The organism is Streptomyces antarcticus (assembly GCF_026627255.1).
In the GTDB taxonomy this organism is placed as follows: Bacteria; Actinomycetota; Actinomycetes; order Streptomycetales; family Streptomycetaceae; genus Streptomyces; species Streptomyces antarcticus.
The window spans coordinates 56310-170308 of sequence record NZ_JAPNLM010000017.1 but is presented as its reverse complement, the minus strand read 5'-3'; the positions used below and the strand labels follow the sequence as shown (position 1 = coordinate 170308).

The following is a 113999-nucleotide window of genomic DNA, read 5'->3' as shown; positions in this document are numbered from 1 at the left end:
TGACCAGCGGGAATTCGGCGAGCGCCGTGGTGTCGAACAGTCCGGTGGTGTACAGCAGCTGGACGCCGAGCGCATCCGAGACGGCCCGCTGGAGCTCCAGCAGGTACGTGGCGTTCGCGCGCCCGATCGGGTTGTCGAGGAACAGGGTGCCCGCGTGGCGGTGCTTGTCCCGGCCGCGGTCGTTGCTGCGCAGCGCGGCCATGGTGCAGTACAGCGCGATGGCCGCGGTCAGCAGCTGGCCGCCGGAGAAGACGTCGCCCATCTGGCCGACCGGCACCCGCTCGGCGCGCAGCACCGCGTCCGGCTTGAGGATCTCGACGGAGATCCCCTTGGGCTCCAGCGCCGCCTGTACGCCCCGCAGCAGCAGCGACATGCCGTCGCGACGGCCCTCGCCGAAGGATGCGGTGCTGTTCTTCCTCACGGCCGCGCGGGTGGCCTCGTCGATGACCTCGCCGAGTCGTTCGCTGAGGGTGGCCTGGTCTGGCTCCTCGAAGCGGATGCGCAGGAACTCCTGGCCCGACCACTCCCCCAGGCCCTCGGGGAGCTGGGAGAGCCGCTGGGCGGAGCGGAGGGTGGCCAGGGCCGATTCGACCAGGCCGCGCAGCCGGTCGACGATGCTGTCCCGGTTGCGCTCCAGCTGGGCGAGCTCGTCGGTGAGCACGCGCAGCCGGGGCGCGAAGGCCGTGGCCCAGGCCGCCGCATGCTCGGGCAGGGCGGAGGCGGGCAGTTCGCGGATCTGCTGGCGCGCGGGGGTGCGTACCTGCTCGTAGCGGGTGGCGTTGGCGTGGCGGACGAGGATGTCGCTCGCCTCCCGTACGGCGGACTCGGCGGCCGAGAGGTCGGCCGCGCATCCGCGCAGCGAACGGCGGGCCTCCGTCGCCGACTGGCGGGCCTCCTCCAGGGTGCCGCGGTGGGGTACGGGCTCTTGGTCGTCGTCCGGGTGGGTGTGGTCGCGCAGGAGGTCCCGCAGCAGGGCCGCGGTCTCCTCGAAGCCCCCGGCACCGTCCTCGGCGGTGCGGTGGGAGCGCAGCAGGTCGGCGTGGGCGGAGCGGGCGCCCTCCACGGCGGCGGTGTGGGCGGCGAGCTGGGCGGTGGCCGTGCGCAGCAGGGCCTGCGCCTGCTCGACGTCCGAGGGGATCAGTTCCTCGGCCAGTTCCGTGTGGGCCTCGCCCTCGGCGGGGGCGTGCCGCTCGGCCTCGCCGCGCAGCCGGCCGAGCTGCTCACTCGCGGCGGACGCGCGGGTCTCCAGCATCTGTACGAGGGATTCGGCGCGCGCGGCGGCGGCCTGTCGGGAGGGGCCGTCGGCGCCGTCGGTTCCTTCGAGGAGCTGGGCGGCGCGGGTGCGGACCTTGTTGGTGAGCCGGTCGAGTTCGGCGAGGGCGGCGCTCTCGTCGCTCTCGGCGCGGGCCTGCTCGGCGCGCAGGTCGGCGCCGACGCCGACCTTCTCGTAGAGCTGGGAGGCGGCCCGGTAGGCCTCGCGGAGGTCGGGCAGGGGCGCCTTGGGCGTGCCGTCGTCCTGCGGGAGGGGGTCGGGGGCGCCGGCGATCTCGGCCCGTTCGGCCCGTAGCGCGCGGGCGGTGCGGCGGGCGTCGTCGGCGGCGCGCTGGGTGGCTCGGCGGTCCTCGTCGGCGGCGCGGGCGCGGTCGAGGCAGGCTTCGGCGCGCGCCTCGGACTCGGCTGCCTCGTCGGCGAGTTCGCGGACCCTGGCCTGCCAGCCGGCCCGCTCGCGCAGCCGGTAGGCGAGGCCGGCCAGGGCGTCGGCGACGCGGCGGGCGCGCTGGGCGGCGTCCTGGCGCTCGTCCCGTACGCGGGTGGCGTCGGCGGCGGCCTCGTCGGCCTCGGCGCGTACGGTACGGGCCTCCGCCAGCTCGGCGTCGGTCTCCTCGGCGAACGCCCGGGCGGCCTCGGCCTGCCGGGCGAGTTCGGCGAGGCGCCCGGGCGGGCAGCCGGTGCGCCAGGAGTTCAGGCGGGCGGCGAGCTCGCGGTCCCCGGAGAGGCGGGCGGCGAGGTCGCGGATCTCGGTGTCGCGGGCGGTGGCGCGGGTGCGCAGCGCCTGGCGCTCCTCGTCGGCGGCGTGTTCGTCGTGCATGGCCGGATTCGGCGGTACGAGGAAGACGGCCGTGTCGGAGTCGCCGGCCGGGGGCACTGGGGCCAGCAGGGCGGCGGCCGTGCCGACGGCGACGGCGGAGCGGGGCAGCAGGGCCGCCTGGGAGAGGACCTCGCGGGCGCGGCTGTGCGTGTCGGGGTCGGTGATGACGACGCCGTCGACGAGCTCGGGGCGGGCGGCGAGGACGGCGGCGTGGTCGACGGGGTCGACGGACTGGGCGAGGTAGCGCCAGCCGGGGAGGGCGGGGATGCCGTGTTCGCCGAGGTGTTCGACGGTGGCGAGGACGTCGGGGCCGGGCGGCAGCAGCCCGCCGTCGCCGAGGGCGCCGAGGATGCGGGAGTCGTCGGCGGCGGCCGTGCGCAGGTCGAACAGCTGGCGTTCGGCGGAGGCGACAGCGCCGGTCAGCAGTTCGCGCAGGTCGTCGGCGTTGCGGTCGAGGTCCTCGGCGGTGAGGCCGGCCTCGGCGTTGGCCGCTGCCGTACGGGAAGCGGCCGCGGCTGCGGCGGTGCCCGCCGGGCCACGGTGGTCCGTACCGGGTGCGGCGGTGCCGCGCTGCCCGGGGGCGGCGGACGGGCCGGCGTCGGCCCCGGCGCGCGGGCCGGGCACCGCGGTGCCGGCGGCGGCGTCGGCGGCCGGGCCGGCGGACGAGGGGAGGCCCAGGAGGTCGGCCAGGCGGGGGGCTTCGGCGAGGGCGGCGGCCGTGCGGTGCTCCGCCGCGTGGGCGCTCTCGGCGGCGTCGGCGGCGTCGGCGGCGCGGGCGGCGGTCAGCTCGGCGCGGGATTCGACGGCGGCGGCGTCGCGGGCGGCTTCGGACGCGGTACGGGCGGCCTCGCGGGCTTCGTCCCAGGCGGCCACCGCGGACTTCTCGGCGTCGGTAGCGGCCAGGGCGGCGCGGGCCGGGTCGGCGTCGGGGGCGGTGTCGTCGAGCCAGCCGGCGCGCACCGCCTCGGCGGTCTCCTCCTGGACCTCGCCCAGGCGGGCCCGCAGGTGTTCGGCCTCGCTGCGGGCGCGCTGGGCGGCGGTGGCGGAGGCGGTGGCGTCGCGGTGGGCGGCCTCGCCGGTGGCCTGGAGCTCGGCGGAGCGCTCCTCCTCCTCGTTGGCGAGGCTTTCGCCGTGCTCGGCGGCCGTGTGCAGGGCCCGTACGAGTTCGCCGGCGGCGGTGGCCCGGGCGGCGAGCGCGGGGGCGGCGTCGCGCTCGGCCTCGAGGATCGCGGACGCGACGCGGGCGGAGCGGTCGGCGGCCGCGCGGTGGCGCAGGACGTTCTCGGCGGCCTGCCAGGCGGCGTGCAGGGTCCGGGCCTCCATGAGTTCGCGGCGCTGGGCGGCGGCGGCCTTGTCGGCGACGGCCAGCGCCAGCGAGGCGTGCCGGTAGGCGAGTTCGGCGGAGACGGCGGCGCTTCGGGCGCGGGCCGATTCGGCGGCGGTGACCTCGTGGGCGGCGCCGGTGACCCGCTGGGCGAGGTCGGCGGCGCGGCCGCGCTCCTCGCCGGCGCGGGCGGACAGCCGCCGGGCGAGGGTGCGCGTACGGCGTTCGGCGCCCGCGTGGACGTCGCGCTGCCGGGAGCGGGTCCCGGCGGCCTCGACGATGCGGGTGAGCAGGTCCACGGAGCCTGCGGTGAAGTCGCGTTCGGCCATGAGTTCGGCGCGGCGGCCCAGCTTGTTGCCGAAGCCGTGGACGAGGTCGGCGAGGCCGTCCGTGTCGCGGGTATCGGTGACGGCGCGCAGCAGCAGGTCGGTGAAGTCGGAGTCTTTCTTGACCGCGAAGAGGCCTGCGGCCTCGCCCTCGTCGGCGTTCATCTCGCGCTGGTAGCGGAAGAGTTCGGGGTCGAGGCCGAGGTCGGTGAGGTGCTCGTTCCAGCGGTCGTGGATCTCCTCGAAGCAGACCTCGAGGTGCGGGTAGGCCTTGCCGGCCTCGGTGAGGGCGTCGCGGAAGCCCTTCATGGTGCGGCGGCGGCCCTGGGCTCCGGAGACGCCCTCGACGGGCGGGCGTACGGAGGTGGCCTCGGCGACCGGGAGGTTGTCGAGGCTGAGGCCCGGTCCGGGGCGGAAGGAGTACCAGGCCTCGGCGAACTTGCGGGGGTCGTTGGAGACCTGGCGTCCACGCCACTCGCTGACCTTGCCGACGACGACGCACTCGCCGGTCTGGGTGTGCTGCCACTCCAGGGCCACGTGCCCGCAGTCGTCGGCGAGGAGGAACTTGCGCAGTACGCCGGAGCTGGCGCCGCCGAGGGTGTTGCGGTGGCCGGGGAGCATCACCGAGAAGATCAGCTTGAGGAGGACGGACTTGCCGCCGCCGTTCTCCAGGAAGAGCACGCCGGCGGGCGCGGGGCGGCGCGGCGGGCCGGTGGGCTCCTCTTCGAAGAACTCCGCCTGGGCGGGAGCCGGGTGGGGCACCGGCTGGCCGACTCCGCGCAGGTCGAGCACGGTGTCGGCGTAGCGCGCGCCGGCGGGCCCGATGGAGTAGAGGCGGATCCGGGACAGCTCGTACATGGCGGCGGACTCTCGTGGTCTCTCGTGGGTCGTGCGGAGGGCGGGGGGTGCTCGGGGGCGGCGCGGCTCAGGCGTGGAAGGGGAGTCCCGCGTCGGCGGCGAGTTCCAGGTCGTCGCCCTCGGGCGGCGGCAGGAGGGTGGCGGAACCGTCGCTGACGGGTACCACGCCCAGTTCCAGGAGCTCGGCCATGGCCGCGCTGCCCGCCATGTCGCGGACCTGGAGCTGGTAGCGGGGGGTGGTGCGGTAGGTGCCTCCGGCCTCGTCGCCGGTGCGCTGGAGGAATCCGGACTCGGTGAGGAAGGCGGCGGCCTTGCCGACGATGCCGGTGGTGGAGCCGGCGAGGCGGCGGGCGTCCTTGGTGGCGCCGGTGGAGCTGCGGCGGGCGTAGACGCGCCAGGCGGCCTCCAGGCCGGGGGCGTCTGTCGCCGGGTCGGTGTTCTCGCCGAGTTCCTCGGCGCGCTGCTCCAGGCGGCGGCAGGTCTGCCGGACGAAGGCGTCGACGCCGTTGACGGTGATGCGGCCGATGTAGCCGTCGTCGGCGAGGTCCTCGGGGCGGGGGAAGGCGAGGGCGGCGACGGCGAGGTGGGCCAGTCCGTGCAGGAACCGGTCGGCGGAGTCGGCCGCGGTGCGGCGGGCGTAGTCGCCCATGCGGACGGCGAAGACGGAGTCCTCGTCGGCGGCGATGGCCATGCCGGCCCGCGCGGACACCTCCAGGACGACGAGCCCGAGACCGGTGGCGACGGCGTCGGCGAGGCGCCCGAAGCCGGGGTCCTCGCGGTAGCGGCGGAGCAGTTCGGCGTACTCGGCGTCCCGGGCCGGGAGCAGCTTGGGCTGGAGCCCGAACGAGACGAGCCGGGCGGCGTCGGCGGCGTCCGCGGGGGTGACCGCGTGGGCGTGGGCGGGTCCGGCGGGAGCCGACGGCGCGTCGGGCTCGCTCCACGCGGGGTGCTCGGCGTGGTGGTCGCTCACGGGCTGGTCTCCTCGGCGGTGGGGTGGTCGTGCTGGTGGTGGGGGCGGGGGCTCGTGGTGGGGCGGGGGCTGGTGGTGGGGCGGGGGCGTGCGGAGTCGGCACCGTGCCGGGCCGCGGCCGGCGGTACGCGGGCACCGTCCGGCGGGGGCGCCACGGGCCGGGCACCGTCCGGCGGGGGCGCCACGGGCCGGGCGCCGTGCGGGGGTGTCACGCCGCCTCCGCGCGGTCGGCGGCCATGCCGGCGGCGTCGAGGAGGGCGGTGCCGACGATCAGGTCGGCGCCGCCGAACTCGGCGTCCTCCAGCTGCGTGCCGTCGTCCACCGCGAAGAGCAGCCGCTCCTCGCCCTGGCGGTAGGCGGTGCCGACGGCCGGGCTCGCCGCGTGGACGGCCAGCAGGGCCACCAGGTACGGCAGGTCGGGGTCGCTGCGGCGGGCCTCGGCGAGCAGTCCGGACAGGCGGCGGGGCGCGTCGTGCGGGAGGTCGAGGAGCCGCGTCGCGGCGGCGAGCTGCTCCTCGCTGAAGCGGCTGTCGTCCGGGGTGGCGATGAGGTCCGGCTCGCGCATCTCGGCGCCGAGGTGCTCCCGCTCCACGGGCGGGGTGAGCAGGATGTCGACCAGGTCCCCCACCCGTACGGAGACCGGGGTGCGCAGGCCGGCGCCGGACGCGAAGAAGGCGTCGGTGACCCGCCGGGCCCGCTCCAGCGGAAGGGGCAGCAGCGGGGCCACGAGCTGGCCGTACAGGTCGATGCCGGAGCGCGGCGCGGGGGCGGCGAAGGCCTGGCGGTCCTGCTCGGCGCGGAACAGCGGGCCGGCGTCCAGCAGCCGCGACTGGAGCTGGGTGTGGCGGCGGATGCAGTCCTTGACGATGTCGACGAGCTCCGCGGCGCGGCGCTTGTTCTCCGGCTCCTCGGCCTCGTCGCGCGCCTTGCGGATGTTCGTGAGGATCGCGTTCTCGTGCCGGTAGCGGTCGGCGACGTGGTCGAGGGCCTCCGCGATCATGTCGGGGACGGCCTGGAGCCAGTCCACGGCCCGGACGTTGCGCCGGGTGGCGTCGAGGGTCCGGCGCAGGGTCTCGGCGTACTGGACGGTCCGGTAGCGGGCCTGCTCGGCGGCGAGCTGGGCGTCCGCGAGACGGCCGCGGCTGATCAGGACCTCCAGTTTGACCTCGGCGGCGATCTGGGCGCTGGTGACGTCCGTGTCGAGGGCGCCGACCAGGACGTTGACGGCCTCGTCGGTGGTGCGCAGGTAGACGGCGCCGCCGTGGCCGAGGACCTCTTCGATCAGCTTGAAGTCGTAGTCGCGGCGGACGTAGGCGCCGTCGGGGCCGAAGGTTCCGTAGATCGCGCGGAAGCCGCGGTCCACGCTTCCCACGTTGATCAGGTTCTCCAGCACCCAGCGGACGACCCGTTCGTGCTCGGCCGCCGGGCGGGCGGGGGCCTGGGCGGCGACGCGCGGGAGCAGCCTGGTCACTATCTGCTCGTGGTCGGCTCCGGTGTCGAAGTCCATGTTGAGCGTGACCATGTCGATCGCGGCGAGCGCGACCTCCGCCATCGCGTAGACCCCGTACTCGCCGGCCAGATTGGCCTTGCGTACGTCGAGGTCGTGCAGCGGGGCGGTGCAGGCGAGGGCGCGCAGCCGACGGGCCAGGCCCTCGTCGGCGGCCGGGCCCGGCGCCGGGGACGGAAGGGTCTTCGCCGGGGCGGGGAGAGTCACGCGCAAAGACTAGGCGCTGACCCTGACAACAACCCAAACGGCATGGTTCGGCCGTATCGTCCCCGGCGGGCGGGGACCGGGGCAGGGGCCGGGCAGGGAGCCGGGCGGGGCCCGGGCGGGAACGCTGCCGGGCGCCGGGCGGGAAGGTGCCCGGGGCGGTGTCGTGCCCGCCCGCCGCATTCACACGTCCGCCGTTCTACGCTCAGCGCATGGCTTCCATGATCACACCTCCGGCGGCGGCGATCGACCTCAACGCCGATCTCGGCGAGGGCTTCGGGCGCTGGACGCTGACCGACGACGAGGCGTTGCTGTCGGTCGTCACCAGCGCCAACGTCGCCTGCGGTTTCCACGCCGGGGACCCGTCCATCATGCGGCGGGTCTGCGAGCTGGCCGCCGAGCGGGGCGTACGGATCGGCGCCCAGGTCTCCTACCGCGATCTGGCGGGCTTCGGCCGACGCTCCATGGACGTGCCGGCCGGTGAACTCGCGGCCGAGGTGGCCTATCAGATCGGGGCGCTGGAGGTGTTCGCGCGGGCGGCCGGCTCCACGGTGTCGTACGTGAAACCGCACGGCGCGCTCTACAACCGCACCGTGCACGACGCCGGCCAGGCCGCCGCGGTCGTCGCGGGCGTCCGCCTGGCGGCCGCCCCCGGCGCCGGGGGCCTGCCGGTGCTGGGGCTGCCCGGGTCGCTGCTGCTGGCGGCCGCCGCCGACGCCGGGCTGACCGCGGTGCCGGAGGCCTTCGCCGACCGCGCGTACACGGCGGCCGGGACGCTGGTGCCGCGTACCGAGCCGGGAGCGGTGCTGCACGACCCGGACGCCGTGGTGGCGCGGGCGGTACGGATGGCCGCCGAGGGCGTGGTGACGGCCGCTGACGGCTCCGCCGTGGCGGTCGCCGCGCGCTCGCTGTGCCTGCACGGGGACACGCCGGGGGCCGCGGACCTCGCCCGCCGGGTCCGCGCCGCGCTGGGCGCGGCCGGGGTCGCGGTGGGGGCCTTCGCGTGAGGACCCTGGTGGTCGGCGCCGAGGCGCTGCTGGTCGAGGTGGGTTCGGACGCCGAGGTGGCCGCGCTCCACGCGGAGCTGCTGCGGCGCCGGGACGCGGGCGAACTGGGCACCGTACGGGACCTCGTGCCCGCGGCGCGGACGGTACTGCTGGACGGCGTACGGGACCCGGCCGCGCTCGGCGCGCGCATCGCGCGCTGGGAGGTGCCCCCGCTCGCGGCGGCCGGGGGGCCGCTGGTGACCGTTCCGGTGCGCTACGACGGCCCGGACCTGGCGGAGGTGGCCCGGATGTGGGGCGTGGCGCCCGGGGAGGTGCCGGGCATCGTCGGCGGCATCGGGTTCCGGGTGGCGTTCTGCGGGTTCGCGCCCGGGTTCGGCTACCTGACCGGGCTGCCGGAGCGGCTGCGCCTGCCCCGCCGGGCCACGCCCCGTACGGCCGTTCCGGCGGGCTCGCTGGCGCTGGCCGGGGAGTACGCGGGGGTCTACCCGCGCTCCTCCCCCGGCGGCTGGCAGCTGATCGGCTCCACGGACGCGGTGCTGTGGGACCCGGACCGGGAACCGGCGGCACTGTTCGCGCCGGGGGTACGGGTGCGCTTCGAGGAGGCCGGCCGTGGCTGAGCTGACGGTGGTGCGGCCGGGGGCGCTGACCACGGTGCAGGACGGCGGCCGCCCGGGCCACGCCCACCTGGGGGTCCCCCGCTCGGGGGCCCTGGACACGGCGGCCTACGCCCTGGCCAACCGGCTGGTCGGCAATCCTCCGGGCGCGGCCGTACTGGAGACGACCCTCGACGGGGTCGGACTGCGGGCCCTGGCGGCGGTGACGGTGGCCGTGACGGGCGCGCCCTGTTCCGTACGGGTCTCCGGGCGCCCGGCGGCCTGGGGGGCGCCGGTCCGGGTGCCCGCCGGAGCGGAACTGGAGGTGGGCCGCGCGGAGTCGGGACTGCGCGGCTACGTGGCGGTGCGGGGCGGCCTCGCCGTGCCGCCGGTCCTGGGCAGCCGCTCGGCGGACCTGCTGTCGGGCCTGGGCCCGCCGGTGCTGTCGGCCGGGGCGCTGCTCCCGGTGGGGCCCGCGGGTCCGGATCCGGTGGCCGGGGCGGACGTCTGCCCGCTGCCCGGGGCGCCCGCGCAGCTGCTGCTCCCGCTGCGCCCGGGCCCGCGGGCGGACTGGTTCACGGAGGCTTCGCTCGCGGGGCTGTGGCGTTCGGTCTTCCGGGTGTCGCCGAGGTCCAACCGGATCGGCCTGCGCACGGAGGCCGGGGCGCCGCTGGTCCGCGCCAGGCCGGGGGAACTCCCGAGCGAGGGCATGGTGCTGGGCGCGGTCCAGGTCCCGCCGGACGGCCGGCCGGTGGTGTTCCTGGCCGACCATCCGGTGACGGGCGGCTACCCGGTGGTCGGCGTGGTCCCGCCGGGCCCGGCCCTGGACGCGGCGGCGCAGGCCCGTCCGGGGGCGCCGGTGCGGTTCGTGCGGGCGGCGGGCCCGTCGGCCACCGCGGCGGCGGGCGCGAGCGGGAGGGCCCGGTGAAACGTTCCGGGCGGCTCCGGCCACGTACGGAGTGAGGGGCCGACCGGGTCCCCGCCCAGGGGAGGAACCGGGTGCGCGGCCCACGACACGAGACCGGACCGCCGGATCTCACCACGCCCGGAGGGTTCGGGGCGTTCTGCGAGGAGCACATCGACGCGGTGCTGGGATTCGTCACCCGCCGCGTCGCCGACCCGCACCTCGCGGCGGACCTGACGGCCGACGTCTTCCTCGCCGCGATGGGCTCGGCCTCCGGGTACCGGCCCGACCGGGGGCGCCGTTTGCCTGGCTGTTCGGGATAGCCCGCAACGTCCTGTCGGGCCACGCCCGCGGGCTGGCCCGCGAGAGCGGCGCGCCGGCGCGGCTGAGCGGGCGCCGGCTGCTCGGCGACGAGGACGTCGCCGCGCTGGAGGAACCCATCGACGCCCAGCGGGCGTTCCGCGCCCTGGCCGAGCAGCACGCCGCCCTGTCCGAGCCGCTGCGCGCGGCCCTCGACCTGGTGGTGCTCGACCAGCTCACCCCGGCCGAGGCCGCGCGGGCCCTCGGCGTCACCCAGGCGACGGTCCGCGTCCGCCTGCACCGCGCCCGGCGCGCTCTGCGCGGATCGGCGCCCGCCCAGCGCCCCGTCCGCGAAACCCACTTGGAGGTAGCCCGATGAACAGCAGGCCCCGCGCGTTCGAGGAGCGGCTCAAGTCCGAACTCCTGGCCATCGCCGCGGACCGGTCCCCCGCGCCCGTCCCGGCCCGCTCCCGTGCGAGGCGGCTGCGCGTACCGCTCGCCCTCGGCGCGGTGGCGGCGGCGGTCGCGGGGCTGGTCGTCCTGCCCGTCCTGGGCGACCGGGGCGGCTCCTCCCCCGCGTACGCGGAAGTCGGCCGTACCGGCCTGCTTCCCGGATTTCCCGCGGCTCGCGGACCCCGCCGGCGCCGGCGGCACCGGCTTCGCCGGGTGACGGTCGCGGACCCGGGGTCAGCGCGGCCGGCCGGCGTGCGCGACGAGGCGGGCCACGATCAGGTGGTGGAAGGGGGCGATGGCCCGGAAGTACAGGCGTCCGGCGGGGCGGTTGAAGCGGACGGCGGTGGTGAGCACGCCCTCGGTGCCCGTCGGGCCGGTTGTGGGCCGTACGGCGAAGGACGCGCGGAAGTCCAGGTGCTTGTCGTCGTCCCCGCAGAGGACCTCGTCGCCGGCCACCGCCAGGACGCGCATCGGCCCGGCCTTCAGGCCGGGTTCGATGCGGACGTCCCGGTGCGGGCGGGCGCGTTCCCGGACGTGGAGTCCGAAGGGCGCGGCCAGCCGGTCGCGCAGGGCGGTCAGCCGGCCGATCCAGCGCGGACCCCCGGTGAGGACGAGCCGGGCGAACTCCGCCGCGCCGGTGCCGGGCGGCAGGTCCACCGCCACCGCGTCCACGTGGTCGACGGACCCCAGAGAGGCGCGGGCCGCGTCCAGTACGGGTGGCGCGTGTCTGCGTACCTGACGGCCCATCTCGTGACCTCTCGCCGGGGTGCGTCCGGGGCCCGCCCCCGCGGCGCCCCTGCCGGGGATCCCCCGGGTTCCTACACGGCGGACTCCGGGGTGATCCGGCTCCGTACGGCGGACTGTACGTCCTCTTCCTCGGCGGGGTCGGCCGCCAGGCGGCGCAGCCGGGGCGCGACGCGCGCGTCGGCCGTTTCGGCGTGGTGGGCGGCCACCTCGCGGGTGGTCTCCTCGCAGTCCCACAGGCATTCGACGGCGAAGCCCGCCGCGAAGCAGGGGTCGGTGCTGGCGAGGGCGCGCGCGGTGCGGCCCCTCAGGTGGGACGAGGAGGTCTCGCGGTAGATGTGGCGCAGCACCGGGGCGGCGCAGCCGATCGCGAGCCGGCCCGCTCCGTCGACCAGGGCGAACAGCCGCCGGTTGTCCGGGCCCGCGCCGCGGACGGTGGAGCGCAGGGCGCCCAGGACCAGGGTGGCGTCCTCGGCCCCGCCGCGGGTGGCGAGGGTGGCTCCGGCGGCCGCGCCGAGGTCGTCGGGCCGGTGGATCCAGCGCCGGGCCCGCTCGACGGCGGCGGGGCCGCACATGCGCTCGTAGGCGGCGACGGCGGGTTCGTCGGCGGCGGCTTCGATGAGGTCCAGTACGGCCGGGTTCTCCGGCTCGGCCAGGACCAGGTGGTGCAGGGCGGTGGCCCGGGCGGCCTCGCCGCAGGCTCCGGCGGCGGCCGCGAGGATCGCGGGGCGGTCCTCGGCCTGGGCCACGGCGGCGAGGCAGCGGGCGGCGGGGACGTGCAGCGGGGTACCGCGGCGCAGCCCGTCGGCGGCCCAGTCGAAGACGGCCTGGACGCCCCAACCGGGCCGGGGCCCGTTCGGGGTCAGCTGGCGCTGCCACCGGTCGAAGGAGCCCTGCTGCCGGGCGGCGCGCAAGCGCTCCCCGTACAGCGGTGACTCTTCCCACAGGCTCCAGGGCCTGGGCTCGTACGCGTCGCGGATGGCGGCGGCCAGCCGCGCCCCGCCCTCCGCCGTGGCGGGGAAGCGGGCGAGCACCGGTGCGCCCAGGAACCGCAGGCCTTCGTCGTCGTCGCGCAGGGCGAGCTCGTCGAGGGCCCAGGCCCAGTTCGCGCCGGAGGCGGCGTAGCGGCGCAGCAGCATGAGCGCGTCGTCGCGTCCGTACGAGGCCAGGTGGCCCAGCACGGACAGGGCGAGGCCCGTCCGGTGGTCCTCCTCGTCGACGAGGTCGTCGGCGCTGAAGAGGTGTGCCTCGACGGCGCCGAGCGGGCCGTCGAGGTCCAGGTACAGGCGGGCGTAGTACAGGGAGCGGTTCTCGACCTGCCAGTCCTGGCGCGGATCTCGGAGCACGCACTCGTTGAGGGCGTCCAGGGCTTCCGCCCTGGGCGCCGCGAGGGCGTGCAGGGTGCCGTCGCCGCGGCCCCGCTGGAGGAGCCCGAGCAGGGTGCCGCTCGGCGCTATGACTGGTTCGAACATGGGAATGGCCTCAAATCAAGCTGGGGACGCAACCGGGAATCAAAATTCACAGGGCCGCGTAACAGCATGTGAGGACGTCCGCCGTCATGTTCCGCTCGATGTAGACCATTGCCTTCTCACTCTCGTCGGTGCTCCGGGACCAGGGCGTCCGGGCCGGGCCCGGACACTCTGTGTGTCCTGCCCGCTTCTGCCCGTCCGCCGTGTTCGCGAATCGAATCCGTCGCCATGATGACCCAGTCGGTTTGTGCGCCGCGACCACATTTACGGCGGCCGTGACCAACCTGTGAGGTCCGCGACCGGTCGGGCCGGACCGGGGCGCGACAAAAAACGGACTACTTGGCTCCGAAGAGTTCCAGCAGGTCGGCCTTGGCGAACATGCGCGCCGTGTCCACGGCGGAGGGAGTTCCGGCGTTCGGGTCGGCACCGCCGGCGAGCAGCGCGCGGATGACGGCCTCCTCGCCCTTGAAGACGGCGCCGGCGAGCGGGGTCTGCCCCCGGTCGTTGGCGCGGTCGGCTTCGCCGCCGCGGGCGAGCAGGGCCGTGACGGCCTCGGCGTGGCCGTGGTAGGCGGCGAGCATGAGGAGGGTGTCGCCGCGGTCGTTGGTGAGGTTCGCCGGGACTCCGGCGTCGAGGTACGCGGCGAGCGTCCCGGTCTCCCCCTGGCGGGCGAGGTCGAAGATCTTGGTGGCCAGCTCGATGACGTCCTCGTCGGGGACGTCCTGGGAGCCGGAGCCGCCTTCGGTGTGCTCGCTCATCGCTCGTACCGCCTTTCGCTCGCTGTTCGCGCGCCCGTCCGGTGTACCGGGCCCGGGGCGGGCGGGCAGGGGGTGCACGGCACTGCGTCCGTACGGGTGAATCGACAGGGTAGCGCCCGGACCTGCACATGGAGGGGCTGGGCCGAGGCAAAGATCACTCTTGCCCCCCTTCATGCCGGACGCGCCAGCCGGGGTGGGCCGGTCAAGTGAAAAAGCGGCGCATTCACCCATTTGCACCTTTTGTCGCATTGATACTTGCTGTGAGCCTGGAAGAACTGATGGTGACTGTCCCCACCCACCAGGAGAAACCTCATGGTCCTGTCGATCTCAGGTGTCGTCCTACTCGGCATCATCGCCTTCCTGTTCTTCAAGAAGGACGGGATGAAGCTGACGCACGCCTTCGTCTGTTCGCTCTTCGGCTTCTTCCTCGCCGGCTCCGCCATCGCGCCGAGCATCACGGCGAGCACGGCGAGCCTCGCCAGCCTTCTCGGCGGGATCAAGCTCTAGGTCGTGTCGTCGAAGTCCCGTCTGGCCGACGGGGTCCGGCACGCACGCCGCGTTCTCGTCGTCGGTCGCCGATGCCCCGCATCGGCGCCCTCCGGCGCCGCGCGACCGCACGCGCCCGACCCCGCCGGCCCCACTCTCCGGGCGGCGGACGCCACTGCGACGGCACTTTCCCGGCCGGCCACCGACGGCACAGGAACACCAGCCACACCCGAATCGCCCGTCAGCACCACATCTCCAGGAGACGCCCGTGGCCCGGCGCCCACTTCCCCGCATCCTCAGCAGCGGCACGACGTCGCTGGCCCGGGGCCGCGACCTCGCCCGCACGGCCGCCGACAGTGCCACGGACGTCCTCCACCCGCTCCTCACCATCGGACGCGGCCTGCGGGTCCTGGCCTCCGCCGGACGGCGCAAATGGTCGGAGACGCCCAAGGACAAGCGTGGTCCCGCGCTGTTCCTGGCGGCCGCCTGCGTCCTCGTGGTCGCCCTCGTCCCCTACGGCCCGCTCCTCGGCCTGATCACCCTGATGGCGGCGGCGGCCTGGCAGGGACGCGACCGCACCCCGGTGAAGACCGGGCCCGGCGAAGCCGAGACCGAACGGCTCGGCTCCCTCTACGAAGCCCTCGTCCCGTACTTCTCCATCCCGGAGGACCCCAGCCCCCTCTTCACCCACGGCGGGGAGTGGGACAAGGCCTTCAGCGGCTACGAGTTCGACGAGGCGGGCCGCGTCACCCGGCTCCGCATCCGCTACCCGGCCTACTTCACCGACGGCGAGGCAGCCGCACGGGCCCGCATCGAGGCACTGCTGCACGCCAAGTCCGGGCGCGGACGGGAGTACCTCTTCGACTGGGACGAGGAGGGCAACCACCTCGACCTGAGCGTGCTGGCGGCGCTGCCGACGGGCATCGCCGCCCAGCCGTTCGTGACCTCCCCCGGTGAGACCGTGCTCGGCTTCACCGACGCGGGCAGCGTGCAGCGGACCCTCCCCGTACGGGACGGCGGCGACGAGCCCCGCGACGTGCCGCCGGTGGTCTGGCGCACCGGCCCCCGCTCCACCGAGCCCCACCTGCTGGCCGTCGGCCAGCCCGGCGCGGGCACCTCCAGCCTGCTGCGCTCGATCGCCCTCCAGGCCCTGCGGCACGGGGGCGACGTACTGATCGTGGAGGGCGGCGGCAGCGGCGAGTACTCCTGCCTGTCCGGGCGGGCCGGAGTCCTCGCCGTGGAATGCGGGCCGACCGGGGCGCTGGCCACCCTGGAATGGGCCGCCCAGGAGACCGAGCGCCGGCTCATCGCCACCCACCGGGCCCGCGAGACGGGCCGACCGGCCCCCGAGGACACCCGGCGCCCGCTCTGGATCCTGCTGGACCGGCCCAGCGTGCTGGCGCACCTCGCGGCCGCGGACGGCCGTCCCGACCCGCTCGCCCAGCTCCAGGTGCCGCTGCGGCACGGCCGCGCCGCGCACATCACGGTGGTGGTCGCCGAACAGTTCGACCACCTGGAGCTCCTGAACGACGCCGTCTGGCAGCACACCCGGGCCCGGGTCGTCCTGGGACCGGCCGCCATTCAGCAGATCACCGACGTACTGGGACTCCCCCCGCACACCACCCCGACGGCCCAGGTGCCCCCGGGCCGCGGGTACGCCCGGCTCGGCACGGGCCCGGTCCACCGGCTCCAGGTACCGGCCACCCCGGACCCGTACGACGACACGACGCACCCGGCCCAGCGGCAGGCGGTGCTGGAGCTGCTCCCCGACCGCGGACCGGCGGCCCCGGGCGACACCCCGGACGGTGACACCGCGGGCGGCGCCCACGGCACGCTGACGCACCCGCTCCCGGGACAGCCCGAACCCCCGGAGCCGGGGTCGGGGTCCTCCTTCGACGCCTCGGAGATCCCGGAGGTGCCCGCTGAGGCCCCGTGACGGCGCGGGGCCGGTCCCACCGCCCCCGCGCTCCGGCTACGCCACGAACGTGCGCGGCGGTTCCGCGCCGCTGCCCCCCGCGCCCGTGCCGACCAGCCGGGCCGCCGCCGCCAGCCGGGCGGCGGCCTCCTCGGCCACCGGGCCGCCCACGGTGAACGGCAGCCGGACGTACCCCTCGAAGGCACCGTCCACCCCGAAGCGGGGGCCCGACGGCACCCGTACGCCGACCCGCTCCCCCACCTCCGCGAGCCGGGAGCCGGAGAGCCCGCCCGCCCGCGCCCACAGGGTGAGCCCGCCCCGCGGAACCGTGAACTCCCAGTCCGGCAGCTCCCGGCGCACGGCGGCGACCAGGGCGTCGCGGTTGTCCCGGGCCTGGTCGCGGCGGATCCCGACGGCCTCCCGCCAGCCCCCGGTCCGCATCAGCCAGTTCACCGCGAGCTGCTCCAGCACCGGGGTGCCGAGGTCGGCGTAGGCGCGCGCGGCGACCAGGCTCCGGATCACGTCGGGTGCCGCGCGGACCCAGCCGATCCGCATGCCCGCCCAGAAGGCCTTGCTGGCGGACCCGACGGTCACGACCGTGCTGCCGCCCGGGTCGAACGAACAGACCGGGCGGGGCATCACCAGGTCCGGGTCGAGCTGGAGCTCGATCATGGTCTCGTCGGCGATCAGGACCGTGCCGGCCGACCGGGCGGCCTCCACCATGGCGCGCCGCTGGTCCTCCGAGGCCAGGGCCCCCGTCGGGTTGTGGAAGTCGGCGACGACGTAGGCCAGCCGCGGCGCCGAGTCGCGCAGCACCTGGCGCCAGACGTCCATGTCCCAGCCGGAGAGCCCGCCCGCCATCGCCACGGGCACGAGGCGGACCCCGGCGGCGCGCATGAGCTGGAGGATGTTGGCGTAGGACGGGGATTCGACGGCGATCCGCTCCCCGCGCCCCGCGAAGAGGCTGCAGATGGCGTCGATGGCGCCCATCGCCCCGGTGGTGACCATGATCTGCTCGGGCATGGTGGGGATGCCCTGCTCGGTGTACCGGTCGGCGAGCATCCGGCGCAGCGCGGGCAGGCCCGCCGGGTAGTCCCCGTGGGTGTGGGCGTACGGGGGGAGTTCCTCGAGCGCGCCCTGTACGGCCTTGGTGAGCCACGGCTCGGGGGCCGGCAGCGCGGCGCAGCCGAGGTCGATCATCGAGCCGAGGGACTCGGGCGGCAGCGGCTCCAGCCCGCGGGCGGGCAGCGGGTTCCCGGCGGGCGCGGACGTCCAGCTGCCTGCGCCCCGGCGGGACTCGAGGAACCCCTCCCCGCGCAGGGCCTCGTACGCGGCGGCGACGGTGGTGCGGCTCAGGGAGAGGGCGACGGCCAGCTCCCGCTCGGCGGGGAGCCGGGCGGCGACCGGGACCCGGCCCTCGAGGACGAGCAGCCGGATGCCGTCGGCCAGGGTGCGGTAGGCGGGCGGTTTGCGGGTGCCGGGGACGGCGGTCCGCTCCTGCTGGGAGCTGATGAGGCGGGCCAGCTGGGCGGCGCCGACCGCCGAGGTCCATTCGGCCATTGCGTCCGGTCCACCTTCGTCGGATTGGCCTGGGCCGGGGGCCGGGGGCCGGGATTGGATTGCTGACTGCCGCTCCAGGGTGTCACGCGCCGGTCCACTCGTGCCAGAGGGGTGCCGCGCGGCGCCGCCCCCGGGGCCGCGCGGCCGGGGCGGCCCGCCCGCCGGTCCGGCTGCTGCGCCGCCCGCCGGTCCGGCCAGCTCCCGCCCCGCCGGTATGCCCGCTCCGTCCCGCGGGGCGGGAGCGGGCATACTGCCGCCGTGACGCACGTACGCCTTCGCCACCCGTATCTGGACCACCCCTCCCCGATCCCCTTCGCGCACCGGGGAGGGGCCGCGGACGGGCTGGAGAACACCGTCGCCGCCTTCCGCCGGGCCGCCGCCGCGGGCTACCGGTACTTCGAGACCGATGTGCACGCCACGGCCGACGGGAGGCTCGTCGCCTTCCACGACCCCACGCTGGACCGGGTGACCGACCGCCGGGGGCGCATCGCAGAGCTGCCGTGGGCGCGGGTCCGCGAGGCGCGGGTGGCCGGCACAGAGCGGCTGCCGCTGTTCGAGGAGCTGCTGGAGGAGTTCCCGGACGCCCGGTGGAACATCGACGTCAAGGCCGAGTCGGCGCTGATCCCGCTGGTCGACCTGATCGCGCGGGCCGGGCTCTGGGACCGGGTCTGCGTGGGGTCCTTCTCCGAGGGCCGGGTGGCCCGGGCGCAGCGGATCGCCGGCCCCCGGCTGGCCACCTCGTACGGCGTCCGCGGGATCGTCGGCCTGCGCCTGCGCTCGTACGCGATCCCGGCGGCGCTGCGCGTAGGGGCGGTGGCTGCGCAGGTTCCGGAGACCCAGGCGGGCGTCCGCGTGGTCGACCGGCGCTTCGTGCGCACCGCGCACGAGCGGGGGCTCCAGGTGCACGTGTGGACCGTGAACGAACCGCAACGCATGGAAGCGCTCCTGGACCTGGGCGTCGATGGCATCATGACCGACCGGATCGACATCTTGCGCACGGTGCTGGACCGGCGCGGGGCCTGGGCCTGACCGCCTCACCGGCCGCGCGCGGGCCCCGGCGGGCCGCAGCGGTACGGCATCAGCGAGGGGGCACCGGATGAGTGCGCGGACGACGGACACGACGGAGCCGGGGCCGGACGACGGCAGGGCGCGGGCGGAGACCGCCGCCGCCGCCCGCAAGCGCGAACAGCACGGCTGGTACTTCTACGACTTCGCCTGCTCGGTCTACTCGACGAGCGTGCTCACGGTGTTCCTCGGCCCGTACCTGACGGCCGTCACCAAGGCCGCCTCGGATGCCGAGGGCTACGTCCACCCGCTCGGGATACCGGTCCGGGCCGGATCCTTCTTCGCCTACTCCGTGTCCCTCTCGGTGATCGTGGCCGTACTGGTCATGCCCCTGGTGGGGGCGCTCGCGGACCGCAGCGGCCGCAAGAAGCCGCTGCTGGCGGTCGCCGCGTACACCGGGGCCGCCGCGACCGCCGGCATGTTCTTCCTCGACGGCGACCGCTACCTGCTGGGCGGCCTGCTGCTGATCGTCGCGAACGCCTCGCTGGCCGTGTCGATGGTGCTGTACAACGCGTTCCTGCCGCAGATCGCCACGCCCGACGAACGGGACACCGTGTCCTCCCGCGGCTGGGCTTTCGGGTACACCTCGGGCGCGCTCGTGCTCGTACTGAACCTGGTGCTCTACCAGGGCCACGACTCCTTCGGCCTCTCCGAGGGCACGGCGGTACGGATCTGCCTGGCCTCGGCGGGCGTGTGGTGGGGGGCCTTCGCGCTCATCCCGCTGCGCCGGCTGCGGGACCGGGCGGTGGTCCGGGATGCGGGGGCGGGCCCGGCGGTCAGCGGCTGGAAGCAGCTCGTCGCCACCCTGAAGGACATGCGGCGCTATCCGCTGACCCTGTCGTTCCTGCTGGCGTACCTGATCTACAACGACGGGGTGCAGACGGTCATCTCCCAGGCCTCCGTCTACGGTTCGGAGGAGCTGGAGCTGGACCAGTCGACGCTGATCGTGGCGGTCCTGCTGGTGCAGGTCCTGGCGGTGGCCGGCGCACTGGGCATGGGCCGGCTGGCCCGCGTCTACGGCGCCAAGCGGACGATCATGGGCTCACTGGTCGCCTGGGCGGTGACCCTGGCGGCCGGATACTTCCTTCCGGCCCGCACGCCGGTGTGGTTCTTCGCGCTCGCCGCGATGATCGGACTGGTCCTGGGCGGCAGCCAGGCGCTCTCGCGCTCCCTGTTCTCGCACCTGGTGCCGGCGGGCAAGGAGGCCGAGTACTTCTCGGCGTACGAGGTGAGCGACCGCGGGGTGAGCTGGGTGGGACCGCTGGTGTTCGGCCTGACATACCAGGTCACGGGCAGCTACCGGGACGCGATCATCTCGTTGGTGGTCTTCTTCGCACTGGGTTTCGTGCTCCTGGCGCGAGTGCCGGTGCGGCGCGCGGTGGAGGCGGCAGGCAATCCTGTACCCGCACGCATCTGAGAGCGCTCCGCGCACCCTGCCGAACCGGATCCACGAACGAATTCCGAACGAATTTAGACGTTGAAGCAAAGGGCCGGTAGTGTACGCCTTTGGCCTGCCAGGCGGACCGTTACTGCGCGCTCGAAAAGAGCAGACGTTGGGTGACATCTGCTGCCAGATGTGACAAAACGGGCATTGGTGGGTACAACAAAGGGCGGTACGACGGGCGACGCATCACCCGGAGCGGGAATCTATACCGCCGGCCGGACGTTGACCGGATGACGACGACAGCGACACCTGTCCTGTGGGCGACAAGCCCGGGAGGCACGATTCATGAGTGAGCGAGCTCTCCGCGGTACGCGCCTCGTGGTTACCAGCTACGAGACGGACCGCGGCATCGATCTGGCCCCGCGCCAGGCGGTGGAGTACGCATGCCAGAACGGACATCGATTTGAGATGCCGTTCTCGGTTGAGGCAGACATTCCGCCGGAGTGGGAGTGCAAGGCGTGCGGCGCCATGGCACTCCTGGTGGACGGGGACGGGCCCGAAGAGAAGAAGGGCAAGCCTGCGCGAACGCACTGGGACATGCTCATGGAGCGACGCACCCGCGAGGAGCTGGAGGAAGTGCTCGCCGAAAGGCTTGCGGTCCTCCGTTCCGGCGCCATGAACATCGCCGTGCATCCGCGGGACAGCCGCAAGTCCGCCTGACAGCCGGACGAAGCACGACAAAAGCCGAGGGGCCCCGCCACACAGTGTGGCGGGGCCCCTCGGCTTTCCTTCGCGTGCGGTGTCCGGGGCGGGACGGGCGGGTGTCGGCCGCTGTCTCCGGGGACTCGTGAAAGACCCGGGTGGCCCGTCGCGCTGCGCGCGCGGGCCACCCGGGTCGTGTCGTGCTCGGGCCCTACGGGGCGAGCGGCGGGCGGTACGAGGCGCCGGGACCCTGGCGGTCCGGGCCGGGCCCGTCGTCGCGGATGACCTCGCCCTGGACGATCTTGCCGTCCGGCTGGTGGATGCGGGCCTGCTGGAAGGCGTCGCCGAAGCTGCCCGCGGGCGCGGAGGCCATCTTGCGCTCCAGCGAACGGGCCGCGCGGCGGCCGATCCATGCCCGGACGGGCGGGAGCAGCAGAACCAGGCCCGCCGCGTCGGAGATCAGGCCCGGCATCATCAGGAACAGGCCCGCCAGCATGGTGAGGCCGTTGCCCCGGCCGGGCTGCTGCGCGGTGGGCCGCACGCCCTGCTGAGCCTGCTGGAAGGTCTCCGTCAGGTTCTTGAAGGCGCGCCGCCCGGCCCGCTTGATGACCACCGCGCCCAGGACCATCCCGCCCGCGAGCAGCGCGGCGACGGTCAGGCCGCCGGCCGCGCCCGCGACCAGGGTGAGCAGCCAGATCTCCAGGATCAGCCAGGCGGTGATGGCAAGGGGAACGAAGGTACGGGCGGGCGAGCGCCGCCGGGGGGCCGTCGAAGTGGGAACGCCGGTCGTCATACCACCAGTGTGCCTGGGCCGGAGTAAAAGCGGCCTCAGTCGGAGGTACCGGACATCCCCTAGGGGCCCGTTCCCGAGGCGGGATCCCGCCGGCGCGACCGCCCGGGGCTGGCGCCCCGGCGGCTCAGGCCTGCCCGGAGGGTGTGCCGGAGGCCCCGTCGGCGTCCGGGCCGGAACCCGTGCCCGCCGCCGGGTCCGTACCGGCCGCCTCGTCGGAGGCCGCCTTGCCCGTACCCGCCGTCTTGCCCGTACCCGCCGCCTCGGCGGGAGCTGCCTTGCCCGTACCCGCCGCGCCCGGCGCGTTCCCGGCCGCGTCAGCAGGGGTCTGCGGCTTGCCCGGAAGCAGCTTGGCCGCCTGGGCCTTGAGACCCCACTGGGTGACCCGCCACAGGGCCTCGACCAGGATGTCCTTGCTCATCTTGCTGTCGCCGAACTCGCGCTCCACGAACGTGATGGGGACCTCCACCACCCGGAAGCCCTTCTGCACGGCCCTGCGCGCCAGGTCGACCTGGAAGCAGTAGCCGGCGGACGCCACCTGGTCCAGGCCCAGCCCCTCCAGGGTCTCCCGGCGGAAGGCCCGGTAACCGCCGGTCACGTCGCGCATCGGCAGGTTCAGCATCAGCCGCGAGTACGTCGACCCGCCGCGCGAGAGGAACTCACGGCTCTTGGGCCAGTTCACGACCCGCCCGCCCGGCACCCAGCGGGAGCCCAGGACCAGGTCCGCGCCGGCCAGCGCCGTCAGCAGGCGCGGCAGCTCCTCCGGCTGGTGGGAGCCGTCGGCGTCCATCTCGACGATCACCCCGTAGCCCTGCTCGAGGGCCCAGACGAAGCCCGCGAGGTAGGCGGCGCCCAGCCCCTCCTTGCCCTTGCGGTGCAGCACGTGGACGTGGTCGTCGCCCGCCACCAGCTCGTCGGCGAGCTTGCCGGTGCCGTCCGGGCTGTTGTCGTCCGCGACGAGGATGTGCGCCCCGGGCACGGCCGCGCGCACGCGCCCGACGATCAGCCCGATGTTCTCCGCCTCGTTGTAGGTCGGAATGATCACCAAGGCCGTACCGAGCGGTCCGTGGGTCCGCTGTCCGCCGTCGCTCACTGAGTCCCCTTTTGTGCTGTTGCACGTCCTGTACGTCGTGTCGCAGAGGATGACTTTAGAACAGTGGTCGGGGCCCGCGGTCCTTCGGGCCGGTCAGACTCCCGCTGGCTGCGGGCCGCCGTGACCGTTGTCTACTGGACCGCCGGACCCCGACCCGGGGCCACCCGCCGCCCGGCGAAACCTTCCCTCGCCCCCGAGGCGCGGGCGCGCTGCGCAGACGGATCCGTCCGGCACGGACATCCTGTGGTGGACCTGGCCGAACCTATCCGGGTCGGGCCGCCCGTACCGAACCGAGGCCGACCGGATCACCCCTGTGGGCGTACGAATGCCTCCCGCCCGCCGACGACCGTGGCCAGGCACACCGGCAACTCGGCGCCGGGGCTCAGGTCGGGCAGCCCGGGGGTGCCGGAACGCGGGTCCGTGGACCAGCGGGCGACCCGGTCGTCGGGGGCCTGGACGACCAGTTCCGCGGTCTCCCAGACCGCGTAGTCGGCCGGTGCCCCCGGGACGAGGACGCCGGCGCCGTCGCGGCCCAGCGCCCGCCAGCCGCCCCGGGTGTGCGCGGTGAAGGCCGCCCGTACGGAGATCCGGTGCTCGGGCGTCCGGTGGAAGGCCGCCGCGCGGACCGTGCCCCAGGGGTCGAGCGGGGTCACCGGCGCGTCCGAACCGAAGGCCAGCGGGACGCCTGCCTTGAGCATGGCCGCGTACGGGTTGAGGGTGCGGGCGCGCTCGGCCCCCAGCCGGTCGGCGTACATGCCGTCCGCGCCGCCCCAGGCCGCGTCGAAGGCGGGCTGCACGGAGGCCGTGAGGCCGAACTCCGCGAAGGCGGCGATGGTGGCGGGCGTCATCATCTCGGCGTGCTCGACGCGGTGCCTGGCGGCCCGCACGCGGGCCGGTCCGACCTTCTCGGCGGCCGCCCGCACGCCCTCGACGACGGCGGTGAGCGCGGCGTCGCCGATGGCGTGGAAACCGGCCTGGAGACCCGCCTCGGTGCACGCGGCCACGTGCTCGGCGACGGCGCGCGCGTCCAGGTAGCCGGTACCGGTGTGGGAGGCGTCGGCGTACGGGGCGTGCAGGCACGCGGTGTGCGACCCGAGGGCGCCGTCCACGAAGAGGTCCCCGGCGGCTCCGACGGCCCCGAGCTCCTTCGCCCGGCCGAGGTCCCGGTCGGCCCAGTAGCCGAAGACCCGGGGCCCCGGACGCCCGGCGGCCAGGGCCAGCAGTTCGGTGAAGTCCTCGGCGGAGGAGATGTCGGGGCCGCCGCACTCGTGCACGGAGCCGATCCCGAGCGAGGCCGCGCGGTCCAGGGCGGCCCGCTGCGCCTCCGCGCGCTGGGCGGGGGTGACGGCGCCCAGGGCCGCCGCGCGGACGGCGTGGTGGGCGTCCCGGGTCAGCGGCTCGTCCCCGCGGGCGGCGACGCCGGGCACGAGGTCGAGCAGGGCCGTGGTGACCACGGCGGAGTGCACGTCGACGCGGCTCAGGTACAGCGGGCGGCCGCCGACGGCCTCGTCGAGCTCGGCGCGCCGGGGCGGCCGCCGCTCGGGCCAGCGGGCCGCGTCCCAGCCGTGCCCGAGGAGCACCCGGTCGGCGGGGCGGCTCGCGGCGTACGCCCGTACGAGCTCCAGCGCGGCGGGCAGCGAGCGCGCCGCGGTCAGGTCCAGCCCGGTCAGGGCCAGGCCGACGGAGGTGGTGTGGACGTGGGCGTCGGTGAAGGCGGGCGTGACGAGCGCCCCGCCGAGGTCGACGACCTCGTCCACGCCCTGCGCGAAGGCGTCGGCCGCGCCCTCGGAGCCGACCCAGGCGATGTGGCCGCGCTCGACCACCATCGCGGTGGCGAACGGGTCGGCGGGGCTGTGTACCTCGCCCCCGCGCAGGAGGACGGTCCTTGTCGGTGCTCCGGCGGCGGCATCGGCGGCGTCGGCGGAGTGGGCGGTGCGGTCAGTCATGGGGACCAGTCTCCCGCGCCCCCGGCGCCGGCCGGACCGCCGGGTCCCCAGGCGGCCCCGGGGGTACCGGGAGGCGCGCGGGGCGGAGCGCCGGGCGGGCGGGACGCGGGCGGGCTAGACGCGGGGCGGGCGGGCCTCGTACGGGGTGGAGAGGACCACCGTCGTGCGGGTCGAGACGTGCGCGAGGGCGCGCAGACGGCCCAGCAGGTCCTCCAGCTCCAGGGGGGTCGCCACCCGGACCTTGAGGATGTAGTTCTCGTCGCCCGCCACGCTGTGGCAGGCCTCGATCTCGGGGACCCCGGCCAGCCGGTCGGCGATGTCGTCCGGGGCACTGGGGTCGAACGGTTTGACCGAGATGAAGGCCGTCAGGGGCAGGCCGACGGCCTCGGGGTCGACGACGGCGGCGTAGCCGCGGATCACCCCGCGCTGCTCCAGTCGACGTACTCGCTGGTGGACGGCCGACGTGGACAGTCCGGTGGCCTTGCCCAGATCCGTATAGCTCATCCGCCCGTCCCGCACGAGCAGATCAACGATCTGGCGGTCCAGCTCCTCCATTGCGCTCATAGCCGCTCAACTTAAGGCCCAAGGGTGCTCCGGGCACAGTGCCGTCCGCCCACTGGAGGCATCTGCGGCGGGCATGTGACCAAGGCCACAAGCCGAAGGGAGCGTAGCGCCGACAGATGTGGTTACTCGTGCTCCGCGACGGGAAGTGCTTGCTGTGGCCGTGGCCGTAGAACCTGCCCGCCCGGCCCACCCAAGGGGGAGTACATCCATGCAGAACACCAAGCGCGCCGGTCGCACCGCACCGGAGCCACTGGAGCTTCTCGATTCCGGGGACGACCCGTACCCGCAATACGCCGAGGACGGCGAGGGCTTCGACATCCACCACGCGACCTGCCCCGACTGCGGACAGTCGATCGCCCTCTTCGCCGACGAGGAGCACCTGCCGCAGCACGCCCTCTGTCTGACCCCGTGGAACCCGTTCGGGCTCACGGTGTGCGCGGGCACCGGGCGGCCGGCTTCCGACGCGCTGCCGACCGTGGGTGTACCGCGTCCGGACGACGCGCCGGAGCTGGAGCCGATCGTGCACCTCACCCTCCCGCAGGGGCTGGACTGGCGGACCCAGCCGTTCTCCCACGCCGGCGGCCCGGGCTCGCGTCCGGTCCGGGTGGTGAGCCCCGTACCGCCCCAGACCCGCCAGCAGCACGCGCAGGCCGCCTGACTCCGGAGCCGGACGCGGGGCGGCGGCTGCGGGCCCCCCGGACCTACCAGTACGCACCCCGGACCATGGCGTCCAGGCTGGCGTGGTGGAGGATCAGGCCGTCGGGGTCGGCCGGGATCTCGACCTCGCCGAAGTGCGCCTGCCGGTAGGCGATGCGCAGCATCACGATGCCGTGCCGCAAGGCCGCGTAGAGGGTGTGGAACTCCATGTCCCGGGGAGTGTGCCCGGTGAGCTCGGCGTACCGCCGCTCGATGTCCTCGCGGCGCAGGAAGTCGGGCAGGCCGGGCTGCCCGAAGCCGACCGTGAGGTCCTGGAAGAAGCGGTGGAGGTACACCGTCCAGCCGAGGTCGACCTCGCGCGGGGCGTACGCCGCCATCTCCCAGTCCAGGACGGCCACCGGGGTGAAGCCGTCGTAGACGACGTTCCCGATGCGCGCGTCACCCCAGTTGAGGACGGCCGGACCCTCGTCCGCGGGCCACAGCTCCTCCAGGCGCGCGAACGCCCGCTCGATGAGCGGGGACGGGGCCAGTCCGCCCACCACCCAGGCGTAGTAGGCGCGTTGGGCCTCCACGTGCCGCCGCAACGGGGTTCCCTCCCCCTCGGGGAGGAGGAACGCGGCCTCTCCGGCCGGGAACTGGTCGTGCAGGCGCGCCAGCAGCGCGACGCTCGCCTCCTGGAGTGCGGCGCGCTCGGCGTCGGTGGCGGCGTGCAGCCAGTTCCCCTCGTACGTGTAGGGCATGACGTCGGGTGGGACGCGGCCCTCGGCGCGGGCCATGACGAAGAACGGCGCCCCGAGCGGCCCGGGATCCTCCTCCAGCCACTGCACGCGGGGGACGGGCAGGTCGGTGTGCTCGGCGACCAGGCTCATCACGCGGTGCTGGCGCGGCATGTCGTACGCGGGGAAGACGGTGTAGGCGGCCGGGTCGGCGGCGAGCCGCAGCGCGCAGGCGCGGAGCGGGGTGTCCGGGTGCTCTATGTCGAAGAGCAGGGTCTCGCTGGACATGCCGTTCGACCCGGGCACGGACGGGTTGGTGACCCGCGCCCCCGGGAGCCTGGTGTCCAGCCAGGCGGCGAGGCGCCGCCCGAGCTCCTCGGGCTCCCGGGTGGAGGTACGCGGACGTGGTGCGGTGGCCATGGATACCCCTTCCTTCCTGTTCGGCTACGGGGCTACGGACGAGTAGTCGGCGAAGCCGCTCGGGTCGTGGCGGCCGAAGCTGCCGTGCTCGAAGATGCCGTGTCCCACCTGGCCGTCGAGGGTGAAGCGGGCCGAATGGTCGGTGACCCCGAACGCGGCCGTGGGATGGGCGGCGGGGTCGGAGAGGTCGTAGCGGCGGCGGTCGGTCCAGCCCCGGCCCTGCCAGGTGCCGTGCTGCCAGTCGGCGGCGGGCGGGTAGCCTGCGCCGACGGCGAGCGGGGAGGAGTTCAGGATCTCCACGCCGAGTTCGAGGGGCTTGCGGGCGGGGTCGGCGAGGTGGACGACCGCGCTCAGGGGGTGCCGGGTGCCGGGGCGGTAGCGGATCTCCGTGTGCGGCCAGCCGAGTTGGACGTCGTGACGGTCGCTGCCTCCGGGGAAGACCTGTACGGCCTCGTTGAGGGTGCGGTGGCCGTCGGCGTCCTCCTGCGCGACGACCATGAGGAACTGGTCCTCGAAGCGGACCGGTATCCAGAGCCAGTGGAAGCCTTCGGGGCGGTGCTCCTCGGCCGCCCGGCCGCCGTCCTCGCCGGGGATCGGCCGTACGCCCCAACTGCGGTCACGGGTACCGGTCCACTCCCCCGGCGTGAGGACGAACTCTTCCCCGTCGGCGCGAATGGTGCCGGTGACGCCGCCGGCCTGGACGAAGCGGCGGCCTTCGAGCATGAGGCGGTCGCCGCGCCGCTGGACGTGGTGGGGCTCCCACACCGCAGGGAACTCGGCGGTCCAGGTGACGTCGTACGAGAGTCCCCGGGGGTCGTCCGGATCTGCGGCGCAGCGGAGGGTGAGCTGCTTGAGCGGTACGTCGACGGTGATGGACAGCGGGCCGACGGAGAGGTTCATCCGGTCGTCGGTGAGCGCGTCGGAGGCCCGGACGGCGAGGAGTTCGTCGCCGATGCGCAGGGTGGCGTAGGCGTCGATGACACCGGCGTTGGGGTAGACGCCGAGACCGAGGATGAGGACGGCGCGGCCGGCGTGGTCGAAGACGTGGAAGATGCACCGGTCGTAGGCGTTCCGGTCGCCGCTGACGAGGTGCTTCATCGACAGGGGGGCCTGGTGGATGGGGTACTCGTCGAGGGCGATGGGCCGGTCGGCGGGCATGGCGGACCTCCTGGACACGGTGGCGGCGACGTCGTCTCGGGCGGACATGACGGTACGTCAGAAACCGTGCGGGGGGCCAGACTTCTGGCACGGAGTGGCGGTTCGGCACGGTGTGGCGGGGGGCGGTGGCGATTACCCGGGGCTCGCGTGCCGCGTTGCCCGGGCATGACCACGGTTGAGACAGCCACGCCAAGGACGGGACGTCGTCGGCGGATGACACCGCCCGGTTACGAAGAATCGGTTCAGCAGGGGTTCCGGCAGCGGCATCCCGATCCGCCCATCTACAGCGCCATGATCGCCCGCTGGGCCGCCGAGGGCCGGACCATGCCCGGTCGGCGGGACGCCGAGTGGGCACGGATCGCCTCGTCGCCGATCTGGCCCAGCGGACCCCTCTTCGGGGGCTGACGGGCCGAGGCCGCACCCCGGCGGAGTGATCCCGTACCGCTGAGCCCGTACCGCTGAGCCCGCCGCCCCGGCCCCCGGCTCCTAGCGGGTCTCCGGGCCCGCCAGGTGGCGGGCGATGACCATGCGCTGGATCTGGTTGGTGCCCTCCACGATCTGGAGCACCTTCGCCTCGCGCATCAGCCGCTCCACCGGGAAGTCCGCCGTGTAGCCGTAGCCGCCGAGCACCTGCACGGCGTCCGTGGTGACGGACATGGCCGCGTCGGTGCAGAACAGCTTGGCCATCGCCGCCTGGCGGGAGAACGGCTTGCCCGCGTCGCGCAGCCGCGCCGCCGCGAGGTACAGCGCACGGCCCGCCTCGATCTTGGTGGCCATGTCGGCCAGCATGAAGCGCAGCCCCTGGAAGTCCGCGATGGGGTGCCCGAACTGCTTGCGGTCCAGGGCGTAGGCCAGGGCCTCGTCCAGCGACGCCTGGGCGACGCCGATGGCGCAGGCCGCGATGCCCAGGCGGCCCGCGTCCAGCGCGGCCAGGGCGATGGTGAAGCCCTGCCCCTCGTCGCCGATGCGGCGCGCGTCCGGCACCCGTACGCCGTCGAAGTGCAGCTGGGCGGTGGGCGAGCCCTTCATGCCCATCTTCTTCTCGGGCACGGCCGCGGTGAGGCCCTGTGCGTCCCCGGGGACCAGGAAGGCCGTGATGCCCTTGGGGCCCGGGGCGCCGGTGCGGGCGAGGACGGTGTAGAAGTCGGCGACGCCGCCGTGGGTGATCCAGGCCTTGGTGCCGGTGATGATCCAGTCGTCACCGTCGCGCACGGCCTTGGTGGACAGCGAGGCGGCGTCCGAGCCGGCGGCCGGCTCGGAGAGGCAGTAGGCGCCGAGCAGACCGCCGCCGAGCATGGAGGGGAGGTGGGCGGCCTGCTGCTCCTTGGTGCCGTAGCCGGCGAGGCCGTGGCAGGCCAGGGAGTGCACGCTGACGCCGAGGCCGACGGTCAGGCGGGCCGCGGCCAGCTCCTCCAGGACCTGGAGGTAGACCTCGTACGGCTGCTCGCCGCCGCCGAACTCTCCGGCGTACGGGAGGCCGAGCAGGCCCGCCTCGGAGAGGAGGGTGAAGACCTCGCGCGGGAACCGCCCGGAGTCCTCCTCCTCGGCGGCCCGGGGGCGGATCTCACGCTGGGCGATCTCGCGTACGAGCGCGAGGAGGTCCCGGGACTCCTCGGTGGGCAGCTGACGGTCCACCGGCTGCGGGGCGCGGTCGGTCATGGCGGCGCTCTCCTCCCTCGTCGGGCACGGCGGCGACGCGTGAGGTGTGTGACGCGACGCCGGGTCTCGGTTCTCTACAGCCGATGCTGCCCCTCCCGGATCGCGGAAGGGGCTGTTCAGAGGCTGCGGCGGGTTGAGTATGCCCGATCAGGGGCTTCCCGTCACCGGTGCAAGATCGACTCGGTGGGCGGCCGGGTCGTCGGGAACGGGCGGAGCGGGGCACTCCGGGACGAACTCCTCGATCACCGTGAGGGTGGCGCGCAGCTGGCGGACGAGGAGGGCGCCCAGTTCGGCGCGGCCCGGCTGGTCCGGCGCCGCCGGCTCGGCGTCGGGGCCCGACGCTCCGGGGCCGCCCGACGCACCCGGGCCGGCGAGGCCGCCGAGGCCGCCGATCCATTCCAGGGTGATCCCCTCGACCCCCGAGAGCCAGCCCACGAGGGCGAGCCGGGCGATCGGGGGGAGCGTCCGGCGCCCGTAAGCGCCCTCGGCGATGGTCGCGACCAGCTCCTCGCGGACCGCGTCGCGGATCGCGAGGACCTCGGCGTCGGAGCCGACCCCGCCGGTGACGATCGTGCGGTAGGCGGCGTGGTGGTGCTCGGCGTAGTGCAGGTAGCCGTCGATGGTCCGGCGGACCCGTTCCGCGTTGGGGAGGTCGGTCTCGCCGCCGGCGCGGGCGACGAGCTCGGCGACCGAGTCCTCGACGATGGCGAGGTAGTAGCCGCGCTTGCTCTTGAAGTAGTAGTAGATCAACCCCTTGGCGACTCCCGCGTGCTTGGCGATGTCGTCCATGGAGAGCGCGTCGTACGAGGTGTCCGCGAACAACTTGCGTCCGGTTGCTATGAGTTCGGCCCTGCGAACCTGCGAACGTTCGGTCGTTCCGCGCTGTTGACTATTATTCAAATTCAGCCCTAGCCTCGAACCGCCACAGGATGCCCGAAGTATGGCAGACCTGTGTGCCGAGCTCGCTCCGCACTTCCCTGCGCACCTGACGACGTACGGGAGGAACATCATGGGTACCGGCAAGAGCACGCAACGGCCCTCCGAGGGCCGGGTCAACTGGAAGAAGACGGCCGCCGTCGCGATGCCCGCGGTCGTCGCGGTCGGGGCGCTGGCGATGGTCATGGCGCAAGGGGCGCTCGCCGCCTCCTTCGCCGTATCGGGGACCAGTTTCCAGGTCTCCTCCTCCAAACTGAGCAGCAAGGGCCTCGCCTCTTACGTGCACACGGACCGTTCCGTCGACGGCAAGGGGCATCCGGTCGCGCTGCTGGGCATCGGCGAGGCCACGCTCAGCGACATCTGCCAGTCCGCCCGGGTGGGCACCCCGCTCGGGACGGTGGTCTTCAAGCTGACGGCCGGCGGTCCTGCCGGGGAGGTCACGGCCAGCAACCTGGTGATCGACGGCGAGGACCTCGACGGCGACGCCACCTTCGGCACGGCCCAGATCGGCCGGGACGCCTCGACCCTTGACCAGGTCGACGGGATCCGGGGCGAGCCGGGCAAGTTCGGCCTCCAGGCCGGGAACATAGAGGTGCTGGGCGTGAGGTCGCACGCCTGGTCCGCGACCGGCGGCAACTTCAAGCTCAAGGGCATGAAGCTGGGCGTCAGCCTGGACGGCAAACAGTGCTTCTAGGCGTACGCGCGGTGCCTCAAGGCGTACGCGCGGTGCTTCTCGGCGTACGCGCCGCGCGCGGCCCCCGCGGCGGGCGGCCGGCCCGGCGGCTGCCGTTCCCGGAACAGCGGCTACGGCTGCGCGCCTGGCGCCGGACCCGGCCGTTCTGGGGCGGCCTGCTGGTACTGCTGGGCGGGATCGAGCTGCTGCTGGTACCGCTCTCCCCGCTGACGGTGCTGGTCAGTCTGGGCCCGGGCGGGATCGCGGCGATCGGGATCGGCGTGGCGCTGGTCCTGGCCGGGCTGTTCCTGTGGTTCCTGCCGCAGGCCCGGGTCTACGTCTCCCTGCACGCCCTGCTGCTGTCGGTGCTGTCGTTCGTCGCGACCAACCTGGGCGGCTTCCTGGTCGGGATGCTCCTCGGGATCGCGGGCAGCGCCCTGGCCTTCGGCTGGACCCCGCTGCCCGGCCCGGAGGACGCCGGAGAGGCGGGCGGGGAAGCGGGCGGGGAAGCGGGTGCGGGCACAAGGCCGTACGTGCCGAGCCCGGAGGGCAGCGGTCCGCGGACGCTGGCCGCCGCGCTGCCGGTGGTGCTGCTCACCGCCCTGGTGGCGGGCACCCCGCAGGCGAGGGCCGCGCCGGCCGCCGGGCCCCCGATGGCCGCGCGGACCCCGCCGACGGTCACCGCCTCGCTCTTCGCCCCCGAGGGCTTCGCGCTGGCGGGCGTCACCCAGGTGCCGACGGCGGACGGGCCGCTGAAGGTGCTGGTGCTGAGGATGCGTGCGGCCTCGCTGCGCGACTACCGGCTGCGCACGCGGGACGGGCGGGAGGAGTACGGGCTTTCGGCCGCCTCCCTGGAGCTGCGGGGCGACGTCACCCTCTACCTCAGCCGGTTCAGCGGCTGCATCGAGGGCCTGCTGTGCGTCACCTTCAGCCCCGAGGGGCTGCCCGCTCCCCCGGTCATCCCCCCGTTCGTCTTCATGACCCGGGTCAGTGCCGAGCAGGCACTGGTCACCTCCGACGTGATCGTCACCGACGGGCTGCGGCTGGAGGCCTCGTGATCCCGGTGCGGGCGGCGCCCCTGCGGGCGTACGGCACCGGCGCGACCCGACCTTCGCGGTGGCGGCCGGGCGGCCGCGGACCTGAAGGTGCCCCGGGCCGTGGCCGTGGTGGTCGCGGGGGTGGGGGGTGTACGGGCCGCCGTTCGCCGGGGCGGTGGGCGCGAGTGCGCTCGTACGGCTGTTGGGGTGGCGGCTCGGCCTCGCGGTGTTCGCCGCGGCGGCCGGAGCGGTGCCGCTGCCCGCGCGGTCGCCCGTACGGAGGCTGTACGGGCTGGTGGGCGTCCCGGACCGGCACTGGCGGGCCGGCCCCCTGACGGCCGCCCCGCCCACCCCTTCCGAGGGCGGAGGCGCACCCGTGATCGCCCCGGTCGCGGCGCGCGACTGGCGGGGGACGCCGGGGGGAGCGGCAGGGCGGCTGCCCGGCTCCGTCAGCGGGCGGTGACGCGGATCTTGGACTGGCCGTGCCCGAGCCGCTCCCAGTCGTCCATGAAGCGGGCGGTCAGTCCGTGCCGGGCGGCGAGGTCCACCAGCGTCCGGGTGCGGTAGTAGAAGTCCTCGCGCAGTACCTGGTGTTCGGTGCCCTCGGTGCGGTCGAAGGTGAAGTCGAACCAGCCTCCCGGAGCCAGGACACGCCCCACGTGCGCCAGGCACTCGTCGATGATCTCGACCGGCGAGTGGGAGAAGACGCTGTGCGCGTGGACCACGTCGAAGTGGTGGTCGGGGAGGAAGTCCAGGGTGAGGTCCTGGGTGATGGTCAGGTGCGGCAGCTTGTCCTGCAGGCCCCGCGTGGTGAGGGTCTGCTTCGCCGCGATGAGGATGTCGGGCGAGATGTCGATGCCGTAGTAGTGGCCGGGGTCCAGGTGTTCGATGAAGCGCCAGCCGGCCCGCAGGTTGCCGCAGCCTATGTCGAGCATGCGGTGGCCGGGCGTGAGGCCGTGCTCCATCAGGTAGTCGAACTGCATCTTGCCCAGCGCCAGCCACCGGTCGTGGGTCTGGCTGCCGACGGCGGCCTCGGGGTTGCGTCCGGTGTCGGAGGCCATCACCGCGCGGTAGTAGCCGACGTGGTCGGGGTGCTTGTGGCGCAGCCAGGTGTCGCGGGCGGCGCGCTTCACGTACGGGGCGATGCGGGTCGGGTTGCTCAGCGCGTAGCGGACCTTGTGGGCGACGCTGGTGCGGTCGGCCTGGAGGTTCTTCTTCGTTGCCATGAGGGGTTCCCCCGGGTGGGTGGTGTGCGGTGGTCGGTCAGACTCCGGCGGTCGCGGCGGTGGCGGCCGTGGTGCCGCTGTCGGTGGGGCGGGCCGCAGCGGTGTTCCCCGCGGGGCGGCGCAGGACGAACAGGATCAGTGCGATCAGGGCGGCGACCGCGCCGAGGTAGAGAACCGTCTCGATCCACTGGAAGACCCAGAAGTCGCTGCTGGGATAGACCTTGTGGTAGCGGGCGACGAAGCCGTGTTCGGCCATGCACTTCTTGAGCGGGGCGCCGGAGGTTTGGCAGAAGTCGGCGATGGAGTGCTCGCGGCCGTCGGGCGTGAGGTATCCGTACCCCTTGGACCAGGCGCTGCCGATCAGTTCCTTGGGGGTCGTGCCGGGGGTGACGCGGGTCTCGGGTGCGACCCAGCCGCGCCGGAAGTACGTGGTGAAGACGAACACGGTGCCGAGCGCGACGGCGGTCACCGCCATGGCGGGCAGGACCCGCCGTACGAGCAGGCCCGCCGCGGTGCCGGTGGTCAGGCCGAGCAGCGCGCAGGCCACGGAGGCGGGGCCGGTCGCGTTGTAGATGGCGACGTCGTGCCAGTAGAGGCCGTAGAGGGTGTTGGAGACGGGCGCCCACCACCAGGCGACGAGGGCCGCGATGACGGTGGACGCGGCCACGGTGCACAGGGCGGCGAGGCCGAAGCGGGCGGCGAACCAGCTGCGGGCGCCGATGCCCTGGGTGAGGGCGAGCTTGGCGGTCCCGCTCTCGATCTCGCGGCCGAGGAGGGGCGCGCCCCAGAACACGCCGATGAGGGCGGGGAGCGCGAAGCCGAGGAGGCCCAGGGCCCTGATGGAGCCGGTGCTGCCGTCGAGGATGAGGTAGGTGCCGAGGTTGCCGCAGTCGCCGTTCCAGCCCTTGCAGGGGACGAAGCCGTAGGCGTCGATCAGCGTCATCATCTCGGAGCGCATGTGCACGACCCAGGCGGTGACGGCAAGGAGCAGCACCGCGCCGATGACGATCTGGAGTCGCTGCTGGCGCCAGGCCAGCCAGAGGGCGCCGGTCATGCGGCTGCCTCCGTACGGTCGGGGCGCGGGGCGCGCAGGTGGGCGAGGAGGAGTGCTTCCAGGGAGGGGGTTTCGCCGATCCAGCGCGGGTCGGCGGGGGCGCCGGTCGCGGCGCCTCCCGGGGAGCCGGTCGCGGCGCCGGAGCCGGGCGGGGTGCGGACGAGTGCGGTGACCTGGCGTCCGGTGGTGGTGGCGTGGACGACGGTCGAGCGGTCGAAGGCGTGGGGCAGGCCGTCGGTCTCGATCGGGTCGGCGCGGCCGGTGAGGAGGGTGTGCGCGTCGAGGAGTTCCCCGGTGTCGCCGGAGAGGCGGACGGCTCCGTCCTTGAGGAGCAGGACGTGGTCGCAGATGTCCTCCAGCTCGGCCAGGACGTGGGTGGACATCACGATGCCGACGCCGTGTTCGGCGGCCTGGTACATGAGCAGGCCGGTGATCTCGTGGCGGGCGACCGGGTCGAGGTCGGCCAGGGGCTCGTCCAGCAGGAGAAGTTCGGCGCGCTTCCCGAGGGCGAGGGCGAGGGCGACGCGGGTGCGGTTCCCGCCCGAGAGGCTTCCGACGCGCGCGGTGAGCGGGATGTTCCCGGCCCGGACGAGGCTCTCGGCGAGGGCCTGGTCCCAGCGTCGGTTCAGTTTGCGGCCCAGGCGCAGGGTGTCGGCGACCGTGAACCGGAGGTGCAGCGGCTTCTCCTGGGCGAGGAAGGCGGTGGCTTCCCGGGCCTCGCGGGTGCCGGGGGCGTGGCCGTGGACGCGTATCCGCCCGGTGGTGGGGCGCAGCAGGCCGGCGGCGAGCTGGAGCAGGGTGCTCTTGCCGGCGCCGTTGGGGCCGACGAGCGCGGTGACGCGGCCGGCGGGCAGGTCGACGTCGCAGCCGCGCAGCGCCCAGCGCCCCCGGAACTCCCTTCCCAGGCGGGCCGCTTGGAGTGCCGCGGCGACGGTCGGGTCCTTCACGTGGGTTTCCTCTCCGCAGGGGGGCCCGGGTGCGGTCCGGGTCCGGTGAAGCCGGCGTCCACGACGGCGGCGATGAGCGCGCTGACGTCCTCGCGCTCCAGTCCCGCCGCGCGGGCCCGGGCCACCCAGGCCGCGAGGTCGAGGCCCAGGGGCGAGTCGGCGGCGGCCTCGGGCCGGGACAGGGAGCGGCGTACGAAGGTGCCGGCCCCGGGACGGGGTTCGACGAGGCCTTCGCGCTCCAGCTCCCGGTAGGCCTTGAGCACGGTGTTGGGGTTGATCGCGGTGGCCGCGACGACTTCCCGGGCCGTGGGCAGCTGATCGCCGGGTTCCAGGACACCGAGTCGCAGCGCCTGTTTGACCTGGTTGACGAGCTGTAGATAGGTGGCGACGCCGCTGCGCCGGTCGACGCGGAACTCCATGCCCTCCACCTCATTCCACTAACTGGTTAGTGGAATAGTGCAGACTTGATCTCCAGGCGTCAAATGGGAGCCCCGGCCCCGGGCATGCCGACGGGCCCGACGCGCGGTCGCGGTCGGCTGGGGCGGTGCGGAGGTACCGAGGTACCGAGATAGGGAGGTACCGAGGTAGGGAGGCACGGAGGCACGCACGCGGGGAAGCACGGCTACGAAGGCACGGGGGTACGGAGTTCAGGCGCGGCGCGGCGGTCGGCGGGTTCCGGAGGCCGACACGGAACGGCACGCCGGGTCGGCGGCGCGGCTCGGGCTCGGGCTCCGCGGGCTACGCGCGGACGGGCCCGGGCCGGTCAGGGGGCGAAGGGGCCGGAGCGGGGGCGGAAGGGCCGGGCGGGGCGGGGCGGCTACAGCCAGCCGATCTGGGTCACGAACATGGCGACGACCACCACGAGGGTCCAGCCGAGCACGTGCTCCAGCCAGGCGGAGTCCTCTTTGGGTCCTCCGGTGCCGACGAGTTCCCGGGCGCGGGCGGCAGGGGCAGCGCTGTTCGCATTCATGCCGTCCAATGTGCCAGCGTTCGCGACGTCCGCGGGAGAGACGATCGTCACGGGTGGCGCGCGTCACCCCGCCATCGCGAGACCGAGGCACAGGGCGACGATCGTCCAGGCACCGAGCACGACCGCCGTCCAGGCCATCGCGTGGGTGCGCTCGTACGCGGAACCCGTGCCGCCCATGCACAGACAGAAGGCCAGGCCGGCGATCAGGTTGTTGACGGCCAGCGGGGTCAGTCCGCTGAACCCGGCGATCCACGGGGAGGCCGCCAGGTACAGGCCGGTGATCAGGGCCAGCGCCTCCACCGCCTGGGCGGCGGGCGTGCTGGTCACCCGCTCGAACCGAGTGCGCATCTCGGCGAGGTCGGGGTGGTGCTCGATGTTGGGGTGGGTGGTCACGAGAAGCCTGTGGCCTTTATCTGCCGTTTACCCCATAATATTCCGCCCTTTCGGGCCGTCAGGTCAACGGGAACTTCCGGAGCACCGGGTCCTCCTCCGGCCGGGATCCGCTCAGGGTCAGGAAGCTGCTCCGTACGCACGGCGGTGAGCGGAAGGTCTCGCCGGGGGAGGTGCGTCCAGCCCTCGACCGCGGCCATGGCGTGCTCCTCATCAGTGGCCGGCGGATGGGTCATTCCGCACGCGGCGGCCCGTGCGACGACCGCCGATATCAGGGCGTCCAGGTCGTGGTCGCTGCGCACGCACCGGTCGCGCACGCGCGCGTCGATCTCGAGGCCCAAACCGTCTGCGAGGCCGGCGAGGATCTTGGCCCTCGCGGAGAGTGCGGCCGGTTTGGAGCCCTTGTAGCTGTCCCTGCTCGCAAGCCCCCACTGGATCAGCGCGAACGCCGGGTAGACCTCTACGACCGAGCCGGAGCCGTCCCGGGGAAGGGCGGGGCCCTCGTCGGCCAGACGTTCCAGGAGATCCACCGCGCGCATGGCGACGACGCCCAGCTTGTCGGCGGCGACCGAGAGCGGGCGCCGCTTCCCCGCTCCGGTGCGCTTCCACGCCAGGTCGTCGGTCAGACGATGGGTGAACCTGTGCAGCCCGTCGCGGCCGTCGGAGTGCGGCACGTAGCGGGACCGTTCGGGCAGCTTCGTGCCGGCCTGGTGGGCGGCGAGCAGGGCCGTGAAGGCCACCGGCCAGCCGATGGGCGAATCCAGGCCGGTCTTGTCGGCGCTCCGCACGGCTGCCAGCAGGTCTTCGTCGTTCCTGGCGTCGAGGATCTCGATGACCGGCTCCTCCGCCCAGGTGACGCGGCAGACCCCGGTCGTTCCGGAGTATCCGGCCAGGTCGATGCCGGCCGTCACCATGGGCGGGCCCTGTACGGCAGTCTTCGCCCGCTCACCCGCGGTCACGTCTCCTGCACCCGCCTCCTGGGCACCGTCTTCACCGTCTCCTCGAAGTCCGGGCCCCACGACCGGATCGGCGGGGGAGCTCCTCGTCCAGCCTGGGGGCATGGCGCCAAGCTCCCGTGCGGTGACCAACGATGGATCCGGAATGACCGCGGCGGTTGGCGCCGGCCTCCTCGAAGACGGCCTGGCCCTCGTGGACGACTTCGGCCTGACGACATCGGCGGCCACGCTCACCCACCGTACGTACTGGCGGGGACGGGCGCGTGGCCGTACCCGCTCATACCAGGCCGAGCGCCTGCAGTGCGCGGAGCTGGTTCGGCGACGGCCTGGCGGGACAGTAGACGTAGCAGACACCACCCGTACCGCTTCTGACCTTGCCGTTCGCGTCGTATCGCTTGGTGCGGAGCCAGATGTTCTCCCACTCCCGGCGCTCGTAGACCCGGCGGACGGACGGGTTGTCCGGTGAGTTCGGGTCGTTGGCGACCACGTCGCCCGCCGCGGTGAAGCCGACGACGGTCATCAGGTGGCCGGCCGTGCCGTAGCCCGCGCCGGTGAGCTCCCCGGGCAGGAAGGACTGGGAGGTGATGGCCGGGATGCCCGCCCGGACCAGGGTCTCCAGTTCCGTGAGGGAGCCGAGCCGGGTGACGACTCCCGCCAGGCCTCGGTAGGTGGCGGCGTAGGCGGCATTGAAGGGCCAGTTGCCGCAGCCCTTGTAGGCGGCGTCGTACGTGGAACGGGCGGCGTGGCAGACCTGCGGGTCGGAGAACTTCGGGTCGACCCAGTTCAGCGCCGAGGCACTGGCCCGGCCGCCCCAGAACTCGATGATCATCTGCGAGGAGGTGGGACTGCACCAGGCCTCGCCGCCGTTGTCGTACTGGGGGTACCGGCCGGTGTGGGTCTCCTGCGAGTAGCGCGGGACCTTCAGCTCGTGGGCCCGGCCGGAGGGGGCGGCCGCGGGTACGGTGAAGCGGTCCGGGACGTCGGAGACCATCGCGCCGGCCAGCCAGACCGTGGGCCCCCGGTCGGCGCCGGGCGTGCGGTACAGGGTCAGGCGCAGCCGCCAGTCGGCGATGCGCAGTCCGCTCGCGGGGGCGTCGACGGCGAGGGTGTCGGTCCAGACGGTCGACCTGCCGTCGGTCTGGCCGTCGACCGAGGTGCGGCGGATGTCGCGTTCGCCGGAGGCCCAGCGGCCCATGACGTACCAGGGGGTGGCGGCGCCGTCGGTGTAGGTGCCGCGCAGTTCGACCTGGATCCAGGTGCCGGCGGGGGTGCGGGCGTTCCAGGAGGCGATGGCCTCGGTGGCGGGCACCGTCGAGCGGTGTACCGGGGAGGTCCAGGTCGCGTACTCCCAGGTGCTCTTCCTCCCGGTGTGCGGGTCGGCGTACTCGGTACGGCCGACCGCCGCACCGATCTCCAGGCCCGGACGGGCGCCGTCGACGGCGGTGGTGCCCTGGTGGATGCCGGCCCGCCAGTGCTCGTACGAGTGCCAGAAGCGGTTGTCGACGGTACGGGCCGGCCCGCGGGGGGCCGACGGGGCGGCCGCCGAGGCGCTGCCGCCGGAGACGGTGGCGGCGGTGGCCGCGGTGGCGACCGCGAGTGCGGCGACGAGTACGGCCCTGCGCGGTGTGGGTGCGGTCATCGCGAGGTTCCCCCAGGGGTGGTCGGGCTTCGGTGGCTCCACCCTTCCAGTTCCCGGTGGCCGCACGCCGAAGCCGCGTCCCCGTGTCGGGAGGGACGACCGGTCCGGCCGTAGGCTGGACTCCGTGGAGCCCTACCCGTCAGGTCCGTCACTCGAACCGCGCGAGCCCTTCGCGCCGCTCGAACCGCTCGCGCGGGAGCTCGCCGCGCTGCCGCCGTCCCTGGGCCCGGTGCGGCTCGTCGGGATCGACGGGCACGCCGGTTCCGGGAAGAGCACCTTCGCCGGGCGGCTGGCCGCCGCGCTGGGCGGTGCGCCCGTGCTGCACCTGGACGATGTCGCCACCCACGAGGAGCTGTTCGGCTGGGAGGACCGGCTGCGCGCGCAGGTGCTGGAGCCGCTCGCCGCCGGGCGGCCCGCGCACTGGGCTCCGTACGACTGGGTCGAACGCGCCTTCGGTCCGCTCCGGGTGCTGGAGCCGGCGCCGGTGGTCCTGGTCGAGGGGGTCGGGGCCGGGCGGCGGGCGCTTCGCCCGCGTCTGGCGCGGCTGCTCTGGATGGAAACGCCCCGGGCGCAGTCCTGGGGGCGCGGGCGAAACCGGGACGGTGGTGAACTTTCCGACTTCTGGGACGGATGGGAGCGCGCGGAGCGCGCGCACTTCTCGGACGACCCTTCGCGCCCCTACGCCGACACCCTGGTACGCCAGTGCGGTACGGGATACGAGTGGTCTTGTGGGGCCACTGCGATAGCACGAACGCCCCCTTCCCTCACCGAGGGTGAGGGGCTCCCCCGGGCCTGAGCCGCCCTGGAATCCGTCCCGCGGCTGCGGTCACGGACCGTCTTGACCCGGATACCGCACCGGCCTTACGTTCTCAATGCGGGGCCCTTGGTGGCCTCCGCGGACACGGAGCCCCCGATTGTTCCCCCGTGATCGGGGGCTTCGCCGCGCCCGCGCACGGGTCGCGCACCGGCGCCACGCGGGGCGACTGCCCACCAGTCCCTCACCCTCAGTCACCGCACAGGCCCGGAGCGCCCGCCCGAACCGGGACCGCCGCGCCCTACGTATGGTGCGGAACCGCAGGTACGATGCAGCCCTGATTTCATCGGCGCAACAGGCAACTCGCGTGCGAGACACGAGGGTTGCCGCGCACCACGGGGGCAGGCTTGTGGGGGACCTGATGGATTTCGGCACGCCGGGCACGCACGCCCCGGCCGAACTCGCCTGGCTGCGGGGGGTCGACGCCTGCACCATGGGCGCGTACCCGCAGGCCGAGGAGGAGTTCCGGGCGGCCGTACGCCTCGATCCCGCGATGGCCGACGCCTGGCTCGGCCTGCACGCGCTGCGGGTGGACACCACCAACGCGTTATTGCGCATGTACGCGCACCGCGACCGCTTCGGCGAGCAGCGCGCCCGGCACCGGCGGACGCTGAACTCCTGGTACTGGCTGGGCTGGTGGGTGCAGCCGGTACTGGAGAGCCGGCGGGACCTGCTGCTGGCCCACGCCTCCCACTGGCTGGACGGCCGCCACGTGCCGGAGCTGGACCAGGCGCTGGCCGCCCTGCCGCCGGTGGACACCGACGCGCAGGTGCGCTTCCTGCACGCCTGCCGGGCCTACCTGGTCAAGGACTGGGAGCAGCTGGTGCGGCACACGGAACCGCTGGTGGACGATCCGCTGCTGGGCATCGAGGCGGGTCTGTTCGGCGGGATGGCCCGGGTCCGCCTCGAGATGTACGGGCAGGCGGAGCCGATGCTGTCGGCGGCGCTGATGCGGTGCCGCAGCGAGCAGCCGCAGCGCAAGGAGCTGCGGTACTGGCTGGCGCGGGCGCACGAGGGAACCGGGCGCAGCGCGGCGGCTCTGCCGCTGTACCGGGCGGTGCACCGGGTCGATCCGTCGTTCATGGACACGGCGGCCCGGCTGACCGCGATCGAGGACGGCGACGACTCCGACGGCATGGCAGGTCTCGCGGGGCTCGCGGGCCACTCCGGTTACGGGGGCTACGCCGGGCACGGCCCGTCCCCGGTCGGCGGGGACTTCGCGGCGGTGGCGCTCGGCGGCGGCGGGCCCGTCCAGGACATCGCGCCGGACGATCAGGCGGAACCCGGACCGCCGGCGCCCGGGCCGCTGCCGCCCGGACCGCTGGCGCAGCCCGGGCCTCCGGCGGGCCGGGCGGAGGGCGCGCGGCGCAAGGTGCCGGTGCCGCCGCAGGGCGCGCCCGAGGGGCTGCCGGCCGGGCCGGCCGATCCGGAGGCGCTGGCCGAGGCGCTGGCGGAGCTGGAGCGGATGGTGGGCCTGGATCCCGTCAAACGGCAGGTGAAGGCGCTCTCCGCGCAGCTGCACATGGCGCGGCTGCGGGCCGGTCAGGGGCTGCCGGTGCAGCCGCCGAAGCGGCACTTCGTCTTCTCGGGCCCCTCCGGCACGGGCAAGACGACGGTGGCGCGGATCCTGGGCCGGGTCTTCTACGCGCTCGGGCTGCTCGGCGGGGACCACCTGGTGGAGGCCCAGCGGGCCGACCTGGTGGGCGAGTTCCTGGGGCAGACCGCGGTGAAGGCGAACGAGCTGATCGATTCCGCGATCGGCGGGGTGCTGTTCGTCGACGAGGCGTACAGCCTCTCCAATTCGGGCTACAGCAAGGGCGACGCGTACGGGGACGAGGCCCTCCAGGTGCTGCTGAAGCGGGCCGAGGACAACCGCGACCACCTGGTGGTGATCCTCGCGGGCTATCCGGCCGGGATGGACCGGCTGCTGTCGGCCAATCCGGGGCTGTCCTCGCGGTTCACCACCCGGGTCGACTTCCCGAGCTACCGGCCGCCGGAACTGACCGCGATCGGCGGGGTGCTGGCGGACGCGAACGGGGACCGCTGGGACGACGAGGCACTGGAGGAACTGCGCAGCATCAGCGGGCACGTGGTCGAGCAGGGGTGGATCGACGAGCTCGGCAACGGCCGGTTCCTGCGCACCCTGTACGAGAAGAGCTGCGCCTACCGGGACCTGCGGCTGGCGGGCTTCGCGGGCGACCCGTCGCGGGACGACCTGTCGACGCTGCGGCTGCCGGACCTGATGCAGGCGTACGGGGAGGTCCTCTCCGGCCGCGGCCCCCAGGACCGCCCGGATCCGCTGTAGACCTCGGAGGGCGCGCGCACGGCCCGGGTCCGGGCCCCGCGGGCGTCACGCGCACGGCCCGGGTCCGGGCCCCGGGCGGGGGCCGGACCCGGGCCGGTGTCAGCTCGCCAGGGCCTCCTCGCGGCGGGAGCCGCGGCGGGCCGGCGGGGCCGTGCGGTGCGCGGGGTCCCGTACCTCTCCGACCAGCATCTCCAGTACGTCCTCCATGGCGACCAGGCCCAGCACCCGGCCGCCGGGGTCGGCGACCTGGGCCAGGTGGGTGGCGTCCCGGCGCATGACGCTGAGGACGTCGTCGAGCGGGAGGGTGGAGCACACGGTGGTCATCCGGCGCCACACCCGCTGCGGGACGGCCCGCTCCCGGTCCTCCAGGTCCAGTACGTCCTTGACGTGCAGGTAGCCCATGAAGGCGCCGCTGTCGGAGCGGACGGGGAAGCGGGAGTAGCCGGTGCGCACCGTCAGCTGCTCGATCTGCCGCGGGGTCACCGACGGGGCGACGGTCACGATCCGCTCCCGCGCGAGGAGGACGTCGGCGACGGGGCGGCTGCCCAGTTCCAGCGCGTCCTCCAGGCGCTCCTGCTCGCCGGGGTCCAGGAGCCCGGCCTGCCGGGAGTCCTCGACGAGCCGGCCGAGCTGGGCCCGGTTGTAGACCGCCTCCACCTCGTCCTTGGGCTCGACCTTGAAGAGCCGCAGGACCAGCGTGGAGCAGGCGCCGAGCGCGGCGGTGACCGGCCCGCACAGGCGGGCGAAGGCCACCAGGCCGGGGCTGAACCACAGGGCGGTCCGCTCCGGCGCGGCCATGGCGAGGTTCTTGGGAACCATCTCGCCGATGACCAGGTGCAGGAAGACCACGGCGGCGAGCGCGAGCACGTAGCCGAGGGGGTGGATCAGGCCCTCGGGCACGTGGACGGCGTGGAAGACCGGCTCGAGCAGTCTGGCCACGGTCGGCTCGGCGACCGCGCCGAGGGTGAGCGAGCACATGGTGATGCCGAACTGCGCGGCGGCCATCATGCGCGGCAGGTTCTCCAGGCCGTACAGCACCTGGCGGGCCCTCGTGGAGGCGGCCGCGAGCGGCTCGATCTGGCTGCGCCGTACGGAGACGAGTGCGAACTCGGCGCCGACGAAGAAGCCGTTCGCGAGCACCAGCAGCAGCGCGAAGAGCAGTTGGAGGGCGTTCACCGGACGGCACCTTCCAGCTCGGCGGCCGGCTGCGGAGTCGGCTGCGGGTTCGGTTGCGGGTTCGGTGCGTCGCAGCGGCCGGAACCGACCCCGGACGCGGCGCCCGCCGGACGGGCGGCGCTACGGCGGGTCCCGGACGGGGCCCCGGACTCGGACCCGGACGGGGCACCTGACGGGGACCCCGGCGGACCGGCCGCGGGGACCGCCGTGAGGCGGACCAGCCGCACCCGTTCGGCGCGGTTGCGGCGCACCCGGCGGACGGACAGCCGCCAGCCCGGGAGCTCCGCGCGGTCCCCGGGGGCGGGGATGCGGCCGAGCAGGTCGGCGACGAGGCCGGCGACGGTCTCGTACGGGCCCTCGGGCACGTCGAGGCCTATCCGGCGCAGGGCCTGCACCCGGCAGCTGCCGTCGGCCTCCCAGGCGGGGCGGCCGTCCTCGGCGGCCACGGCGGTCAGCTCGGGGTTGTCGTCCTCCGCGAGGTCGTGCTCGTCGCGGACCTCGCCGACGAGTTCCTCCACGATGTCCTCCAGGGTGACCACGCCGGCCGTGCCGCCGTACTCGTCGACGACCACGGCCATGGGCTGCTCGCTGCGCAGCCGCTCCAGCAGCGGCTGCACCGGCAGGGAGCCGGGCACCAGCAGCGGGGCGACGCAGATCCGGCTCACGGAGGTGCGGCCGCGCTCGGACTCGGGCACGGCGAGGGCGTCCTTGAGGTGGACCACGCCGGTGATCTCGTCGATGCGGTCCCGGTAGACCGGGAAGCGGGACAGGCCGGTGGCGCGGGTCAGGTTGAGGACGTCGGCGGCGGTCGCCGTGTGCTGGAGGGCGCTGACCTTCACCCGGGGGGTCATGACGTGCTGGGCCGTGAGCCCGCCCAGCGAGAGGGTCCGTACGAAGAGGTCGGCGGTGTCCTGTTCCAGGGCGCCGGCCTGGGCCGAATGGCGGACCAGGGAGACCAGTTCGCCGGGGGTGCGGGCCGAGGCCATCTCGTCGGTCGGTTCCACGCCGAGCGCGCGCACCAGGCGGTTGGCGACGGCGTTGAGGCCCGCGATGACGGGCCGGAAGACGCGGGAGAAGGCGTGCTGCGGGCCGGCGACGAAGCGGGCCACCTGGAGCGGCCGGGAGACCGCCCAGTTCTTCGGTACGAGCTCGCCGACGACCATCTGGACGGCGGAGGCGAGCAGCATGCCGACGACGACGGCGACGCCGGAGACGGCTCCCGCGGGGAGGCCGGTCGCGGCGAGCGGCCCGGCCAGCAGTGCGGCGAGGGCGGGCTGGGCGAGCATGCCGACCACGAGGGAGGTGATGGTGATGCCGAGCTGGGTCCCGGAGAGCTGGAAGGACAGCTCCCGCAGGGCCTTGACGACCGTGCGGGCACGGCGGTCACCTTCGGCTGCGGCGCGTTCGGCCTCGGGCTTCTCGACGGTGACGAGGCCGAACTCGGCTGCCACGAAGAAACCGTTCGCGAGGATCAGAACGAAAGCCGCCACGAGCAGGAGTAGCGGGATGGTCATGCCGCCGCCTCCGGGGGGAGGGCGGCGCGTGTACTACCGGACGATCCGTCCATTGCTGGAGGGAGTCACTCCTCAAGTCGCAGGTGCCCGCGGGCCACGGGGTCCGGGGCCGGTGGGAGGGCGCACGACCGCGCCCCGCCAACCAGGGTAGTCATTGAGATCGCGGCCGCAACGGTACGCGGCCACGAGCTTGGGCGGGCTCAGCGCTCGGCCGCGCCGGTTCCGCGGGTCTCGACGAGGGCGCGCAGGGCGCGTGCGTCGCCGATCGCCTGCGCCTTGGCGACCCCGGGCTGGATGCCGAGGACCGGGAGGCTGGTGCCGTCGCTGAGGTCCAGGAACACCCACGGGTCGCCGGGGCGGAGGTTGACGCGCAGGATCTGCGCCCAGTCCAGGCGGCGGGAGGTGGTGAGGTTCACCACGGTGACCCCGGCCTCGTCCGCCACGACCTTGGGCCGGCTGAGCAGGACCAGGACGGAGGTCAGCAGGACCGCGGTGAAGACGAAGCTGACCCGCTCCCCCGGGTTGAGGTTCTCCAGGAGCAGCGCGATCGCCGTGATGGTGGCGAACATGGCGATCCCGACACCCAGCAGGACGGCCCGGGTGCGGGTCGGCCGGAAGGTCACCGGCAGGGCGGGCGTGACGGGCTGGGCGGCGGACTCGGCCATGGTTCTGCTCGGTTCTGGGAGGAGGGTCGCGGCGGGGACGGCGGGCGTCAGAGCCGGCAGGCGTGGATCGAGGTGGTGAGGATCGCGCGCGCGCCGAGTTCGTACAGGTCGTCCATGATCCGCTGGGCTTCCTTGGCGGGGACCATCGCGCGGACGGCGACCCAGCCCTCGTTGTGCAGCGGGGAGATCGTGGGCGACTCCAGGCCCGGGGTGAGGGCGACCGCGCGCTCCAGGTGCTCGGCGCGGCAGTCGTAGTCCATCATCACGTAGCTGCGGGCCACCAGGACGCCCTGCAGGCGGCGCAGGAACTGCGAGACCTTGGGGTCGTCGGTGGCGGCGCCGGTGCGCCGGATGACGGTGGCCTCGGACTTGAGGATCGGCTCGCCGATGACCTCCAGGCCCGCGTTGCGCAGGCTGGTGCCGGTTTCGACCACGTCCGCGATGATCTGGGCGACGCCGAGTTCGATGGCGGTCTCGACCGCGCCGTCCAGGTGGACGATGGCGGCCTCGACGCCGAGTTCGGCGAGGTGCTTGCCGACGATTCCCTCGTACGAGGTCGCGATCGTCATGCCGCCGAAGTCCTCGGGGCCCTTCGCGGTGCCGGGCTTGGTGGCGTAGCGGAAAGTGGACCGGCCGAAGTTCAGCGGCAGGATCTCCTCGGCGTTGGCACCGGAGTCGAGCAGCAGGTCACGGCCGGTGATGCCGATGTCGAGCTTGCCGGACGCGACGTAGATCGCGATGTCCTTGGGGCGGAGGTAGAAGAACTCGACCTCGTTGTCGGGGTCGACCGTGACGAGTTCCTTGGACTCCTTGCGCTGGCGGTAGCCGGCCTCATGGAGCATCGCCGACGCCGGTCCGGAGAGGGAACCCTTGTTGGGGACGGCGATGCGCAGCATGGGTCTTCCTTTGGTGCGTAGGTGCGTGAGGGTGTGCGGCGGCGCGGCGCGTGGGCCCGCGCCGCGGGCTCCGGCCTAGAGGTGCGCGTAGACGTCGTCGAGGGAGATCCCGCGCGCCACCATCATCACCTGGACGTGGTAGAGCAGCTGGGAGATCTCCTCGGCGGCGGCTTCCTTGCTCTCGTACTCGGCGGCCATCCAGACCTCGGCGGCCTCTTCGACGACCTTCTTGCCGATGGCATGGACGCCCTTGCCGACGAGCTCGGCGGTGCGGGACGTGCCGGGGTCGCCGGTGGCGGCCTTGAGCTGGAGCTCGGTGAAGAGCTCTTCGAAGCTCTTGGGGGATTTGTTCGCCATGATGGTCCTCAGAATAAGGGGTCCCGCGCTGTCTACTGGCGCCAGGGTTCGCTGACGGTGCGCAGGGTCATGGCGGTGGAGACGGCGGCGGTGACCGCTTCGTGCCCCTTGTCCTCGTTCGACCCCTCGAGTCCGGCACGGTCGAGTGCCTGCTCGTCGTTGTCGCAGGTCAGTACGCCGAAGCCGACGGGGACTCCGGTGTCGATCGACACCTGTACCAGGCCCTGGGTGACGCCCTGGCAGACGTAGTCGAAGTGCGGGGTGCCGCCGCGGATGACCACGCCGAGCGCGACGATGGCATCGTATCCGCGACCGGCCAGCACCTTCGCCACGACCGGGAGCTCGAAGCTGCCGGGGACGCGCAGGAGCGTGGGCTCGTCGATGCCCAGCTCGTGCAGGGCGCGCAGGGCGCCGTCGACCAGTCCGTCCATGACCTTCTCGTGCCACTGGGCCGCGATCACGGCGACTCGGAGGTCTCCGCAGTTCTTCACGCTCAGTTCGGGTGCGCCCTTGCCGCTCACAGCTCTGCTCCTCGGTGGTTCGTGGGGTGGGGATGTACCGGCCGTACGGGTGTACGGGGTGTGGGATGTGCGGTGCGTGGTTACTGGCTGCCGCAGGCGGACGTGGCCGCGGCCTGGTCCAGCCAGGGCAGGTCGTGGCCCATCCGGTCGCGCTTGGTGCGCAGGTACCGCAGATTGTGCTCGCCCGCCTCGGTCGGCATCGGCTCGCGGGCCGAGACCTCGATGCCGTGGCGCACGAGGGCGGCGGACTTCTCCGGGTTGTTGGTCAGCAGGCGGACGCTGTGCACCCCGAGGTCGGCGAGGATCTGCGCGCCGGCCGCGTAGTCGCGGGCGTCGGCGGGCAGGCCCAGTTCCAGGTTGGCGTCGAGGGTGTCGCGGCCGCGTTCCTGGAGCTCGTACGCGCGCATCTTGGACAGCAGTCCGATGCCGCGGCCCTCGTGGCCGCGGAGGTAGACGACCACGCCGCGGCCCTCGTCCTTGATGCGCTCCATGGAGGCGTGCAGCTGGGGGCCGCAGTCGCAGCGCTGGGACTGGAAGATGTCGCCGGTGAGGCACTCGGAGTGCATCCGGACCACAACGTCGCGGCCGTCGCCCATCTCGCCGTGGACGAGGGCGATGTGCTCGACGCCGTCGACGGTGGAGCGGTAGCCGTACGCCGTGAACTCGCCGAAGGCGGTCGGCAGGCTGACCTCGGCCTCGCGGCGCACGGTCGGCTCTGCGGAGCGGCGGTAGGCGATCAGGTCCTCGATGGAGATGATCGTCAGGCCGTGCTTACGGGCGAACGGGATCAGCTCGGGCAGGCGCAGCATGACGCCGTCCTCGCCGGCGATCTCCACGATGGCGCCGGCGGGGCGCAGGCCCGCGAGGCGGGCGAGGTCGACGGCGGCCTCGGTGTGACCGTTGCGGACCAGGACCCCGCCGGGCTTGGCGCGCAGCGGGAAGACGTGGCCGGGGCGGACGAAGTCGGCGGGGCCGCTGACGCCGTCGGCGAGGAGGCGCAGGGTGGTGGCGCGATCGGCGGCGGAGATGCCGGTGGTGACGCCGTGGGCTCCGCTCGCGTCGACGGAGACGGTGAAGGCGGTCTGCATCGACTCGGTGTTGTGCTGGACCATCTGGGGCAGTTCGAGCCGGTCCAGCTCGGGGCCCTCCATCGGGGCGCAGATCAGGCCGCGGCACTCGCTCATCATGAACGCGATGATCTCGGGGGTCGCCTTCTCGGCGGCGATGACGAGGTCGCCCTCGTTCTCCCGGTCCTCGTCGTCGACGACGACGATCGGCCGGCCGGCCGCGATGTCGCGGATGGCCTGCTCGACGGGGTCGAGGCGGAAGGACTCTTCCGGTACGTCGGGCACGGGCTTGAGCGGGGTCTTGAGGGCGTTCATGCCGTTGCTCCTTCCAGGGCCGGGGCGGGGGTGGTGCGCGAGCGCTGGTACCAGTCGTAGGCGCCCCACAGCACGAGGGCGAAGTAGACGACGTAGACGAGGCCGGAGAAGGCCAGGCCGTTGTTGAAGGCGAGGGGGACGCCGACGAGGTCGACGAGGAGCCAGGCGAACCAGAACTCGACCAGGCCGCGGGCCTGGGCGACCATCGCGACGATGGTGCCGACGAAGATGTAGGCGTCGGCCCACGGGCTCCAGGACAGGTGCGGGAAGAGCGTGAACAGGCCGCCGACGGCGAGGGTGCCGAGGACCGCGCCGGTGAGGAGCAGTCCGCGCTCCTTCCAGGTGGCGGTGCGTACGGCGATGGAGCCGTCCTGGGCCTGCTGTCTGCCGCGCTGCCAGGCGCGCCAGCCCCAGACGGCCACGCCGATGACGAGGAGCTGCTTGCCGACGCCGCCGGCGAGGTGCGCGGAGGCGTAGGCGGCGATGAGGATCAGGCCGGAGAGGAGCTGGGCGGGCCAGGTCCATATGGAGCGCCGCCAGCCGAGGGCGAGGGCGGCCAGGCCGATCAGGTTGCCGATCATGTCGGACCAGATGACCTTCTGGCCGAAGACCTCGAAGGCCTCGGCGTTGAGCCAGGTCAGGGCGCTCACCGGTCTGCTCCCCCGGGGGTCAGCGGGTCGACGCCGGCGGCGAGCAGGCGCTCGACGTACTTGGCGAGGACGTCGACCTCGAGGTTGACCGGGTCGCCGGGCTTCTTGATGCCGAGGGTCGTCAGCGCGAGGGTGGTGGGGATGAGGCTGATGGTGAACCAGTCGGCGGCGGCCTCGACGACGGTGAGGCTGACGCCGTCGACCGTGATGGAGCCCTTCTCGACGACGTAACGGGAGAGGTTCGGGGGAAGGGCGACCTTGACGATCTCCCAGTGCTCGGAGGGAGTGCGGGAGAGGATCTCGCCGGTGCCGTCCACGTGCCCCTGGACCAGGTGGCCGCCGAGCCGTCCGCCGAGGGCCATCGGGCGCTCCAGGTTGACCCGGGAGCCCTGGGCGAGGGCGCCGAGGCTGGAGCGGTTCAGGGTCTCCTGCATGACGTCGGCGGTGAACTCCCCGTCCGCGGTCTCCACGACCGTCAGGCAGACCCCGTTGACGGCGATGGAGTCACCGTGCTTGGCGTCCCCGGTGACGAGGGGGCCGCGCAGGCGGAAGCGGGAGGCCTCCGTGAGCTGCTCGACGGCGGTGACCTCGCCCAGTTCTTCGACGATTCCGGTGAACACTCAGTGCTCCTTGGGGGCTGTGGGGACGGACGCGGCCGTGGGGACGGCGGTGAGGCGGATGCCGGTGGCGATGCCGGTGCCGGTGCCAGTGGCGATGCCGGTGCTGGTGCGCGCGGTCTCGGTGATCCGTGGGCGTGGCGCTTCGGCCAGGGCGGCGGTGCCGGCGTCGGGGCCCGCGCCGGCGGGGCCCGCGTCGGCCCCGGCGGGCAGTCGGCCGGCCTCCGTGGTGACCCCGGCGTCGGGGCCGACGAGGCTCGCGGCGTCGGTGATGACGCGGCCGACGAGGAGGCGGGGGATGGTGGAGCCGGATCCGCGGGCGGCGGGCTCGACGGCTCGGCGCATGGCGCGGCTGTCCGCGTCGGGTGCTGCGTGCGCGGCGTGTGTCGCCACCGGGTCCTCCTGCCACATCGGGCACGGACTCCGGGGCCTGTCGGGATACGACAGATGAAGCGGTACAGCACACGCGGGGACGCCGAGGCCGAAAGATCGGTCCGCAAGGACGCATCCGCAAGGATGCGTAGACGAACCGCCGACGGCGGCGTACCGGTGACTGGCCCGCCGCGCACTGCCTCCCATCCGGACTTTAACCGTCGGTCCAGGAATCTCACCTGGTCAACCGGCCGCTGGCTGCGGACGGGTCGCGGACTGTAACCGCCGGTTCGGAATTACACCGACCCCGGAGTGCGCTGCTACTGATACTGAAGCCCAGTCTGCCACGGGCGATCGGCGGCCATGCGGGTGACGGGGTGTGGCCTGGATCACACGAGGAGTCGCGGAGATGGGTGCACTCTCCACGGATGCGCAGTTGGTCCAGACCTATTGACGGGGTGGTCTAGTCCTCTTAACGTTCCCTTCATCTTCCCCGGGAACAGCCCGTCAGATGTGCGCACGTCACGGGCCAACACGCTTCAGCCCTGTCCCAGTTGATTCATGCCGTGTCCTGCCATCCTCCCCTCCCCAGGAGGCACCATGCTGTCCCCCACACGTACGAGAGCGATGCTCCTGGCATCCGGCGCCGCAATCGCCGGGCTGTTGGTGGCCGGGCTCTCGACGGGCGTGTCGCACGCCGCCGACAACGAGAGCTGTCGTCCCGACGGGCTGTACAAGACGGCCGGCGTGGACGTCCCGTACTGCTCGGTCTACGACGCCGAGGGCCGCGAGAAGATGGGCGCCGACCACCAGCGCCGCGTCATCGGATACTTCACCGGCTGGCGCACCGGCAAGGACGGCACCCCCGCCTACCTCGCCAACAACATCCCCTGGTCGAAGATCACCCACATCAACTACGCCTTCGCGCACGTCGGCGGCGACAACAAGATCTCGGTCGGCGCGGACAACGCGAACAACGCGGCCACCGGAATGACCTGGCCGGGAGTCGCGGGCGCCGAGATGGACCCGGCCCTCCCGTACAAGGGCCACTTCAACCAGCTGACGAAGTTCAAGAAGCAGCACCCGAACGTCAAGACGCTGATCTCGGTCGGCGGCTGGGCGGAGACCGGCGGCTACTTCGGCGACGACGGCAACCGGGTCGCCTCCGGCGGCTTCTACTCGATGGCCACCAACGCCGACGGCTCGGTCAACCAGGCCGGCATCAACACCTTCGCGGACTCCTCGGTCGAGTTCATCCGCAAGTACGGGTTCAACGGCGTCGACATCGACTACGAGTACCCGACCACGATGAAGGACGCGGGCAACCCGCTCGACTGGCAGCTGGCCAACGCCCGCCGCGCCGGCCTCGTCAAGGGCTACGACATCCTGATGAAGAGCCTGCGCGAGAAGCTGGACCGGGCCGGCGCCGCCGACGGCAAGCACTACCTGCTCACCGTCGCCGCGCCCTCCTCCGGGTACCTGCTGCGCGGCATGGAGACGTTCCAGATGCAGAAGTACCTGGACTACGTCAACATCATGTCCTACGACCTGCACGGCGCCTGGAACGAGTACGTCGGCCCCAACGCCTCGCTCTTCGACGACGGCAAGGACGCCGAGCTGGCCGCCGCGAACGTCTACGGCAGTTCCCAGTACGGCGGCGTCGGCTACCTCAACACCGACTGGGCCTACCACTACTTCCGCGGCTCCATGCCGGCCGGCCGCATCAACATCGGCCTGCCGTACTACACCCGCGGCCACAAGAACGTGCAGGGCGGCACCGACGGCCTGTGGGGCAAGGCGGCCGCGACCACCTGCCCGGCCGGCGCCGGCCTGACCAAGTGCGGTGACGGCGCCGTCGGCATCGACAACCTGTGGCACGACAAGGACACCGCCGGCGCCGAGTCGCCGGCCGGTTCCAACCCGATGTGGCACGCGAAGAACCTCGAGAAGGGGATCGTCGGCGACTACGTCACCAAGTACGGCTTCCCGGCGAACACCGCGCTGACCGGCACCTACGCCCGCAAGTACGACTCGACGCTGGTCGCGCCGTGGCTGTGGAACGCGCAGAAGAAGGTCTTCCTCTCCACCGAGGACGAGCAGTCGGTGGCGGCCAAGGCCGACTACGTGGTCAACCGCGGCATCGGCGGCACCATGGTCTGGGAGATGGCAGGCGACTACGGCTGGAACGCCGCCAAGGGCCAGTACGAGGCGGGCGACACGCTCACCTCGCTGATGTACGACAAGTTCAAGGCCGCCGCCCCGTACGGCGCGAAGAAGTCCAACAAGGCGCTGCCGACGCAGGCCGTGGACATCAAGACGGAGTTCACCGAGTTCAAGCTGGGCGACTCCAACTACCCGCTCACCCCCAAGGTCAAGATCACCAACAACACCCAGGCGACGCTGCCGGGCGGCACCGAGTTCCAGTTCGACTACTCGACCGCGGCCCCGGGCAACGCCTCGGACCAGTCCGGCTTCGGCACCAAGGTGATCAGCAGCGACCACACGGGGAGCAACGTCGGCGGCCTCAAGGGCGACTTCCACCGGGTCTCCCTGAAGCTGCCGGCCTGGCAGACGCTGGCCCCCGGCGCCTCGGTCGACCTGGCGTTCAACTACTACCTGCCGGTCTCCACGCCCTCCAACTGGACGGTGAACATCTCCGGCACGACCTACGCGCTCGCCGGCGACCTGGCGCGCGGCACCACGGTGGTGCAGCCGGGCGGCACCACGCCTCCCACGACACCGCCGACCACGCCGCCCACCACCCCGCCGACGACTCCCCCGACCACGCCGCCGACGACGCCTCCGGGGGGTACGTGCACCAGCCCGGCGTACGTGGCGGGCCAGGTCTACAACAGCGGCAACCTCGTCTCGCACCAGGGCCGCACCTGGAAAGCCCAGTGGTGGACGCAGAACGAGGCCCCCGGCACCACCGGTGAGTGGGGCGTCTGGAAGGACCAGGGCGCCTGCTGACCACCCCCGGGTGACGGCTCGAACCTGATGTGAGGACCCGGTGGCCCGGCGGCCACCGGGTCCTCGCGCGTTCCGCCGGCCGCGGCCCCTCGTAGGCTGCCGGACGTGAACGACCACGTCGCCGCGTCCGCCGCGGACTTCCAGGAGCACCGGCCCCGGATGTTCGGCATCGCCTACCGCATGCTCGGCTCCGCCGCGGAGGCCGAGGACATGGTCCAGGACGCCTACCTGCGCTGGACCGCCGCCGACCGCGCGGACGTCGCGTACCCGGGGGCCTGGCTCGCCAAGACCGTCACCCGGCTGTGCCTGAACCACCTCGACTCGGCGCGGGTGCGGCGCGAGGCGTACGTCGGCCCCTGGCTGCCGGAGCCGGTCCTCACCTCGGGCGGCGCGCTGGGGCCGCTGGAGTCGGCGGAGCAGCGGGACGGCGTGTCCGTCGCCCTGCTGGTGCTGCTGGAGCGGCTGACCCCGGTGGAACGGGCCGTGTACGTGCTGCGCGAGGCCTTCGCGTACGGCCACCGGGAGATCGCCGGCCTGCTGGACCTCTCCGAGGCCAACTGCCGCCAGGTCTACCGGCGGGCGACGGCACGGGTGGGAGCCCCGGCGGAGCGCCGCTTCCAGCCGGATCCGCAGCAGTGGCGGCGGCTCGTCGAGACCTTCATGACGGCGGCGCGCGGCGGGGACCTGGCCCGGCTGGAGGGCCTGCTGACGGCCGACGCGCGGTACGTCTCGGACGGCGGCGGCGTGGTCAACGCGGCGCGGCGGCCGGTCCTGGGCCGGACCAACGTGGCCCGGTTCCTGCGGGGCGCGCTGGAGAAGTACGTGGCGGGCGCGCCGGTCCGGGTGGTGGAGGTGAACGGATCGCCGGCGCTGCTGTTCGGCGAGGCGGCGGTGCTCGTGGTGGAGTTCGAGAACGGGCTGGTCAGCGACATGCGCACGGTGGTGAATCCGGAGAAGTTGGAGTATCTGCTGCGCCAGCTGTCACGTTCCTGAGCCGCGTCCGGTCTCCGCTGGTGACCGCACCACACCGGATCGGAAAGGCGGACGCCATGAGCACCATCCTCGTCACCGGGGGCACGGGAAACCTGGGCTCCCTCGTCGTGGCGCGGCTGCGGGACCGGGGGCACGAGGTCCGGGTCCTGAGCCGCCGCTCGCCGGAGCACCCCGTCGACCTGCGGGACGGCGGCGGGCTGGACGCGGCCGTGGCGGGAGCGGAGGTGGTCGTGCACTGCGCCAGCGCCCCGCGCGGGGGAGACGAGCGCGGCGCCGGACACCTGATCGCCGCCGCCCGGCGGGCGGGGACGGTCCGGAACCTCGTCTACGTCTCCATCGTCGGGGTGGACGCGGTCCCGTTCGGCTACTACCGGACGAAGCTGAGGGTGGAACGGCTCGTGGAGGAGTCCGGGCTGGGCTTCACGATCCTGCGCGCCACGCAGTTCCACGATCTGGTCGCACGGCTGGTCGGCGCGGCGGCCAGGCTGCCGGTGGTGCCCCTGCCGAAGGGCGTACGGGTGCAGCCGATCGCGGTCGGCGAGGTCGCGGACCGGCTGGCGGAACTGGCCGCGACGACCCCCTCGGGCCGCGTCCCGGACATGGGCGGCCCGGAGGTCCGCACCCTGCCGGAGCTGGGCCGCGCCTACCTGGCCGCGACGGGCAGCCGCCGCCCGGTCGTCCCGCTCCCGCTGGCGGGCAAGGCGTACGCGGGCTTCCGCCGGGGCGGCAACCTGGCGCCGGGGCACGCGGTGGGGCGGATGACGTTCGCGGAGTACCTGCGGGAACGGGAGGCGTAGGGCGCGGCCGGCGGAGCGCGGGCGGCGCCCGGCCCGGACGGGGCGGGCCGGGACGGGGCGGGGCGGGACTGGCCGGACGGGCCGTCCGCCCCGGGGCGGCACTCGCGGCGCTGCCGCCCCTCGCGCCCCTCGCGGGTCCCGCGGGTCCCGCGGGACCCGCGGCCCTACAGCGCGTCGGCGGCGGCCCGGTCGTACCCGTACCGCGGCCGGGAGGACCCGGCACCTGCGACCACCTGGAAGCAGGAACACGGCGCGGCCGCCTCCTACCCTCCGAACAGCACGTCCTGGGCCGCCTCCCGCGCCGCCAGCCTGGCCCCCGCCAGGACCGCCGGGCCGCCCAGGGACGTGGCGCGGACCTCCGTCGGGAGAGGGGTCAGCGTCGCGAGGCGGCGGGCCACCCTGGCCGCCAGGGGCGGGCCGCCCGCGAGACCCAGTTCGCCGCCCAGCACCACGCAGCCCGGGTCCAGGACCGCGACGACCGCGGCCGCGCCCAGGGCCAGCCGTTCGGCCAGGGCGTCGAGGAACGGCTCCCCGGCGACCCCGGCGACCGCCTCCTCCGCCGGGCCGCGGAAGCCGTGCGCGCGGGCGAGCCCGGTGACCGCGTCCCGGCCCGCCAGGGCGTGGAAGCCGCCGCCGCAGTCGGTGGCGGAGGGCAGGCCGCCGGTGCCGGGTACGGGGAGGAAGCCGATCTCCCCCGCCCCGCCGGAGGCGCCCCGGCGCAGCCGGCCGTCCAGGACCACGGCCGCTCCGACGCCCGCGCCGAGCCACAGCAGGACGAAGGAGTCCAGGTCGCGGGCGGCGCCGAGGCGCTGCTCGGCGAGGGCGGCCAGGTTCGTCTCGTTCTCCACGACCACCACGGCGGGCAGGCTCCGCTGAAGGGCCGCCACCAGGTCCCGGTGCCAGGCGGGCAGGCCGCTGGAGTCGCGGAGTTCTCCGGTGGCCGGGGCGACGAGGCCGGGGGCGCCGATGACGACGGTGTGCAGGTCCGCGGCCCCGGCGTCGCGGGCGGTGCGCAGCAGGGCCTCGACGGCGTCCCCGGGTGCGCCGACGGGCAGGGCGGCCTCGGCCAGGGGGTGGCCGAGCAGGTCGGTGATCACGGCGGTGACGCTGTCCGTGCGCACGTCGAGGGCGGCGAGGTGGGCGCGGTGGGCGACGATCCCGTACAGCTTGGCGTTGGGGCCGCGGCGCTGTTCGCCGGACTCCCCGGCGACCTCGATGAGGCCGGCTCCGGTGAGGCGCTCGACGAGGTCGGCGACCGAGGGGCGGGAGAGTCCGGTCCGGGTCTTGAGCTGGTTGGCCGTCAGGGGCCCGGCATCCTGGAGGAGTCGCAGGGCCAGGCGGTCGTTGATGGCGCGCGCCGTGCTCGGTGATGCGGGGGTCGGGACCGGAGCGGAGGTCGCGGCCGGGGTCTCAGCCGGAGCGGAGGTCGGTACCGGGGCGGAGGCAGGAGTCACGGCGCCCATCCTAGGGAGGAGAGGCCCTTATCTATCAGGCAGGGTCCCTGATAGTTTATCGGCCATGACCGGGGAAACCGACCTCAGCCCGGCGCGCCTGCGCCACGCCCGCTTCGCCATCGCCGCCGTGTTCTGCGCCCACGGGGCCGTGACCGGCTCGTTCGCCACCCGCATCCCCTGGATCCAGGACCACGCCCAGCTCAGCGCGGGCACCCTGGGTCTGGCGCTCGCCTTCCCCGCCCTCGGCGCTGCACTGGCGATGCCCCTGGCCGGACGGATCAACCACCGCTTCGGGGCCCGCGCCGCACTGCGGGCGCTGCTGGCGATGTGGACCCTGTCCCTGATCCTCCCGAGCCTCGCCCCGAACCTGCCGACCCTCTGCTTCGCGCTCTTCGTCTACGGGGCCACCTCGGGCATGTCGGACGTGGCGATGAACGCGCTGGGCGTGGAGACCGAGAACCGGCTCGGCCGCTCGATCATGTCCTCGCTGCACGGCATGTGGAGCCTGGGCGCCCTCTTCGGGTCCGCCGCCGGTACGGTCGCCGCGCACACCGGCGCGGACGCACGGCTGCACCACCTGATCGCCGCGGTCGCGCTGACCGCGGCCGGGCTGGTGGCCGTACAGGGCGTGCTGGACCTGAGGAGCGATCAGGAGGCCGCGGCGCCGCCGCACTTCGCGCTGCCGCCGAAGTCCGCGCTGCTGATCGGCGCCGTCGGATTCTGCGCGGTCTTCGCGGAGGGCGCGAGCCTGGACTGGTCGGCGGTGTACCTGCGGGACGTGCTGCACACGGACGCGGGGCTGGCCGCGGCCTCCACCACCGCCTTCGCGCTCACCATGACCGTCGCCCGGCTCGTCGGGGACCGCGTGGTGGACCGGTTCGGGCCGGTGCGCACCGTCCGGGTGGGCGGGGCGCTGGCCACCGCGGGCGGACTGCTCGTGGTCCTCGTCCGGCATCCTGCGGCGGCCCTGGCCGGCTTCGGGCTGATCGGGCTCGGCATCGCGGTGGTGGTGCCGCTGGCCTTCGCGGCGGCGGCGCGCAGCGGGCCCGCCCCGGCGCAGGCCATCGCCGGTGTCGCGACGATCACGTACACCTCGGGGCTGATCGCGCCGTCCGCCATCGGCGCCGTGGCGGACGCCACCTCGCTGGTGGTCTCCTTCGGGCTGGTCACCCTGCTGGCGTTCGCGCTGATCGCGGGGGCCGCCGTACTGCGGCCTAAGCCGGCGGCGGACGGAGCCGTGCGGGGCGACCGGGACGAGCGGGGCGAACCTGTGGATATCCGGCCGTAACATATCGCTGGCCGCCGAGGCCCTCTTGTCGACGCGGCGCCGGTGGGGCGCCGTTCCGGCGGCGGGGCCCCACGGCATGGACGCTCGACCGGCCGGCGGAAACGGAAGTGGTGGATCATGGGCCTCGGCGTGGGCTGGACCCTGCACGGAGACGGGCGGACCCCCGCCCCGGGCGCGGTGGTCCGGCCGGACGAGCGGCTGTCGTGGCCGCGTACCGCCGGACTGGGCGCCCAGCACGTGGTGGCGATGTTCGGCGCGAGCTTCGTCGCCCCGGTCCTGATGGGCCTGGACCCCAACCTCGCCATCATGATGTCCGGCGTCGCGACGGCCGTCTTCCTGCTCGCCACGCGCGGGCGGGTCCCCTCGTACCTGGGCTGCTCCCTGGCCTTCGTCGGGGTCGCCGCGGCGATCAGGGCGGGCGGCGGGGACAGTGCGGTGGTCACCGGCGCGGTCTTCGTCGTCGGGGTCGCCCTCTTCCTCGCCGGGCTCGCGGTACGGCACTTCGGCGCGCGCGTCATCCACGCGACGATGCCGCCGGTGGTGACCGGTGCGGTCGTGATGCTGATCGGATTCAACCTCGCGCCGGTCACGGCCTCGACGTACTGGCCGCAGGACCAGTGGACGGCGCTGCTGGTCATGGCGTTCACCGGGCTGGCCGTGGTCTGCCTGCCGGGGTTCTGGTCGCGCATCGCGATCTTCCTCGGGCTGGTCTTCGGCTACGCGATCTCCTGGGTCTTCGACCTCGCCTTCGGGAAGATCCACTCGCCGGTCGGCGGCGGCGAGGCCGTGGACCACTGGCGTCTGGACCTGTCCGGGGTCGGCAAGGCCGACTGGATCGGGCTGCCCGGCTTCCACGCCCCGGCCTTCGAGTGGTCGGCCATCCTGATCGCGCTGCCCGTGGTGATCGCGCTGATCGCCGAGAACGCCGGGCACATCAAGGCCGTCGGCGAGATGACGGGCGACCCGCTCGACGACCAGCTCGGCACCGCCATCGCCGCGGACGGCGCCGCGTCCATGCTCTCGACGGCGGTCGGCGGCCCGCCGAACACCACGTACTCCGAGAACATCGGCGTCATGGCGGCCACCCGCGTCTACTCCACTGCGGCGTACTGGGCGGCGGCCGGCTTCGCCCTGCTCTTCGGCTTGTGCCCGAAGTTCGGCGCGGTCGTCGCCGCGATCCCGGGCGGGGTGCTCGGCGGCATCACCGTCATCCTGTACGGCATGATCGGCCTGCTCGGCGCCCAGATCTGGCTGAACGGCCGGGTGGACCTGCGCAATCCGCTGAACCTGGTGCCGGCCGCGGCGGGCATCATCATCGGCATCGGCGGGGTCCAGCTCCGGATCACCGACGCCTTCGAGCTCGGCGGCATCGCGCTCGGCACGATCGTGGTGGTCGGGGGTTACCACACGCTCCGGTACTTCGCCCCCGCGCACCTCAAGGGGCAGGAGCCGCTGCTCGACGCCGGCACCTCCGCTTACGACGACGGGGACGGACGGAACGGGCGGGACGAGCGGGACGGACGGAACGGCGACCGCGACGGCGGCGGCGCGGGCCGCGGGGGCGGCCCGGACAAGCCGCGTTGACGCGTTTTCGCCCGAACCGGCGAAGCGCACGGCCAAGTTCCCCGCATCCGGCCCGGCGCCTGCGAACCTGCCTCCCATGGAAGCGGTGCTGGCGCGGATGCGCGCCCTGGACGAGCGGCTCCCGCCGCAGGACGGTGTCGCCGTCTTCAATCGGGTCTACCTGACGGTGACGGAGACCCTGCACCGGCGCATCGCGCGCGGGGAGTTCCCCGCGCCCCGGCGGGCGCAGACCCTCAGCGTGCGGTTCGCCGAGCGGTACCTGGCGGCCGTGGAGGCGGACCGGGCGCCGGCCTGCTGGCGCCCGCTGCTCCAGCAGCGGCGCCACCCCGGCGTCCGCCCGCTCCAGCACGCCCTCGCCGGGATCAACGCGCACATCGGCTACGACCTGGCGGTGGCCGTGGTGTCGACCTGCCGCGCGCTGGACTGCGAACCGGCCGCCCTGGAGGCGGACTTCGACCAGGTCGGCGACACCCTGGTGGCGCTGGAGGAGCACATCCGCGAGGAGCTGATGCCGGGCCCGGACCTCCTGGAGATCGCCGACCCGCTGACCCACCTGGTCGGCTCCTGGAGCCTGGACCGGGCCCGCGCGGGCGCCTGGGCGGCGGCCCGCCTCCTGTGGACCCTGCGCCGCACCCCCGACATGGCGGAGGAGTTCCGCGAGTCCCTGGACGCGGGCGTCGGCCTGGTCGGACGCTGCCTGCTGACCCCCGTACCGGCGACGTGCCTCGGCGCCGGGCATCCGGGCCGTACGGCCCTGCTCGGCAGCCGCTGACCGTGGCGGGCCGGGCCGGAAGCCGGGGGGGCTGGGCCGGGGGCCGGGAGCCGGGCCGCACGAGGCATGGGAACGGGCCGCCACCGCGTTCGTGCGCGGTGACGGCCCGTGGCCTGCGGGGAGCGCCCGCGGGGTGCGGGAGCGGATCTGGGCGGGAGCCGATCCGGGCGGAAGCGGATCGACGGAAGCCGATCCCGGCGGGGTCAGTCCTCGGGGAGCTCTACCGGCGCGATGTCGTCGTAGCGGTCGCCCGGGCCCGGGTTGGAGGCGTCCGTGGAGCCGCCGAGGTGGTGCATGACGCCCCAGACCGCGTTCAGTGCCGTCTGGACCGCGCCCTCGGCCCAGCCGGCCGTCCAGGAGATGTCGTCGCCCGCGAGGAAGATGCCGCGCTTGTCCTCGGGGAGGCGGTCCTGCATGAAGTGGGTGAACAGGCGCCGCTGGTAGCGGTAGTGACCCGGCAGGTTGGCCTTGAACGCGCCCATGAAGTAGGGCTCGTTCTCCCAGGACACGGTGACCGGATTGCCGATGACGTGGCGGCGGATGTCGACGTTCGGGTAGATCTCGCCCAGGGACTTCAGCATGACCTCCATCCGCTCGTTCGCGGACAGCGGCAGCCACTTCAGGCTGTCGTCGCACCACGTGTACGAGAGGCAGATGACGGCGGGCTTGTCCGGGCCGTTGTCCAGCAGGTAGGTGCCGCGCGTCATCCGGTCGGTGAGGGTCATCGACATGACGTCGCGGCCCGTAACCTCGTCCTTGTCCAGCCAGAACGGCCGGTCCACCGGCACGAACAGCTTCGACGACTCCATGTAGTGGGTGCGCTCGATCGCCGTCCAGTGGTCGATCGGGAACAGCGTGTCGTCGCACTCGATCTTCGACAGGAGCATCCACGACTGGGCCGTGAAGATCGCGGCGCGGTAGGTGCGGATGTCGCCGGAGGAGTCGGTGACCGTGATGCGGTTGCCGGCCGTGCGGTGCAGGCGGGTGACCGCCGGGCGCGGGGTACCGCCGTGCAGGGAGGACAGCGAGGTGCCCTGGGCCCAGTGGACGATCTTCTCGGGCTCGCGCTCCCACAGGCGCAGCGGGAGCTGCTGCGAGCCGCCCACGATGCCGCGGTGGTGGTCGTCGGCCTCGGTGTAGACGACGCGCAGGATCTCCAGGATGGAGTTCGGGAAGTCGGTGTCCCAGCCGCCGGTGCCGAAGCCGACCTGGCCGAAGATCTCGCGCTTGCGGAACGACTGGAAGGCCTCGGACTTGCAGAGGAACCCGTAGAAGGTCTCGTCGTCGAGCTTCTCGACGAGCTTGGCCCAGATCTCGCGGATGCGCGGGACGTCCCGCTCGCGCATCGCGGTGTTCATGTCGGAGAAGTCGGCGCCCTCGTCGAGGCAGTCGTTCCACGCGGCGGCGACGTCGCGGTAGACCTGCGGGAGGTCGGCGATGGTCTCGGCGTAGTGGGACTCGCCCTTGAGGTCCACGACCGTCGACGGGGTGGCCTCGGACAGCGGGTTCGGGAAGGGCTCGGTGACCAGGCCGACGAGGTCGATGTAGTGCTGCAGGGCCGTGGAGGACGGCGGGAAGCGCATGGCGCCCATCTCCGCGGTCAGCCCCTCGGTGCCGGCGCCCTCGAAGCCGACGGTCCGCAGCCGGCCGCCGATCTGGTCGGCCTCGTAGACGACGGGCTTGAGGCCCATCTTCATCAGCTCGTAGGCCGAGATGATGCCGGAGAGCCCGCCGCCGATCACGGCGACCTCGGTGCCGAGCTCCGTGGCCGGGAGCTGGCCCAGGCCCGCCGGGTGGGCGAGGAAGTCGTCGTACGCGTACGGGAAGTCCGGGCCGAACATGGTGATCGGCGGCTGTCCGTCGCTGTGCGGGACGGCGGTGGTGGGCACCGTGGACGTCATGGGGTACGGCTCCTTGCGGGCGGCAGGCTGGGGGAAGTGGTCTCAGACGAGGGAGGCGTAGAGCCCCGGGCGGCGGTCGCGCAGGTACGGGTTGGTCCTGCGCGAGGCGCTCAGCAGCTCGGGGTCGGCCTCGCCGAACACCAGCTCCTCGCCGCGTCCGGCCCGGGTACGGGTGACCCCGTCGGGGCTCGCCAGGCAGCTGAGTCCGACGAACTCGAACTCGCCCTCCGGGCCGGTGCGGTTGACGTACGCGATGTACATCTGGTTCTCGAAGGCCCGTACGGGGACGAGCTGTTCGGCGACGAACTGGAAGGGGTGCATCTGCGCGGTCGGCACCAGCAGGAGGTCGGTGCCGGCGAGCGCGTGGGCCCGGACGTTCTCGGGGAACTCCACGTCGTAGCAGATCATGATGCCGACGCGCAGGCCCCCGAGGTCGGCCTGGACGACGGGGGTGTCGCCGGGGGTGAAGGCGTCCTGCTCGAAGCGGCCGAAGAGGTGGGTCTTGCGGTAGTTCGCGAGCGGGGCGCCGTCGGGGCCGATGAGCTGCGCCGCGTTGAAGACGGCGTCGCCCGCGCGCTCGGGGTAGGCGTACAGGACGGCCACCCCGTGGCGCCGGGCGATCTCGCCGATGGCGACGGCGGACGGGCCGTCGGCCGGTTCGGCGAGGGCGGCGACGTCCTCGAGCTCCAGGGCGTACCCGGTGAGGAACATCTCCGAGGTCACGAGGAGCCCGGCCCCGCTCCGCGCGGCGCGCGCGGCGGCCCCGTCGAGCTCCTTGAGGTTCTCGGCGGTGTCGCCGAGCCGTCCGGAGCTCTGGAGGAGGGCGGTACGCAGCGGGGGCATGACTACCTCTGTGGCAGGAGGGGTGTGGGGGTCATACGACGGTACGTGCGCACGTTCGACGGGGACAAGCCGTGACCGTTGCGCTCTGCGCATCGATTCGTTGCGTATTGCGCGGCCTGCCCGGCGATTCGTTGCGCGGTGCCCCTCTCAGACCCCCACGGACCCCCGCGGGGCCGTTTTACCGTGCCGCGCGGAAGGCCGGATGGGCGGCCAGGAAGCGCAGGTCGTCGAGGATGTCGGGGGCGTGGTTGGAGACGACGCGGCCGCTCCAGGTGTCGCACAGCGCGGGTACGGCTGGCGTGCCGTCGTAGTGGTGGCCGGCGGCCTCGTAGGCCAGGCGCAGGGCGGTGTGACCGGGCGCGTCGGGGTCCGTGCCGAGGACGGTGGCGGCGACGGAGTCCGCCAGGCCCAGCCGGGCGAGGGCCTCGGCCACCCGTGCGGAGCGGGGACAGCCGGCGGAGAGGTACACGTGGTAGCGGTGCGGGACCGGCGAGAAGCCGGCGCCGATGCGGCCGCGCAGGGCGGGGGCCGGACCGGTGCGGGGCAGGGCGATGGGCGACATGGCACTCCTGGGACTGGCGCGGGGGTCGCCGGGGCGCGGCGGAGCGGCCGGGGCGCGGTGGGGCGCGCGGCAGGGCCGTCCGTCGATGCGGCGTACCGGGTACGGGGTGGCGCGTACGGGCCTGCCCGGTGGGGTCGGGGCGGTCGGGTACGGGCCGTTCGGGTACGGGGTCCGGAGCTCAGCCGCGCGGGCCGAAGGCGCTGCAGACGCGCAGGAGGTCGATGTGCAGGCGCCGGGTCAGCCACCAGCGCCGGGTGGTCCGCGTCCGGGTCTGCTCCGCGGGGGCCGTGGGGGCCGTGGGGTCCGTGAGGTACGTCCGCACCGGTGGCACCCCCGTTCCCGTCTTCGCTGTCCCGCCCCGCGGTGGTCGTGCTCCCGGCGGCGGGCACCGGCCGTCGCGGCCGTCGTCCCCCGCAGTCTCCTGGGGGCGCCGGGAGCCGTCAAGAAGGCGGTCGGAACCGATCGCGCCGCCGCCGCTCCTCCCGGGGCCGCGCGCCCCGCCCGGGGGCGGCTTGGTCAAGCTCCCTCGCGCCCTCGGGGTTTCGCCGGCCGCTCGGTGGTCACACGCGGGGACAACCCACGGAGAGGAACTGACATGTCCGACGTCTCACGCCTGCCCGGTTCCGCGCACCGCTCGTGGCAGTGGCAGTCGCGCGCCGCCTGCCGGGACCTGGGGTCCGGGAGGTTCTTCCATCCCGCCGGTGAGCGGGGTGGCGACCGCGAGGAGCGGGACGCGGCTGCCAAGCGGATCTGCGCGGGCTGCCCGGTGCGTACGGCCTGTCTGGCGCACGCCCTGCACACCCGGGAGCCGTTCGGCGTCTGGGGCGGCCTGACGGAGGAGGAGCGCCGCGCCCTGCTGGAGCGGCGCGAACCCGCCCTGTCGGGCCCGTCGGGCCCCGGCCGGGCCTGACCGGATCAGGCCGGCGCCCCCGACGTGAACCGCCGCAGCAGTGGCGAGAGCACGAGGACGGACTTCGTGCGCTCCACGAACGGCTCCCCGGCGATCCGCTCCAGCACGCGTTCGAAGTGCCGCATGTCGGAGGCGAAGACCTGCACCAGGGCATCCGCGTCGCCGGTGACGGTCGACGCGGACACCACCTCGGGGTACCGCTCCAGGCCCCGCCGGATGTCGTCCGGCGAGGTGTTGTGGCGGCAGTAGATCTCGATGAAGCCCTCGGTCTCCCAGCCCATGGCGGCCGGGTCCACCCGGACGGTGAAGCCCGTGATGGCGCCTTCCGCGCGGAGCCGGTCCACGCGCCGTTTGACGGCGGGGGCGGAGAGCCCGACCTCGGAGCCGATGTCCGCGTAGGAGCGGCGGGCGTCCTCGGCGAGGGCGTGCACGATGCGTTCGTCGAGATCGTTCAGTCGCACAGAGGGTGGATCACTTCTCTTCGGCGGCCTCCGCGGCCGGGGTGGCCTTGGAGGCGACAGTGGCCAGGCTGGAGCGGCGCATGCCGTAGAAGAAGTAGAGCACGAGCCCGACCGCCATCCAGCCACCGAACACGGCCCAGGTGACCGCCGGCAGCTCGGTCATCAGGTAGGCGCAGAAGAGGAAGCCCAGGATGGGGGTGACGGGGAAGAGCATCACCTTGAAGGTGCGGTTCATGTCGGGGCGGGTGTAGCGCAGGATGACGACCGCGATGTTGACCAGGCCGAAGGCGAAGAGCGTGCCGATGCTGGTGGCGTTCGCCAGCTCGCCGAGCGGGATGGTGGCGGCCAGGATCCCGCAGAAGAGGCAGACGATGATCGTGTTGACGCGCGGGGTGCCGGTCTTCGGGTCGACCTTGGCGAAGGCCTTCGGGATCAGGCCGTCGCGGGACATCGCGAAGAGGATGCGGGTCTGGCCGTAGAGGACGGCGAAGACGACGCTGGCGATGGCGACGACCGCGCCCGCCGCGAGGACGATGCTCCAGAAGGCGTGTCCGGTGACGTTCTCCATGATCTTGGCCAGGGCGGCCTCGCTGCCCTCGAACTCCTGCCACGGCATGGCGCCGACCGCGACCAGGGCGACGAGGCAGTACAGGGCGGTGACGATGCCCAGCGAGAGCATGATCGCGCGCGGCAGGTCCCGCTTCGGGTTCTTGGCCTCTTCACCGGCGGTGGAGGCGGCGTCGAAGCCGATGTACGAGAAGAAGAGCATCGCGGCGGCGGTGCTGATCGCGGTGACGCCGAGCGGGGCCAGCGGGGTGTAGTTGCCGGCCTTGATGCCCATGAAGCCGATGACGCAGAAGAGCACCAGCGTGACGATCTTGATCCCGACCATGATCGAGTTGATCCGGGCGCTCTCCTTGGCGCCGCGGAGCAGGAAGACCATGCACAGCAGGACCACGACCAGGGCCGGCAGGTTGATGTAGCCGTTCTCGCCGAGCGGGGCGGAGAAGGCCTCGGGGATGGTCAGGCCGAGCGTCCCGTCGAGGAGCTCGTTGAGGTACTGGCCCCAGCCGACGGCGACGGCCGCGACCGAGACGCCGTACTCCAGGATCAGGCACCAGCCGCAGATCCAGGCGACCAGCTCGCCCATGGTGGCGTAGGCGTACGAGTACGAGGAGCCCGAGACCGGTATGGAGCCCGCCAGCTCGGCGTAGGAGAGGGCGGAGAACAGTGCGGTCAGGCCCGCGACGATGAAGGCGATGAAGACGGCCGGGCCGGCGATCGGAGTGGCCTCGCCAAGCACGACGAAGATGCCGGTGCCCAGGGTGGCGCCGATGCTGATCATGGTCAGCTGCCACATGGTGAGCGAGCGCCTCAGCGCTCCGCCCTCACCCTGGCCGCCCTCGGCGACCAGCTGCTCTACGGGCTTGCGGCGCAGCAGCGGGTGGGCGGGCCTGCGGGGCTCGGACGAGAGCGGTGGCGCCTGGCCGTGATCGAGCACGAGGGGACTCCTTGGTTGCTGCGGGTGGGGGTTGCGAGGCATCGACCGCAGCGGTCCGGAGCAGGAGCAGGCAGAGCCTGGGCATGGGGGACCGCCGAGCAGGCGGTCCACGCCACTCCACGTACAGCGAGTGAGCCTACGAGCTGAGTGATACCGCCCGTAATGCACCATCCTTGCACATTGGCGGACGATCGTTGCGCGGATCCGTCCTCCGCGGTCCTTTGTTGCGCACGGATGATCGATCGCTGCGCAAGGGGCCTCGACCCCTATTCTTGACACCTCGTCAGACCTGTCGCAGCGTGCCGCCAGGACCGGGAGGTCCGTACGGATCGACGGGTCCCGCGGCGGTGGAACCGGGCCCCGCGGGGTACGGGTGAACGCGGCGGCTCCGGGGAGGGTGGGACGGCCCGGCCGGTGCGGCCGGGCCCGCGGCCGGGCGGGGCCGGTGCGGCTGGCCGCTGCCGGTGGGAGTTCCCGTATCCGGCGATCGGAGGAGAGAGAGGGGTGGGCCCGATGGGCACAGACGAGGGGTGGCAGGATCCCGGACCGTTCCTGCGCGGCGTCGCCTGGCTGGACGGAGGCCGCCCGGTGCGCGCCGACCCGGCGGACACCATGCGGCTGCCCTGGGACGCCGGCGAGCGCGCCACCCTGCCCATCGGGGTCCGGCTGGAGTTCACCACCGAAACGGCGCGCGCCGTCGAGGTCCGCTACCGGGCGACCCTGCCCGGCCCCACCGACGCGCTGCGTGACCTCGCGCACGGCTTCGCCCTGTGGGACCGCCACGGGGTGGTCTCGGAGGTGTTCACCGAGCCGGCCGCGGAGTCCGTGGTGCGCATCGAACTGGGCGGCGGCACCGGCCCGTTCACGATCCACCTGCCCGAGACGCAGTCCCCGCTGGTCCTCGGGCTGCGCGCGATCGGCGGCGGACTCGCCCCGGCGCCGTCCGCCCCGCGCTGGGTGGTGCACGGCGACTCCATCACGGAGGGCTGGTGGTCCACCCGCCCGGCCCACGGCTGGCCCGCGGTCGCCGGCCGCGCGCTGGGCTGGGACACCGTGAACCTCGGCTACGCGGGAGCCGCGCGCGGCGAACTGGCCACCGCCGAACAGCTCGCCGCACTGCCCGCCGACGTCCTCACGCTCGCCTTCGGCACCAACTGCTGGTCCCAGGTGCCCTTCTCGGCGCCGCTGCTGTACGAAACCACGCGCGCGTTCCTCGAACTGGTCCGCCAGGGGCACCCCCGGACCCCGCTGCTGCTGGTCTCCCCCGTCCTGCGGCCCGACGCCGAGCGCACCCCGAACCGGCTCGGCGCCACCCTGGGCGCCCTGCGCCACGCGATGGAGCGCGCCGCCCGGGACCGGATCGCGGCCGGGGACGGCCGCCTCGCCGTGCTCCCGGGCCGTGACCTGCTCGGACCCGAGCACCTTGCGGACGGGCTGCACCCCAACGACTCGGGGCACCAGGTCCTCGGCCTCGCTGTGGTCACGGCCCTGCGGCGCGCCGGGTTCGACGCGGGGTGAGTGAAAGAGCCCACACCGGCCGCCTTGAACGGATCGCGCCCACCACCCCGTGTCCTGAGCACAGTTGCCGCCGCTCCGGCGGAGGACGACAACGGACACACACGTGGGAGAGATCAACATGGGCATGAAGCGCGGAAGCACCCTCACCCTCGCAGCGGCAGCCATCGCCGTCGCCCTGTCGGTGACGGCCTGCGGACCGACGGACGACAAGGCCGCCGACACCACTCAGCCCGCCGGTGCCGCTTCCGCCCAGGACCCCTACGGCGCTCCGGTGGCGGACACGGCTCCCGGCGCCGGGGCCCAGCCCGCCGGCCAGCTCGCGGCGGCCGCCAACGAGCAGCTGGGGCAGATCCTCACCGACAGCGGCGGCCTCACCCTCTACCGCTTCGACAAGGACACCGCCAAGCCGCCGAAGTCCAACTGCGAGGGCGACTGCGAAAAGACCTGGCCCGTGGTCTCCGCGGGCGACGTCACCGCCGCCGCCGGCATGGACCCGGCCCTGCTGGGCGAGGTCGAGCGCACCGACGGCAGCAAGCAGCTGACGGTGGCCGGCTGGCCCGCGTACCGGTTCAACAAGGACACCAAGGCGGGCGACGTCAACGGACAGGGCGTGGGAGGCGTGTGGTTCGCCTTCGGCCCGGACGGCAAGAAGGCCGCCAAGGTCGCCGCCCCGGCACCGGCTCCCGCGCCGGAAGCGGGCGGTGCGGGCGCCGGCGCGGTCGAGGCGGACGCGGCGCTCTCCGTCGCCAACGACCCCAAGCTGGGCGATCACATCGTCGACGGGAAGGGCATGACCGTCTACCGGTTCAAGCCCGACACGCAGTGGCCGATGGTCTCCAAGTGCGAGGGCGCCTGCCTGGAGAAGTGGCCGGCCGTGCCCCCGGTGGACAAGGCGAACGCCAAGGGGATCATCGAGAAGAACTACCGGGTCCTGGACCGTCCGGACGGCAAGAAGCAGCAGAGCATCGACTGCTGGCCCGTCTACACCTTCTCGGGCGACAAGAAGGCCGGTGACACCAACGGCCAGGGCGTCGGCGGCACCTGGTACGCCGTGTCCCCCGACGGCAAGCTGATCACCGTCAAGTAGCGGCGGGCCCCCTCCCCCGCCTACTCCCCCCGCTCCCCTCCCGTTTCCACCGCCCCTCCTCCCCCCACCGACCCGAACCGCGCGGCCCCCGCCCCTCTCCCCTCCCCCCGGGCGGGGGCCGCGCACCGTTCCGCCCCGGCGCGGCCGAGCCTGGTGCTGTGGCCGGAAGGGTTCGCGGCCACCGCCCGGGGGGTGTCGTCGAACTCGCTCCTGCCGTGCGGGCGTACGGAACGACTTCGACGACACCCCCTAGACTCGGCCGCATGCTGCGCGCCCTGGCCGTCGACGACGAGAAGCCGCTCCTGGAAGAACTCCTCTTCCTGCTGCGCTCCGACCCCCGGGTGGCGCGCGCTGAAGGCGCCTCGGACGCCACCGGGGCCCTGCGCCGGATCACCCGGGCCCTGGAGGGCGGGCCGGACGGCGCCGATGCCATCGACGTGGTCTTCCTCGACATCCACATGGCCGGGCTGACCGGCCTGGACATCGCCCGGCTGCTGGCCGGGTTCGCCCGGCCGCCGCTGATCGTGTTCGTCACCGCTCACGAGGGCTTCGCCGTACAGGCCTTCGACCTCAAGGCCGTGGACTACGTACTGAAGCCCGTGCGCCCCGAGCGGCTGGCCGAGGCCGTCCGCCGGGCGTGCGCGCAGCTGGACCGGGCCGGGGACGTCCCGCCGGGAACCGCGGCCGCGCCCGACGGGGCCGGCGGTCCGGTCCCGTCGGCCCCGCTCGCCGTACCGGGTCCGCGCCGGCCCGGCGCCGAGACGGCCGCCGCCGACCGGGCCCCGGACCAGATCGCCGTGGAACTGGGCGGGGTCACCCGCTTCGTGGCCATCGCCGACATCGCGTACGTGGAGGCCCAGGGCGACTACGCCCGGCTGCACACCGACGAGGGCAGCCACCTGGTCCGCATCCCCCTGTCGACGCTGGAGGAGCGCTGGGCGGCCCGCGGATTCGTCCGGATCCACCGCCGCCACCTGGTGGCACTGGCCCGGATCGACGAGCTCCGGCTGGACGCGGGCACCACCAGCGTCCGGGTCGGTGCGGCGGAGCTCCAGGTGAGCCGCCGGCACGCGCGGGAGCTGCGGGATCTACTGATGCGGCACGCGACGGGCTGACGGTCGGCCGGACCGGGAGCGGCCGAACCGGGTCGGCGGCCGGGCCGCGAGCGGGCAGACCGGGTCAGCGGCCGGACCAGGTCGGCCGCCGGACCGGGAACGGGCGCACCGGGTCGGAGGGCCTGGCGGCCGACGGGGCGGTACCGGCAACGGGCCGACCTCCCGGACCGACCGACCGGGCCAACCGGGCCAACCGGGCTGGCCGGGCCGACCGACCTCCCGTACCCGACCGCCCCGGCGCGCGCCGACCGCCCGCCCGCCGCGCCCCCGGGCGCCGTTCGTCGCACGGAGACGGGCGTACGGCGACACGGCGCCGCCGTCGGCCGCACGGCGGGGGTGACGCGCCCGGCGCCGTTGACGCCCCCGCGTATCGTGGATCTTCCGGCGCGGGAGGAGCGAGATGTCCGAGATCCACGCGCTGCTCGACGCCCTGTCCGGCCTGCCCCGCACCCGCCCGGCCGGACCCGCCGAGGCGGAGGTGCTGCTGGCCCGCCTGCGCAGCGCGGCCGCCCGCTGGGCCGATCTCCTCTACGAGGCCGGCGAGGGCGTCCGTGACCAGGTCCCGCCGCGCGCGGAGGCCGCGCTGACGCTGGCCTTCCGGCGCGCGGAGGAGTCGTACGTGGAGCTGGAGATAGCCCTGCGCGACTGCGCCGAGCACCGCGACCCGGCCCGCTGACCGCACCGCGACCCGACCCGTCGCCCCCGGCCGGGCCGGCCCCGTGCGCGGGCCGGATCACGCCTGTCGCCCGCTCCGGGGCCGTGCGTAGACTCCGGTCACCCTCCTCCAGCCGAAGGACCGACCGGTGAACCAGACGTACGCGCTGACCGCGGTCGCCGTCGTCGTTCTCGTCACCGTCCTGGTCGGCGCGCTGGGCCTGCGGATATCGCGGACCACCTCCGACTTCTACGTCGCCTCGCGCACCGTGGGCCCCCGCCTCAACGCGGCCGCCATCAGCGGGGAGTACCTCTCCGCCGCCTCCTTCCTCGGGGTGGCCGGGCTGGTCCTGCTCCAGGGCCCCGAGATGCTCTGGTACCCGGTGGGCTACACGGCCGGGTACCTGGTGCTCCTCGTACTCGTCGCGGCCCCGCTGCGCCGCTCGGGCGCGTACACCCTGCCGGACTTCGCGGAGGCCCGGCTGGAGTCGCAGGCCGTGCGCCGGATCGCGGTGCTGTTCGTGGTCGGGGTCGGCTGGCTGTACCTGCTGCCGCAGCTCCAGGGCGCCGGGCTGACCCTGGAGATCCTGACCGGCGCGCCGCACTGGGTCGGCGGGGTGGTCGTCGCCGTCGTGGTCGGCGCCGCCGTCGCCGCGGGCGGGATGCGCAGCATCACCTTCGTGCAGGCCTTCCAGTACTGGCTCAAGCTCACCGCGCTGCTGGTCCCGGCGTTCTTCCTGGTGGCCGCCTGGGCCGGGGACGGCGCTCCGCGCGCCTCCTTCGACGCCCCGGCCGTCTTCGGCCGGCACACCGCTGTCACGGTCGCCGAGGACGTACGGCTGTCGCTGGACGCGCCGCTCGCGCTGACGGTGACGGGCCAGGTGGACGGGCGCGCCCACGAGGCGGCGCCGCTGGTCCTCGCCGCCGGGGAGCACTCCGTACGGGCGCACGCGCGGCTGGAGTTCACCCCCGGCACCCCCGTCCCGGGCACCCGGACGGAGGCCGGGCTCGGCGTGTCCAGCTGGTCGCAGCCGCTGTCGGGGGACGAGCGGGGGTACCGGCTGTACGCGACGTACGGGCTGATCCTCGCCACCTTCCTCGGCACGATGGGGCTGCCGCACGTGGCGGTGCGCTTCTACACCAGCCCCAACGGGCGGGCCGCGCGCCGCACCACGCTGGTCGTGCTCGGGCTGGTCGGCGTCTTCTACCTGCTGCCGCCGGTGTACGGGGCGCTGGGCCGGATCTACGCCCCCGAACTGGCCCTGACCGGCGACGCCGACGCGGCCGTGCTGGTCCTGCCGGAACGGATGCTGGGCGGGCTGCTCGGGGACCTGCTGGGGGCGCTGCTGGCCGGGGGCGCCTTCGCCGCGTTCCTGTCGACGGCCTCGGGGCTGACCATGGCGGTGGCCGGGGTGCTGCACCAGGACGTGCTGCCGAAGCGCGGGGTGCGCAGCTTCCGCTGGGCGGTGCTCGTGGCGGTCCTGGTGCCGCTGGCCGGGAGCATGGCGGCCCGGGACGTTCCGGTGGCGGACGCGGTGGGGCTGGCGTTCGCCGTGTCGGCCTCGTCGTTCTGCCCGCTGCTGGTGCTGGGGATCTGGTGGCGCGGGCTGACCCCGCCGGGTGCGGTGGCCGGGCTGGTCACCGGGGGCGGGGCGGCCCTGAGCGCGGTGCTGACGACCCGTGCGGGTCTGGCCCCGCCGGGCTGGGCGCACACGCTGCTGGCCTGGCCGGCGGCCTGGTCGGTGCCGCTGGGGTTCCTGACGATGGTGCTGGTGTCGCTGGGCACCCCGGCGCGCGTCCCGGGCGGTACGGCGGCCATCCTGGCCCGGCTGCACCTGCCGGAGGGCGTGGCCGGCGACCGGGTGGGGGGTACCCGGTGACGGAAGCCGTGCCCGCCCTCCTCGCGGGGGTGGCGGCCGCCCTGCTGCTGGGCGCGGGCTGGGCGGCGGGACGGTTGCACGCCCGGCACGACGGCCGGGGCGCGGCCGTGGACCTGGGGACCCCGGTGGAGCGGGCGACGTTCCACACCCTGCACACGGCCTCCCTGGCGGCTCCCCCGCTGCGCGCCGGGCTGACCGAGGACGCGGCCCGCAAGGCGGCCCGCCGGCTGCGGTCGCTGCTGGGCACGGAGGCCCTGTGCCTGACCGACCGGGAGTCGGTGCTGGCCTGGGACGGGCCGGGCGGCGACCACCACGAGCTGCGGGTGATGGCCCGGGTCGCGGAGATGCTGGAGTCGGGGCGCGGCCTGAGCGTGCGGACGGAGTGCGAGCGGCCGGACTGCCCGCTGAAGTGGGCGGTGGTGGCCCCCCTCACCGGCGAGGACGGGATGCTGGGCGCGCTGGTGGCGTACGGGTCGCGGGAGTCGGCGGTGCTGGTGCGGGCGGCGACCGAGGTCGCGCGGTGGGTCTCCGTACAGCTGGAGCTCTCGGAGCTGGACCGGTCGCGGACGCGGCTGATGGAGGCGGAGATCAAGGCGCTGCGGGCGCAGATCTCCCCGCACTTCATCTTCAACTCCCTTGCGGCCATCGCCTCGTTCGTGCGGACCGATCCGGAGCGGGCCCGGGACCTGCTCCTGGAGTTCGCCGACTTCACCCGCTACTCCTTCCGCCGGCACGGGGAGTTCACCGCGCTGGCCGACGAGCTGCGCTCCATCGAGCAGTATCTGGCCCTGGCGGGGGCCCGGTTCGGGGACCGGCTGAAGGTGACCCTGCAGGTGGCGCCCGAGGTGCTGCCGGTGGCGCTGCCGTTCCTCTGCCTCCAGCCGCTGGTGGAGAACGCCGTCAAGCACGGGCTGGAGGACTCCACCGCCGAGTGCCGGATCACCATCGCGGCGCGGGACGCGGGCTCGGAGGCGGTGATCACGGTGGAGGACAACGGGGTGGGCATGGAACCGGACCTGCTGCGCCGGATCCTGGCCGGGGAGCGGGCCGGCTCGTCCTCGGGGATCGGACTGCCCAACGTCGACGAGCGGCTCCGGCAGGTGTACGGGGACCCGTACGGGCTGGTCGTCGAGACGGGGGTCGGCGCCGGCATGAAGGTGACGGTACGGATCCCGAAGTACCGTGCGGGCGTGCACAGTTCACCGCCGGGCGGCGGTCCGCCCGGACCCTGAGACGCCCGGCTGAGACGCCCGGCCCTGACGCGCCCGGCGGGCACGGCGGCCAGGCGCGCCCGCCGTGCCCGCCGTGCCCGCGCGCACCCGGCCCGGGCCGGGAGCGCCCGTGGCCCCGGCCGTCCGCGCAGGACGGCCGGGGCCACGGGGAAGCGTGCCTCCGGAGGCTGCCGGAGACTAGCTCCAGCTGGCGTGCAGCGGCTTGCCCTCGGCGTAGCCAGCGGCGGACTGGATGCCGATCACGGCCTTCTCCTCGAACTCCGCGAGGGAGCCGGCACCGGCGTAGGTGCAGGAGGAGCGGACGCCCGCGATGATCGAGTCGATCAGGTCCTCGACGCCCGGGCGGGCCGGGTCGAGGAACATGCGCGAGGTGGAGATGCCCTCCTCGAACAGCGCCTTGCGGGCACGGTCGTACGCGGACTCCTCGGAGGTGCGGTTGCGGACCGCGCGGGCCGAGGCCATGCCGAAGGACTCCTTGTAGAAGCGCCCGTCGGCGGACTGCTGGAGGTCGCCCGGGGACTCGTACGTCCCGGCGAACCAGGAGCCGATCATGACGTTCGATGCACCGGCGGCCAGCGCCATCGCCACGTCGCGCGGGTGGCGGACGCCGCCGTCGGCCCACACATGCTTGCCGTACTTCTTGGCCTCGGCGGCGCACTCCAGCACCGCGGAGAACTGCGGGCGGCCCACGCCGGTCATCATGCGGGTGGTGCACATGGCGCCGGGGCCCACACCGACCTTGATGATGTCGGCGCCGGCCTCGATGAGGTCCTTGACGCCCTCGGCGGCGACGATGTTGCCGGCCACGATCGGGACCTGCGGGTCCAGGGCGCGGACGGCCTTGATCGCGGTGATCATCGACTCCTGGTGCCCGTGGGCCGTGTCGATGACGATCGTGTCGACACCCGCGTCGAGGAGCTGCTTGGCCTTGGCCGCGAAGTCCCCGTTGATGCCGACGGCGGCCGCGATGCGCAGCTTGCCGTTGGCGTCGGTGGCGGGGGTGTAGAGGGTCGCGCGCAGGGCGCCCTTGCGGGTGAGGATGCCGACGAGCCTGCCGTCCTTGTCGACGGCCGGAGCCAGCTTGCGGTGGCCGGCGTCGAGCTTGTTGAAGGCCTCGCGGGGGTCGATGTCGGCGTCGATGAGCAGCAGCTCCTTCGACATGACCTCGGAGAGCTGCGTGAAGCGGTCGACGCCCGTCAGGTCGTGGTCGGTGACGACGCCGACCGGGCGGCCCTCGTCGTCGACGACGACTCCGGCGCCGTGGGCGCGCTTGGGCAGCAGGGACAGGGCGTCCGCGACGGTCTGGGTCGGCGCCAGCGTGATCGGGGTGTCGAGCACGAGGTGGCGGGTCTTCACCCAGGAGATGACGTCGGTGACGATCTCGATCGGGATGTCCTGCGGGATGACGACGATGCCGCCGCGGCGTGCGACGGTCTCGGCCATGCGGCGGCCCGCGATGGCGGTCATGTTGGCCACGACCAGCGGAATGGTGGTGCCGGTGCCGTCGGGCGCGGAGAGGTCGACGCCCTGGCGGGAACCGACCGCGGAGCGGCTCGGCACCATGAACACATCGTCGTACGTCAGGTCGTACGGCGGCTTCAGGTCATTGAGGAAACGCACGTGCTGAACATCCCAGTCGATCGGAGGTACCTCGACAGGGCAGCCGAGGAAACGCACGTACTTCATCCTCCCATGTCCTGGGGTTCGCGCCGCCCGGGCCGATCATCCAGGACATTCCGGGCTGCCTGGTCCTTTCCTACGGGTCCTCGGTCCCGGCGGCGGCTCCCGGCGGCTCCGGGCAGCCCCCGGCGGCTCCGGCCGCGTCCCGGCAGGGGGCCGGGCGTCAGCGGACGTGCGCGTGGCGCGGGCCCTGCCCGGGGATGAGCGGACGGGGGGCCGCCGTCCCGGACCGGACGGGGTCGGGGCGGCCGTCGGGCGCCCCCGCGCGCCCGCCCAGCAGCGTCGCCGCGTGGGCCACGCTCGCCAGGGTGACGTGGTGGTGCCAGCCGCGGAAGGAGCGCCCCTCGAAGTCCCGTATGCCCGCGGGTTCGCAGGTCTGCGCGAAGTCGAGGGAGACCCGCTCGGCGAGCCGGGCGAGCAGGAACAGCCGGGCGAGGGGCCGGTCGCCGATGTTGGTGACCCAGAACTCGGACGGGACCGGGTCCGCTTCGGTCCGGGCGCCGAAGAGCAGCAGCGGGGCGGCCGGCACGGGGGCGGTCCGGTCCTCGCCGGGGGACGCGAGGACCGGGGCCGCGGCCGCGGCCAGCAAGGCCACGGCGCCCTCGACGCGGCCGTGCGGGGTCCACTCGACGACGCTGCGCCGGGAGCGCGGGGAGTCGACGAGTTCCCGCGCGGGCACCGTGTGCGGCGCGGGCTTGTGCCGCCCGGCGCCGCCGGAGGAGACGGGGAGGGAGCCGTCGACCTTGAAGACGAAGGGGATGCCCTGGGGGGCGAACGCCTGGACACTCCGCGGCAGGTCCCCGTTGGCCACCTCCATCACCACGGGGCGCCGCTGGAGCTGCCAGGTCGCGGCCATCCGCTGTACGGCGTGCACGGCGTCCTGGGCGGGCGTGAGGGAGCGTGCGGTGTCGGGGATGCCGGCCTGCCGGCGGCGCGCGAGTTCGCTGGTCCAGGGCCCGGGGAGGGTGAGGGTCCACTCGACCGGGAAGCTGGCCTCGCCGGAGGCCAGCCAGATGCCGGCGGCCTGCTGGCAGTTGACGGTGCGGCCGAGCTGGGGGACGAACTGCCGGCCGACGCCCACGGAGCGGTCACCGGCCTTCTCGACGACCATGGGCCGCACCACCCAGGCCGGCGGAGGTCCGGCGGTCTGTTCGAGGTGCCGGGCGAGGGAGCGCCGGACGGGCGTCCAGTCCCAGGGGGACTTGCTGATGAACTGCTGGAGGCTCTGCTCCACGGAACCGATGCCGATCCTGCCACCGCCACCGGCCCCGGCCCCGGCCCCGGCCCCGGCGATGTTGCGGACCGTTTTCTTACCCGCTGTCCGCACGAGGCCGTTCAGATAGGCGCGGGCCCAGTTCCGCTGGTCCCGCCGCGGTAAGGACTCGAAGAGCAGGGGGATCAGGACGTCGATCAATTCGGAGATCTCCTTGGTGGATTCCTCCGGCAGGACTGCGCGAACCATCCGGGCCTCCCCCGCGACCAGCTTGATCCCTTGGCCATGTGACCGAAAAGAACGTCAGCGGACTCGAATGCGGTCCGCCCTTACGGGCGCCGCACCACCGAAGACGGAGACCTCCCTGCGCGCCTTCGACACCCGGCCCGCGATCCCCTTTCCCCTTCGCCTTCCCCTTCGCCATTCGGCGTACATCGCGCCGTACGAAAGCGACGGGCGCGCGCGGGGGGAAAGCGGATCTTCACCCCGCGGACCGTCCCCGCACACGCTACCCAGATTTCGGCGTCCCACCGCCGGTTCCGGCGGCCCGGCCCGGAATTCGGCCACGCGGACGGCAGGCGCCCCGGAATGCCCTTGCGATCAACAGAACCTCGGATGCAATGTGGATTACATGATTACAGCCGAACAGAGCGAGCAGCTCCGCGCATGGTTCGCCGAGCGCCTGCCCGTGGACGTCTACAAGACCCTCGTCTCCGTCACGGCCGACCGTGAGGAGATCACGGTCGTCGGCACCGTCCCGGCGGCCGAGTCCGTCAAGGAGTTCCGCGAGCGCACCCGCGAGCAGCGGATCGAGGTGGCCCGGGAAGCCGAGGAGCTGTACCGCCGCAAGGTCGCCTGGGGCGTCCGTTCGGGTGAGGAGACCACGCTGTTCACCCACCTCGCCGTTCCGGTGATGACCCGTCTGCGGCAGTCCGAGCGTCAGGTCCTGGACACGCTCGTCGCCGGCGGCGTGGCCCGCAGCCGCGCGGATGCCCTGGCCTGGTGCGTACGCCTGGTCGGGAGCAACACCGACGCCTGGCTGGCGGACCTGCGCGGCTCCCTGGACGAGGTCCACCGGGTCCGCGCCCAGGGCCCGGACGTGTCCGGCGCGGCCGACCCCGCGTAGCCGGACGCGGCGGACCCCGCGAAGCCGGCCCCCGCATGACGCGAAGGCCTCCACCGCCGCGCTCGATCCCTCTCGGGCACGGGTAAGGCCGCCGGACGACCGTGCATACGCGCCCTCAGCCGCTCCGGCGCCGCCCCCGGACCCGCGGGGCGGCCGGCTCGGCCAGCAGCACCGTCAGCGGCGGCGCGTCCCGCGCCTCGGGCCGCTCCCGCCAGAAGTCGACCGCCTCCTCCAGGACCTCCCGCAGCGTCTCCCAGTCGGCCGGCCGCGCCGCGGCGAACGACCGCCAGGAGGTCACCGCCAGCAGCCGCCCCTTGGCGTCCGGCAGCCACGACAGGTCCCGCAGGGCGTCAGCGAGCGCGTCCCAGTTCCCCCCGAACCACTCCGGCACGTCCAGCGCGTCCCCGGCCCGCCGCATCAGCCCCGCCTTGGTCCGTACGCCGTCCAGGTCGAGGCGTACGGTCGTCCAGCCCGCCTCCTCCGCGGCGGCGAGTGCGGGGCCCAGCGGCTGCGGGTCCAGGGTCATCGGAGAACCGCCTTGAAGGTCTCGTAGTGGTCGTCCGTGTAGAAGAACTCCCCGCCCTCGCCCGTCACGATCCGCCGCGCCCCACGGTCCCGCTCGCCCGGCGTCCGCACGGTGAACTCGTGGTAGTAGCCGCGCTTCTGCCGGGGCAGGACCTTCTCGAAGTTCCCGAAGACGGTCCCGTCCTGGCGGTGGGGGTACGGCCCGCCCTCGTCGATGAGCGCGAGCACGTCCCGGGCCTCCCGGGGCAGCGCACCGGCGCGTACGGTCGCCATCCCCTTCGCCCATCCGGGGGCGGCGGCGCTGGACGCGCCACCGGGCACGTCACCGGAGGCGGTACTCGCACCGGTGCTCGTGCCGGAACCGGCGCTGGTGCTGGCGGCGGCAGGCGCGGGTTTCGACCCGCCGCAGCCCGCCGCACCGACCAGCACGGCGCAGAGGAACAGGGCCCCGAGGAAACGCAGCAACGATCGGGGCACGTTCCTGAAGATCATGCGCCGATCGTGCCAAATATCCGATTCGCTCGCGAATCGTCCGGTGGCCTCAGAGCGCGGCCATCTTGGTGTACGGACTCAGGATTCGTTTCTGGACCGACCCGAAGTCGACCAGAACGGCGATCCCCTCCTCGATTCCGACGACACGGCCGAGGCCGTGCTCATCGTGAGTGACCCGGTCGCCGACGCTGAACTGCCGGAGCGGCGGTTCCACGGGGGCCTTGAACGGGCTGGACGGCAAATGGCGGCGAGGTACTGCAGACTTTGTCATTGGAACCAGTATGCGCCCAGCAGGCCGCCGCGCGGTCCGCCGTTCGGATCTCAATTCCGGCACCATCCGCCTCGGGGGAGGCCGCGACACGGCCGCGGAACCGGCCGGACGGGCCGCTCCCGCAGGTCGTCCGGGTCGGCTTCCGCCGGTCGTCCGGGCAGGTCCCGCTAGTCGTCCGGGTCGGCGCGTTCCAGCGCCGGACGCAGGCCCGGCTGGGACTCGGTCAGCAGGTAGTCCGCGACCGCCGTGTCCGTGACCAGGCTGGTCACCAGGCCCGACCGCAGCACCGCCCCGATCGCGGAGGCCTTCCGCAGCCCGCCCGCGATCGCCACGACCTCGGGGATCCGCCGCAGCCGGTCCGCCTCGACGGTGATGCACCGCTCGCCGAGGTCGCGTCCGACGCGCCGGCCCTCGGCGTCGAAGAGGTGGGCGGACATCTCCGCCGCGACGCCCAGCGAGGCGTAGTGGGCCCGCTCCTCGTCGCTGAGCATGTCGTGGACGGTCGAGATCCCCGGCTCCCACGAGCCGATGGAGACGGCCGCGACGGTCACCTTGTCGAAGTATTCGAAGGCGCGCGCGATCCCGGTCTGGCCGCGCAGTGCCGCCGCGGTCGCCGGATCGGGCAGCAGCATGGGCGCGTAGATGGGGTGGGCGTCCCCGCCCGAGACCTGGGCGGCCCGGCGCACGGCCTCCACCGAGCCGCGTTCCGCGGTGCCTGCGTCGTACACGCCCGTCAGCTGCACCACGGTGCAGGGGGGCAGCCGGTGCAGGGACGCCGCCATGTGGATGGTCGACCGGCCCCACGCCAGGCCCAGTACGTCGCCCTCGTTGACCAGCTCGCCCAGCAGGTCGGCGGCGACCGCCCCCAGGTTCTCCGGGTCGGGCGCGTCCTCGGTCGCGTCGGCCGGCGACTCCACGACCACCGCGTGCCGTAGCCCGTACCGGGCGCGCAGCGCGTCGGATCGCTCCGCGTCCAGCTCGGCCGGCACCCGGATCTCGATGCGCACGAGGTCCCGTTCGAGGGCGGTCTCCAGGACCCGGGCCACCTTGAAGCGGCTCACGCCGAACTCCTCGGCGATCTGGATCTTGGACTTGCCCTCCAGGTAGAAGCGGCGCGCCATGGCCGCCGCCTGCACCAGCTCCGCGGGTCCCATCCGCAGGGCTGACCGTCCCGCCGACATTGCAGACACCGCGTTCTCCTCACTGCTGTTCACACTCTCGTGTTCACACTCTCGACTCGCCGTTCATCCTGTCAGATCCGGCGGCCGTTGATCAGCCTGGACGGCTGTCGTTCACCGAGCTGTCCACCAACGCTCGCCTCAGTGGTCGCAAGCCCACGGCGCCGCGGCGATCGCCGCGCCCGCCTGCTCGCGCAGCGTACGCACCGCGGCGGCCGGATCGGCCGCCCCGTAGACCGCGCTGCCCGCCACGAACACGTCGGCTCCGGCCTCGGCGCAGCGTTCGATGGTCGAGGCCGAGACCCCGCCGTCGACCTGGAGCCACAGCTCCAGGCCGTGCTTGGCGATCAGCTCCCGGGTCCGGCGGATCTTGGGCAGCATGATGTCGAGGAAGGACTGGCCGCCGAAGCCGGGCTCGACCGTCATGATCAGCAGCATGTCGAGCTCGGGGAGGAGGTCCTCGTACGGCTCGATCGGCGTCGCGGGCTTGAGCGCCATCGAGGCCCGCGCCCCCTTGGCCCGGATCTCCCGCGCCAGCCGTACGGGCGCGGCCGCGGCCTCGGCGTGGAAGGTGACCGATCCGGCCCCCGCCTCGACGTATTGCGGGGCCCAGCGGTCGGGGTCCTCGATCATCAGGTGGAGGTCCAGCGGGATGTCCGTGGCGCGGCTGAGCGACTCGACGATCGGCACGCCGAGTGTCAGGTTCGGGACGAAGTGGTTGTCCATGACGTCGACATGCAGCCAGTCGGCGCCCTCGACGGCCCTGGCCTCCTCGGCGAGGCGGGCGAAGTCGGCGGACAGGATGCTGGGATTGATCTGAGGGGCCATGCCCCAAGCGTGCCATGCCCCCGGCTCGTTCCGGCCATGACCCCGGAAGTCGGGACGGCCGCGACTCCGATCAAACGATCATGCGGATCATCCGACCGGATTTCGCGCCCGCCCGAGCCCCTCGCCGAGCCGTCCCGCCCGCTACGCCGTGCGCCTCAGCAGCGCCAGGTACATCGCGTCCGTCCCGTGCAGGTGCGGCCACAGCTGGACGTCCGGTCCGTCCCCGAGGGCCGGTACGCCCGCCATGTACGGACGGGCGTCGATCAGTTCGGCCGCCACCGGCTCGTTGCCCGCGCCCCGGCCCTTCAGTACGTCGTCCACGACCACCCGGGTCTCCGCCAGGTGCGGGGAGCACGTCGCGTAGCCCACGATCCCGCCCACCCGGACCGCCGACAGGGCCTCCCTCAGCAGCCCGCGCTGGAGCGGCGCGAAGCCCTCCAGGTCCTCCGGGCGGCGGCGCCAGCGCGCCTCCGGGCGGCGGCGCAGCGCGCCCAGGCCCGTGCAGGGGACGTCCATCAGGACCCGGTCGAAGGAGCCCGGCCGCCACGGCGGGCGGGTCCCGTCCGCCGTGATGACCTGGTACGGGCCGGGGTTGCCGGCCAGCGCCTTCTCCACCAGGCGCGCCCGGTGCGGCTGCTTCTCGGAGGCCAGCAGGAACGCTCCCCGCCGCGCGGCCAGCGCCGCGAGCAGGGCCGCCTTGCCGCCGGGGCCCGCGCAGCCGTCGAGCCAGCGCTCGTCGCGGCCCTCGACCGGCGCCGCCGCGAGGGCCATGGCCACGAGCTGGCTGCCCTCGTCCTGGACTCCGGCGCGGCCGTCGCGCACCGCTTCCAGCGCGCCCGGCTCACCACCCTCGGCCATCCGGACGGCGTACGGCGACCAGCGGCCCGGCAGCGCCGAGTCCTCGCCGACCGCCTCCAGCAGCTCTTCCGGGGTGGACCGCCCGGGCCGGGCGACGAGCGTCACCTCGGGCCGTTCGTTGTCGGCCTCCAGCAGGTCCTCGATGCCGGCGCGGCCGCCGCCGAGGGAGTCCCACAGGGCGCTGACGACCCAGCGCGGGTGCGAGTGGTAGACCGCGAGGTGCTCCTCGGCGTCGTCCTCGTACGGCGGGGCGACCCGCTCCAGCCAGCCGTCCATGTCGTGGGCGGAGATCTTGCGCAGCACGGCGTTCACGAACTTGGCGCGCCCGTCGCCGAGCACCACCCGGGCCAGCTCCACGCTCGCCGAGACCGCGGCGTGCGTCGGGATGCGGGTGCCCAGCAGCTGGTGCGCGCCGAGCGACAGCACGTCGAGGACCGGCGGGTCCACCTCCCGCAGCGGCCGGTCGATGCACGCCTTGATGACGGCGTCGTACGTGCCCTGCCGGCGCAGCGTGCCGTAGACCAGCTCGGTGGCCAGTGCCGCGTCCCGGGCCTGGAAGCTCTCGTCCTGGCGGGCCTTGCGCAGCAGCGGGGGCAGTACGAGGTTGGCGTACGCGTCGCGCTCGTCCACCGCCCTGAGCACCTGGAAGGCCAGCATCCGGACGGGGTCCTTCTTGGGCCTGCGGTGCGGCTTGGCCGACTTGGCCGGCTTGTCTCCCGCGCCTGCGGCGGCGGGACGACTGCGGGGCTGTTCGCTCACGTGAAAGGTGCTCCGGATGTACGAGTGCTACGGGTACGGCGAGGGGTGCGGGCGCGTACGGGCGAGTGGTGGGCCCGCGCGCGGAGACGAGCGGGGCGCGGGACGGGCCCGCGCGGCCGCGCGTCCTCGGATCAGCCTACGTCGCCGCCGCCCGGTGCTGTGGCCTCCGGTCACGGCACGAGACGCTCCCCGGGGGCGATGCGCGCCCCGCGCGCCCAGTCGGCGCCGCGCATGGGCTTCTTGCCCTGCGGCTGCACCCACAGCAGCTCGACGGCGTGCGATCCGGTGCCCACGTGGACGTTGTTCTTGGCCGGGGCCAGGACGCCGGGCTCCAGGTCGGTCCGGTCGGGCACGAGTCCGACCGAGATCAGCTTGAGCCGCTCCCCGCGGAAGACGGTCCACGCGCCCGGGGCCGGCGTGCAGCCGCGCACCACGCGGTCGGCGCGCATCGCCGGGGCCTTCCAGTCGATCCGGGCGTCCTCCACCGTGATCTTGGGGGCGAGCGAGAGCCCGTCCAGGGGCTGCGCGACGGCGCGCAGGGTGCCGTCCTCGATGCCGTCCATGGTGGCGGACAGCAGCCCGGATCCGGCGAACGCCAGCCGGGTCAGCAGGTCACCGCTGGTGTCGGTGGGGCGGATCTCCTCGGTCAGGATCCCGTAGACGGGGCCGGAGTCCAGGCCTTCCTCGATCTGGAAGGTGGAGGCGCCGGTGACCTGGTCGCCGGCCATGATCGAGTGCTGGACGGGGGCGGCTCCGCGCCAGGCCGGCAGCAGCGAGAAGTGCAGGTTGACCCACCCGAGCCGGGGGATGTCGAGGGCGCTCTTGGGGATCAGCGCCCCGTAGGCGACGACGGGGCAGCAGTCGGGGGCGATCTCGCGCAGCCGGGCCTGGAAGTCGGGGTCGCGCGGCCGGACGGGCTTGAGGACCTCGATGCCCGCCTCCTCGGCGCGTTCGGCGACCGGGCTGGCGACGAGGCGCCGGCCGCGGCCGGCCGGTGCGTCGGGCCGGGTGACGACGGCGGCGACCTCGTGCCGCCCGGAGGCGATGAGGGCGTCCAGGGCGGGCACGGCGACCTCGGGGGTGCCTGCGAAGACGAGCTTCACTGGGGTCCTACCTCGCTATCTCGGCTGTCAGCAGCGCACCAGTCTATGGTCCCGGTCCCCCGCGGCCCACCGGTGGTCGCGAGGGGGCGTACGCACACGCGCGCGCCTCTCGCATATGCCGACACGCCCCCACAGCGTGACCTGGGCGCCGGGTGACGCGTTGGTCAAAGGAGATTGACCAAAACGGGCCGCGTCGTGAATGGTGTCTGCGGCCCGATCCGCCCTTCAGCACCGGTTCGAGAGGCTTCTTCATGGCCGACCACGCCACCCACGACGCCCAAGCCCGGGCCAGCCTGCACCTGCTGGTGCGGGACATCGAGCGGGTTCGCCGGCAGGTGGATGCCCTGCGCACGCTCACCGCCCAGCTCGGCAATGTGTACCGCCCGCGCCGCTCTGGTCCCTCCACGGGCTTCGTCGTCTACGGACGGGCGCCCGCGCCCACCGTCCGTCTCGCGCAGGAGCTCCGGGACAGCGTAGAGACGCTGGTCACCGCCGCGGTGGACTTCGACCGCTCGCTCGGCTTCTCGTGGGACGCGGTCGGTTCGGCGCTCGGCGTCACCAAGCAGGCCGTGCACCGCCGGTACGGCGCCCGGCGGGCGCAGAGCGCCGAGTCCGCGGAGCCGCTGGCCGAGGCGACGACCACCACCCGGACCCTGGGCCCGCTGCCGACCGTCCCGGCGGCCCGCTCGCTGCCCCCGCAGCCCTTGCGCGAGGAGTCCCCGGCCGTGGCGGGCGCACCCCGTCCGCCGGCCTTCCCCGGCCCGCGCAACGGTTGACCGGGAGCGTCCGCCGCCGGGTCGCCGACCCCCGACGGCCCGGCCGCTCCCGCCCCGCGCACGCGCCCCCGCCCCCGGCGGACGACCCCGTACGGTCGCCCCACCGGGGGCGTCCGGCTGCCCGCGACGCACACGACCGGTCAGCCGATGTCCGGCGGGTCGATCCGGACCCGGACCGCCTCCGCCGCCGGAACCCCCCGCGCCATCCGCGCGGCCTGCGCCGCCTTCAGCGCGGCGGCCAGGGCGGCGCCGCTGCCCGGCGGGACCCGCACCAGCGCCCGTTCCCCAGCGGAGGGCGCCCCGCGCCGGCCGGGGAGCGGTACCGGGCCCAGGATCTCGGCGTCGGCCGGGAGTCCGGCTCCGGCCAGGAAGGCTTCCACCGCCTCGCCGCGCCCCGCCACCGCCGCCATCCGGGACACCGGGGGGAAGCCCAGCTGGGCCCGCTCGGCCAGTTCCCGTACGGCGTGGCCCACCGGGTCCCACCGCACCAGCGCCTGGACCGGCCGCAGCGTCGGCTCGGCGACCACCACGACCTGCCCCTCCGCCCGTACCAGCGACGCGGCCGCGATCCACCGCCGCAGCGCGTCCTCCCCCGCCCGCAGGTCGGGCCGGCCCAGCATCGCCCAGCCGTCCAGCAGCAGCGCCGCCGCGTACCCGGCGCCCGCCGCGACCGGCTCGGCCCCAGGGGTGCACACCACCAGCGCGGGCCCGTCCGGCACCTCATCCAGGACGTGGTCGCGCCCGGACGTCCGTACGGGCACGGCCGGGAAGGCCCGCCCCAGTTCCTCGGCGGTCCGCCGGGCCCCCACCACCTGGGCCCGCAGGCGGAACGACCCGCACTCCTCGCAGTGCCACGAGGGCTCGCCGCGCCCGCACCAGCCGCACTGGAGGTCCCGCGCGTCGGGCGCCTCCAGCGGCCCCGCGCAGACCGTGCAGCGGGCCGGGGTGCGGCACCGCTCGCACGCCAGCCGGGGCACGTAGCCCCGGCGCGGCACCTGGACCAGGACGGGCCCGGTCTTGAGCCCCTCCCGTACGGTCTCCCACGCCAGGCTCGGCAGCCGCGCGGCGCGGGCCGCCCCGTCGCGGGCCAGTAGTTCGTCGCCCACGGTGCGGATCCGGGGGGCGTACGCGCGCACCGTCTCGCGGGTCGCGACGAGCGGCCGCGCCCAGCCCGACTCGACGAGCTGGGCGGCCTCCACGGTGCAGCTGGTGCTGCCGGCCAGGAAGGCGCAGCCGTCGGTGACCGAGCGCAGCTCCAGCACCTCCCGGACGTGCGGGAAGGGGGCGTTGTCGTCGCTGTGGCTGGAGTCCCCGTCGTCCCAGACGGCGACGAGTCCGAGGTCCCGTACGGGTGCGAACATCGCCGCCCGGGTGCCGACGACGGCCCGCACGGAGCCGCGGGAGACCGCGAGCCACTGGCGGTAGCGCTTCTCGGGCCCGGACTCGGCGGTGAGCAGGGCGTGCCGTCCCTCGCCGAGGAGCGCGGTCAGCGCGGCGTCGACCCGGGCGGCGGTCCGCCCGTCGGGTACGACGGCGAGGGCCCCGCGGCCGGAGGCGAGGGTGGCGGCCACGGCCCGGGCGAGTTCGTCGGCCCAGCCGGGGCCCGGCAGGGCGGTCCACACGGCGCGCGGGGTGCCGCCGGTGGCCAGGGCCCGCAGGAAGGCGGGACCGGAGCCGTACCGCTCCCAGCCCCCGGGGTCGGGCACGGCGGGCGGGGGCAGCGGCTCGGGCGAGGGCTTGGCCTCGGCACGGGCGTTGCGCGGGGGCAGGGCGAGCTGGAGGACGTCGGCGAGGCTGCCGGCGTACCGGTCGGCGACGGCGCGGGCCAGTGCCAGCATCGGGGGGCCGAGCACGACCTCGGGAGAGACCACGTGGGCCAGGGCGGCCAGCGCCCCGTCGTAGTCGGACTCGGCGCGGCGCTCGACGACGAACCCGTCGATGAGGCCGCCGCCCTCGCGGCGCCCGCCCCGCACCTGGTGCGACCCGGCCCCGAAGCGGACCCGGACGCGGACACCGGGCTGCGCGGCCTCGGAGAGCTCGGCCGGGACGGCGTAGTCCCAGAGCTGGTCGAGGTGGAGCACGCCCTTGTTGACGAGGACGCGCGCGACGGGCAGCTCCTCGGCGAGGGCGGCCCCGCGCCAGGTCCGGGGCTTCGCCTTGGGCGCCTTGGCCTTCGCCTCGGCAACCATCTCCCGGATCAGCGCGAGCTGCTCCGGCGGGGAATCGTTCGCGCTGCTCACACCCGCATTCTTACCAAACCCCTGTGACAGCGGACGGATCGGCCGGACGCGCGAACGGCCCCGGACCAGGTGCCTGGTGGTCCGGGGCCGTTCGGCGGGCGGTCCTACAGACCGGCGGCCGCGCGCAGCGCGTCCACGCGGTCGGTGCGCTCCCAGGTGAAGTCCGGCAGCTCGCGGCCGAAGTGGCCGTAGGCGGCGGTCTGGGCGTAGATCGGCCGCAGCAGGTCCAGGTCGCGGATGATCGCGGCCGGGCGGAGGTCGAAGACCTCGCCGATCGCGTCCTCGATCTTCTGGACGTCCACCTTGGCGGTGCCGAAGGTCTCGACGAAGAGGCCCACGGGCTCGGCCTTGCCGATCGCGTACGCGACCTGGACCTCGCAGCGCGAGGCCAGACCGGCGGCGACGACGTTCTTCGCGACCCAGCGCATCGCGTAGGCGGCGGAGCGGTCGACCTTGGACGGGTCCTTGCCGGAGAAGGCGCCACCGCCGTGGCGGGCCATGCCGCCGTAGGTGTCGATGATGATCTTGCGGCCGGTGAGGCCGGCGTCGCCCATCGGGCCGCCGATCTCGAAGCGGCCGGTCGGGTTCACCAGCAGGCGGTAGCCCTCGGTGTCGAGCTTGATGCCGTCCTCGACCAGCTGGTTCAGGACGTGCTCGACGACGAACTCGCGGATGTCGGGCGCGAGCAGGGAGTCCAGGTCGATGTCCGACGCGTGCTGCGAGGACACGACGACGGTGTCCAGGCGCACGGCCTTGTCCCCGTCGTACTCGATGGTGACCTGAGTCTTGCCGTCGGGACGCAGGTACGGGATGGTCCCGTTCTTGCGCACCTCGGACAGCCGACGGGCGAGCCGGTGCGCGAGGTGGATCGGGAGCGGCATGAGCTCGGGGGTCTCGTCGCAGGCGTAGCCGAACATCAGGCCCTGGTCGCCGGCGCCCTGCTTGTCGAGCTCGTCCTCGTCGCCCTCGACACGCGTCTCGTAGGCGGTGTCGACCCCCTGCGCGATGTCCGGGGACTGCGCGCCGATGGACACCGACACGCCACAGGAGGCGCCGTCGAAGCCCTTCTTCGAGGAGTCGTAGCCGATCTCGAGGATCTTCTCGCGGACGAGCTGCGCGATCGGCGCGTAGGCCTTCGTCGTCACCTCTCCCGCGATGTGCACGAGACCGGTGGTGATGAGGGTCTCCACGGCCACACGCGAGGTCGGGTCCTCGCTGAGGAGCGCGTCGAGGATCGTGTCGCTGATCTGGTCAGCGATCTTGTCGGGGTGGCCCTCGGTCACGGACTCCGAGGTAAACAGGCGGCGGGACACATCGCTCCCTGGGGGTTGCAGCGGCTGCTGGCTGATCATTTGGCGGAACCACATCGGGGGCTGCGCCCGATCACGTTCCGCGTGCAGTTTATCGGTCGCCACCGTACGCCGGACCACCCGTCTCGCCTTGTGGGAGCGGTGTGACCTGCGGCACTCCATTCTGACGCACGGAGGTGGCGAGGAGAAGACATCGGCTCATGCGCGTCGGGGGGCCAGCCGGGGGGCCACCTGGTCCCAGATCACCTCGGAGAGCGCCTCCTTGGGACCGTGGGGCACGTGGACCTCTGAGCCGTCGGAGGCGAGGATGACGGCCTCGTTCTCCTCCGATCCGAAGGTCTTGGACTCTCCGACCTCGTTGACGACGAGAAGGTCACACCCCTTGCGGAGCAGCTTCGCCCGGCCGTTGGCCAGGACGTCGTCCGTCTCCGCGGCGAATCCGACGACGACCTGGCCCTCGCGGGCCCGGTCGGCCGAGATCTCGGCCAGCACGTCGGGGTTGCGCACGAGCGCGACGGGAGCGGGCTCCTGCCCGTCCCGCTTCTTGATCTTTCCGCTCGCGTACGCGGCGGGCCGGAAGTCGGCCACGGCGGCGGCCATCACCACCGCGTCCGCGTCCGCGGCCGCCTTGAGCACGGCCTCCCGCAGCTGCAGCGCCGTGCCCACCCGTACGACGTCCACGCCGGCCGGGTCGGCCAGCGCGGCGTTGGCGGACACCAGGGTGACCCGGGCACCGCGCGCGACGGCGGTGCGGGCCAGCGCGTAGCCCTGCTTGCCGGAGGAGCGGTTGCCGAGGAAGCGGACCGGGTCCAGCGGCTCCCGGGTGCCGCCGGCGCTGATCACCACGTGCCGCCCGGCGAGGTCGGGCCCGGCGGTCCCGCGGGCCAGGACGCCCCGGCAGACCTCGAAGATCTCCTCGGGGTCGGGCAGCCGCCCCTTGCCGGTGTCCTTGCCGGTGAGCCGGCCCACGGCGGGCTCGATGACGACGGCTCCGCGCCGCCGCAGGGTGGCCACGTTCTCCCGGGTGGCGGGGTGCTCCCACATCTCGGTGTGCATCGCGGGTGCGAAGACCACCGGGCAGCGGGCGGTGAGCAGCGTGTTCGTGAGCAGGTCGTCGGCCAGGCCGTGGGCGGCCTTCGCGAGCATGTCGGCGGTGGCCGGGGCGACGACGACGAGGTCGGCGGACTGCCCGATGCGCACGTGCGGGACCTCGTGGACGGTCTCCCAGACCTCCGTGGAGGCCGGGTTCCCGGACAGGGCGGCCCAGGTGGCCTCGCCGACGAAGTTCAGGGAGGCCGCCGTGGGCACCACCCGCACCTCGTGCCCGGACTCGGTCAGCCTGCGCAGCAGCTCGCACGCCTTGTAGGCGGCGATGCCGCCGCTGACTCCCAGCACGACCTTCGGCTTACCCACCACGTACTCCCCTTCGACTCGTCCGACGCCTGCGGCCCGTCCGGGGCCCGCGGCGCTGATCGCCGTACCCACCCATGACACACCACAGGCCCGGCAGATGGTCTGCCGGGCCTGTGGTGAAAGGAATTCTCGGTGCCTTACTGAGCCGGGGCCTCGATGGCCTCGGAGGTCAGCAGACCCGCGTTGATCTCGCGCAGCGCGATCGAAAGCGGCTTCTCGTGGACGTGGGTGTCCACCAGCGGGCCGACGTACTCGAGCAGGCCCTCACCGAGCTGCGAGTAGTACGCGTTGATCTGACGCGCGCGCTTGGCCGCGTAGATCACGAGGCTGTACTTCGAGTCCGTAGCCTCGAGCAGCTCGTCGATCGGCGGGTTGATGATGCCCTCGGGCGCAGTGATGGAAGAGGACACGCTCTACCTTCCGAAGATGGGTGAAAGATCAAACATCGATCGATTCGAAAAAATCGATCAACGATCAAACAACTTCCATCAAGGCTAGCAGCTCGCGAGCCACGTCCTCGACGGAGGTGTTGACCAGGGTGGTGTCGAACTCGGACTCGGCAGCCAGTTCGATCTTGGCACTGTCGAGCCTGCGCTCGATGACCTCGGCGGATTCGGTGCCCCGGCCGGTGAGCCGGCGGACCAGCTCGTCCCAGCTGGGCGGGGCCAGGAAGACCAGCCGGGCGTCGGGCTTGGACTCGCGGACGAGCCGTGCGCCCTGGAGGTCGATCTCCAGCAGTACCGGCTCGCCGTTGTCCAGGCGTTCCAGCACCGCGCCGCGCGGTGTGCCGTAGCGGTTGCCCGCGAATTCGGCCCACTCCAGCAGCTCGCCGTTGGCGATCAGCTTGTCGAACTCGTCGTCGTTGACGAAGAAGTAGTGGACTCCGTGTCGCTCACCGGGCCGCGGCTTGCGGGTGGTGGCCGACACCGAGAGCCAGACCTCTGGGTGGACCTTGCGCATATGCGCGACGACCGTACTCTTGCCGACCCCCGAAGGGCCGGAGAGCACGGTCAGCCGCGGACGAACCTCTGCTGCCATAGAGCGATTATCCAGCTTCTCAGGACTGCCTGAGAACGCCGGGGCGACTCCGGGCGACGCGTCAGCCGGCAGGAGTGCCGAACTCACGCTCCAGAGAGGCGATCTGGTTGGAACCGAGACCTCGGACACGCCGGGATTCGGAGATGCCGAGACGCTCCATGATCTGCTTGGCGCGCACCTTGCCCACGCCAGGGAGCGACTCCAGCAGGGCGGAGACCTTCATCTTGCCGATGACGTCGTTCTCCTGGCCCGTCTTGATGACCTCTTGGAGCGAGGCGCCGGAGTGCTTGAGCCGATTCTTCACCTCGGCCCGCTCCCGGCGAGCCGCGGCGGCCTTTTCGAGCGCGGCTGCGCGCTGTTCAGGGGTAAGGGGCGGAAGAGCCACGCCTACGTCACCTCGGATGTCGAACTGTCGGATACGGACCGGTGGTGGGCAGCCCGAAGGCACCACACCAGGCAAGTTCCCGAACAGCGGTGGAACTCGTTCGCTGCTCGTTCACTCTGCTCGGAGACTAGCGGCCGCGACCGCTCTCGTCAGCGAGAACGGACGAAAAGTCCTGGTCAGCCTCCACCGAACCGTACATTACGGACAAACTACCCCGGTTTTGTCCGGTGGAAGACGCTCGAATTTCGTCAGGCCGTTCGACGCGGACGTCCCGCGGCGGCCTCGAACGCTCCGTTTCGGTGCGCGGCACGTGCGGCGCACGGTTCTCCCCGCAGGCGCGGTGGCCCTTGCGGATCCCTGACCAGCACGGCCCTCCCGCGGCGCCCGCCGCACTCCCCCGGGGCCGAAATCCGGCGCGCCGCGGCCGGGGGCGGCGCGCGCCCCGCCGGGGGGCCGGGGGCCGGTGGCCCCCGGTGGCGGTGATACGCGTCACACCGGGGCGCCGTCCGGGCGGGTCAGGCGGCCGGGAGGGCCGTCGGCCCGTCCGGCGTGCGCGTCGCGGGGCGTCCGGGGCGGACCGGCCGCCCCCGCGACGCGGCTACGCGGCGACGGCCGCGCGGATCTCCTCGGCGAAGCCCCGCGCGGACGTGCGGAGGGCCGCCACGTCGGGGCCGTGCTTCAGGACGCCCCGCGACACGTTCGGGACGACGTTGCGCACGGCCGCCCCGAAGACCGCCGGCAGGTCGGCCGCGGTCGCGCCCTGCGCGCCGATGCCGGGGGCCAGCAGCGGCCCGTTGATGTCCAGGTCGAAGGAGGACAGGTCCCCCAGGGTGGCGCCGACGACCGCTCCGAAGGAGCCCATCGGCTCGGCGCCCGCGTTCTCCGCCGCCAGGTGCGCCAGCATCGTCGCCCCGATCGTCCGGCCGTCCTCACGTACGGCCCGCTGGACCTCCGCGCCCTCCGGGTTGGAGGTGAGCGCCAGGACGAACAGGCCCGCGCCCGACTCCCGGGCCAGGTCCACGGCCGGCTTCAGCGAGCCGTAGCCCAGGTACGGGGAGACCGTGAGCGCGTCCGAGAACAGCGGCGAGGCCGGATCGAGGAAGGCCGAGGCGTACGCCGCCATCGTCGAGCCGATGTCACCCCGCTTGGCGTCCATCACGACCAGCGAGCCCGCCGCCCGGGCGTCCGCCACGGTCCGCTCCAGCACCGCGACGCCGCGCGAGCCGAACCGCTCGAAGAAGGCGGCCTGCGGCTTGAAGACCGCCACCGAGTCGGCCAGCGCCTCCACGACCGTACGGGAGAACGTCTCCAGCCCCGCGATGTCGTCGGCCAGGCCCCAGGAGTCCAGCAGGGCGGCGTGCGGGTCGATGCCGACGCACAGCGGGCCGCGGGCGTCCATCGCGGCGCGCAGGCGGGTGCCGAAGGGGGTCACGGGGGTCGTGGGGCTCACAGCGCGGCCTTTCGGGTCTCGGCGCCCACCGCGTCGGCGAGCGTCGCGTACGGGCTGTCGGCCAGGCGCGCGGCCAGGCCGCGGTGGATGGCGCGGGCGTAGCCGGGGCCCTCGTAGATGAAGGCGCTGTAGCCCTGGATCAGGGTGGCTCCCGCCAGGATCCGCTGCCAGGCGTCCTCGGCGTTCTCGATGCCGCCGACGCCGACCAGGACGAGGCGGTCCCCCACGCGGGCGTACAGGCGGCGCAGGACCTCCAGCGAGCGCTCCTTGACGGGGGCGCCGGACAGGCCGCCGGTCTCCTCGACCAGGGACGGCGCGGACTTCAGGCCGAGGCCGCCCCGCGCGATGGTGGTGTTGGTGGCGATGATGCCGTCGAGGCCGAGCTCCAGCGCCAGGTCGGCGACCGCGTCGACGTCCTCGTCCGCGAGGTCGGGGGCGATCTTGACCAGGAGCGGCACCCGGCGGCCGGTGACGGCCCGGTCGGCGGCTTCCCGTACGGCCGTCAGCAGGGGGCGCAGCGACGCGGTGGCCTGGAGGTTGCGCAGGCCGGGGGTGTTCGGCGAGGAGACGTTGACGACGAGGTAGTCGGCGTGGCGGGCGAGGCGCTCGGTGGAGGCCACGTAGTCCGCGACGGCCTCCTCCTCGGGCACGGTCTTCGTCTTGCCGATGTTGACGCCGACGACCGTCCTGAAGACCGCCTCGCGGGCGGCCAGGCGCTCGGCGACGGCCGCCGAGCCCTCGTTGTTGAAGCCCATCCGGTTGATCAGCGCGCGGTCCGGCACGAGCCGGAAGAGCCGCTTCCTGGGATTGCCGGGCTGGGCCTCGGCCGTGACCGTGCCGATCTCGACGTGGTCGAAGCCGAGCATGGCCATGCCGTCGACGGCCACGGCGTTCTTGTCGAAGCCGGCCGCGAGTCCGAAGGGGCCGTGCATCCGCAGGCCCAGGGCCTCGGTGCGCAGCGCCTCGTGGCGGGGGGCGAGCCAGGCCGCGACGAAGGTCCGCAGGACCGGGGTGCGGGCGGCGAGGCGGATCCAGCGGAAGGCCGCGTGGTGGGCCTGCTCGGGGTCCATCCGCTTGAAGACCAGGTTGAAGAAGAGTTTGTACATCGCTTCGAAGATCCCTCTGCGCTCATGAAGAGGGGGACACCCGTCGCATACGCGAATCCGGTGTCCCCCTCCCCTGTTCGGGCTGCTAGTCGCGGGCCGCGGTCAGCTGCTCCGCGTGCTCCTGGAGCGAACGGACGCCCACGTCGCCGCGGTTGAGCGCGTCGATGCCCTGGACGGCCGCGGCGAGTGCCTGGACCGTGGTCAGGCACGGGACGCCGCGCGCCACGGCGGCCGTACGGATCTCGTAGCCGTCGAGGCGGCCGCCGGTGCCGTACGGGGTGTTGACGATCAGGTCGACCTGGCCGTCGTGGATCAGCTGGACGATGGTCTTCTCGCCGTCGGGGCCCTCGCCCTCGCTGAGCTTGCGCACGACGGTGGCGTTGATGCCGTTGCGGCGCAGCACCTCGGCGGTGCCCGAGGTGGCCATCAGCTCGAAGCCGTGGGCGACGAGCTCGCGGGCCGGGAAGATCATCGTGCGCTTGTCGCGGTTGGCGACGGAGATGAACGCGCGTCCCTTGGTCGGCAGCGGGCCGTAGGCGCCGGCCTGCGACTTGGCGTACGCCGTGCCGAAGACGGAGTCGATGCCCATGACCTCGCCGGTGGAGCGCATCTCCGGGCCGAGGACGGTGTCGACGCCGCGGCCGTGGATGTCGCGGAAGCGCGACCACGGCATGACGGCCTCCTTGACGGAGATCGGCGCGTCGAGCGGCAGGGTGCCGCCGTCGCCGTTCTTCGGCAGCATGCCCTCGGCGCGCAGCTCGGCGATGGTGGTGCCGAGCGAGATGCGGGCGGCGGCCTTCGCGAGCGGGACGGCGGTCGCCTTCGAGGTGAAGGGGACGGTCCGGGACGCGCGCGGGTTGGCCTCCAGGACGTAGAGGATGTCGCCGGCCATCGCGAACTGGATGTTGATCAGGCCGCGGACGCCGACGCCCTTGGCGATGGCCTCGGTGGAGGCGCGCAGGCGCTTGATGTCGTAGCCGCCCAGCGTGATCGGGGGCAGGGCGCAGGCCGAGTCGCCGGAGTGGATGCCGGCTTCCTCGATGTGCTCCATGACGCCGCCGAGGTAGAGCTCGTGGCCGTCGTAGAGGGCGTCGACGTCGATCTCGATCGCGTCGTCGAGGAAGCGGTCGACGAGCACGGGGCGGGTCGGGGAGATCTCGGTCGACTCCGCGATGTAGGACTCCAGCCGGGCCTCGTCGTAGACGATCTCCATGCCGCGGCCGCCGAGCACGTACGAGGGGCGGACCAGGACCGGGTAGCCGATCTCGTCTGCGATGGCCTTCGCACCGGTGAAGGTGGTGGCGGTGCCGTGCTTGGGGGCGGGCAGTCCGGCCTCGTCGAGGACCCGGCCGAAGGCGCCGCGGTCCTCGGCGGCGTGGATGGCCTCCGGGGAGGTGCCGACGACGGGGACGCCGTTGTCCTTGAGTGCCTGGGCGAGGCCGAGGGGGGTCTGGCCGCCGAGCTGGACGATGACGCCGGCGATGGGGCCGGCCAGGGACTCGGCGTGGACGATCTCCAGCACGTCTTCCAGCGTCAGCGGCTCGAAGTACAGGCGGTCGGAGGTGTCGTAGTCCGTGGAGACGGTCTCCGGGTTGCAGTTGACCATGACGGTCTCGTACCCGGCGTCGTGCAGCGCGAAGGAGGCGTGGACGCACGAGTAGTCGAACTCGATGCCCTGGCCGATGCGGTTCGGGCCGGAGCCCAGGATGATCACCGCGGGCTTGGTGCGCGGGGCGACCTCGGACTCCTCGTCGTACGAGGAGTAGAAGTACGGGGTCTTCGCGGCGAACTCGGCGGCGCAGGTGTCGACCGTCTTGTAGACCGGGCGGACGCCCAGGGCGTGGCGGACCTCGCGGACGACGTCCTCGCGCAGGCCGCGGATCTCGGCGATCTGGGCGTCGGAGAAGCCGTGGCGCTTGGCCTCGGCGAGCAGCTCGGGGTGGAGCTTCTCGGCCGCCGCGAGGTCGTCCGCGATCTCCTTGATGAGGAAGAGCTGGTCGACGAACCAGGGGTCGATCCTCGTGAACTCGAAGACCTCCTCCTGGGTGGCGCCGGCGCGGATGGCCTGCATGACGGTGTTGATGCGGCCGTCGGTCGGGCGGACCGCGGTGGCGAGCAGCTCGTCCTTGTCGCCGACCGGGCCGACGAAGGTGAACTGCGAGCCCTTCTTCTCCAGGGAGCGCAGGGCCTTCTGGAGGGCCTCGGTGAAGTTGCGGCCGATGGCCATGGCCTCGCCCACCGACTTCATGGTGGTGGTGAGGGTGGCGTCGGCGAGCGGGAACTTCTCGAAGGCGAAGCGCGGGGCCTTGACGACGACGTAGTCGAGGGACGGCTCGAAGGAGGCCGGCGTCTTCTCGGTGATGTCGTTGGGGACCTCGTCCAGCGTGTAGCCGATGGCGAGCTTGGCGGCGATCTTGGCGATCGGGAAGCCGGTGGCCTTCGACGCGAGTGCCGAGGAGCGGGAGACGCGCGGGTTCATCTCGATGACGATGACGCGGCCGTCGGCCGGGTCGATCGCGAACTGGATGTTGCAGCCGCCGGTGTCGACGCCGACCTCGCGGATGATCGCGATGCCGATGTCGCGCAGCCGCTGGTACTCGCGGTCGGTCAGCGTCATCGCGGGGGCGACGGTGATCGAGTCGCCGGTGTGGACGCCCATCGGGTCGAAGTTCTCGATGGAGCAGACGACGACGACGTTGTCCTTGGTGTCGCGCATCAGCTCCAGCTCGTACTCCTTCCAGCCGAGGATGGACTCCTCCAGGAGCACCTCGGTGGTCGGGGAGAGCGTGAGGCCCTGTCCGGCGATGCGGCGCAGTTCCTCCTCGTCGTGGGCGAAGCCGGAGCCGGCGCCGCCCATGGTGAAGGAGGGGCGCACGACGACGGGGTAGCCGCCGAGGATGCCGACGCCCGCGATGACGTCGTCCATGGTGTGGCAGATGACGGAGCGGGCGGACTCGCCGTAGCCGATCTTGGCCTTGACGGCCTCGACGACGCCCTTGAAGAGCTCGCGGTCCTCGCCCTTGTTGATGGCCTCGACGTTGGCGCCGATGAGCTCGACGCCGTACTTCTCCAGCACCCCCTGCTCGTGCATGGAGATGGCGGTGTTCAGCGCGGTCTGGCCGCCGAGGGTCGGGAGCAGCGCGTCGGGGCGCTCCTTCGCGATGATCTTCTCGACGAACTCCGGGGTGATCGGCTCGACGTACGTGGCGTCGGCGATCTCCGGGTCGGTCATGATCGTCGCGGGGTTGGAGTTCACCAGGATGACCCGCAGGCCCTCGGCCTTGAGGATGCGGCAGGCCTGGGTGCCGGAGTAGTCGAACTCGGCGGCCTGGCCGATGACGATCGGGCCGGAGCCGATGACCAGGACGGACTGGATATCGGTGCGCTTAGGCACGATCGGCCTCCATCTGGGCGGTTTCCATCAGAGACGTGAAGCGGTCGAAGAGGTACGCGGCGTCGTGCGGGCCGGCGGCCGCCTCGGGGTGGTACTGGACGCTGAAGGCCGGCTGGTCGAGCAGCTGGAGGCCTTCGACGACCTGGTCGTTCAGGCAGACGTGGGAGACCTCGGCGCGGCCGTAGGGGGTCTCGGAGATCTTGTCGAGGGGCGCGTCGACGGCGAAGCCGTGGTTGTGCGCGGTGATCTCGACCTTGCCGGTGGTGCGGTCCTGCACCGGCTGGTTGATGCCGCGGTGGCCGTACTTCAGCTTGTAGGTGCCGAAGCCGAGCGCGCGGCCCAGGATCTGGTTGCCGAAGCAGATGCCGAAGAGCGGCGTCTTGCGCTCCAGGACGCCCCGCATGACGGCGACGGGGCCGTCGGCGGTGGCCGGGTCGCCCGGGCCGTTGGAGAAGAACACGCCGTCCGGGTCGACCGCGTAGACGTCCTCGACGGTCGCGGTGGCGGGGAGCACGTGCACCTCGATGCCGCGCTGGGCCATCCGGTGCGGGGTCATGCCCTTGATGCCGAGGTCGACGGCGGCGACGGTGAACTTCGCGGTGCCGATCGGGACGGCTTCGCCGTCGGGGCCGATCGCGGGGACGACGTACGTCTCCTTGGTGGCGACCTCTGCGGAGAGGTTCGCGCCCTTCATCTGCGGGGCTTCCTTGACGCGGGCGAGCAGGGCCTCGTCGCGGACCCCGTCCCAGTTCGCGCCGGAGAAGATGCCGACGCGCATGGCGCCGCGCTCGCGCAGGTGGCGGGTCAGCGCGCGGGTGTCGATGCCGGAGATCCCGACGACGCCCTGCTGGACCAGCTCCTCGTCCAGCGAGCGCCGGGAGCGCCAGTTGGAGGGGACGCGGGCGGGGTCGCGCACGACGTACCCGGCGACCCAGATGCGGGACGACTCGGGGTCCTCGTCGTTGACGCCGGTGTTGCCCACGTGCGGGGCGGTCATGACGACGACCTGCCGGTGGTACGACGGGTCGGTGAGGGTCTCCTGGTAGCCGGTCATGCCGGTGGAGAACACGGCCTCGCCGAAGGTCTCCCCCACAGCGCCGTAGGCACGGCCGCGGAAGATCCGGCCGTCCTCCAGGACGAGTACGGCGGGAGCTTTGGCTGCTCCCCTGGTGGAGGTCGTCATCGTTCGGCGCCTTCCGTCGTGATGGATGAGTTCTGTGTTGTCAGCGTGCTGATCGCTTCGACCCAGGCGGCGTGTTCGGCCGCGCGGTCGGAGCGGAATCCGGAGTCGATCAGCTTGTCGCCATGCGCCCATGTGACGACGAGCAGACCGCCCTCGGTGAGTACCTTGCCCGCGATTCCCTTGTCGAGGCGGGCGCCGCGCAGCCGCGCGGCCGGTACGAAGAAGTCGGTGGCACCCGGTCGGACCACGTCCAGGCCCGCGTCGGTGAGCGTGAGCTCGACCCTGCTGCGGACGCCCAGGCCGTGGGCGACGATCCGGTCCAGCCATTGCCCGGCGGTGGTCGACCCGTGGTACCGGCCGGTCAGCGCCAGCCGGTGCTCGGGGAGGCCGTCGGGTGCGGCGGGCAGCTCCGGCAGATCGTTCTGCAGGGCGCCGCGCCATTTCCAGCCCTGCCGCATCAGCCAGTACACGAACGCGATGAAGATGAGCAGGCCGACGACCCACGCGATGCGCGCGCCCCAGTCCGTCACCTCCGCCGATCGCCGTTCGGCCTCGGCGGCCAGTTGGATTACTGCAGGTGTCACGCCAGCGTCCCGTCCACGACCGTTGCCCGGCCCCGCAGGAAGGTGTGTGTCACGCGACCCGGCAGCTCGCGGCCCTCGTAGGGCGTGTTGCGGCTGCGGGAGGCGAATTGTGCGGGGTCCACGACACCACGGTACGAGGTCTCCACCAAGGTCAGGTTCGCGGGTTCACCTGCCGAGACGGGACGGCCGTGGTTCTCCAGGCCGCCGATGCGCGCCGGGGCGAAGGACATGCGGTCCGCGACGCCCGCCCAGTCGAGCAGTCCGGTCTCCACCATCGTCTGCTGGACGACGGAGAGCGCGGTCTCCAGGCCGACCATGCCCATGGCGGCGGCGGCCCACTCGCAGTCCTTGTCCTCGTGCGGGTGCGGGGCGTGGTCGGTGGCGACGATGTCGATCGTGCCGTCGGCGAGCGCCTCGCGCAGGGCCAGCACGTCGGCCTCGGTGCGCAGCGGCGGGTTGACCTTGTAGACCGCGTTGTACGAGCGCACGAGCTCCTCGGTGAGGAGCAGGTGGTGGGGGGTGACCTCGGCGGTGACGTCGATGCCGCGGGACTTGGCCCAGCGGACGATCTCGACGGAGCCGGCGGTGGAGAGGTGGCAGATGTGGACGCGGGAGCCGACGTGCTCGGCGAGGAGGACGTCGCGGGCGATGATCGACTCCTCGGCCACGGCCGGCCAGCCGCCGAGGCCCAGCTCGCCGGAGACGACGCCCTCGTTCATCTGGGCGCCCTCGGTGAGGCGGGGCTCCTGGGCGTGCTGGGCCACGACGCCGCCGAAGGCCTTCACGTACTCCAGGGCGCGACGCATGATCACGGCGTCGTCCACGCACTTGCCGTCGTCGGAGAAGACGGTGACCCGGGCGGCGGAGTCGTGCATGGCGCCCAGCTCGGAGAGCTGCTTGCCCTCCAGGCCGACGGTGACGGCGCCGATCGGCTGCACGTCGCAGTAGCCGGACTCCTTGCCGAGGCGCCAGACCTGCTCGACGACGCCGGCGGTGTCGGCGACCGGGAAGGTGTTCGCCATGGCGAACACGGCGGTGAAGCCGCCGGAGGCCGCGGCGCGGGTTCCGGTCAGGACGGTCTCGCTGTCCTCGCGGCCCGGCTCGCGCAGGTGGGTGTGCAGGTCGACCAGGCCGGGGAGGAGGACCTTGCCCTCGGCCTCGATGACGGTCGCGCCTTCGGCGGACAGGCCCGTACCGACCTCGGCGATGGTCTCGCCGTCGATCAGGACGTCCTGCGCCTCGCCGCCGAGTACCTTCGCGCCACGGATCAGGATCTTGCTCATCTTTACTTGCTCTCCTCGGCATCAAAGGGACGGCGCTCAGCGCCTCGTTCAGGGGTGGTGGCGGGCGACGGGCGGGAGGCGGCGGGGGCGGGGGCATTGCCGGTGGCAACGGCGGGCTCGGATCCTCCGAGCAGCAGGTAGAGGACGGCCATCCGGGTGGAGACGCCGTTGGCGACCTGCTCGACGGCCGTGCACCGGTCGGAGTCGGCGACCTGGGCGGTGATCTCCATGCCGCGGTTCATCGGGCCGGGGTGCATCACGATGGCGTGCCCGGGCATCTTCGCCATGCGGTCGCCGTCGAGCCCGTACCGGCGGGAGTACTCGCGCTCGGTCGGGAAGAAGGCGGCGTTCATGCGTTCTCGCTGCACACGCAGCATCATCACCGCATCGGACTTCGGCAGCACCTCGTCGAGGTTGTACGAGACCTCGCAGGGCCAGCTGCCGACGCCGATCGGGACCAGCGTCGGCGGGGCCACGACGGTGACCTCGGCGCCCAGGGTGTGGAGCAGCTGGACGTTGGAGCGGGCCACCCGGCTGTGCAGGACGTCGCCGACGATGGTGACCCGGCGGCCGTCGAGGTCCTTGCCGAGGCCCGCGTCGCGGCCGACGAGGCGGCGGCGGATGGTGAAGGCGTCCAGCAGGGCCTGGGTGGGGTGCTCGTGGGTGCCGTCGCCCGCGTTGACGACGGCGGAGTCGATCCAGCCGGAGGTCGCCAGCCGGTAGGGGGCGCCGGAGGCGTGGTGGCGGATGACGACGGCGTCGGCGCCCATGGCCTCCAGGGTCAGGGCGGTGTCCTTCAGGGATTCGCCCTTGGAAACCGAGGAACCCTTCGCGGAGAAGTTGATGACGTCCGCGGAGAGCCGCTTGGCGGCCGCCTCGAAGGAGATCCGGGTGCGGGTCGAGTCCTCGAAGAACAGGTTGACGACGGTGAGGCCGCGCAGGGTGGGCAGCTTCTTGATCGGCCGGTCCGCGACGCGGGCCATCTCCTCGGCGGTGTCGAGGATCAGGACGGCGTCGTCGCGGGTGAGATCGGCGGCCGAGATGAGGTGGCGCTTCATCTGGATGGCTCCGTAGGTCGGGAGGGCAGGCAGGCTGACGGGCGTGGCCGACGTGCGGCAGGGCAGACTTCGGCGCGGGCCCGCGAGGGGGCCCGGGCCGGTGCGGGCTACTGCTGCCCGGTCGCCTGGGGGGTGCGCTGGCCGAGCAGCACGGCGTCTCTGCCGTCCTCCTCCTGGAGCTGGACCTTGACGGTCTCGCGCAGCGACGTCGGGAGGTTCTTGCCGACGTAGTCGGCGCGGATGGGCAGCTCGCGGTGGCCCCGGTCGACGAGGACCGCGAGCTGAACGGCGCGGGGGCGGCCGAGGTCGCCCAAGGCGTCGAGGGCGGCGCGGATGGTGCGGCCGGAGAAGAGCACGTCGTCGACGAGGACGACGAGGCGGCCGTCGAGGTCGTCACCGGGGATCTCGGTGCGGCCGATGGCGCGGGCCGGCTTCATCCGGAGGTCGTCGCGGTACATGGTGATGTCGAGGGAGCCGACAGGGATCTTCGTACCGGTGATCTCTTCGAGCTTGGCGGCCAGCCGGCGGGCGAGGTGGACACCGCGGGTGGGAATGCCGAGGAGCACCACGTCGTCGGCGCCCTTGGCGCGTTCGACGATCTCGTGGGCGATGCGGGTCAGGACCCGGGCGATGTCCTGTGCGTCGAGCACGGGGCGCATGTCCCGGTCGTGCGCGGCGGTCTGGGCGGTGGTCGTCTGGGCGGCGTTCTGAGCGTCCATGGAAGGACCTCCTTCTCCGCCTCACGGGACGGACCTTAAAGGACGTCTGATGTACGCCTCACACGGTACCAGGGGCAGGTCGGCGCCCCGGCACCGGTCTGGGGCGGGAGGGCTCCCGCGGGGCTCCCGGGGCGCCTCGTAAGGGGCTGGCGGGGAGCATTCGGCTTGACGCATCCAAGTAACGCTGCGTAACCTCACAGTGAGTTACCAGCCACGCGGCGGAGCCGCACGTTGTCCATGTCGTCACAGCGTCACAGCGTCCGGGAGCGTTATGTCCAGCGAATACGCCAAACAGCTCGGGGCCAAGCTCCGCGCCATCCGCACCCAGCAGGGCCTTTCCCTCCATGGTGTCGAGGAGAAGTCCCAGGGCCGTTGGAAGGCCGTGGTGGTCGGTTCCTACGAGCGCGGGGACCGCGCCGTGACCGTCCAGCGCCTTGCCGAGCTGGCGGACTTCTACGGGGTTCCGGTGCAGGAGCTGCTGCCGGGCACGACTCCCGGCGGAGCGGCCGAGCCGCCGCCGAAGCTCCGGCTCGACCTGGAGCGCCTGGCGGGCGTACCCGCCGAGAAGGCCGGCCCCCTCCAGCGGTACGCGGCCACCATCCAGAGCCAGCGGGGCGACTACAACGGCAAGGTGCTGTCGATCCGCCAGGACGACCTGCGCACCCTCGCCGTCATCTACGACCAGTCCCCCTCGGTCCTGACCGAGCAGCTGATCAGCTGGGGCGTCCTGGACGCTGACGCGCGTCGCGCGGTGGCGCACGAGGACGCCTAGTCCCCCGGGCCCAGGCCCAGCAGAAACGTTTACCGGTGGGTTCCGGGACCTCGCGAGAGGCTCCTGGGACCCACCGGTTTTCTGTGTGGCCCGCGAGGGCGGCCCTCATCGGGGGCAGACGGAAGGGCCCGCAGCGCGGTTGGTGCGCTGCGGGCCCTTCCGTACGGCGCGGGGCGCCGGTGTCCTGCCGGTGCGGTGCTGTGCCGTGCTGTGCCGTGCGTGCGGTCAGCTCTCGCCGCGGCGCAGGTTCGGCTTCAGGTCCTTGAAGCGGGCGAGCAGCCCGTTCACGAACGAGGGGGACTCGTCCGTGGAGAACTCCTTCGCCAGCTGGACCGCCTCGTCGATGGCCACGGCGTCGGGGGTGCCGTCCACCCAGATCAGCTCGTACGCACCGAGCCGCAGGATGTTCCGGTCGACGACCGGCATGCGGTCGAGCTCCCAGTCCACGGAGTAGGTGACGATCAGGTCGTCGATGCGGTCCACCTTGTCGGCGTACCCCTCGACGAGGTCCATCGTGAAGTCGCCGACCGGCGGCTGCCGGTCGTCCGACCTCGCGTGGCGGATCCAGTCCGCGAGGACCTCGCGCACGGGAACCCCGCGCTGGTCGGCCTCGAACAGGATCTGGAAGGCGCGCTTGCGCGCATTGCTCCGAGCAGCCACGGGTTAGTTGCTCTTCCGGCCGAGGTAGTCGCTGGTGCGGGTGTCGACCTTGACGGTCTCGCCGGTGGTGACGAACAGCGGGACCTGGATCTCGTAGCCGGTCTCCAGCGTGGCCGGCTTGGTGCCGCCGGTGGAGCGGTCGCCCTGGACGCCCGGGTCGGTGTGCTCGATCTTGAGCTCGACCGCGGCCGGGAGCTCGACGTAGAGCACCGAGCCCTCGTGCTGGGCGACCGAGGCGGTGAAGCCCTCGATCAGGAAGTTCGCGGCGTCGCCGACGGCCTTCTTGTCGACCATCAGCTGGTCGAAGGTGGTCATGTCCATGAAGACGAAGTACTCGCCGTCCATGTACGAGAACTGCATGTCACGGCGGTCGATGGTGGCCGTCTCGACCTTGGTACCGGCGTTGAACGTCTTGTCGACGACCTTGCCGGACATCACGCTCTTCAGCTTGGTGCGCACGAAGGCCGGGCCCTTGCCGGGCTTGACGTGCTGGAACTCGACGACGGACCAGAGCTGGCCCCCGTCGAGCTTCAGCACCATGCCGTTCTTGAGGTCGTTCGTGGAAGCCACGGTTGCGGATTCTCCTGCACTGGAAGACCACGGGTGCGCGCACAGTCCGGCGGAGCGGACTAGAGCGCGAGCAGCTCCTTGGTCGTAATGGTGAGTAGCTCGGGACCGCCGTCCGCCTCGGGGCGCACGACGAGCGTGTCATCGATCCGGACACCTCCCCGGCCCGGGAGGTGAACCCCCGGTTCGACGGTGACCGGCACGCAAGCGTCCAGTTTACCCATTGCCGTAGGTGCAAGCTGCGGGTCCTCGTCGATTTCGAGACCGACGCCGTGCCCGGTCCACGGGGCCAGGGCCTCGCCGTGGCCCGCGGAGTCCAGTACGGAGCGCGCCGCGTGGTCCACGTCGCGGTACGCGGCCCCGGGCAGCAGGGCCTCTCGAGCGGCCCGCTGGGCGGCGAAGACGAGGTCGTACAGCTCGATCTGCCAGTCCGCGGGGGTGGTGCCGATCACGAAGGTACGGCCGATCTCGCACCGGTACCCGCGGTAGTTCGCGCCGAGGCTGACGGTGAGGAAGTCGCCCTCCTCCACCCGCCGGTCGGAGGGCCGGTGCCGGGAGCGGCCGGAGTGCGGGCCGGTGCCCACGGAGGTCGGAAAGGCGGGCCCGTCCGCCCCGTGGTCGACCAGGCGGCGCTCCAGTTCGAGGGCGAGGTGCCGTTCGGTGCGCCCGACGAGGATCGATTCCAGGAGCTCGCCGAGGGCCTGGTCGGCGATCTCCGCGGCGATCCGCAGGCAGGCGATCTCCTCCTCGTCCTTGACGAGGCGCTGCTGCTCCACCGCCGTCCCGAGGTCGGCCAGCCGCAGCCGGGGCGCCACGGAGCGCAGGGCGCGGTGCCGGCCCACCGTGAGGTGGTGCTCCTCCACCGCCAGGGAGTCGGCGCGTACGGCGGTGGCCATGTCGGCGGCCGCGACGGCGGGGTCCCCGCCGGGGCCGGACAGTACGGAGACCGCGAGCCGGTCGTCGAGACGGCCCTCGTCGGCTTCGCCGGTCGGGACCCCGGGGCAGAACAGCACGTCGTCGGCGGGCCCGACCAGGAGTACGGCCCCCTCCGGGGAGGCCCCGGACAGGTAGCGGACGTTCGCCGGCCGGGTGACCAGCGCGGCTGCGTTCCCCGCGACGGCGCAGCGGTCGCGGAGCAGGTTCCGGCGGGCGGCGTACACGTCTGACATGTCTTCGAGCGTACGAGCGCCCCGCGCATCCGGCCCGGCGAGCGCGTCCGGCCGGGGCCGGGCGGCGCCGCCGGACAGCGCCGCGGCAGAGCGCCGGGCACGCCGCCCGGAACCCCGCTCCTACCAGGCGGGGGGAGCCGCGATGGCCCGGGCCAGGGTCTCGTCGAGGGCCCGGGCCGTTCCCTCCACGTCGAGGTGGGAGTTGTCGATGATCGGCAGCCCGGATCCGTACCAGCCGGCCATCCGGCCGTGGATCCGCGCGACCTCCTCGTCGGAGAGCCGGCGGTTGCCGGAGCGGGCCGCGTTGCGCTCCAGGACGATCTCCAGGCCGGGCAGCAGCACCACGGGCAGCAGGGCGGGGCCCACGTGCCGCTTCCAGCCGCCCAGGCCGACGACGGGCCGGTCGGGGAAGACGGCGTCGTCGAGGATGCAGGAGATGCCGTTGGCGAGGTAGTTGCGGGCGGCGAATCCGCACGTCCGGCGGGCGAGGCGGTACTGGGCCTCGGAGTGCTCGTTCCAGCCGGCCTGCGGGTCGGCGAAGCCCGAGCAGACCCACTCCCGGACGTCGTCCAGGCTGATGTGGGCGGTCGGCACCGGACGGGTGCCGGCCCAGTGCCGGGCCACGGTGGTCTTGCCCGCGCCGGCCGGGCCGATCAACAGGACGGCGAGGGTGGCCCCTCCGGTGCCCGGGACGGCGGGCGGCAGCGGGATGTGCCCGGTGGGCTCCGGTACGGGAGGCACCGCGCCCGTGGCCGATCCCGGGTACGCGGGCACCGCGGGCGGCTGCGGGGCGTTGCCCGGCCAGCCCTGGGCCGGCGGTATCGGCGGCTGCCGGGGCGCCGCGGGATGCGGCCCCGGCTGTACCCAGCCCGCGCCCCCGCCCCCCACTCCTTGCTGCATCCGCTGCCACTCCGTCTCGTTCCGGCGACTGATGCGAGAACGTTATATGACCCCGGGGGCCCGGCGGTCCACCAGGACCGCCGGGCCGGGCCGCAGCGGCGGTGTCAGGCCGCGATCTCGTCCGCCAGCGCGCGCAGCGCCAGGCGGTAGGACCCGATGCCGAAGCCCGCCACGGTCCCGGTCGCCACCGAGGCGATGACCGAGGTGTGCCGGAATTCCTCGCGGGCGTACGGGTTCGAGATGTGCACCTCGATGAGCGGCGCGGTGCGCTGCGCGGCCGCGTCCCTCATGGCGTACGAGTAGTGCGTGAAGGCACCCGGGTTGATCACGACGGGGATCTTGCCGTCGGCCGCCTCGTGCAGCCAGCGCACGAGCTGCCCCTCGTCGTTGGTCTCGCGGACCTCGACGTCGAAGCCCAGCTCCTCCCCCAGCGTGCGGCAGCTCTCGACGAGCCCGGCGTACGAGGTGGCACCGTACACGTCGGGCTCGCGCGAGCCGAGCCGGCCCAGGTTCGGGCCGTTGAGCACCAGGACGCGGCGGCTCACGCGGCGACCTCGCCGTACGCGGCCACGAGCACGGCCGGGTCGGGGCCTTCCAGGACGGTCGGCTTGGCCAGTCCGTCGAGGACGATGAAGCGCAACAGGTCGCCGCGGGACTTCTTGTCGAGCTTCATGGTCTCCAGCAGCTTGGGCCACTGGTCGCCGCGGTAGGTCAGCGGCAGCCCCACGGCCGCGAGGACCGACTTGTGCCGGTCGGCGGTCGCGTCGTCGAGGCGGCCCGCCAGGCGGCCCAGCTCGGCGGCGAAGACCATGCCGACGGAGACGGCGGCGCCGTGCCGCCACTTGTAGCGCTCGTTCTTCTCGATGGCGTGCGCGAGGGTGTGGCCGTAGTTGAGGATCTCGCGGAGTCCGGACTCCTTGAGGTCGCTGGAGACCACGTCGGCCTTGACCTGGATGGAGCGGACGATCAGCTCGGCCGTGTGCGGGCCGGCCGGCGTACGGGCCGCCTCCGGGTCGCCCTCGATCAGGTCGAGGATCACCGGGTCGGAGATGAACCCGGCCTTGATGATCTCGGCGAGGCCGCTGACGTAGTCGTTGACCGGCAGCGAGTCCAGGGCCGCCAGGTCGCAGAGCACGCCGGCCGGCGGGTGGAAGGCGCCGACGAGGTTCTTGCCCTCGGCGCTGTTGATGCCGGTCTTGCCGCCGACGGCCGCGTCGACCATCGCCAGGACGGTGGTCGGCACGGCGACCCAGCGCACCCCGCGCAGCCAGGTGGCCGCGACGAAGCCCGCGAGGTCGGTGGTGGCGCCGCCGCCGACGCCGACGATCACGTCGGTGCGGGTGAAGCCGGACTGCCCGAGCGCCTTCCAGCAGTACGCCGCCACCTCGATGGTCTTGGCCTCCTCGGCGTTCGGCACCTGGATGGCGACCGCCTCGAAGCCCTGGTCGGCCAGGTCGTCGCGCAGGGCCTCACCGGTCGAGGCCAGCGCCTCGGGGTGGATCACCGCGACCCGGCGGGCTTTCGTACCGATCAGGGAGCCCAGCTCGCCGAGCAGCTGCCGCCCGACGAGCACGTCGTACGCGGCGTGTCCGGCGCTGGCGCCGACCTGGATGCGCGTCACCTGGTCTGTCATACGTCCTTCAACTCCAGAGCGTCGAGGACCGCCTGGGCGACCTCTTCGGGGGTGCGGTCGTCGGTGGCCACCACGACGCGCGCGACTTCGGTGTACAGGGGGCGCCGGGCGTCCATCAGCTCGCGCCACTGGCGGCGCGGGTTGACCGCGAGCAGCGGGCGCGCGGCGCCGAGCCCCACGCGCCGTACGGCCTCCTCGACGTCCATCGACAGGTAGGCGACGGGCAGGCCGGCCAGCAGCTCGCGGGTGCCCGCGTCGAGGACGGCGCCGCCGCCGAGGGCGAGGACCCCGGTGTGCCCGGCGACGGCGGCCGCGACGGCCTGCCGCTCCAGGGCGCGGAAGTACGGCTCGCCCTCGTCGACGAAGAGGTCGGAGATCTCCCGGCCCTGGGCCGCGACGATGTCGGCGTCGGTGTCCCGGTAGGGGACGCCGAGCCGGCCGGCGAGCAGCGCGCCCACCGTGGACTTGCCGGACCCCATGGGGCCGACGAGGACGACCAGTGGTCCGCCGGTCACCGGATCTGCAGGTTGTCGAGGTAGGAGCGCACGTTGCGCCGGGTCTCGGTGACCGAGTCGCCGCCGAACTTCTCGACGACGGCGTCGGCGAGGACGAGCGCGACCATGGCCTCGGCGACGATGCCCGCAGCCGGGACGGCGCAGACGTCGGAGCGCTGGTGGTGGGCCACCGTCGCCTCGCCGGTCGCCACGTCCACGGTCGCCAGCGCCCGCGGCACGGTCGCGATGGGCTTCATCGCGGCCCGTACGCGCAGCAGTTCGCCCGTGGTCAGACCGCCCTCGGTGCCGCCGGAGCGGCCGGTGGTGCGCTTGAGGCCGTCGGCGGTGGAGACGATCTCGTCGTGGGCCTGCGAGCCGGGCACGCGGGCCAGGTCGAAGCCGTCGCCGACCTCGACGCCCTTGATGGCCTGGATGCCCATCAGGGCGGCGGCGAGGCGGGCGTCGAGGCGCCGGTCCCAGTGCACGTGCGAGCCGAGGCCGACGGGGACCCCGTAGGCGAGGACCTCGACGACGCCGCCGAGGGTGTCGCCGTCCTTGTGGGCCTGGTCGATCTCGGCCACCATCGCCTTGCCGGCGTCGGCGTCGAGGCAGCGCACCGGGTCGGCGTCGAGCTTGTCGACGTCGGCGGGGGTCGGGTAGACGCCGTACGGGGCCTTGGCCGCGGCCAGTTCCACGACGTGCGAGACGATCTCGATGCCGGCCACTTCCTTGATGAAGGACCGGGCGACGGCGCCGAGGGCCACGCGGGCGGCCGTCTCACGGGCGCTGGCGCGCTCCAGGATCGGGCGGGCCTCGGAGAAGCCGTACTTCTGCATGCCCGCCAGGTCGGCGTGACCGGGGCGGGGGCGGGTCAGCGGCGCGTTGCGGCCGGTCTCCTTGAGCAGCGCGGGGTCGACCGGGTCGGCCGACATGACGGTCTCCCACTTGGGCCACTCGGTGTTGCCGATCATGACCGCGATCGGCGAACCCTGCGACAGCCCGTGGCGGACACCGCCGAGGAAGGTGATCTCGTCCTGCTCGAACTTCATCCGGGCGCCGCGGCCGTAGCCGAGCCGGCGCCGGGCCAGGTGGTCGGCCACCAGCTCCGTGGTGACGGGGACGCCGGCGGGAAGGCCCTCCAGCGTCGCTACCAGCGCCGGTCCGTGCGACTCCCCGGCGGTCAGCCAACGCAACCTGCTCAACGATGCTCCTCATGCTCGCGCCTGGTACAGCGACGGCGCGAACGGGTGCGCGGCCCGGACCCGCCGTACCCGATCCTCCCATGTCCCGGCGGGTCCCCGGCCCTCGGTCCAGCTGTCGGACGGCCGTACACCGGCCGGCGGACGAAGATCCGCCCGCGCCGGGGGCCACGGCGCGGCGCGGGACGGCGTCAGTGGCGGGCCACGAGCGCGGCCTCGCCGGCGGCCCGCATGGCCGCCAGCGGCGCCGGCGCGTGCCCCGTCATCTGCTCGACCTGGAGGACCGCCTGGTGGACCAGGAGGTCCAGGCCGCCCAGCAGGGTGCCGCCGCGCCCGGTCCAGGCGGCGGCCAGCACGGTGGGCCAGGGGTCGTAGAGCACGTCGAAAAGGGTGCCCGGGGCGGCCGGCACGGCGGCGGCCAGCGCGTCGGTGGCCCCGGCCGGGGTGGTGGCGATCACCAGGGGCGCGGCCAGCGCCTCGGCGGCGTCAGCCCAGTCGGCCGTGCGGACGGGGACGCCGAGCCGCTCGCCCCACTGCCGCATCTCGTCGGCGCGGGCCCGCGAGCGGACGTACGCCGTGACCTCTCCGGTGCAGATCCGCCCGAGGGCGGCGAGCGCGGAGGAGGCGGTGGCGCCCGCGCCGAGAACGGCGGCGGACGGCACCTCGTCGATGCCGCGCTCGTGGAGCGCGGCGACGATGCCGGGGATGTCGGTGTTGTCGCCGAGGCGCCGGCCGTCCTCGGTGAGGACGACCGTGTTGACCGCCTCGACCGATGCGGCGGTGTCGCTGATGCCGTCGAGGAGCGGGATGACCGCCCGCTTCAGCGGCATCGTCAGCGACAGCCCCGCCCACTCCGGGCCGAGGCCGGCCACGAACCCGGGGAGCGCGGCCTCGTCGACCTCGAAGCGGTCGTAGGTACGGTCGGCGAGGCCGAGTTCCCGGTAGGCGGCACGGTGCAGCACCGGTGAGAGGGAGTGCTCGATGGGGGAACCGAGCACCGCTGCCCGTATCCGTGACATGTCCTGCTACCCGCCGTTCTTCTGCTTCTGCCGCTCGAGGAACTCCGCGGCCAGCCTCTGGTGCTCCTCGTAGGTCTTGGTGAAGGTCGTCTTGTCGCCGTCGACCGATACGAAGAACATCCAGCCGCCCTCGTCGGGGTTGAGCGTGGCGTTCAACGCGTCCGCGCCGGGGTTGCCGATCGGGCCGAGCGGCAGTCCCTTGACGAAGTGCGTGTTGTAGGGGTGGTCGAAGGCCCTGGCCTCCTTGAGCGAGAAGTTGATCTCGCTCGTGCCCTTGATGTAGTTGTACGTCGAGTCGAACTCGAGCTTCTGGTTGGTGACGTCGTTCGTCTTCTCGAGGCGGTTGTAGACCACCTCGGCCATCTTCCGGAAGTCGTCGTGGTTCTTGCCCTCGGCGTTGACGAGGCTCGCGACCGTGACCACCTGGAGCGGGTTCTCCAGGCCGAGTTCCTTGGCCTTGCCCTCGATGCCCAGCTCGATGTACTTGTCGGTGGCGTTCTTGACCATCTGCTTGAGCAGGGACTCGGGCGTGCTGTCCTGGCTGAGGTCGTAGCGCGCCGGGTACAGGAAGCCTTCGAGCGGGTCCATGATCTTCGGGTTGTTGTTCGCCCACGCCGGCAGGCCGAGGTTCTTGACCTCGCGCTGGGCGATGTCGCGGGTGGTGCCCTCGGGCTTCTTCAGCTTCTTGTCGATCGCGTCGTAGACCTTGGCGTTGCGCCAGCCCTCGGCGACCGTGAGGACGTTCAGCTTGGACGGGTCCGTCATGAACTCGACGGCCGACGCCGCCGACATCCCCTTCTTCAGGGGGTAGACGCCGGGCTGGATCTTGCCGCCGTCGGGGTTGGCCTTGGCCGCGTCCACGAAGGCCTGGGCACTGGCGACCACGCCGGCGCCCTTGAGGATCCGGCCCATCTGGCCGAGGCCCGCACCCTGGGGGATCGTCACCTCGACCGTCTCGCCGGAGCCTTCGCCCGCGAAGTCCTCGGCCGCGCCGAAGCGCTCCTTGATGTAGGTGTAGCCGTAGTAGCCGCCGCCCCCGACCACGCCGATGATCACCACGGCGGCGATCAGGCAGGCCGCGCCACTGCGCCGCTTGGGCTTGCCGCCCTTCGAACGGCCGCCCCGGCGTCCGTCGCCGGGCTCGTCGCCGTCGTCGCCGCCCCCGGCGAAGAAGCCGTCGGGCTCCTCGGCCGCCCCGTCGGCGTCCTGGCCCTCGACCGGCTCCGGCTCCAGGTGCCGGCGGCCCGGGGGCTGCGGCGGCGGGAAGGCCTCGGGCGTCGTGTACAGGTCCGGGGTCTCGCCGGGGTAGCCGGCGACGGGCTGCTGGGCGTACGGGTCCGTCCCGGCGTACGCGTCGGTCTGCGCGGCGGCGGCGACGTACTGGCCCTGGCCGGTGTCCCAGCCCTGCGAGTCGTACACCGACGGCTGCTGGGGCTGGGCCTGGGCCTGGGCCTGGGGGTGCGACTGCTGCGGGGCGTACCCCTGCTGGTGCTGCTGGGCCTGCTGGTGCTGCTGGGCCTGCGCGTACTGCTGGGCCTCCCCGAACGGGGGTTCGGCCGCGTACTGCTGCTGCCCGTGGTCCTGCTGGTACTGCGGGTCCTGGTACCGCTGCTCCGGGTACTGCTGCTCCTGGTACTGCGGGTACTGCCGCTGGTACTGCGGGTCGCGGTAGTCCGGGTCCGGGTACTGCTGCTGCTCCTGGTACTGCGGCTCCTGTGGGTACGTCTGCTGCGGGGCGCCGCCGTAGGGCGCCTGGCCCTGCTGGCCCTGCTGGGTCTGGTGCGCGGTCCACCCCTGGTCCCCGTACAGGGGGTCCTCGGGGTGCCACGGTTCGGAGCCGCGGCCCCGTCCATACTCAGTCATCGGTCCCCTAGAGCCGCGAGACGAAGGCCGCGGATTCGGTACTCCGCGACACCCGGTTCCGCCTCTTTGGTGGTAGGCGACGGCTTGTTCGAATGCCGTCTCATCGCGCGGAACGTTACCGTATCGCGATCAGACAACCACTTCGACGCACTCGCCAGGCGGATTACCTGATACCCGTTCGGTCTCCAGAGCGTTCTGTAGGATCACCACCGCGGCCGCCTGATCGATGACCGCACGCCCCTTCTTCGCGTTCCTCCCCGAGGCCCGCAGGCCCTGGGCGGCGGTGACCGTGGTCATCCGCTCGTCCACCAGACGCACCGTCACCGGCTTGATGCCCCTGGCCAGTTCGTTCGCGAAGACGCGCACCTTGGCCGCGGCCGGCCCCTCCCGCCCGCTGAGCGAGCGGGGCAGGCCGACCACGACTTCGAGGGGGTCGTACTCCGCGACGAGCTGCCGCAGCCGCCGGTGGGCGAAGGGGATGTCCCGGCCCGGCACGGTTTCCACCGGTGTGGCGAGCACCCCGTCGGGGTCGCACGAGGCGACCCCGATCCGGGCGTCCCCGACGTCGACGGCGAGCCGGCGGCCGCGGCGCAGCGTCATCAGGCGGTCTCGCCCACGAGGCGCTCGATGGCGGCGATGGCGTCGCCGATGGCCGCCGGGTCCTGGCCGCCGCCCTGGGCGACGTCCGGCTTGCCGCCGCCTCCGCCGCCGAGGGTCTTGGCGGCGGCGCGGACCAGGTCGCCTGCCTTCAGGCCGCGCCCGCGGGCGGACTCGTTGGTGGCGATGACGGTCAGCGGGCGGTCGTTCGCCACGGTGAACAGGGCCACGACGACCGGGCGGTCGCCCTGCCCCGACATTTGACCGATCCGGCCGCGGACGTCGAGGACCAGCTTGCGCAGGTCGTCGGCGCCGGTGCCGTCCGGCACCCGGCCGGTGACCAGGGCCACGCCGCGTACGTCCTGGGCGCCGGCGGCGAGGCCGGCGGCGGCCTGGAGGACCTTCTCCGCGCGGAACTTCTCGATCTCCTTCTCGGCGTCCTTCAGCTTGCCGAGCATGGAGGCGATCTTCTCCGGCAGCTCCTCCGGACGGCCCTTGACCAGCTCCTGGAGCTGGGCGACGACCGTGTGCTCCTTGGCGAGGAAGTTGTACGCGTCCACGCCGACGAGGGCCTCGACGCGGCGCACGCCGGAGCCGATGGAGGACTCGCCGAGCAGCTTCACCAGTCCGAGCTGGGCGGTGTTGCCGACGTGGGTGCCGCCGCACAGCTCCTTGGAGAAGTCGCCGATGGTCACGACGCGCACGCGCTCGCCGTACTTCTCGCCGAACTCGGCGATGGCGCCCTGCTTCTTCGCCTCGTCGATGCTCATGATCTCGGCGGTCACGTCGAGCTCGCGGGAGAGCACGTCGTTGATCTTCTGCTCGACGTCGGTCAGCACCGAGCCGGGCACGGCGTTCGGGGAGCCGAAGTCGAAGCGGAAGCGGCCCGGCGAGTTCTCGGAGCCGGCCTGGGC

107 protein-coding genes, 1 pseudogene and 1 riboswitch (2 of these 109 cut by a window edge) are annotated in these 113999 nt (G+C 73.5%); of the genes and pseudogenes, 32 read left to right on the top strand and 76 right to left on the bottom strand.

Annotated elements, in window-relative coordinates:
• The 4 genes from OTB16_RS24820 to OTB16_RS24805 form a co-directional block, all read right to left on the bottom strand.
• Positions 1-4597 carry the 5' portion of a hypothetical protein gene (locus tag OTB16_RS24820; protein WP_267722976.1) on the bottom strand. 149 nt of this gene lie to the left of the window's left edge, so the window shows 4597 of its 4746 coding nt (coding positions 1-4597); the start codon lies at positions 4595-4597; its stop codon lies off the left edge, out of view.
• A gap of 67 nt (positions 4598-4664) precedes the next feature.
• Positions 4665-5567 carry a hypothetical protein gene (locus OTB16_RS24815; RefSeq protein WP_267722975.1) on the bottom strand — a complete coding sequence of 301 codons (903 nt, stop codon included), beginning with the start codon at positions 5565-5567 and terminating at the stop codon, positions 4665-4667.
• Positions 5564-5779: a hypothetical protein gene (locus tag OTB16_RS24810; protein ID WP_267722972.1), complete on the bottom strand. Its 216-nt coding sequence runs from the start codon at positions 5777-5779 to the stop codon at positions 5564-5566. The genes OTB16_RS24815 and OTB16_RS24810 overlap by 4 nt, the downstream gene beginning before the upstream one ends.
• Positions 5776-7281, bottom strand: a complete 1506-nt coding sequence (locus OTB16_RS24805; protein ID WP_267722971.1) for a hypothetical protein — start codon at positions 7279-7281, stop codon at positions 5776-5778. The genes OTB16_RS24810 and OTB16_RS24805 overlap by 4 nt, the downstream gene beginning before the upstream one ends.
• Positions 7282-7499: 218 nt before the next feature.
• Between OTB16_RS24805 and OTB16_RS24800 the strand changes: the two genes are divergently transcribed.
• The 5 genes from OTB16_RS24800 (at position 7500) to OTB16_RS24780 (ending at position 10461) form a co-directional block, all read left to right on the top strand.
• Positions 7500-8285 (top strand): LamB/YcsF family protein, encoded by a 786-nt coding sequence (locus tag OTB16_RS24800; RefSeq protein WP_267723016.1) that lies wholly within the window; start codon positions 7500-7502, stop codon positions 8283-8285.
• Positions 8282-8902 carry a 5-oxoprolinase subunit B family protein gene (locus OTB16_RS24795; RefSeq protein ID WP_267722969.1) on the top strand — a complete coding sequence of 207 codons (621 nt, stop codon included), beginning with the start codon at positions 8282-8284 and terminating at the stop codon, positions 8900-8902. Before OTB16_RS24800 ends, OTB16_RS24795 begins: the two co-directional genes overlap by 4 nt.
• Before the next feature lies 1 nt (position 8903).
• A complete protein-coding gene (locus OTB16_RS24790) occupies positions 8904-9806 on the top strand; it encodes a 5-oxoprolinase subunit C family protein (protein ID WP_420717792.1) in 903 nt (300 codons plus the stop codon).
• A 71-nt stretch (positions 9807-9877) separates the two neighbouring features.
• Positions 9878-10105 carry a sigma factor gene (locus OTB16_RS24785; RefSeq protein WP_267722966.1) on the top strand — a complete coding sequence of 76 codons (228 nt, stop codon included), beginning with the start codon at positions 9878-9880 and terminating at the stop codon, positions 10103-10105.
• Between the two features lie 197 nt (positions 10106-10302).
• Positions 10303-10461 carry a sigma factor-like helix-turn-helix DNA-binding protein gene (locus OTB16_RS24780; protein ID WP_267722964.1) on the top strand — a complete coding sequence of 53 codons (159 nt, stop codon included), beginning with the start codon at positions 10303-10305 and terminating at the stop codon, positions 10459-10461.
• A gap of 308 nt (positions 10462-10769) precedes the next feature.
• Here the strand turns inward: OTB16_RS24780 and OTB16_RS24775 are convergent, their stop codons facing one another.
• The 3 genes from OTB16_RS24775 to OTB16_RS24765 form a co-directional block, all read right to left on the bottom strand.
• On the bottom strand, positions 10770-11282 hold the full coding sequence (locus OTB16_RS24775; protein WP_267722963.1) for a DUF2867 domain-containing protein: 513 nt from the start codon (positions 11280-11282) through the stop codon (positions 10770-10772).
• Between the two features lie 71 nt (positions 11283-11353).
• Positions 11354-12751, bottom strand: coding sequence for a HEAT repeat domain-containing protein (locus tag OTB16_RS24770; protein WP_267722961.1), 1398 nt, complete (start codon positions 12749-12751; stop codon positions 11354-11356).
• A 332-nt stretch (positions 12752-13083) separates the two neighbouring features.
• On the bottom strand, positions 13084-13506 hold the full coding sequence (locus OTB16_RS24765) for an ankyrin repeat domain-containing protein (RefSeq protein WP_267722960.1): 423 nt from the start codon (positions 13504-13506) through the stop codon (positions 13084-13086).
• 312 nt (positions 13507-13818) lie between these two features.
• Here OTB16_RS24765 and OTB16_RS24760 point away from each other — a divergent pair, with 312 nt between their 5' ends.
• Together OTB16_RS24760 and OTB16_RS24755 are read left to right on the top strand one after the other, a co-directional pair.
• Complete coding sequence (locus OTB16_RS24760) at positions 13819-14013, top strand: hypothetical protein (protein ID WP_136210723.1); 195 nt, start codon at positions 13819-13821, stop codon at positions 14011-14013.
• Positions 14014-14260: 247 nt separating this feature from the next.
• A complete protein-coding gene (locus OTB16_RS24755) occupies positions 14261-15928 on the top strand; it encodes a hypothetical protein (RefSeq protein ID WP_267722955.1) in 1668 nt (555 codons plus the stop codon).
• Between the two features lie 36 nt (positions 15929-15964).
• Here the strand turns inward: OTB16_RS24755 and OTB16_RS24750 are convergent, their stop codons facing one another.
• The gene (locus OTB16_RS24750; RefSeq protein ID WP_267722954.1) at positions 15965-17467 is read right to left on the bottom strand and encodes an SCO1417 family PLP biosynthesis transcription factor; all 1503 of its coding nucleotides are present in this window, start codon (positions 17465-17467) and stop codon (positions 15965-15967) included.
• A gap of 258 nt (positions 17468-17725) precedes the next feature.
• Here OTB16_RS24750 and OTB16_RS24745 point away from each other — a divergent pair, with 258 nt between their 5' ends.
• From OTB16_RS24745 to OTB16_RS24735, 3 genes are all read left to right on the top strand, one after another.
• Complete coding sequence (locus tag OTB16_RS24745; protein ID WP_267722953.1) at positions 17726-18496, top strand: glycerophosphodiester phosphodiesterase family protein; 771 nt, start codon at positions 17726-17728, stop codon at positions 18494-18496.
• Positions 18497-18563: 67 nt separating this feature from the next.
• Positions 18564-19949 (top strand): MFS transporter, encoded by a 1386-nt coding sequence (locus tag OTB16_RS24740; RefSeq protein ID WP_267722951.1) that lies wholly within the window; start codon positions 18564-18566, stop codon positions 19947-19949.
• 312 nt (positions 19950-20261) lie between these two features.
• On the top strand, positions 20262-20636 hold the full coding sequence (locus tag OTB16_RS24735) for an RNA polymerase-binding protein RbpA (protein WP_031146696.1): 375 nt from the start codon (positions 20262-20264) through the stop codon (positions 20634-20636).
• A gap of 193 nt (positions 20637-20829) precedes the next feature.
• Here the strand turns inward: OTB16_RS24735 and fxsA are convergent, their stop codons facing one another.
• The 4 genes and pseudogenes from fxsA to OTB16_RS24715 form a co-directional block, all read right to left on the bottom strand.
• Positions 20830-21411, bottom strand: coding sequence for an FxsA family membrane protein (fxsA, locus tag OTB16_RS24730; protein ID WP_267722949.1), 582 nt, complete (start codon positions 21409-21411; stop codon positions 20830-20832).
• Positions 21412-21754: 343 nt separating this feature from the next.
• Positions 21755-22501: pseudogene (locus OTB16_RS24725) on the bottom strand (polyprenol monophosphomannose synthase); the annotation flags it as partial.
• 305 nt (positions 22502-22806) lie between these two features.
• Positions 22807-24447: an amidohydrolase gene (locus OTB16_RS24720; RefSeq protein WP_267722947.1), complete on the bottom strand. Its 1641-nt coding sequence runs from the start codon at positions 24445-24447 to the stop codon at positions 22807-22809.
• 114 nt (positions 24448-24561) lie between these two features.
• Positions 24562-25002: an Lrp/AsnC family transcriptional regulator gene (locus OTB16_RS24715; RefSeq protein ID WP_030011705.1), complete on the bottom strand. Its 441-nt coding sequence runs from the start codon at positions 25000-25002 to the stop codon at positions 24562-24564.
• Between the two features lie 217 nt (positions 25003-25219).
• Between OTB16_RS24715 and OTB16_RS24710 the strand changes: the two genes are divergently transcribed.
• Entirely contained in the window at positions 25220-25669 is a 450-nt protein-coding gene (locus OTB16_RS24710; protein ID WP_267722946.1) for a hypothetical protein, read from the top strand.
• Between the two features lie 43 nt (positions 25670-25712).
• Here OTB16_RS24710 and OTB16_RS24705 read toward each other — a convergent pair whose 3' ends face one another.
• The 4 genes from OTB16_RS24705 to OTB16_RS24690 all read right to left on the bottom strand — a co-directional run bounded on the left by OTB16_RS24705 (position 25713) and on the right by OTB16_RS24690 (position 30521).
• Positions 25713-26804: a phosphotransferase family protein gene (locus OTB16_RS24705; RefSeq protein WP_267722945.1), complete on the bottom strand. Its 1092-nt coding sequence runs from the start codon at positions 26802-26804 to the stop codon at positions 25713-25715.
• A 24-nt stretch (positions 26805-26828) separates the two neighbouring features.
• On the bottom strand, positions 26829-27962 hold the full coding sequence (locus OTB16_RS24700; protein WP_267723011.1) for an Rv3169 family protein: 1134 nt from the start codon (positions 27960-27962) through the stop codon (positions 26829-26831).
• Positions 27963-28448: 486 nt separating this feature from the next.
• Positions 28449-29621, bottom strand: coding sequence for an acyl-CoA dehydrogenase family protein (locus OTB16_RS24695; protein ID WP_267722944.1), 1173 nt, complete (start codon positions 29619-29621; stop codon positions 28449-28451).
• Between the two features lie 147 nt (positions 29622-29768).
• Positions 29769-30521 carry a TetR/AcrR family transcriptional regulator gene (locus OTB16_RS24690; RefSeq protein ID WP_267722943.1) on the bottom strand — a complete coding sequence of 251 codons (753 nt, stop codon included), beginning with the start codon at positions 30519-30521 and terminating at the stop codon, positions 29769-29771.
• A 181-nt stretch (positions 30522-30702) separates the two neighbouring features.
• On the opposite strand from OTB16_RS24690, the gene OTB16_RS24685 reads away from it, so the two are divergent.
• From OTB16_RS24685 to OTB16_RS24675, 3 genes are all read left to right on the top strand, one after another.
• Positions 30703-31251: a DUF6230 family protein gene (locus tag OTB16_RS24685; protein ID WP_267723009.1), complete on the top strand. Its 549-nt coding sequence runs from the start codon at positions 30703-30705 to the stop codon at positions 31249-31251.
• Positions 31252-31283: 32 nt separating this feature from the next.
• Complete coding sequence (locus tag OTB16_RS24680; RefSeq protein ID WP_267722942.1) at positions 31284-32288, top strand: DUF6114 domain-containing protein; 1005 nt, start codon at positions 31284-31286, stop codon at positions 32286-32288.
• A gap of 127 nt (positions 32289-32415) precedes the next feature.
• Entirely contained in the window at positions 32416-32730 is a 315-nt protein-coding gene (locus OTB16_RS24675; RefSeq protein ID WP_267722941.1) for a hypothetical protein, read from the top strand.
• Here the strand turns inward: OTB16_RS24675 and OTB16_RS24670 are convergent.
• The 8 genes from OTB16_RS24670 to OTB16_RS24635 form a co-directional block, all read right to left on the bottom strand.
• Complete coding sequence (locus OTB16_RS24670) at positions 32717-33493, bottom strand: class I SAM-dependent DNA methyltransferase (protein WP_267722940.1); 777 nt, start codon at positions 33491-33493, stop codon at positions 32717-32719. The genes OTB16_RS24675 and OTB16_RS24670 overlap by 14 nt on opposite strands.
• A gap of 37 nt (positions 33494-33530) precedes the next feature.
• Entirely contained in the window at positions 33531-34547 is a 1017-nt protein-coding gene (locus OTB16_RS24665; protein WP_267722939.1) for a transporter, read from the bottom strand.
• Positions 34544-35494 carry an ABC transporter ATP-binding protein gene (locus OTB16_RS24660; protein ID WP_267722938.1) on the bottom strand — a complete coding sequence of 317 codons (951 nt, stop codon included), beginning with the start codon at positions 35492-35494 and terminating at the stop codon, positions 34544-34546. The genes OTB16_RS24665 and OTB16_RS24660 overlap by 4 nt, the downstream gene beginning before the upstream one ends.
• The gene (locus OTB16_RS24655) at positions 35491-35913 is read right to left on the bottom strand and encodes a GntR family transcriptional regulator (RefSeq protein WP_267722937.1); all 423 of its coding nucleotides are present in this window, start codon (positions 35911-35913) and stop codon (positions 35491-35493) included. The genes OTB16_RS24660 and OTB16_RS24655 overlap by 4 nt, the downstream gene beginning before the upstream one ends.
• 398 nt (positions 35914-36311) lie before the next feature.
• Positions 36312-36464 carry an SCO1431 family membrane protein gene (locus OTB16_RS24650; protein WP_267722936.1) on the bottom strand — a complete coding sequence of 51 codons (153 nt, stop codon included), beginning with the start codon at positions 36462-36464 and terminating at the stop codon, positions 36312-36314.
• A gap of 63 nt (positions 36465-36527) precedes the next feature.
• On the bottom strand, positions 36528-36857 hold the full coding sequence (locus OTB16_RS24645) for an SPW repeat protein (protein ID WP_420717790.1): 330 nt from the start codon (positions 36855-36857) through the stop codon (positions 36528-36530).
• On the bottom strand, positions 36854-37813 hold the full coding sequence (locus OTB16_RS24640) for a DUF429 domain-containing protein (protein ID WP_267722935.1): 960 nt from the start codon (positions 37811-37813) through the stop codon (positions 36854-36856). Before OTB16_RS24640 ends, OTB16_RS24645 begins: the two co-directional genes overlap by 4 nt.
• Before the next feature lie 274 nt (positions 37814-38087).
• Positions 38088-39449, bottom strand: coding sequence for a peptidase C39 family protein (locus tag OTB16_RS24635; RefSeq protein WP_267722934.1), 1362 nt, complete (start codon positions 39447-39449; stop codon positions 38088-38090).
• Between the two features lie 124 nt (positions 39450-39573).
• On the opposite strand from OTB16_RS24635, the gene OTB16_RS24630 reads away from it, so the two are divergent.
• Both OTB16_RS24630 and OTB16_RS24625 read left to right on the top strand, forming a co-directional pair.
• Positions 39574-40245: a uridine kinase family protein gene (locus tag OTB16_RS24630; RefSeq protein ID WP_420717789.1), complete on the top strand. Its 672-nt coding sequence runs from the start codon at positions 39574-39576 to the stop codon at positions 40243-40245.
• Between the two features lie 379 nt (positions 40246-40624).
• Positions 40625-42568 carry an AAA family ATPase gene (locus OTB16_RS24625; protein ID WP_267722933.1) on the top strand — a complete coding sequence of 648 codons (1944 nt, stop codon included), beginning with the start codon at positions 40625-40627 and terminating at the stop codon, positions 42566-42568.
• 99 nt (positions 42569-42667) lie between these two features.
• Here the strand turns inward: OTB16_RS24625 and OTB16_RS24620 are convergent, their stop codons facing one another.
• The 10 genes from OTB16_RS24620 to OTB16_RS39675 form a co-directional block, all read right to left on the bottom strand.
• Positions 42668-43744: a hemolysin family protein gene (locus tag OTB16_RS24620; protein ID WP_267722932.1), complete on the bottom strand. Its 1077-nt coding sequence runs from the start codon at positions 43742-43744 to the stop codon at positions 42668-42670.
• Complete coding sequence (locus OTB16_RS24615; protein WP_267722931.1) at positions 43741-45258, bottom strand: hemolysin family protein; 1518 nt, start codon at positions 45256-45258, stop codon at positions 43741-43743. Before OTB16_RS24615 ends, OTB16_RS24620 begins: the two co-directional genes overlap by 4 nt.
• Before the next feature lie 200 nt (positions 45259-45458).
• Positions 45459-45923, bottom strand: a complete 465-nt coding sequence (locus OTB16_RS24610) for a PH domain-containing protein (RefSeq protein WP_267722930.1) — start codon at positions 45921-45923, stop codon at positions 45459-45461.
• Positions 45924-45970: 47 nt separating this feature from the next.
• Entirely contained in the window at positions 45971-46819 is an 849-nt protein-coding gene (hisG, locus tag OTB16_RS24605) for an ATP phosphoribosyltransferase (protein ID WP_267722929.1), read from the bottom strand.
• A 75-nt stretch (positions 46820-46894) separates the two neighbouring features.
• Positions 46895-47176, bottom strand: a complete 282-nt coding sequence (locus OTB16_RS24600) for a phosphoribosyl-ATP diphosphatase (protein ID WP_267722928.1) — start codon at positions 47174-47176, stop codon at positions 46895-46897.
• Between the two features lie 32 nt (positions 47177-47208).
• On the bottom strand, positions 47209-47697 hold the full coding sequence (ribH, locus tag OTB16_RS24595; RefSeq protein WP_150520523.1) for a 6,7-dimethyl-8-ribityllumazine synthase: 489 nt from the start codon (positions 47695-47697) through the stop codon (positions 47209-47211).
• Positions 47698-47777: 80 nt separating this feature from the next.
• Positions 47778-49079, bottom strand: coding sequence for a bifunctional 3,4-dihydroxy-2-butanone-4-phosphate synthase/GTP cyclohydrolase II (locus OTB16_RS24590; RefSeq protein WP_267722926.1), 1302 nt, complete (start codon positions 49077-49079; stop codon positions 47778-47780).
• Complete coding sequence (locus tag OTB16_RS24585; RefSeq protein ID WP_267722925.1) at positions 49076-49729, bottom strand: nicotinamide mononucleotide transporter family protein; 654 nt, start codon at positions 49727-49729, stop codon at positions 49076-49078. Before OTB16_RS24585 ends, OTB16_RS24590 begins: the two co-directional genes overlap by 4 nt.
• Entirely contained in the window at positions 49726-50349 is a 624-nt protein-coding gene (locus tag OTB16_RS24580) for a riboflavin synthase (protein ID WP_267722924.1), read from the bottom strand. The genes OTB16_RS24585 and OTB16_RS24580 overlap by 4 nt, the downstream gene beginning before the upstream one ends.
• The gene (locus tag OTB16_RS39675) at positions 50350-50739 is read right to left on the bottom strand and encodes a hypothetical protein (RefSeq protein ID WP_420717788.1); all 390 of its coding nucleotides are present in this window, start codon (positions 50737-50739) and stop codon (positions 50350-50352) included.
• A gap of 168 nt (positions 50740-50907) precedes the next feature.
• Positions 50908-51038: riboswitch (FMN riboswitch) on the bottom strand.
• A gap of 280 nt (positions 51039-51318) precedes the next feature.
• Between OTB16_RS39675 and OTB16_RS24570 the strand changes: the two genes are divergently transcribed.
• The 3 genes from OTB16_RS24570 to OTB16_RS24560 all read left to right on the top strand — a co-directional run bounded on the left by OTB16_RS24570 (position 51319) and on the right by OTB16_RS24560 (position 55478).
• Positions 51319-53688 (top strand): chitinase C-terminal domain-containing protein, encoded by a 2370-nt coding sequence (locus tag OTB16_RS24570; RefSeq protein ID WP_267722923.1) that lies wholly within the window; start codon positions 51319-51321, stop codon positions 53686-53688.
• A gap of 105 nt (positions 53689-53793) precedes the next feature.
• Positions 53794-54681, top strand: a complete 888-nt coding sequence (locus tag OTB16_RS24565; protein WP_267722921.1) for an RNA polymerase sigma-70 factor — start codon at positions 53794-53796, stop codon at positions 54679-54681.
• Positions 54682-54737: 56 nt separating this feature from the next.
• Positions 54738-55478, top strand: a complete 741-nt coding sequence (locus OTB16_RS24560) for an SDR family oxidoreductase (protein WP_267722920.1) — start codon at positions 54738-54740, stop codon at positions 55476-55478.
• Between the two features lie 263 nt (positions 55479-55741).
• Here the strand turns inward: OTB16_RS24560 and OTB16_RS24555 are convergent, their stop codons facing one another.
• Positions 55742-56941: an ROK family protein gene (locus OTB16_RS24555; protein ID WP_420717787.1), complete on the bottom strand. Its 1200-nt coding sequence runs from the start codon at positions 56939-56941 to the stop codon at positions 55742-55744.
• A 55-nt stretch (positions 56942-56996) separates the two neighbouring features.
• On the opposite strand from OTB16_RS24555, the gene OTB16_RS24550 reads away from it, so the two are divergent.
• From OTB16_RS24550 to OTB16_RS24540, 3 genes are all read left to right on the top strand, one after another.
• Positions 56997-58220 carry an MFS transporter gene (locus OTB16_RS24550; protein WP_267722919.1) on the top strand — a complete coding sequence of 408 codons (1224 nt, stop codon included), beginning with the start codon at positions 56997-56999 and terminating at the stop codon, positions 58218-58220.
• A gap of 117 nt (positions 58221-58337) precedes the next feature.
• Positions 58338-59804 carry a uracil-xanthine permease family protein gene (locus tag OTB16_RS24545; RefSeq protein ID WP_267722918.1) on the top strand — a complete coding sequence of 489 codons (1467 nt, stop codon included), beginning with the start codon at positions 58338-58340 and terminating at the stop codon, positions 59802-59804.
• A 76-nt stretch (positions 59805-59880) separates the two neighbouring features.
• Positions 59881-60576, top strand: coding sequence for a DUF5995 family protein (locus OTB16_RS24540; protein WP_267722917.1), 696 nt, complete (start codon positions 59881-59883; stop codon positions 60574-60576).
• 203 nt (positions 60577-60779) lie between these two features.
• On the opposite strand, the gene OTB16_RS24535 is transcribed toward OTB16_RS24540, so the two are convergent.
• The 4 genes from OTB16_RS24535 to OTB16_RS24520 form a co-directional block, all read right to left on the bottom strand.
• Positions 60780-62477: a flavin monoamine oxidase family protein gene (locus OTB16_RS24535; RefSeq protein WP_267722916.1), complete on the bottom strand. Its 1698-nt coding sequence runs from the start codon at positions 62475-62477 to the stop codon at positions 60780-60782.
• A gap of 42 nt (positions 62478-62519) precedes the next feature.
• A complete protein-coding gene (locus OTB16_RS24530) occupies positions 62520-63320 on the bottom strand; it encodes a carbon-nitrogen hydrolase family protein (protein WP_267722915.1) in 801 nt (266 codons plus the stop codon).
• A 178-nt stretch (positions 63321-63498) separates the two neighbouring features.
• Positions 63499-63882, bottom strand: coding sequence for a glutathione S-transferase family protein (locus OTB16_RS24525; RefSeq protein ID WP_267722914.1), 384 nt, complete (start codon positions 63880-63882; stop codon positions 63499-63501).
• Between the two features lie 178 nt (positions 63883-64060).
• Complete coding sequence (locus tag OTB16_RS24520; RefSeq protein WP_267722913.1) at positions 64061-64204, bottom strand: hypothetical protein; 144 nt, start codon at positions 64202-64204, stop codon at positions 64061-64063.
• A gap of 273 nt (positions 64205-64477) precedes the next feature.
• On the opposite strand from OTB16_RS24520, the gene OTB16_RS24515 reads away from it, so the two are divergent.
• The gene (locus OTB16_RS24515; protein WP_267722912.1) at positions 64478-64792 is read left to right on the top strand and encodes a WhiB family transcriptional regulator; all 315 of its coding nucleotides are present in this window, start codon (positions 64478-64480) and stop codon (positions 64790-64792) included.
• Between the two features lie 5 nt (positions 64793-64797).
• Here OTB16_RS24515 and OTB16_RS24510 read toward each other — a convergent pair whose 3' ends face one another.
• Entirely contained in the window at positions 64798-65253 is a 456-nt protein-coding gene (locus tag OTB16_RS24510; protein WP_007262967.1) for an Lrp/AsnC family transcriptional regulator, read from the bottom strand.
• Between the two features lie 10 nt (positions 65254-65263).
• Positions 65264-66754 (bottom strand): amino acid permease, encoded by a 1491-nt coding sequence (locus OTB16_RS24505; RefSeq protein ID WP_267722910.1) that lies wholly within the window; start codon positions 66752-66754, stop codon positions 65264-65266.
• 513 nt (positions 66755-67267) lie between these two features.
• Here OTB16_RS24505 and OTB16_RS24500 point away from each other — a divergent pair.
• The 6 genes from OTB16_RS24500 to OTB16_RS24475 all read left to right on the top strand — a co-directional run bounded on the left by OTB16_RS24500 (position 67268) and on the right by OTB16_RS24475 (position 74240).
• The gene (locus OTB16_RS24500) at positions 67268-68272 is read left to right on the top strand and encodes a GDSL-type esterase/lipase family protein (RefSeq protein WP_267722909.1); all 1005 of its coding nucleotides are present in this window, start codon (positions 67268-67270) and stop codon (positions 68270-68272) included.
• Between the two features lie 124 nt (positions 68273-68396).
• A complete protein-coding gene (locus OTB16_RS24495; RefSeq protein ID WP_476470172.1) occupies positions 68397-69359 on the top strand; it encodes an SCO0930 family lipoprotein in 963 nt (320 codons plus the stop codon).
• A 263-nt stretch (positions 69360-69622) separates the two neighbouring features.
• Complete coding sequence (locus OTB16_RS24490) at positions 69623-70474, top strand: LytR/AlgR family response regulator transcription factor (protein WP_267722907.1); 852 nt, start codon at positions 69623-69625, stop codon at positions 70472-70474.
• Between the two features lie 400 nt (positions 70475-70874).
• Complete coding sequence (locus OTB16_RS24485; protein WP_267722906.1) at positions 70875-71150, top strand: hypothetical protein; 276 nt, start codon at positions 70875-70877, stop codon at positions 71148-71150.
• A 127-nt stretch (positions 71151-71277) separates the two neighbouring features.
• Complete coding sequence (locus OTB16_RS24480) at positions 71278-73008, top strand: sodium/solute symporter (protein WP_267722905.1); 1731 nt, start codon at positions 71278-71280, stop codon at positions 73006-73008.
• Positions 73005-74240, top strand: coding sequence for a histidine kinase (locus OTB16_RS24475; RefSeq protein ID WP_267722903.1), 1236 nt, complete (start codon positions 73005-73007; stop codon positions 74238-74240). Before OTB16_RS24480 ends, OTB16_RS24475 begins: the two co-directional genes overlap by 4 nt.
• Positions 74241-74417: 177 nt before the next feature.
• On the opposite strand, the gene OTB16_RS24470 is transcribed toward OTB16_RS24475, so the two are convergent.
• Positions 74418-75860: a GuaB1 family IMP dehydrogenase-related protein gene (locus OTB16_RS24470; RefSeq protein ID WP_267722902.1), complete on the bottom strand. Its 1443-nt coding sequence runs from the start codon at positions 75858-75860 to the stop codon at positions 74418-74420.
• A 223-nt stretch (positions 75861-76083) separates the two neighbouring features.
• Positions 76084-77382: an IS701 family transposase gene (locus OTB16_RS24465; RefSeq protein WP_267722901.1), complete on the bottom strand. Its 1299-nt coding sequence runs from the start codon at positions 77380-77382 to the stop codon at positions 76084-76086.
• Between the two features lie 382 nt (positions 77383-77764).
• On the opposite strand from OTB16_RS24465, the gene OTB16_RS24460 reads away from it, so the two are divergent.
• A complete protein-coding gene (locus OTB16_RS24460) occupies positions 77765-78259 on the top strand; it encodes a hypothetical protein (protein WP_267722900.1) in 495 nt (164 codons plus the stop codon).
• A gap of 115 nt (positions 78260-78374) precedes the next feature.
• On the opposite strand, the gene OTB16_RS24455 is transcribed toward OTB16_RS24460, so the two are convergent.
• The 7 genes from OTB16_RS24455 to fmt all read right to left on the bottom strand — a co-directional run bounded on the left by OTB16_RS24455 (position 78375) and on the right by fmt (position 84273).
• Positions 78375-78785: a barstar family protein gene (locus OTB16_RS24455; RefSeq protein ID WP_267722899.1), complete on the bottom strand. Its 411-nt coding sequence runs from the start codon at positions 78783-78785 to the stop codon at positions 78375-78377.
• Positions 78782-79276, bottom strand: coding sequence for a guanyl-specific ribonuclease (locus OTB16_RS24450; protein WP_267722898.1), 495 nt, complete (start codon positions 79274-79276; stop codon positions 78782-78784). Before OTB16_RS24450 ends, OTB16_RS24455 begins: the two co-directional genes overlap by 4 nt.
• Before the next feature lie 49 nt (positions 79277-79325).
• Positions 79326-79547 carry a CarD family transcriptional regulator gene (locus tag OTB16_RS24445; RefSeq protein ID WP_031145007.1) on the bottom strand — a complete coding sequence of 74 codons (222 nt, stop codon included), beginning with the start codon at positions 79545-79547 and terminating at the stop codon, positions 79326-79328.
• Between the two features lie 167 nt (positions 79548-79714).
• A complete protein-coding gene (locus tag OTB16_RS24440; RefSeq protein WP_136211161.1) occupies positions 79715-80728 on the bottom strand; it encodes a sugar-binding transcriptional regulator in 1014 nt (337 codons plus the stop codon).
• A 138-nt stretch (positions 80729-80866) separates the two neighbouring features.
• The gene (gene rpe / locus OTB16_RS24435; RefSeq protein ID WP_267722897.1) at positions 80867-81553 is read right to left on the bottom strand and encodes a ribulose-phosphate 3-epimerase; all 687 of its coding nucleotides are present in this window, start codon (positions 81551-81553) and stop codon (positions 80867-80869) included.
• 141 nt (positions 81554-81694) lie between these two features.
• On the bottom strand, positions 81695-83170 hold the full coding sequence (locus OTB16_RS24430; RefSeq protein ID WP_267722895.1) for an RsmB/NOP family class I SAM-dependent RNA methyltransferase: 1476 nt from the start codon (positions 83168-83170) through the stop codon (positions 81695-81697).
• Between the two features lie 170 nt (positions 83171-83340).
• Positions 83341-84273 carry a methionyl-tRNA formyltransferase gene (fmt, locus tag OTB16_RS24425; RefSeq protein ID WP_267722894.1) on the bottom strand — a complete coding sequence of 311 codons (933 nt, stop codon included), beginning with the start codon at positions 84271-84273 and terminating at the stop codon, positions 83341-83343.
• A gap of 251 nt (positions 84274-84524) precedes the next feature.
• On the opposite strand from fmt, the gene OTB16_RS24420 reads away from it, so the two are divergent.
• Positions 84525-85049 carry a hypothetical protein gene (locus OTB16_RS24420; protein ID WP_267722892.1) on the top strand — a complete coding sequence of 175 codons (525 nt, stop codon included), beginning with the start codon at positions 84525-84527 and terminating at the stop codon, positions 85047-85049.
• A gap of 140 nt (positions 85050-85189) precedes the next feature.
• On the opposite strand, the gene OTB16_RS24415 is transcribed toward OTB16_RS24420, so the two are convergent.
• The 14 genes from OTB16_RS24415 to pyrR all read right to left on the bottom strand — a co-directional run bounded on the left by OTB16_RS24415 (position 85190) and on the right by pyrR (position 102212).
• Positions 85190-87289, bottom strand: coding sequence for a primosomal protein N' (locus OTB16_RS24415; protein WP_267722890.1), 2100 nt, complete (start codon positions 87287-87289; stop codon positions 85190-85192).
• A gap of 104 nt (positions 87290-87393) precedes the next feature.
• A complete protein-coding gene (gene metK, locus OTB16_RS24410; protein ID WP_267722889.1) occupies positions 87394-88602 on the bottom strand; it encodes a methionine adenosyltransferase in 1209 nt (402 codons plus the stop codon).
• A 195-nt stretch (positions 88603-88797) separates the two neighbouring features.
• Positions 88798-90012: a bifunctional phosphopantothenoylcysteine decarboxylase/phosphopantothenate--cysteine ligase CoaBC gene (gene coaBC / locus OTB16_RS24405; RefSeq protein WP_267722887.1), complete on the bottom strand. Its 1215-nt coding sequence runs from the start codon at positions 90010-90012 to the stop codon at positions 88798-88800.
• 137 nt (positions 90013-90149) lie between these two features.
• Positions 90150-90422, bottom strand: a complete 273-nt coding sequence (rpoZ, locus tag OTB16_RS24400; protein ID WP_004948662.1) for a DNA-directed RNA polymerase subunit omega — start codon at positions 90420-90422, stop codon at positions 90150-90152.
• 64 nt (positions 90423-90486) lie between these two features.
• Positions 90487-91050 carry a guanylate kinase gene (gene gmk / locus OTB16_RS24395; protein ID WP_267722883.1) on the bottom strand — a complete coding sequence of 188 codons (564 nt, stop codon included), beginning with the start codon at positions 91048-91050 and terminating at the stop codon, positions 90487-90489.
• Positions 91051-91111: 61 nt separating this feature from the next.
• Positions 91112-91435, bottom strand: a complete 324-nt coding sequence (locus OTB16_RS24390; protein ID WP_008740406.1) for an integration host factor — start codon at positions 91433-91435, stop codon at positions 91112-91114.
• A gap of 598 nt (positions 91436-92033) precedes the next feature.
• On the bottom strand, positions 92034-92885 hold the full coding sequence (pyrF, locus tag OTB16_RS24385) for an orotidine-5'-phosphate decarboxylase (RefSeq protein WP_267722881.1): 852 nt from the start codon (positions 92883-92885) through the stop codon (positions 92034-92036).
• Positions 92882-93991, bottom strand: coding sequence for a quinone-dependent dihydroorotate dehydrogenase (locus OTB16_RS24380; protein ID WP_267722880.1), 1110 nt, complete (start codon positions 93989-93991; stop codon positions 92882-92884). Before OTB16_RS24380 ends, pyrF begins: the two co-directional genes overlap by 4 nt.
• Before the next feature lie 85 nt (positions 93992-94076).
• Entirely contained in the window at positions 94077-97385 is a 3309-nt protein-coding gene (gene carB / locus OTB16_RS24375) for a carbamoyl-phosphate synthase large subunit (RefSeq protein WP_267722879.1), read from the bottom strand.
• A complete protein-coding gene (gene carA / locus OTB16_RS24370; RefSeq protein ID WP_267722878.1) occupies positions 97378-98568 on the bottom strand; it encodes a glutamine-hydrolyzing carbamoyl-phosphate synthase small subunit in 1191 nt (396 codons plus the stop codon). Before carA ends, carB begins: the two co-directional genes overlap by 8 nt.
• Entirely contained in the window at positions 98565-99152 is a 588-nt protein-coding gene (locus OTB16_RS24365; RefSeq protein ID WP_267722877.1) for a PH-like domain-containing protein, read from the bottom strand. The genes carA and OTB16_RS24365 overlap by 4 nt, the downstream gene beginning before the upstream one ends.
• Positions 99149-100435, bottom strand: a complete 1287-nt coding sequence (locus OTB16_RS24360; protein ID WP_267722876.1) for a dihydroorotase — start codon at positions 100433-100435, stop codon at positions 99149-99151. The genes OTB16_RS24365 and OTB16_RS24360 overlap by 4 nt, the downstream gene beginning before the upstream one ends.
• Positions 100436-100437: 2 nt before the next feature.
• Positions 100438-101493 (bottom strand): aspartate carbamoyltransferase catalytic subunit, encoded by a 1056-nt coding sequence (locus OTB16_RS24355; RefSeq protein WP_267722875.1) that lies wholly within the window; start codon positions 101491-101493, stop codon positions 100438-100440.
• A gap of 107 nt (positions 101494-101600) precedes the next feature.
• The gene (gene pyrR / locus OTB16_RS24350; protein ID WP_267722874.1) at positions 101601-102212 is read right to left on the bottom strand and encodes a bifunctional pyr operon transcriptional regulator/uracil phosphoribosyltransferase PyrR; all 612 of its coding nucleotides are present in this window, start codon (positions 102210-102212) and stop codon (positions 101601-101603) included.
• A 271-nt stretch (positions 102213-102483) separates the two neighbouring features.
• On the opposite strand from pyrR, the gene bldD reads away from it, so the two are divergent.
• Entirely contained in the window at positions 102484-102984 is a 501-nt protein-coding gene (gene bldD, locus OTB16_RS24345; protein WP_030841550.1) for a transcriptional regulator BldD, read from the top strand.
• Positions 102985-103209: 225 nt separating this feature from the next.
• On the opposite strand, the gene nusB is transcribed toward bldD, so the two are convergent.
• The 12 genes from nusB to alaS all read right to left on the bottom strand — a co-directional run.
• Positions 103210-103644 (bottom strand): transcription antitermination factor NusB, encoded by a 435-nt coding sequence (nusB, locus tag OTB16_RS24340; protein WP_267722873.1) that lies wholly within the window; start codon positions 103642-103644, stop codon positions 103210-103212.
• Between the two features lie 3 nt (positions 103645-103647).
• Positions 103648-104214: an elongation factor P gene (efp, locus tag OTB16_RS24335; RefSeq protein WP_267722872.1), complete on the bottom strand. Its 567-nt coding sequence runs from the start codon at positions 104212-104214 to the stop codon at positions 103648-103650.
• Between the two features lie 59 nt (positions 104215-104273).
• On the bottom strand, positions 104274-105380 hold the full coding sequence (locus OTB16_RS24330; protein WP_267722871.1) for an aminopeptidase P family protein: 1107 nt from the start codon (positions 105378-105380) through the stop codon (positions 104274-104276).
• A 120-nt stretch (positions 105381-105500) separates the two neighbouring features.
• Positions 105501-106280, bottom strand: coding sequence for an AAA family ATPase (locus OTB16_RS24325; protein ID WP_267722870.1), 780 nt, complete (start codon positions 106278-106280; stop codon positions 105501-105503).
• 104 nt (positions 106281-106384) lie between these two features.
• Complete coding sequence (gene aroQ, locus OTB16_RS24320; protein ID WP_267722869.1) at positions 106385-106825, bottom strand: type II 3-dehydroquinate dehydratase; 441 nt, start codon at positions 106823-106825, stop codon at positions 106385-106387.
• Positions 106822-107913: a 3-dehydroquinate synthase gene (aroB, locus tag OTB16_RS24315; RefSeq protein WP_267722868.1), complete on the bottom strand. Its 1092-nt coding sequence runs from the start codon at positions 107911-107913 to the stop codon at positions 106822-106824. Before aroB ends, aroQ begins: the two co-directional genes overlap by 4 nt.
• A complete protein-coding gene (locus OTB16_RS24310; protein ID WP_267722867.1) occupies positions 107910-108428 on the bottom strand; it encodes a shikimate kinase in 519 nt (172 codons plus the stop codon). Before OTB16_RS24310 ends, aroB begins: the two co-directional genes overlap by 4 nt.
• Entirely contained in the window at positions 108425-109609 is a 1185-nt protein-coding gene (aroC, locus tag OTB16_RS24305; protein WP_267722866.1) for a chorismate synthase, read from the bottom strand. Before aroC ends, OTB16_RS24310 begins: the two co-directional genes overlap by 4 nt.
• 188 nt (positions 109610-109797) lie before the next feature.
• Entirely contained in the window at positions 109798-110625 is an 828-nt protein-coding gene (locus OTB16_RS24300) for a shikimate dehydrogenase (RefSeq protein WP_267722865.1), read from the bottom strand.
• Between the two features lie 6 nt (positions 110626-110631).
• Positions 110632-112488: an endolytic transglycosylase MltG gene (gene mltG, locus OTB16_RS24295; RefSeq protein ID WP_267722863.1), complete on the bottom strand. Its 1857-nt coding sequence runs from the start codon at positions 112486-112488 to the stop codon at positions 110632-110634.
• Positions 112489-112617: 129 nt separating this feature from the next.
• Positions 112618-113088, bottom strand: coding sequence for a Holliday junction resolvase RuvX (gene ruvX / locus OTB16_RS24290; RefSeq protein ID WP_267722862.1), 471 nt, complete (start codon positions 113086-113088; stop codon positions 112618-112620).
• Positions 113088-113999, bottom strand: partial view of an alanine--tRNA ligase gene (gene alaS, locus OTB16_RS24285; protein ID WP_267722860.1) — the 3' portion only. It continues 1773 nt past the right edge of the window; the window shows 912 of its 2685 coding nt (coding positions 1774-2685); its start codon lies off the right edge, out of view; the stop codon is at positions 113088-113090. The genes ruvX and alaS overlap by 1 nt, the downstream gene beginning before the upstream one ends.

Coding starts and splice junctions, on each gene's coding strand:
- OTB16_RS24800 (WP_267723016.1), top strand. CDS start 7,500: ATGATCACACCTCCGGCGGCGGCGATCGACCTCAACGCCGATCTCGGC.
- OTB16_RS24775 (WP_267722963.1), bottom strand. CDS start 11,282: ATGGGCCGTCAGGTACGCAGACACGCGCCACCCGTACTGGACGCGGCC.
- OTB16_RS24770 (WP_267722961.1), bottom strand. CDS start 12,751: ATGTTCGAACCAGTCATAGCGCCGAGCGGCACCCTGCTCGGGCTCCTC.
- OTB16_RS24765 (WP_267722960.1), bottom strand. CDS start 13,506: ATGAGCGAGCACACCGAAGGCGGCTCCGGCTCCCAGGACGTCCCCGAC.
- OTB16_RS24760 (WP_136210723.1), top strand. CDS start 13,819: ATGGTCCTGTCGATCTCAGGTGTCGTCCTACTCGGCATCATCGCCTTC.
- OTB16_RS24750 (WP_267722954.1), bottom strand. CDS start 17,467: ATGGCCGAATGGACCTCGGCGGTCGGCGCCGCCCAGCTGGCCCGCCTC.
- OTB16_RS24740 (WP_267722951.1), top strand. CDS start 18,564: ATGAGTGCGCGGACGACGGACACGACGGAGCCGGGGCCGGACGACGGC.
- OTB16_RS24735 (WP_031146696.1), top strand. CDS start 20,262: ATGAGTGAGCGAGCTCTCCGCGGTACGCGCCTCGTGGTTACCAGCTAC.
- fxsA (WP_267722949.1), bottom strand. CDS start 21,411: ATGACGACCGGCGTTCCCACTTCGACGGCCCCCCGGCGGCGCTCGCCC.
- OTB16_RS24720 (WP_267722947.1), bottom strand. CDS start 24,447: ATGACTGACCGCACCGCCCACTCCGCCGACGCCGCCGATGCCGCCGCC.
- OTB16_RS24715 (WP_030011705.1), bottom strand. CDS start 25,002: ATGGAGGAGCTGGACCGCCAGATCGTTGATCTGCTCGTGCGGGACGGG.
- OTB16_RS24710 (WP_267722946.1), top strand. CDS start 25,220: ATGCAGAACACCAAGCGCGCCGGTCGCACCGCACCGGAGCCACTGGAG.
- OTB16_RS24705 (WP_267722945.1), bottom strand. CDS start 26,804: ATGGCCACCGCACCACGTCCGCGTACCTCCACCCGGGAGCCCGAGGAG.
- OTB16_RS24700 (WP_267723011.1), bottom strand. CDS start 27,962: ATGCCCGCCGACCGGCCCATCGCCCTCGACGAGTACCCCATCCACCAG.
- OTB16_RS24695 (WP_267722944.1), bottom strand. CDS start 29,621: ATGACCGACCGCGCCCCGCAGCCGGTGGACCGTCAGCTGCCCACCGAG.
- OTB16_RS24685 (WP_267723009.1), top strand. CDS start 30,703: ATGCCCGCGGTCGTCGCGGTCGGGGCGCTGGCGATGGTCATGGCGCAA.
- OTB16_RS24670 (WP_267722940.1), bottom strand. CDS start 33,493: ATGGCAACGAAGAAGAACCTCCAGGCCGACCGCACCAGCGTCGCCCAC.
- OTB16_RS24665 (WP_267722939.1), bottom strand. CDS start 34,547: ATGACCGGCGCCCTCTGGCTGGCCTGGCGCCAGCAGCGACTCCAGATC.
- OTB16_RS24655 (WP_267722937.1), bottom strand. CDS start 35,913: ATGGAGTTCCGCGTCGACCGGCGCAGCGGCGTCGCCACCTATCTACAG.
- OTB16_RS24650 (WP_267722936.1), bottom strand. CDS start 36,464: ATGAATGCGAACAGCGCTGCCCCTGCCGCCCGCGCCCGGGAACTCGTC.
- OTB16_RS24635 (WP_267722934.1), bottom strand. CDS start 39,449: ATGACCGCACCCACACCGCGCAGGGCCGTACTCGTCGCCGCACTCGCG.
- OTB16_RS24625 (WP_267722933.1), top strand. CDS start 40,625: ATGGATTTCGGCACGCCGGGCACGCACGCCCCGGCCGAACTCGCCTGG.
- OTB16_RS24615 (WP_267722931.1), bottom strand. CDS start 45,258: ATGACCATCCCGCTACTCCTGCTCGTGGCGGCTTTCGTTCTGATCCTC.
- OTB16_RS24610 (WP_267722930.1), bottom strand. CDS start 45,923: ATGGCCGAGTCCGCCGCCCAGCCCGTCACGCCCGCCCTGCCGGTGACC.
- hisG (WP_267722929.1), bottom strand. CDS start 46,819: ATGCTGCGCATCGCCGTCCCCAACAAGGGTTCCCTCTCCGGACCGGCG.
- OTB16_RS24600 (WP_267722928.1), bottom strand. CDS start 47,176: ATGGCGAACAAATCCCCCAAGAGCTTCGAAGAGCTCTTCACCGAGCTC.
- OTB16_RS24590 (WP_267722926.1), bottom strand. CDS start 49,079: ATGAACGCCCTCAAGACCCCGCTCAAGCCCGTGCCCGACGTACCGGAA.
- OTB16_RS24570 (WP_267722923.1), top strand. CDS start 51,319: ATGCTGTCCCCCACACGTACGAGAGCGATGCTCCTGGCATCCGGCGCC.
- OTB16_RS24560 (WP_267722920.1), top strand. CDS start 54,738: ATGAGCACCATCCTCGTCACCGGGGGCACGGGAAACCTGGGCTCCCTC.
- OTB16_RS24555 (WP_420717787.1), bottom strand. CDS start 56,941: ATGGGCGCCGTGACTCCTGCCTCCGCCCCGGTACCGACCTCCGCTCCG.
- OTB16_RS24550 (WP_267722919.1), top strand. CDS start 56,997: ATGACCGGGGAAACCGACCTCAGCCCGGCGCGCCTGCGCCACGCCCGC.
- OTB16_RS24545 (WP_267722918.1), top strand. CDS start 58,338: ATGGGCCTCGGCGTGGGCTGGACCCTGCACGGAGACGGGCGGACCCCC.
- OTB16_RS24540 (WP_267722917.1), top strand. CDS start 59,881: ATGGAAGCGGTGCTGGCGCGGATGCGCGCCCTGGACGAGCGGCTCCCG.
- OTB16_RS24535 (WP_267722916.1), bottom strand. CDS start 62,477: ATGACGTCCACGGTGCCCACCACCGCCGTCCCGCACAGCGACGGACAG.
- OTB16_RS24530 (WP_267722915.1), bottom strand. CDS start 63,320: ATGCCCCCGCTGCGTACCGCCCTCCTCCAGAGCTCCGGACGGCTCGGC.
- OTB16_RS24525 (WP_267722914.1), bottom strand. CDS start 63,882: ATGTCGCCCATCGCCCTGCCCCGCACCGGTCCGGCCCCCGCCCTGCGC.
- OTB16_RS24515 (WP_267722912.1), top strand. CDS start 64,478: ATGTCCGACGTCTCACGCCTGCCCGGTTCCGCGCACCGCTCGTGGCAG.
- OTB16_RS24500 (WP_267722909.1), top strand. CDS start 67,268: ATGGGCACAGACGAGGGGTGGCAGGATCCCGGACCGTTCCTGCGCGGC.
- OTB16_RS24495 (WP_476470172.1), top strand. CDS start 68,397: ATGAAGCGCGGAAGCACCCTCACCCTCGCAGCGGCAGCCATCGCCGTC.
- OTB16_RS24490 (WP_267722907.1), top strand. CDS start 69,623: ATGCTGCGCGCCCTGGCCGTCGACGACGAGAAGCCGCTCCTGGAAGAA.
- OTB16_RS24485 (WP_267722906.1), top strand. CDS start 70,875: ATGTCCGAGATCCACGCGCTGCTCGACGCCCTGTCCGGCCTGCCCCGC.
- OTB16_RS24465 (WP_267722901.1), bottom strand. CDS start 77,382: ATGGTTCGCGCAGTCCTGCCGGAGGAATCCACCAAGGAGATCTCCGAA.
- OTB16_RS24460 (WP_267722900.1), top strand. CDS start 77,765: ATGATTACAGCCGAACAGAGCGAGCAGCTCCGCGCATGGTTCGCCGAG.
- OTB16_RS24455 (WP_267722899.1), bottom strand. CDS start 78,785: ATGACCCTGGACCCGCAGCCGCTGGGCCCCGCACTCGCCGCCGCGGAG.
- OTB16_RS24450 (WP_267722898.1), bottom strand. CDS start 79,276: ATGATCTTCAGGAACGTGCCCCGATCGTTGCTGCGTTTCCTCGGGGCC.
- OTB16_RS24445 (WP_031145007.1), bottom strand. CDS start 79,547: ATGACAAAGTCTGCAGTACCTCGCCGCCATTTGCCGTCCAGCCCGTTC.
- OTB16_RS24440 (WP_136211161.1), bottom strand. CDS start 80,728: ATGTCGGCGGGACGGTCAGCCCTGCGGATGGGACCCGCGGAGCTGGTG.
- rpe (WP_267722897.1), bottom strand. CDS start 81,553: ATGGCCCCTCAGATCAATCCCAGCATCCTGTCCGCCGACTTCGCCCGC.
- OTB16_RS24420 (WP_267722892.1), top strand. CDS start 84,525: ATGGCCGACCACGCCACCCACGACGCCCAAGCCCGGGCCAGCCTGCAC.
- gmk (WP_267722883.1), bottom strand. CDS start 91,050: ATGGCAGCAGAGGTTCGTCCGCGGCTGACCGTGCTCTCCGGCCCTTCG.
- OTB16_RS24380 (WP_267722880.1), bottom strand. CDS start 93,991: ATGTACAAACTCTTCTTCAACCTGGTCTTCAAGCGGATGGACCCCGAG.
- carA (WP_267722878.1), bottom strand. CDS start 98,568: ATGACGACCTCCACCAGGGGAGCAGCCAAAGCTCCCGCCGTACTCGTC.
- OTB16_RS24360 (WP_267722876.1), bottom strand. CDS start 100,435: ATGAGCAAGATCCTGATCCGTGGCGCGAAGGTACTCGGCGGCGAGGCG.
- OTB16_RS24355 (WP_267722875.1), bottom strand. CDS start 101,493: ATGAAGCGCCACCTCATCTCGGCCGCCGATCTCACCCGCGACGACGCC.
- pyrR (WP_267722874.1), bottom strand. CDS start 102,212: ATGGACGCTCAGAACGCCGCCCAGACGACCACCGCCCAGACCGCCGCG.
- bldD (WP_030841550.1), top strand. CDS start 102,484: ATGTCCAGCGAATACGCCAAACAGCTCGGGGCCAAGCTCCGCGCCATC.
- OTB16_RS24330 (WP_267722871.1), bottom strand. CDS start 105,380: ATGTCAGACGTGTACGCCGCCCGCCGGAACCTGCTCCGCGACCGCTGC.
- OTB16_RS24325 (WP_267722870.1), bottom strand. CDS start 106,280: ATGCAGCAAGGAGTGGGGGGCGGGGGCGCGGGCTGGGTACAGCCGGGG.
- aroB (WP_267722868.1), bottom strand. CDS start 107,913: ATGACAGACCAGGTGACGCGCATCCAGGTCGGCGCCAGCGCCGGACAC.
- OTB16_RS24300 (WP_267722865.1), bottom strand. CDS start 110,625: ATGTCACGGATACGGGCAGCGGTGCTCGGTTCCCCCATCGAGCACTCC.
- mltG (WP_267722863.1), bottom strand. CDS start 112,488: ATGACTGAGTATGGACGGGGCCGCGGCTCCGAACCGTGGCACCCCGAG.
- ruvX (WP_267722862.1), bottom strand. CDS start 113,088: ATGACGCTGCGCCGCGGCCGCCGGCTCGCCGTCGACGTCGGGGACGCC.